The organism is Microbulbifer pacificus (genome assembly GCF_033723955.1).
Lineage (GTDB): Bacteria > Pseudomonadota > Gammaproteobacteria > Pseudomonadales > Cellvibrionaceae > Microbulbifer > Microbulbifer pacificus.
Map to the genome: position 1 here is coordinate 3,080,415 of NZ_CP137555.1, position 115,343 is coordinate 3,195,757.

Sequence of the window (115,343 nt, forward strand, 5' to 3'; positions counted from 1 at the left end):
CGGCGGTAATGCCGCCGCTCAGGCGGACGTGGAAAAGGGTCGCTACCTGGCCGCCGCCGGCGACTGTGTCGCTTGTCATACAGCGACCAATGGACGCCCGTTTATTGGTGGAAGGCCCTTCCATACGCCGTTTGGCACTCTTTACTCTACGAATATCACGCCGGACAAGAAAACCGGCATCGGCAACTACACCCTGGAGGATTTTACCGCGGCCATGCGCCGGGGCGAGGGTGCCCACGGCAATCTATATCCGGCCATGCCCTATACCTCGTATTACCTGATTCCCGACGAGGATATCGCATCGCTGTATACCTACTTTATGCAGTTGCCTGCGGTCGAATACTCAGCGCCGGGCAATGATCTGTTTTTTCCCGCCAACTTGAGATTTGGCCTGAAATTCTGGAACTGGATTTTCTTTGACAAAGCCTCACTCTCGCAGCCGGAGGGAAAAAGTCCGGAATGGCAGCGTGGTAATTACCTGGTCAATGGTCTCGGCCATTGCGGCGAGTGCCACACCCCGCGCAATTTTGCCTTTGCCGTGAAAAGTGATGAAAAGCTTGCGGGCAACATACTCGAGGGCTGGGATGCGGTGGATATCCGGTCCGCGTCACTGCATCGCCAGGGGTGGGATAAAGAGCAGCTGCGGTTGCTGTTTACTACCGGCGCCAGTGAGCGCGGTACCGCCTTTGGAGAGATGTTCAGCGTGGTGAAGCACAGCCTGAGCCACCTTTCCGAGAGTGACATCGACGCGATCATTACCTATCTGCTCGATGACAGCGCAGAGAGCAGCGAAAACGTCGCCGGAAATGTCGGCAACCCGCAAGTCGCGGCAGAGCAACACACTCAGGGGCGCGCGGACTTTGTCGCCTACTGCGCGGGCTGTCACGGTCGCGAGGGCAGGGGGGTGACACTGTCGTTCGCGCCGCCAATGGATCGCAGTGCAGCGGTTCGGGGTGATAGCCCCTACAACACGATTGCGGTCATCTTGCGCGGCTTGCCCGCCCAGCGCATGGACCGCACCAATGCCCGGGCCGGTATGCCCAGCTTCCACCTTGAACTGGATGACACACGTGTGGCCGGGCTGGTGAATTTCATGCGCACAGCGTGGGGGGGTGCCGAGGAGCCTGTGACACCGCAAGAGGTGGAAAAAATTCGCCGTCAACTGCGGGAAGAAGACTACCTGGGTGCCGCGGAGTGAACAGATACGGCCGCGTGCTTAGGTTCTCAACCTTACTCCTGGGGTGGTATCTGTTGCCGGCTCAGGCTGCCGACTGGTCGGCAACAGAGGCCCAGTTGCAGTATGGCCAGCTGGATAATCCATTCACCGGAGGAACCGCGGATACCACGATTCTTACCCTTCAGCATGCGAGCGGCTGGAAGTATGGGGAAAATTTTTTCTTCGTGGATTTTATCAACGATGGTATGCGCGATGGCTTCAACGACACGGATGTGTACGCCGAGTGGTATGCAAGCTTCAGCCTGGGGAAGATTACGCGGTGCGATCTGAGTTTTGGGCCGGTGAAAGATCTCGGCCTGGTGGCGGGATTCAACTACTCCGCGGACGCCAACGTGGAAAAGTTCCTGCCGGGGATTCGTATAGCCTGGGCACTACCCGGAGAGGCATTTCTGAATACCGATATCACGGGTTACCAGGACATCGGCTATGGCGATGGCGCACCGAAAGAAGGTGACAGTTATATGGTCGACTTCAATGGCGCCTTTCCATTCAGTATCGGCCTGCAGGATTTCAGTATCGAGGGGCACATTGAATACATCCATAACCGAACCAGTGAATTCGGCGACGTAAAAAGCTGGGTACTGGCACAACCCCAGTTTCGTTGGGACCTGGGTAAGGCACTGTTCCAGAGCCCCAAACAACTATTCATAGGTATCGAGTACCAGTATTGGCGCAATAAACTGGGCAATGAGATCGATGAAAGTGCCGTTCAGGCGTTGGTGGTATGGCGCTTCTGAGTCATACCCGTGATCTTCGATATCGACACCACGGAGGATATTGATCAGACTTCGCCTTGGAAAGTATTGCTGGCGACAGAGCATTGAAGATGAACTCTCGTTGCCGCAAGACGTACAAGGCCTGCCTGCGGAGCGATGACCGACATCAGGCAATGGCGTAAATCCGGTCAGAAGAGTGGTGCGACCGCAGAATGAACATTTCACCAGCGTCCACCGGCCAGGGGGGCGCCACTTCTCAGCAAACTGCCAGAATTGTCTGCCCCGTGGTTTTGGCGGGTGGTCTCTCCAGTCGCATGGGGCGCGACAAGGCGCTGCTAGAATTACCCAATGGGCGCACACTTCTGGCGCAGGCCAAATCCCTGTTCGACGCGCTTGACCCGCCTGCGGGAGTGGAAATGCTGCCCACCCTGGTGAGTGGCGCGCGCCCAGGTGGCGTGCCGGACCGGGTCGTGGCTGCGGGTCCATTGGGTGGGCTGCAGGCCATCGCAGATCATTTGCAGCAGTCTCAGCGCGGCTGTGAGGCCCTGCTGGTGGTTCCGGTAGACATGCCGCTGCTGAGCCCGGCGCTGCTGCGACAATTGTGCGTGGCGGGACAGGCGCTGGAGCAGGCGGTGTGCTTCGGCGATTTTTACCTGCCCTGCTGGCTGCCACTGGATCAGCGCAGCGGCAGATACCTGGAGGCTGCGGCGATGGGTAACGCCGTTGCCTCATTGCGTGCACTGTTTGGCTATCTCGGTTGTCTGCAGCTGCCGGTGCCGGAAGGCGACTGGCACCTGAACGTCAACGGGCCGCAGGATTTCGAGCGTCTGAATCTGTAGTGCGGCCTGTGTCGGCAGGCGCAGGCAAGTGGACTAGGGAGGTAGCGGTCCATGCTGAAGCGGTTGCTGGTCTGTGTCCTGCTTCTATCGATTGGAAGCTGTGGGCAGCGTCATGAACCGGTGCTCCGGCTGGCAGTGGATGCGGGTTTTCAGCCGGCCATGGAAGCCCTGCGCGCACAATTTGAAGCGGGCTGCGGCTGCCGCCTGCAGATAACGGCCGGTGCTAGCGGCCTGCTGTACGGCCAGATTCGCGCTGGCGAGCACTTCGATGTTTTCCTGTCGGCGGACAGTGCGCGTCCGGTGCTGCTGGAAAAAGCCGGCTTTATCGTTCCCTCAAGTCGCCAGGATTATGCCCGCGGTCAACTCGCACTGTGGATCAGCCGGCGCCTCTCCTCCTACAACGCTTCCGACAGCTCGCCGGGCACGGTCTCTGACGAAGCCGACGACGAAGAATCTGAACTGAGCGCACTGCTGGCAAAGCTCGCCGGCTCAGATCAGGTGCTAACACCGCGCCAGCTGATCCTGCTGTTGGGGTTGGGCAAGCACAAGCTGGTACTGGCGGACCCGCAACTGGCCCCCGACGGGGATGCCGCCGTGCGGATGCTGAAAAAACTGCGCCTGTGGCCACGCCTGCGCGGACGGGTGGTGTTTGCCGGGCACGCCGGCCATGCACAGATCCTGCTGCAGCAGGGAGCGGGCGAGATGGGACTGATTCCCTACGGGCAGGCACTGGCATCCGGTAGCAGCGGGCAGTTCATGCGTATCCCTCTTCACTTTCACCCACCGATTCACCAGCAGATGGTGATCCTGCGCAGTACTCGCGAGCGCAGCCTGGCCATACGGTTGTTGCAGTACATGCGATCGCAAGCGGTGCAGGAACGGCTGAGTGCACTCGGATTTCTCGCGGTTGAATTGCCAGAAACAGGCACTTGATGCCGGGTCATCAAAAGGCCGAAATTTAACTGACGGTTAATTCGGCTTTGCTCGAAAAGGTTTCAGATAAATCCGATTTATTTGAAACCATTAATTAGTTTTATATGTTACCTATTCCATTGTTGACTGATATCTATTTAAAAACGTCATTCTTTAATTAAACCGTTTGGAATAGTTAATTAAATATTCTTTTATATAACGGAGTGTTTGTATTTGGCGGAGAATTGGTTTTCCCGCTCGGCCAAATTGTATCGCCAGTGGGAATTGACGCAATGTCATAAAAGTCAGGTTGCGGTATTCGTTTATCGCCGTATTTACAGTCGAAAGAGCTGTTTTTCAGGCGTTTTTAATAGAATTCTATAGGGCGCCTAATAAGAATCCTCTATTTCCGTCGCCCTGTTTTATTTTCTTTAATGCATCGTCCTACCGAAAAGGTTTTAATTCCCTGGAAAATTTTTTCCCCGGGGGCGCCCGCCTTCGCTCTGTCGTCGGATGCTTCTTAACGGGAAATGAATAATCGGGAATAAATTTCAGCGGTACTCAAATTGCCCATAGAAGGGCAAGCCCGTATTCGCGGGCGATATAACAACGACGAGTAATGAACGGGAGCACAAACGGTGATTATTGCCATACCAAAGGAGACCGCGCCGGGCGAGGCGCGGGTCGCGGCAACGCCAGCGAGCGTACTGCGACTGCAATCGCTGGGTTTTGACGTTGTGATCGAACAGGGCGCCGGTGAAGCCGCCAAGTTTTCCGACGCAGATTATGAAAAAGCGGGTGCCAAAATTTGCGCCAATGCCGCCGACTGCCTGGGCCAGGCCGGCCTGGTGTTGAAGGTGCAGGCGCCCACCGATGCCGAGCTGGACCTGATCCCCAGCGGCGCCACCCTGATTTCCTTCCTGAAGCCCGCGCAGAGCGGTGAGCTGCTGCAGAAGCTGGCGGACAAGAACGTCAATGCACTGGCGGTGGAATCCATTCCGCGTATTTCCCGCGCGCAGAAAATGGATGCGCTGAGCTCCATGGCGAACATCGCCGGCTACCGCGCGGTGATCGAGGCGGCGCACGAGTTTGGCCGTTTCTTCACCGGCCAGATCACGGCCGCGGGCAAGATCCCGCCGGCCAAGGTTCTGGTGATCGGCGCCGGCGTTGCCGGTCTCTCTGCCATCGGTACCGCCAAGAGCATGGGCGCCATCGTGCGCGCCTTCGACACCCGCCCGGAAGTGCGCGAGCAGGTGGAATCCATGGGCGCGGAATTCCTCACCGTGGAGATCGAGGAAGATGGTTCCGGTACCGGCGGCTACGCCAAGCAGATGTCCAAGGAGTTCATCGACGCCGAGATGGCGCTGTTCCGCGAGCAGGCCAAGGAAGTGGACATCGTCATCACCACCGCGCTGATTCCCGGCAAGCCGGCACCGAAGCTGTGGCTGGCGGATATGGTGGACACCATGGCCGACGGTTCTGTGGTGGTGGACCTGGCCGCGGAAATGGGCGGCAACTGCGACTACACCGAAGCAGACCAGAAGGTGGTGAAGAGCGGCGTGACCATTCTCGGTTACACAAACCTGGCGAGCCGTGCGGCTACCCAGGCTTCCACCCTGTATGCCACCAACCTGTGCCACCTGCTCACGGACATGACGCCGGAAAAGAATGGCCAGATCGATATCAACTTTGACGACGAGGCGATCCGCGGTGCCACCGTGGTGAAGGAGGGCTCCATCACCTGGCCGCCACCCGCGCCGAAACTGTCCGCTGCGCCGCAGAAGCCGAAAGAGGCTGCACCGCAGATCAAGGTAGAGCCGAAGCCGGCAAAGAAAACCTCCCCGCTGTCGCTGGTGGCCTTCTGGGCGGTGGCCGGAGCGCTGCTGTTGTTGCTGGGCAAATCCGCTCCGGCGGACTTCGTCGCCCACTTCACCGTGTTTGTGCTGTCGATCTTTATCGGCTGGCAGGTGATCTGGAATGTTTCCCATGCGCTGCACACACCGCTGATGAGTGTGACCAATGCCATCTCCGGCATCGTCATCATCGGTGCGCTGCTGCAGGTGGGCGCGACCGGTTCGCTGCTGGTGACCGTAATGGCGTTTGTGGCGGTACTGTTCGCCAGTATCAACATATTCGGTGGATTCTTTGTAACCCACCGTATGCTGAAAATGTTCCGTCGATAAGGAGAAGCAGACATGAACAGCGTTATATCCATGGCTTATCTGTTCTCCGCGGTGATGTTCATCCTGAGCCTCGGCGGACTGTCCACCCACGAAACCGCGCGCCGCGGTAACTACTACGGCATGGTGGGGATGGCGGTTGCCATCATCGCCACCGTGGCCGGTATCACCGCCGGTGCCTATCTGCCCGTGGCCGTCGCCATGGGCGTGGGCGCGGTGATCGGTATTCACCTGGCGCGCAAGGTCGAGATGACCGCAATGCCGCAGCTGGTTGCCCTGCTGCACAGCTTTGTGGGCCTGGCGGCGGTACTGATCGGCTGGAGTGGTTACCTCGATCCCCGTGTGAACCTCGAAGGTGCCGCGCATATCGTGCACAACTCCGAGATCTTTATCGGTGTGTTCATCGGTGCCATCACCCTGACCGGTTCCATCGTCGCCTTCGGCAAACTGCAGGGGCTGATCTCCGGCAAACCGCTGATGCTGCCGGCGCGCCACTGGCTGAACCTGATCGCGATCCTGGTGTGCGTGCTGCTGGGTGCCTGGTTCATCCCTGCCGACGTGAGCCCCACCACCATCGTCTACCTGCTGGTGATGACCTCCATCGCGCTGCTGCTGGGTATCCACCTGATCGCGGCGATTGGCGGCGCGGACATGCCGGTGGTGATCTCCATGCTGAACAGCTACTCCGGTTGGGCTGCGGCGGCAACCGGTTTCATGCTGAGCAACGACCTGCTGATCGTGATCGGTGCGCTGGTGGGCTCGTCCGGTGCCATCCTCAGTTACATCATGTGCCGCGGCATGAACCGCTCCTTTGTCAGTGTGATCCTCGGTGGCTTCGGTTCCGACGGTGAAGTGGCTGGCGGTGAAGGGGAGTTGGAAGGCGAAGTAGTGGCCACTTCCCACGAAGAGCTGGCGGACGACCTCAATGCGGCCAACAGCATCGTGATCGTGCCCGGTTTCGGCATGGCGGTGGCCCACGCCCAGCAGGCGGTGAGTGACCTCACCGACAAGCTGCGCAAGGCCGGCAAGACCGTACGCTTCGGTATCCACCCGGTAGCGGGCCGTCTGCCCGGACACATGAACGTATTGCTGGCGGAAGCCAACGTGCCTTACGACATCGTGCTGGAGATGGAAGAGATCAACGACGATCTGCCGAAAACCGACCTGGTGCTGGTGATCGGTGCGAATGACACCGTCAACCCGGACGCGGTGGAGAAGCCCGGCTCCCCCATCGCCGGCATGCCGGTACTGGAAGTGTGGAAAGCAGGCAAGGTGGTAGTGCTGAAGCGCTCCATGGCCTCCGGTTACGCCGGCGTCGCCAACCCGCTGTTCTACAAGGAGAACTCGCGCATGCTGTTCGGCGATGCGAAGGAGAGCCTGCAGAGCGTGCTTGGCAAGCTGACGCCGGCCTGATGACGTAACTGGCGGTGGTCTTTTGATCGCCGCCGCTACCGGGTGACAACAGGGTCGCCCGGTAGCTCCCTCGGTGGTAACCTCTAGCGCTTGCGTACCAATTATAAAAAGCGCCAAACATGCAAGCCTTGTCCAAACCTTCTCTTCGTTCGTTGCAACTTTCCCTGATAGCCTCCGCGCTGTTTACCCTTAGTGCCTGTGGTGGTGGATCGTCCGGTGGTTCATCGTCGTCTGATCGCGGCCGGGGTGACAACGATGTTGTCTGGCAGCAGGGCGTATTTCAGCCGGCGGAAACCTTTGCCAATCGCTGCGAGATGCCTCGCACGGGTACCGATCCTTTTTCTGGCCGTCCTTATGCCGATGTAAAAGGCAGCACCCTGGATGAAAACAACTGGCTGCGCAGCTGGAGCAATGATCTCTATCTTTGGTACGACGAAATCGTGGATCGGAACCCGGCTGGTTTCGACACCGAAGCGTATTTCGATACCCTGAAAACCACCGAATCGACCGTGTCAGGAGCACCCAAGGACCAGTTTCATTTTCTGGTGCCGACCGATGAATGGATTGCGCAATCTCAATCGGGGATATGGGTCGGTTACGGAGTGCAGTGGGCACTGCTAAGTCCTGTGCCGCCGCGCGAAGCCGTGGTTGCCTACACCGAGCAGCAAAATGCGCTCGGATTGCCACCGCGCGGCGCGCGGATTCTGTCTATCGACGGTTACAGTATTGATGTGAATACCCAGGCCGGAGTAGATGCTCTGAACGCTGGCCTGTTTCCTTCTGCAGAAGGTGAAACACACCATTTCCGGTTCCGCTATCTCGACGGTTCCGAGCACGAGATTGCGCTCACGGCGGGTGAGGTGGTTTCCGACCCGGTGCAGTATGTCAAAGTGGTCGACGGCGCAATGGGGCGCAAAGTGGGCTACATGCTGTTCAATGATCATATCGCCACCGCTGAGAAGGAATTGGTCGACGGCGTAAACTATCTGCGCGGCCAGGGGATCGATGAGCTGGTGCTGGATTTGCGCTACAACGGCGGTGGCTATCTGGCGATTGCCAGCCAGCTTGCCTACATGATCGCCGGAGACATGGCGACGGCGGGGCGGGTGTTTGAAACACTGAAATTCAATGACAAGCACCCGGAGACCAACCCGGTTACCGGAGAGCCGTTGTTGGGCACGCCTTTTTACAATGAGACCCTGGGATTTTCCGCGGAAGGGGGGTTATTGCTGCCCACACTCGACCTCTCGCGGGTTTTCGTCCTGACCGGCCCCAATACCTGTTCCGCCAGCGAGGCGATCATCAACGGCCTGCGCGGTATTGATGTGGAAGTGGTGCAGATCGGCGAAACCACCTGTGGCAAACCCTACGGTTTTTATCCCGCGGACAATTGCGGCACCACCTACTTCAGCATCCAGTTCCAGGGGATAAACAGTAAAGGCTTTGGTGATTACGCTGACGGTTTTACGCCCGCCCCAAGCGGGGATTGGGGCGCGGAGGTGAATGGTTGCCCGGTCGGTGACGACTGGAATCATGCGCTGGGAGATGTTAATGAAGCGCGCTTCGCCACTGCGCTGAATTACATCAATAGCGGTTCCTGCAACCTGTATGGGGTGATGAGTGCGCGGGCAGCGGAGCCGGCCAGCGAACAGTCAACGGATTTTACCTTGCCCAAGGCGGTCTGGCGTGAAAACCGTATTTACGTGAGATGACGATGTGAAATGGAAACTTGCCAGGACAGTTTGCGGTGTTAGCGCATGCACGGTATTGATATCGTGCGCTTCAATTGCCGCCGCCGGGCCTGACCAGCCGGCGCTGATCGTGAATCCCGAGCCGGCGGCGATTGCCCAGTTGCAGCAGGTACTTGTCGAGGCCAACTACGGCGCTTCGGTGACGGTGGCGAAAGATGTGTTCAGCGACAGCAGTCGCCTGGCGCTGGAGCAGGGACGGCAGGTGGATGGGCCGACGCGCCCGCTGACCGGCCGTGACCTCGGCAAACCCAGAATTTTCCGGCTGGTCAAAAACAGTGGCGGCTGTTGGCTGGTCCGGGCAGAGGACGGGCAGCGCTGGCATCTGGATAAGCTGGCCTGTGTCCCCGAATAAATTGATAAGTGCTATTTGATTGAGGCCGAGCATACGGTCATCCACGTGAGGAAAGTGGATATTCCAATAAGTAAAATGTTCAGTGAGTGAAAAATGACGAGAAGTTTCAATAAATCCTGGCTTGCGGTTGTGGCGTTGCTGTGCGGCACATCGGCCATGGCAGAACCCCAGACCACGATCTTCATGGCCGGTGATTCCACTATGGCCATCAAGGAGATCAAGGACTACCCGGAAACCGGCTGGGGTGTGCCGTTTGCGGTATTTTTTGCGGACGACATCAAGGTCGACAACCGCGCGATGAACGGCCGCAGCACCCGCACCTTTATCGAGGAGGGGCGCTGGAAGGGCATCATGGATGAGGTCAAGGCCGGTGATTACGTGATCATCCAGTTCGGCCACAACGACGAGTCGGAAAGCAAAAAGGACCGCTACACGCCGCCGGCGCAGTACAAGGCGAACCTTTCCGGATTTATAAGGGATGTGCGCAAGGCCGGTGCCGAGCCCATTCTTATGTCACCCATCACCCGCCGCTACTTCGAGGGTGAGCACCAGATTCAGCACACCCATCCCTATGCACCGCTGGTGCGGGAAGTGGCGGCTAAGGAAAAGGTGGCGTTCATCGATATGGAAGTGGTCACCCGCGAGTACTTCCAGGCCATGGGCGACAGGGATAGTGCACTGCGCTTTATGCACATTGCGCCGGACCTGCACCCGAATTACCCGCTGGGGGTGCGCGATGACACCCACCTGAACCAACTGGGCGCGCGGGAAGTAGCACAGCTGGTGCTGGCGGAGCTGCGCAAGCGTGAGCACCCGCTGGCCAAGCGCCTGCGCACTCCGGACCCCAAGCACTTGGCGCTGAAATACTGAGACCGAGGACGGCCGGCAAGTCACTAGCCTGAACCAAGGTGCGGGCTGGTGGCGGATCGAGTGGAGAAGGAAGAAGAGGGCTGAGAAGGAGGAGAGGGCCGGTGCTTACGACCGGCCCGCGGGTGCCAGGGCGAAAGGATCAACGCAACAGGTTGGAGAGCTTGGCGTTGGGCTTTTCCGCCTTGCGGAAGATCAGCGCGATTTTGCCGATTTCCTGTACCAGCTCCGCGCCGCTTTGCTGACACAGCTCCGCGATCAGCTCGCGACGGACTTCACGGTCATTTACGGCCAGTTTGACCTTGATCAGCTCGTGGTCATCGAGGGCGCGATTCAGTTCTGCCGCCACCCCTTCGGTCAGGCCATTCTCGGCGACAGTGACCACGGGCTTCAGATTGTGACCGATGGTGCGCAAGGCTTTTTTACGGTCGGCGGTTAAAGGCATACAATACTCCATCCTTAAATCGCGGCAGAGGCTGCCGCTGTGGGCAGGCAGTGCAATTCCCTACATTGTTGTACATAGGTAATGTGTACAAGCGTAGAGGAACAGAGCCTGCTGTCATACGAAAGTGTGGTCAGCAGCAGCGTTGCATGTGCCCGCCTCTATCAACCCCAATCCCGGTCAGCCGCGCAGGTATTTGCGGCGGGGCCCGGATTTCAGCGATGTATTGTAACTGATGGCCCGATCAAAGAGCAGCCACCGTTGGCTGCGCGAACATTTCAACGACCCCTACGTCAAACAGTCCCAGAAGGACGGCTACCGCTCGCGGGCGTCCTACAAGCTGCAGGAGCTGAATGACAAAGACCGCCTGTTCAAGCCGGGTATGACCGTGGTGGACCTGGGCGCCGCCCCCGGCGGCTGGTCCCAGGTGGCTGCACAACTGGTGGGTCACAAAGGCCGGGTACTGGCTTCCGACATCCTGCCGATGGACGCCCTGGCCGGGGTGGACTTTGTGCAGGGAGACTTCACCGAAGAAGCGGTGTTCACCGAACTGCTGGAAAAACTGGGCGAAGAGCGTGCCGACCTTGTGATTTCCGATATGGCCCCCAATATGAGTGGGGTGCGCGCCGCAGATCAGCCCGCCGCCATGTACCTGGTGGAACTGGCGGTGGATATGGCGCGTCAGACCCTGAAGCCCGGCGGTGCCTTTGTGGCCAAGGTGTTTCAGGGGGAAGGATTTGACGAACTAATTCGCGACCTGCGCAGTCAGTACCAGTCGGTTGTCACCCGCAAGCCCGGTGCATCCCGTCCGCGCTCCCGCGAGGTCTATGTGGTGGCGCGCGGCTTCAAGGGCTGACGACTGGGACTAACGACTGGAACGTTTCCGTTTTTTTGGAGCGGGCGTCCCGATATGGTAAAAGGACTGGACGGCCGAATCCCGAGTTCGACCGCCAAACCACTCCGGTCGCGGCCCCTAGTCCGGGCCTCGTGACCAGAACGACAGATTTACGATTTTCGCCGCCTATACTGGGTGGAATGGAATTACCGGCTAAGGCAATGGCAAGAGGGCATACCCTTTGAACGATATGGCAAAGAATCTGGTGTTGTGGCTGATCATCGCGGCGGTGCTGCTGATGGTCTTCCAGAACTTCAAGCCGCAATCCAGGGACGAATCCCTCAGCTATTCCCAGTTTGTGCAGGATGTTCAGTCCGGCCAGGTGAAAAGCGTGATGGTGGATGGCCTGGTGATCACCGGAGAAAAAGCCGATGGCAGCCGCTTCAAGACCATTCAGCCACAGATCATCGACGACGAACTCACCAATGAAATGGTGCGCGGCGGTGTGCAGTTCAATGGCCGTGAGCCGGAATCCCCCAGTATCTGGCAGCAGCTGCTGGTGGCCAGCTTCCCGATCCTGATCATTATTGCCGTATTCATGTTCTTCATGCGCCAGATGCAGGGCGGTGCCGGCGGTCGCTCCGGCCCCATGGCCTTCGGCAAGAGCAAGGCGCGCCTTCTTGGTGAAGACCAGATCAAGACCACTTTCGCCGATGTGGCGGGTGTGGATGAAGCCAAGGAAGACGTGCAGGAGCTGGTGGAGTTCCTGCGCGACCCGTCCAAATTCCAGCGCCTCGGCGGTGCCATTCCCCGCGGTGTGCTGATGGCGGGCCCTCCCGGTACCGGCAAGACCCTGCTGGCCAAAGCCATTGCCGGCGAGGCCAAGGTGCCGTTCTTCTCCATTTCCGGTTCCGACTTCGTGGAAATGTTCGTGGGCGTGGGCGCATCCCGCGTGCGCGACATGTTCGAGCAGGCCAAGAAGCAGGCGCCGTGCATCATCTTTATCGATGAGATCGACGCCGTTGGCCGTCACCGCGGTGCCGGTGTCGGCGGCGGTCACGACGAGCGCGAACAGACCCTGAACCAGCTGCTGGTGGAAATGGACGGCTTTGAAGGTAACGAGGGCGTGATCGTCATCGCCGCCACCAACCGTCCGGACGTGCTCGACTCCGCGCTGCTGCGCCCGGGCCGTTTCGACCGCCAGGTCTTTGTCGGCCTGCCGGATATCCGCGGCCGCGAACAGATCCTGAAGGTACACATGCGCAAGGTGCCGCTGGACGAGCGCGTCGACCCGCAGACCATTGCCCGCGGAACCCCCGGCTTCTCCGGTGCCGACCTAGCCAACCTGGTGAACGAAGCCGCGCTGTTCGCCGCCCGCGCCAACAAACGCATGGTCACCATGGACGAGTTCGAGCGCGCCCGCGACAAAATCATGATGGGCGCCGAGCGCAAATCCATGGTGATGAACGAGAAGGAAAAGACCAATACCGCATACCACGAGGCCGGTCATGCGATTATCGGTCGCCTGGTGCCGGAGCACGATCCGGTGCACAAGGTCACCATCATTCCCCGCGGCCGTGCGCTGGGTGTTACCCAGTTCCTGCCGGAAGAGGACAAGTACAGCCTGTCCAAGCGCGCACTGGAATCCCAGCTGTGCTCTCTGTTTGGCGGCCGTATCGCGGAAGAGATGACCCTGGGGCTCGATGGAGTCACCACCGGTGCCTCCAACGATATCGAGCGCGCTACCGATATCGCGCGCAACATGGTGACCAAGTGGGGGCTGTCGGAGAAGCTCGGCCCGCTGCACTACGGTGAGGACGACAGCGGCCAGCCGGGACATGGCAACCCCATTTCCGGCAAGACCTCGAACGAGATCGACGAGGAGGTCCGCCGCATCATCGACACCTGCTATTCCCGCGCGAAAAAGCTGCTGGAAGACAACCGGGATATTCTCGAGGCGATGAAAGACGCGCTGATAGAATACGAGACCCTAGATGCCGAGCAGGTGGATGACCTGATGGTCCGCCGCAAGGTACGCCCACCGCGGGACTGGCACGACAGTGATTACACCGGTGGCGGCTCCGCCGACGACCTGAAGGAAAGCGAGACCAAGCCCAAAGACGGCGACAACCCCGTCGGTGGCCCGGTCAACGGCCACTAAGCGGTACCGTCAAGAGTGCTTTCCGGTGTGAATTCACACCGGTCAAAAACGGGCCTCCGGGCCCGTTTTGCATTGTTCCGGTCTAGCTACTACACAGCGAATAATTGGCGCAATTGCGCCCCGGCCACGTTTATCGACCTGACCTTATGAAGTTGAACTGCGGCAAGCACACCCTCGATCTCGATCGCCCCCAGGTGATGGGGATTCTGAATACCACCCCGGACTCCTTTTCCGATGGCGGCAGTTACTACGCCGACGGCGGGCTCAACCTGGATCTGGTTTTGCGCCGCGCGCAGCAGGTCCTGGAAGAGGGCGGCACCATCGTGGATATCGGTGGGGAGTCCACCCGTCCCGGCGCGGCCGTGGTTAGCGAGCAGCAGGAGCTGGATCGCGTAGTGCCGGCGGTGGAGGCCATCAGCCAGCGCTTCGATCTGGTGATTTCCGTAGACACCAGCACCCCGGCGGTTATACGGGAATCTGCTGCCGCCGGTGCGGGCCTGATTAACGATGTGCGAGCACTCACTCGCACGGGGGCGCTGGAGGCGGCGGCCGCTACCGGCTTGCCGGTATGTGTCATGCATATGCAGGGGGAACCCGGCACCATGCAGGCGAGCCCGGAATACGCAGATGTGGTGGGCGAAGTGCGGGCCTACCTCGATGCGCGTCTCGCCGCCTGCGAGGCTGCGGGCATTCCCCGCGAAAAGGTGATCTACGATCCGGGTTTTGGGTTTGGCAAAAACGACGAACATAACCTTGAATTACTGCGGCGCCTGCCAGAGTTGGCGCCACGCGACCTGCCGCTGCTGGTGGGACTATCGCGCAAATCCATGATCGGCCGTCTGCTGGACCGCGGTGTGGACGAGCGCCTGCCGGGCAGCCTGGCACTGGCCATGCTGTCGGCGCAGCGCGGCGCGCACATCATCCGTGTGCACGATGTGGCGGCGACGGTGGATGTGCTGAAATTACAACAACTGGTGGACCGCGCCTGATTGCGACAGTCCGCGGCAATTAGATTGGGCAAACTGTTGGGCGCCCAACAAATAACAATGAGAGTTAAACGATGACAAGAAGATACTTCGGCACAGACGGTATTCGCGGCCAGGTGGGTGAGGGAGCGATCACTCCGGATTTCATGCTGCGCCTGGGCTTTGCCGCCGGCAAGGTGCTCGGCGCCAACCGCCAGGGCAAGGGCCGCAGCCGCATCCTGATCGGCAAGGACACCCGGGTATCCGGCTATATGTTTGAGGCCGCCCTCGAGGCGGGGCTGATCAACGCCGGTGTCGACGTCGGCCTGCTGGGGCCCATGCCGACCCCGGCCATCGCCTATCTCACCCGCACCTTCCACGCCCAGGCGGGGATCGTTATCAGCGCGTCACACAACCCCTATCAGGACAACGGCATCAAATTCTTCAGCTCTGATGGCAGCAAACTGCCGGACGCGGTGGAGCAGGATATCGAGGCAGCACTCGACCAGCCCATGGAAACAGCGAGTGATCTCGGCAAGGCGTGGCGTATCGACGATGCCGTAGGTCGCTATATCGAGTTCTGCAAGGCCAGCACCCCCTGGCGCTATTCCCTGCAGGGGCTCCATATCGTGCTCGACTGCGCCAACGGTGCCACCTACCACATTGCGCCAAAGGTCTTCCGCGAGCTGGGTGCTGAGGTGCACGCCATCGGCATCCAGCCGGACGGTCTAAACATCAACCTGGAATGCGGCTCCACCAAGCCCCAGCAGCTGCAAAAGGCAGTAGTGGAGCGCGGTGCCGATCTGGGCATCGCGTTTGACGGTGACGGCGACCGCGTCATGTTCGTCGATCGCCACGGCAACCTGATCGACGGCGACCAGTTGCTGTTTATCATCGCCATCCACCGCCAGCAGTTCCTCGGCGGTTGCAGTGGCGTGGTCGGTACCCTGATGAGCAACTACGGGTTCGAGCTGGCACTGAAAGAGCGCAAGATTCCCTTCGCCCGCGCCAAGGTGGGCGATCGCTACGTACTGGAAATGATGTACAAAAACGGCTGGACCCTCGGTGGCGAGTCCTCCGGGCATATCGTCTGCACCGATGTCACCACCACCGGGGACGGCATCATCTCCGCGCTGCAGGTACTGCGCGCGGTGAGCGACTTCGGGGAATCCCTGGACCAGCTCAGCCAGAAGATGCAGATGCTGCCGCAACACATGATCAACGTGCGTCTCGCCAGCCGCGATGGTGTGCTGGAACACGATGATGTGCAGGCCGCGGTAGCCCAGGCAGAGTCCACCCTCGCCAACAATGGCCGCGTGCTGTTGCGCCCTTCTGGCACCGAGCCGTTGATCCGGGTCATGGTCGAGGGCAAAGACGGCGCATTGGTGGCGCAGCTGGCTGGGGAAATTGCCAGTGTCGTCGAGCGGGTGGGTAACGCCTGAGCGCAGGCCCACCGTCGGAAGCCATTGAAAAATCAATAAATATCCGAAAACGCTGGTTGTATGTTTCCGGCAATATCGATAAGATTTGCGCCCCTTGGAGGAGCACCGATGCGAAAAACACTGGTAGCTGCCAACTGGAAAATGCACGGCACCAAAGCGTTTGCCGAGCAGTTGTTGGCCGAGCTGAACAGCGGACTGGAGTCCGACGATTGCTCCGCCGAAGTAGTAATCTGCCCCCCCTTCCCCTACCTCGGTGTAGTGGGCGCGGCGGCGGAAAATGCGGAACAGGTAGCCCTGGGGGCGCAGAACCTCAGCGAGCAGCCCTCCGGTGCCTTCACCGGTGAGGTTTCCGCGGAAATGCTGCTGGATTGTGGCGCACGCTATGTGATCGTTGGTCACTCCGAGCGCCGCAGCCTGTACGGCGAAAGCAGCGAGTTGGTCGCGGCCAAGTTTGCCGCCGCCAAGGGCGCAGGCCTGACACCGATCCTCTGTGTAGGGGAGTCGCTGCAGGAGCGTGAAGCCGGCAATACGCTGAAAGTGATTGCCGAACAGATCCAGGCCGTTGTCGATCTGGACCTGGGAAATACCTGGCAGAACGCCGTTATCGCCTACGAGCCCGTATGGGCTATTGGCACCGGCAAGACCGCCACCCCGGAACAGGCGCAGGAAGTGCACCAGTTCATTCGCCAGCAACTCGGTGAAGCGGGGCCGGCGACGCAGATTCTTTACGGTGGCAGCGTCAAGGCAGCCAATGCCGCAGAGCTGTTTGCCAGAGAAGATATCGATGGCGCCCTGGTGGGCGGAGCCTCTTTGCAGGCTGACGAATTTATCAAGATCTGCCGCGCCGCTGATTGAGCGCAACAGGTCGAAATTTTTTGAGCAAGGGCAGTTGCCCGTAGCAGGTTTTCTGGACAATGGAAAAACTGGTTTTAGTCGTTCACATCCTCACTGCGCTGGGTATTATCGGCCTGATTTTGCTGCAGCAGGGCAAGGGTGCGGAAGCGGGTGCCTCCTTTGGCGCGGGCGCTTCTCAGACCGTTTTTGGTAGCCAAGGCAGCGGAAATTTCTTTTCCCGCTTGACTGGAATTCTGGCGACTGTATTCTTCGCCACCAGCTTCGGTCTGGCAGTACTGGCCAGCCGCAGCGAAGCTCCGGAACTTGAAGGTATCCCGCAAGTTCCGGCCGCGGTAGAATCCCGCGACCAGGAAGTACCGGCAGCCATCGAGAGCGAAATCCCTGAAGTTCAGGAATCTGCTCCGGCGGAAGGCGAACTTCCCGCAGCAGAAGAAGCCCCCAAGGCTGAACTGCCGGAAGCAGGCTCTGAAGAGCAGAGCGAAGAAAAAACTGAGGAGCAGCCTCAGTAAGCCGAAAGGCTGAAATCAAAAACTGAAAAGTTTTTGCCCAGGTGGTGGAATTGGTAGACACGCTATCTTGAGGGGGTAGTGAGCATAGCTCGTGCGGGTTCAAGTCCCGCCCTGGGCACCACATTAAAGACCAGAGAGATCTGGCAACATCCGAAAAGCCCCGCACTGCGGGGCTTTCGCGTTTCTGGGTGGTCCAATAGTGTCCAGCTCGGTACCCCCACATCCGGGGGTATTTGGGGGTACTATTGGGGGTACCGGTACCCCTATACTGAACCGGTACCCCCAAATCGCCCGGAGAGCCCCGTATGACGCTGACTTACGCCCAAGCTAAGAACGCCGCCCCGAAGGAAAAAGACTACCGCCTAAGCGATGGGAATAACCTGTACCTGCTGGTCAAAAAGACCGGCCCCAAGTACTGGCGCATGAAGTACAGGTTGGTGGGTAAAGAGAAGATGCTGGCTATCGGGCGCTTCCCTGAGGTAAGCATCAAGGAAGCGCGTGAGCGCAGGGATGGGGCGAGGGGGCTGTTGCGCCAGGGTATCGATCCGGTTCAGCACTTCAAGAAGCTCAAATATGCGGGTGAAGTGCCGCCGGGCAGCAGCTTTGAAGATGTTGGTACCGAGTGGTTCAAAACGGTCATGGCTGATAAATCCAAGAGCCACCAGACCCGCACCTGGCGGGCCCTCGAGCGCGACCTTTTCCCCTACCTTGGACACAAAGACATCGGCGAGATCGAACCCTTCGAGCTGCTGCAGACTCTGCGCCGGATCGAAGCTCGTGGCCACTACGAACTGGCAAATCGCACCAAGCGGGTTGCCAGTCAGATATTCCGCTTCGCCGTCGCCAGTGGGCGAGCCCTGCGGGATCCTGCGGCCGATCTGGCCGGTACGCTCAAGACCCAGAAGAGCAAGCACATGGCAGCGATCACTGAGCCGAGAGCTGTCGGCAAGTTGCTGCAAGCTATTGACGGGTACCGTGGCACGGCAGTCGTGGAGGCTGCACTCAAGCTTTCTCCCCTTCTGTTCTGTCGTCCCGGTGAACTCCGTCATTTGGAGTGGGCAGACTTCAACTGGGAAGAGAGCCGCATCGAAATCCCGGGGGAGCGGATGAAGGTTGGCGAGCCCCACATTATCCCGCTGAGTAGTCAGGCCACGTCTATTTTTCGCGAGCTAGAGCTTTTGACTGGTAGGGGCCGCTATGTGTTTCCCTCCCTGCGCAGCAGCGACCGGCCGATGTCCGATAACGCCGTGCGCACGGCACTTCGCAGCTTGGGCTATGACAACGACACCATGACACCCCATGGCTTCCGGGCTATGGCGCGCACACTGCTGGACGAGCAGCTCAACTACCGAATCGAGTGGATCGAGCAGCAGCTCGCCCATACGGTGAAAGATGCCTTGGGGCGTGCATACAACCGTACCAAACACCTGAAGCAACGCTCTGAGATGATGCAGCGCTGGGCGGATTACCTCGATGCGCTCAAGCGATCAGCGAGTGAGGCTTCTGTCGTTCCCCTAATACGCCAGACCACTTCGATATGAAAGAAGACGCTTTGAATTACGAAAAAACACGCCTGCCTTACTATCTGGTAATGGATTTCTGGGGCGCAGACGATGCATGTAAGTTGTTTGCTGACCTGGATCCTTACTATGCGAAAGAGGTACTTGAGGGTGGTGAGCGCGTTTTTCAGATCGCTCCATTGCTTCCCGGTCAGTCGGGAACAGAAGAGCAGGGTCGCAGGTATCTGACTTACAGGAAAACCTGGGATAGTTGCGACCACACCGAGTGGCTAAACAATGAGCGGAACCCGGTAAAGTTCGGAGACGACGGCGAGCGAATGCTGCCTGTGGATTATTTTCTGCAGTGGGCATACGCCAAGCGAATACCGATTCCCTGGCTGGAGTGGGCAGACGACAACGGTTACCTGGATCGCTCTCGTCAAAAGTTGGCATTTGCTGATGCGAATACAATCATGCTCCCCATTAACGACCCCCGGATCAGTAAACAACTAATTGATATGGTGCAGTCGGCCGTGGCCCGCTGGGGGAAATGGAATCCCGCGGACAAAACAACTGCGCCAACCAATGCGACAGTGGAAGGTGATCTTTTGAAAAAGGGCTGGAAGTCACCGACTATGAGAAAGCTGGCTGCATCCATTATTCGCCCCGAGAATGCTCCAAGGGGGATGAGTAAAAAGGTGACTAAAAAAGTCCAATAAAAACAAAGGGTTGTATTCCGAGTGTAATTTGAGAGGTTACCTTCTGTGTAATGGGTAACCTATCTACCCCGCAAAATCTGCGAATACTAGGACGTCGAACTTCCAACGAGGTACGACAATGTCCAGTAACGTTCAAAACAATTCATTGCCGGAAACCGGCTTCATTCGAATCTGGGATGTTCTGAAGTACATCCCCGTCGGCAAAAGCACCTGGTGGGCAGGTGTGGCGGCCGGCCGCTTCCCCAGGCCCGTGAAATTGGGCGAGCGAACATCTGCCTGGAAAGTTGAGGATATCCGGGCGCTGATCGAAAAAGCAGCAAGCGGGGAGGGGATATGAGCTTCCTCCCTGTTCTGAAATTGTACCCCTGTTTCTGCAGCGGGAGATGGCAGCAATGCCTTTTCTCATGGGGGCTGCGGGCGGGCGCCGGCGCTTTCTGGCGCTCGGTAATTCAGAATATCCCCATAGAATCCCTACCTACCTGCGCCTGGCCAACACTCAAATGCCAGCAGCTAGCGGTAGGTTCTCGTGAAGGGGGTGGTTAAGCGGGGACCAGTGGAGATAAATGGCCGCTGCCTGCGGCTGCCGCAGGGCAAGGGCGGGGAAGGTCATTACCGTGAGATCCTCCAGGCAACAGTGACGCAGCTGGATGCGCTGCAGGCCCGGCACAGCCGGCTGCTGGTGGTGGTTCTGGGGCTGAGTGTATGGGAATACACTCCGGACAACGCGTTGCTGTCACGCTTCATCCGCAAACTGCGTAAACGTCTGAAGATCCGATTTAGTCAGGAGCAGCTTGGGTACCTCTGGTGCCGGGAGCAGGACACCAGTGATAAGCAGCACTACCACCTGGCCCTGATTCTAAACGGTAACAAGAATCGTCACCCCAAGCGGATCATTGAGTTGGTGGAGGAGATTTGGGACGGCTGGAATCAGCCCAGGCCTCATACACCGAAGAACTGTTATTACCTGCTGGAGCGTGGGGATGAGCGGCAGTTCCAGAAAGTGTTCGACCGGCTTTCCTATTTGGCTAAGGTGGCGACTAAAGGGCAGAGACCCAAAGCTACCAATGATTACTGCAGTAGTAGGTTTAAGCTGCCGTAGTTCGGTCTATTGAAGGCGCTGTGCCTAACCGTTAGGTGCAGCGCCCTGCCCTGAACTTCCGTCTAGTGCTTGGCGGTGTGGCTTGTGGAGGCTGAGTATTGCCTGAAATATTTAGTCGGGCTCAAGAGAGGCCGGTGAAATTGTTGGTTTTTGTTGGTTTGAGTTCTTAATTTGGCCCTGGAAGTCGGATTTCGGTATGTGCTGTGCGGGTCCGCAGGTGATGGGAAGAAGAGGGGCGGGGTCTTTTACTGGCATATTAACACTTCATGTCTGATCAAAAAGTGTCCGCCTGTGACGGTCTTGTAGATTTGAGCGACAAAGTTAGCGAGAAACTAAAAAAATAAGCTCCTGACTATTTACAGTAGGTCGTATAACTAATAATCTTTCTCTCAACGGTGAAATCTACGGAGGGAAGTGGCTCATGGCAAAGTCAAGGCACATTCAGCAGCGGATGTCCCAACGAGGCATCCGGGGAGAAATGCTAGATTTGGTCGCTCAGTTTGGTAGCTGGCAGGGAGATAAATGCATACTGAATCGACGTGGGTGCCGCAAGGCGCTAGGAGAGCTCGATACATTGCGAAAGCGTTTGGTGCAGATGGAAGAAAAGGGTGGAATCGTGCTCGTTCATGATGGAGGAGTGGATATCACTGCATATCGTGTTGACAGTTATATCCGGGGAAAGAGCGTTTGATGACAGATCAAATCAATAGAGAAGCTGTTCATAATCAATTCTTAACCCTGCTGGGTAAGATGCTAGATGCTCACCCAGTAAGTGAGAGCCTGGCTAGGTTGATACACATGGCTGCTACCGCAGCGGTTCTAGGTTCTGAAGGAGTAAGTTCTTTTAGGGCAGAGCACGACGTCTCAGCTCGTCAAGAACTGATGAGAACTAGGCTCCAAAAGAAGGGCTTCAATCGCTTTGAGTGTCAACAAGCAGTTGACAGTGCGTGCTCCCTGCATCCGGAAATTTTTCAGTCGCTTTGCGATGCTGTGGAGCAGGGGGCTCTACCTAGCTCTATATATGCTGCAGAAGTCTACTCAATACTCCACTCGACTCTCGGAAAACTATCTTCGATAGGGCCAGACCTTTCTGTTGCTGAGCTTGCTGTACGGTTAGTTTCGAATGGCGATTCATTAGAAGGTGGTCGAGCACTTATTCTGGGGCGCTCTGCGATACCTTTCGTGTTGCGATCTTCAGAAGTTGAAAAGACACGGTATGAAGGCATTGGTCCCGGTGATGGGGAAAATTTAAAAAGACAGCTTTGTTGGATATCTGGTGCAGATATCGATTTCTCGATGATTTCTTCTGAAAGCTTCGTCCACGATCCAAAAGCTGTGTTTTCCAGTGGTTATCTATCAGACGCCTGGGGGCTAAAGTTAAAAGGAAATACCACATTTGGGGTGGATATTGAGGGATCTAAAGCTTCCTTTGGGTCTGTATCTTCCGAGGTTTCGAATCTAGAGCGCATGCTCCAGCGAGTTGAAGGAAAGCTGGCCTGTATCGTACCTCCTTCATGGTTGTCGAAGACATCGGGCGCGGACCTCGCCCTTAAACAGCGAGTTCTTAAGGAGGGGCACTTGCAGGTGGTAATACAACTACCAGATAAACTTTTTGGTGCCACTTCAATCGCCCCTGCAATGTTGATATTTGATACGAGAGAAAAGACCAAAAGTATCCAGTTTATTCAGGCAAATGGCCAAGAGTTTGCACGCTCTGAGTCGCGCTCGATAAAAAAGCTTGTTGGAATTGATAAGCTTGCAAGGATTGTTAGAGATAAGTCGGAATGCCAATTGACTGCATACGTGGATACCGAGAGTCTTATCTCTGACAATTGTAATTTGGATGTGAAGCGTCACGTCGCAGGGAAAGAGATCTTAGATTCCGAGGGTTTCCGATACCCAAAATTCCCGCTTGAAAGCCTTGTCGAGGTAATAAGTTGCCAGTCGCTCAAGAACTTGAGTGGAGCGGAGCGTGACCCTGGATTTGCTCCGCTAATACTTCGAGAACTGTCTCCGGCCAACATTGATGAGTATGGTTTTTTCTCGGAGAGCTTCTCAGCGAGGGAAATCCATGTGGCTCCAAAAGAGTTTGGTCGGGCTAAAAAGCAGACAGTAAGAGATGGAGATGTCCTTCTCGCGGTAAAAGGCAGCGTTGGTAAGTGCGCTTTAGTATCAACTGCGCACGAGGGTTTTGTTGCGAGCCAAGCATTCGTCATTTTACGGCCTCTTCCAGAATCTGTTGTAGATTCAGTCACTCTGTTTAGATTCATCCGATCAGATCTTGGGCAGGCAATTTTTGACAGGGTGGCCACTGGGGCATCGGTCCAGGTACTTAAGATGGCAGACCTGAAGGCCCTGAATATTCCGGTACCTTCCGCGGAAGAAAAACGCAATATTGCAGCCAATCACCGAAAACTAATCGAGCTCATCAAAGAAAAACAGAGTGTAGAGCAAGAGATTTCCAAAACTCTTTCAGAGTATTGGTCGTTGGGTGACTGATGCTAGGCATCGGCTAAGTGCCACAAGAAACTAATTAAGAACAAAGGGGAATCCCGTTGGTAGATAGTGACGTAAGCAAACGTTTGTGGGCAGCGGCGGATCAGTTGTGGGCCAATACCGGCCTGAAACCGGCTGAATTTTCGGCTCCAGTGCTCGGCCTGATCTTCCTGCGCTACGCCGAGCGCATCTACGCCACCGCCGAGAAGAAGCTGGGTCCGGTGGGCTCCGGTGGCCGGCGTAAGGTTAAAAAGGAAGATTACCTGGCCGAGGGAGTGATCTTTCTGCCGGAGCTGGCACGCTTCTCCTACCTGTTGTCGCTAACCGAGAGTGACAATATCGGCAAGGCCATCAATGAGGCCATGAAGGCGATCGAGGAGGAAAACGCGGACCTCAAGGGCGCACTGCCGCGCAACTACACCCGACTGGAGAACTGGGTACTGCAGGAGCTGCTGAAACAGCTGGCGCCGGTTGATCTGAGTGGGGATGCCTTCGGCAAGGTGTACGAGTACTTCCTCGGCAACTTCGCCCTGAAAGAGGGTCAGAAGGGCGGGGTGTTCTATACCCCGGAATCCATCGTAAAGCTGATCGTCGAGATCCTGGAACCCTTCCACGGGCGCATCTTCGACCCGGCCTGCGGCTCCGGCGGTATGTTCGTGCACTCGGCGGATTTCGTGCAGCGCCATCACAAGACGGCGATGGACGAGATTTCTATCTTCGGCACCGAGAAGGACCAGACCACGGTCAACCTCAACAAGATGAACCTGGCGGTACACGGCCTCTCCGGTGATGTGCGCGTTTCCAATACCTACTACGAGGATCCACACAAGACGGTCACCGACGGCCAGGGACGCTTCGACTTCGTCATGGCCAATCCGCCCTTCAACGTCTCCGGCGTGGATAAGGAGCGCCTAGAGGGCGATCCCCGTTTCCCACTGGGGCTGCCGAAGAGTGATAACGCCAACTACCTGTGGATTCAGCTGTTTTACGCTTCACTGAGGCCGTCTGGTCGGGCCGGTTTTGTCATGGCCAACTCCGCCGGTGACGCCCGTGCTAGCGAACAGCTAATTCGCCAGAAACTGATCGAGAGCGGCGCCGTGGACGTGATCGTGTCTGTGGGCCCGAACTTCTTCTACACCGTAACCCTGCCGTGCACCCTGTGGTTCTTCGACCGCGCCAAGGAGCAGTCCGAGCGCGCCGACCAGGTGCTGTTTATCGACGCCCGCCACATCTACCGCCAGGTCGACCGCGCCCACCGTGACTTCCTGCCTGAGCACATCGAGTTGCTGGCTAATATCGTGCGCCTGTACCGCAGCGAGGCAGTGGAGCTGGATGCCGGCAGCGCTGATCTGCTGGCCGAGAAGGGGCTGAGCGATGGCTACGTGGACGTGCCCGGGCTGTGCAAGATTGCGACTCGCGCAGAAATCGAGGCGCAGGGCTGGTCGCTGAACCCGGGGCGCTACGTGGGCGCCGCGGCGCGTGAGGCCGAAGATGTGGACTTCACCGAGCGGCTGGAGGAACTGAGCGAGGAGCTGGAAGTGCTCAATGCCGAGGCGCGAGAGTTGGAAGTTCGTATTTCTGAAAACATTGCATCTGTCATGGAGGCTCAGTTTGGATTTAGTAACTAGCAATGACTGGGTAGAGATGCCTCTGGGAGATGTCGCTGAGTTCCAGAATGGTGGCGCTTGGAATGAATCTGCTTATTCAGATTCTGGGGTCAAGGTTGTGCGTGTTACAAACTGTAAAAACGGCACTATTGATCTTGATGCTTGTAAGTTCTTGCCAGAGGAGCTTTTTGATAAATACGCTCGGCACGAACTGAAAGTTGGAGATGTAGTAGTTGCAACAGTTGGGTCACATCCGACCCAGCCAAAATCTGTTGTAGGTAGAGCTTCTGTGGTGCCGAATTCTGCGAATGGCGCACTGCTTAATCAAAATGCTGTGAGGTTAAGAGCGAATGGTGACTATCTTGATCAAGCGTTTTTGAGGCAAATTGTACAGGCAGATACATTCAAGCAGTATATCGCTGCACATGCTCGTGGCGCAGCGAGCCAGGTACGGATGAGTATTGAACTCCTAAAAAAGTTTCCAGTGTATATGCCGTCACTTCCCATTCAAGGACGCATTGCTGGAGTCCTCTCCGCCTACGACGACCTGATCGAAAATAACAGTCGCCGTATCGAGATCCTAGAGGAGATGGTCCGACGCCTGTACGAGGAGTGGTTCGTGCACTTCCGCTTCCCCGGCCATGAGAGTATGGACTGGCAGGATAGTGAGCTGGGGCGGATACCTAGTGATTTCCACGTTCTGCCTCTTGATTCTGTCGGAAAAATAGTTACGGGAAAGACTCCTAGTAAAAAGAGGCCGGAATTTTTCGGTGATGAAGTCCCTTTTATAAAATTGCCGGATATGCATGGCCAAATATTTGTTATTCGAACGTCAGAAGCCTTGTCTACTGACGGTGCCGCCTCACAAAAGACAAAGATGATCCCAGCGAACTCGTTATGTGTAAGCTGTATTGGTACAGCTGGAATCGTGGTAATTAATTCGGAGATTTCCCAGACAAATCAGCAGATCAATACGGTAATTCCCGATGACGCGGCCAAGCGGGAGTTCCTGTATTTTGCTCTGAAAGGGCTAGAGGGTACGATTAATCAATATGGCGCGACTGGTGCGACTATGACAAATTTAAGCCGGGGGAAGTTTGCGGCATTAAAAATAGTATACCCGCCGACAGGGCTTCTTCATCGTTTCAGTTCCGTTTCGGCCCCTTTGTTTGATCAGATTTTAGTTTTACAGCGAAAAAACCAAAACCTTTTGTCACAACGTGATCTGTTGTTACCGAAGCTGGTATCCGGTGAGATTGACGTGTCAGAGCTGGAGCCACCTGTTGACGAGGAGATAGCTGCTGCATGACCCCTCCGCCTCCCTCGCACGAATACTCCGAAGATGCGCTGGTCGAGCAGCCAGCCATCGCCCTGTTCGATTCTCTCGGTTGGGAAACCGGCAATCTCTACTCGGAATGGAGCGGTAGTCATTCCAGCGAGGGGCGCCTTACCCAGGAGGAGGTTGTGTTGCCGCAGCGACTGCGCACGGCCCTGACCAGGCTCAACCCTGAGCTGCCGTCAGCGGCCATCGAGCAGGCTATGGAGGAGCTGACCCGCGACCGTTCCCGCCTGCTGCCGGTGAATGCCAATCAGGAGATCTACCGGCTGCTAAAGGACGGCATCAAGGTCGAGGTCAGCGATGATGAAGGTGATCTCCTGATCGAGACGGTACGCCTGGTCGACTGGCATGCGCCGCACAACAACGAGTTCTTCCTCGCCTCCCAGTTCTGGATCAAGGGCGAATACTACACTCGCCGCACCGACCTGGTCGGCTTTGTCAACGGAATCCCGCTGCTGTTTGTGGAGCTCAAGGCCAGCCACAAGACCCTGCGCGCCGCCTATGACGACAATCTCACTGATTACCGCACTACCATCCCGCAGCTGTTTACGTTCAATGGGCTGCTGATGCTCTCCAATGGCTCCGATACCGTGGTCGGCAGCACCTTCGCGCCCTGGGAGCACCTGTTCGAGTGGAAGCGTATCAACGACGAGGGGGAAGCCGGCGTTGTCTCGCTGGAGACGGCAATTCGCGGGCTGGGTGAGCCGGCGCGGTTTCTGGATATGGTGGAGAATTTCACCGTGTTCGAGGAGGCCCCGGGCGGGCTGATCAAGAAGGTGGCCAAGAACCACCAGTTCCTGGGCGTGAACCGGGCTATCGAAGAGCTGCTGCGGGTCAAGGATCGAGCCAGGGGTGAGGCCGGTAGACTCGGGGTCTTCTGGCACACCCAGGGCTCCGGCAAGTCACTGTCCATGGTGTTCTTCACCCAGAAGATCCACCGCAAGATCCCCGGCAACTGGACCTTCCTGATCGTCACCGACCGCACCGAGCTGGACGAGCAGATCTACAAGACCTTTGCGGCCACTGGTGCCGTCAACGAGGTGGAAGCCCATGCAGACAGTAGGGCGCATTTGCAGCAGTTGCTGACAGAAGACCACCGATACGTCTTTACCCTGATTCACAAGTTCGGTACCAAGCGGGGGGAAGTGTACCCGCAGCTGTCCGAACGTCAGGACATCATCGTCATCACCGACGAGGCGCACCGCTCCCAGTACGACACCCTGGCGATGAACATGCGCACCGCGCTACCGCATGCCGCCTTCCTCGGCTTTACCGGTACCCCGCTAATGGCGGGCGAGGAGAAGACCCGGGAAGTGTTCGGGGACTACATCTCCGTGTACAACTTCGGCCAGTCCATCGCCGACGGCGCCACGGTACCGCTGTTCTACGAGAACCGCATTCCCGAACTGCAGCTGATCAACGAGAACCTCAGCGACGACCTGGAAAAGCTGCTGGAGGATGCGGAGCTGGACGAGGAGCAGGAGCGCAAGGTCGAACGGGTATTTGCCCGCGAATACCACCTGATCACCCGTGACGATCGCCTTGAGGCCATTGCCGAGGACCTGGTGCGGCACTTCGTCGGCCGCGGCCACCAGGGCAAAGGGATGATGGTGTGTATCGACAAGGCCACCGCAGTGCGCATGTACGACAAGGTTCAGGTTCACTGGAAGCGGTATCTGGAGCAGTTAAAGGCGGAGTTGTCGACTGCTGAGAAGGACCGGCGCCAGGCGCTGGAGCATCAAATCGAGGTGATGTCTACCATCGACATGGCGGTGGTGGTGTCGCAGGGGCAGAATGAGGTGGCGGAGCTGGCGGCCAAGGGGCTGGATATCGTCCCGCACCGCAAGCGCATGCTCGAGGATGACCTGGACGAGAAGTTCAAGAATCCGAAGGATCCGCTGCGGCTGGTGTTCGTCTGCGCCATGTGGATCACCGGTTTCGACGTGCCCTCGTGCTCGACGATCTACCTCGACAAACCGATGAAGAACCACACCCTGATGCAGACCATCGCCCGCGCCAACCGCAAGTATGCAGGCAAGGAGGCGGGGTTGATCGTGGACTATGTCGGGGTGTTCCGCAAACTGCAGCAGGCCCTCGCGATCTATGGCGGCGCCGAAGGTGGTGCCGGCAACGATCCCATCAAGAGCAAGGAGGAACTGGTCGAGTTTCTCAAGCAGCTGATCGCCCAGGCGGTTACCTTCCTTGCGGAGCGCGGTGTGGATGCCGGGGCCATCAAGGCGGCGGAGGGGTTCGCGAAGATTGCTGCCCTCGATGATGCCGTCGAGAAGATAATCGATACCGAGGAACACAAGCAGGCCTTCCTCAACCTAGCCCGAGCGATTGCCCGGGTTTATCGCGCGATCTTGCCGGACCCCGCGGCCAATGCGTTGGCACCCGATGCGGTGCTGGTATCGGTGCTGGCACAGAAGATCAAGTCGCTGCAGCCGCCGGTGGATATTTCCGCGGTCATGCAGCAGGTCGATGAACTGCTGGATGCATCGGTGGCACCGGTACCCTACGAGTTCAAGGAGCCCGGCGAGGAGGACCTGTATGACCTCAGCAAAATCGACTTCGATAAGCTCAAGGAGCGGTTCAGCCAAGGGCGCAAGCGCACCGAGGCCGAGCGGCTGCGGGCACTACTGAATCTGAAGATCGAGTCCATGATGGCGCAGAACTCGGCGCGCAAGGACTTTGGGGAGAAGCTGCAGCAGCTGATCGATGCTTATAACTCGGGCAGTGCGAACATCGAGGAGTTCTTCAAGGAGCTGATGGAGCTTGCCGAGGCCCTGACCGAAGAGGAACGGCGGGCTATCCGGGAGGGCCTGTCCGAAGAGGAGCTGGCGATGTTCGATATCCTGACCAAGCCGGTTCCGGAGTTGACAGAGAAAGAGCAGACGGCTGTGAAGAAAGTCTGCCGGGAACTGCTGGAGACACTAAAAGCGGAGAAGCTTGTGCTGGACTGGCGCAAGAAGGAACGAGCTAGGGCCGAGGTTCGGCGCACCTTGGAGATTGTCTTTGATCGGGGCCTGCCGGACAGCTATGACGAGGATATTTACGCCGATAAGTGTGATGCTGCGTTTCATCATATTCTGACTCATTACTATGGTTCCGGACAAAGTGCTTACTTAGTGTAGGGCTTTGACTTGGCGGACCATTCGATTCACACGCAGTCGGTCGATTTAGGTTAATTTTTGCGCTCATACTGGAGGAAAATCTGACCAAATGGCGGTTTATGGTCAAAACTGTTGGGGGCCGCATAGAGTGTTTTGGCCCGACAAGACTTTCCGGTCACAAATTTAATCATAAAAATCAAGGGGTTATCGTTCCGCGCTGGAGCAATGTTGTTGACCCAACGTCCAGTTGTTGACATGCTGCCAAAGAACATTATCATGCTTTGACTTTGCGGAACTTACCATAATGGTAAATAATAGAAACATCAGTCTTTACGACAGGGGGGCGCCACCTACATGCCCTGATGGCCCTCGTAAGATTGAGGGAGGGCCGCTTTATCCGCCAGCTCAAGTTTTGGAAATCCTTGAAGCTGGAGAAGACAGGGTAAACCTGTGGACAAAAAAGTGCATTAAAGATGTTAAGCATAAGCTCGAGATTGAGCTTGACGAGGTAGCGGAACTGGTAGCTGATGCTGTAAAAAACGGACGCTATAAAGGTTCCGAGTGGTGTCAACAGAAGCCAAACGGCTGCTGGGCAGCGTCAGATGCTTACGTTCTCACTAGAAAAGAGTGGAACGAGAGAGCTTTTAAATATTTAGCAGTTGAATACTTTGTTAAGTTTGCAATTGCTAAAACAGGAAGGTTGGTTTTAGTAGTTTCCTGCCATCCGCCGGAGAATAGGGGTTAGAGTTATGAGCAACGAAATGTGCCCAATTTGTGGAGAGGGACATCTAACCGAACAAGTAGAGCTTGAGGCGACTGAATATAAGGGAGAGCACGGCTCCACGGCATTACATTATTTGTTGTGTGATGTGTGTGGCAGCGAGCAAGCTGGAGCTAAAGAAGTTCGTAAAAATAAAAGAGCTGTTATTGCATTTAAGAAGAAAGTTGATGGTTTGCTTTCCAGTTCTGAAATTCGAGAGCTAAGGAAAAATTTTAATATTTCACAATCTGACGCGGCTAAGATATTTGGTGGAGGGCCTGTAGCCTTCTCTAAATATGAGTCGGATGATGTTATGCAGTCCGAGTCAATGGATAAGCTTTTACGCTTAGCTCTTTCTGTGCCTGGAGTATTTGAAGCTCTGAGAGATCAGGGGCAAGAGTCATTAAGTAGCGTTAAGCGGAACAATGAAGCCTTTACTCGGGTAATGGAGAAGCACCATAAGCGACACTCTGTAAGTATGCGTGTCGTTAATTTTAATGATGTGCGGAAAGGCCCTGCTGATTATAGTGGTAGTAACGTGTTTGCTGCGAATGACTCTGAGTTGAGTCAGGGAATAGGCGGTTAATATGTTTGCGAAAGTAGAAGCTTCCCCACTGCAGCTTCAGCAATTGGTTTTCACTCGAGTACACGTAGACGCTTTGGTACCGTCAGATGTTACGGATGATATTTGGGCGCCGGATTTTGATTTTACGGATGTTGAGTTTGCCCATGAAGTGATGGTAATGCCAAAGGAGGGGCAGGAGGAGGACCCGAGGGAGTTTATATTGGCGCTCAAGTTTGCAATACCGAACAACAATGAAAACTCTAAGTTGGCTCCGTACACGGTGGATGTTCAAGCACAAGCGATATTCACTTTTGCTCCAATTTTTGAGCCCAAGAAGCGTGAGTCTTTAGTCACTGTAAATGGTTGCTCAATGGTAATTGGTGCGATAAGAGAAATGTTGTGCCAGCTGACTGCGAGATCGGTATATGGGCCAATGACTTTACCCACGCTTCGCTTTATTCCAGAGCCCGAGAAAAAGGAAGAGGCGGACCAGGCGTAACCTTCCAGAGCCTGGAATTTTGGTCTGCAAAATATTTGAATTAGGGCTCGAATGAGGCTCTCAACTTTAGTTGAGGGCCTCATTGCTATTGGTGCTTTAAAAGTAAACTACAAGGCTCCAGCTACATCCAAGCTTTCCAAGTGATTCAAGTTTTATGCCGAGTCTGACAGGTTGCTTGGAGGGGGCAGCCCATCTCTAAAAATCTAATGAAGTAATTTTGTCACCTTTAGGTGGCAGGTCAAAACGGCAGATTGCCTGGTGTCAACTTCGGCAAAGCATTTCTCTGGCTTCGTGAGGCTGAACTTCATACGTCTTAGGCAAGAGATAGGCATGCAAACGAAGTTGCTCTTCTGAAGGCGCTATGGGAGCGGGTGGCAAATGAGCCGAGTTCATAGTTGTGTCCTTCAGGTGTAGTTAACTCGCCCCCCTCTTTAATTGCGAAGTCATCCGGAAAGGCGCTTTACGGGATCTCAGGTGGTCAAATACGCTCAACAGGCTTCGGGTGTGGGTGTCTGGACCGCCGCGAATCAGTTAAAGATCGTTTCGTTCTGATTTCTTACTGTCAAGTCTAAGCCTAAATCATCTCAGGCCTCTGAAGTGCTCTCATTCCACCTTTGATTAATGCGTGATCAGTTTTGCTCGGGGCTGGAGGGAGATCGGCTAGCGATGCTGGTGGTGTGGGGCTTGCTGTTTGTGCGTTTTCAGCTGAGATGTTTGTTTTATCACACAGCTGTATGGTGTATCGATGGTGAGTGTATAGTTTTTGCTCAGGAGGAGCGGGTCGTCACTTGAACCTGCGGTGCGCAAGATGTTTGGGGGTACCTGTGGGGGTACTAATTTTTTCGATAATTCAAACTCTTTTGAAATCAAATGGTTAGGGTCTGTTTCGAGTCCCGCCCTGGGCACCACATTGAAAGCCGGCTCGATCCGGTATCCTTCCGAAAGCCCCGCAATGCGGGGCTTTCGTGTTTCTGGACCTTCCATTCATATTTCTCTCCGACCGCTTGTTTTTACGCCAATGGGGGAGCTTTTTGGCGTATACCATCAAAATTCGCCGTCCGATGCAGAACGCGTACCCCTAAATCGGCATGGAACTACCCTATGGCGCAGCCCTTCGCACAAGTTAAGGCTGTGCGTCTCCTCGAGATAAAGACTATCTGCTCAGCGAAATTGAATACCTATACTTTCTCGTTAAAACCGACGTCCAAAAGCAATGCGGTGTTAGATCCCGTCTCGGCAGTAACGAACGCATGCTGGCTATTGCGCCTTCTCCCGAGGTAAGGCTGAATCGCGAAGATGAGCACATATTGGAAGATTGATCGAAATCGCGAAGGAAGGGACTTTGTTGTTGGCGACGTCCATGGGCATTTGCGGCAATTGCAAATCCAATTGGCAGCGCTAGGCTTTACTCCCTGTGTTGACCGACTTTTCTTCCTCGGCGACATTGTTGATCGTGGACTGGACAGCGAGGCGCTGATCGATTTGATAGATCAACGGACCTATTTCAGCATTCTCGGAAATCATGAAGCCATGACCATTGCCGGTTTTGAGAATTCCTCTTCTATTCAGTTGCACAAATCTAATGGTGGCGCGTGGTTTTACAAGCTTCCCTCTGAAAGACAACAGGCTATTGTAGAAAAAATTAGAACCTGGCCTTGGGCTGTAGAAATTGATTGCGGTGCTAAGCATGTCGGACTTGTCCATGCCGATGTACCGAAAAGTAACTGGAATTTGGTTAAGACTCTGTTAGGCGATATCAGTGATGCTTGGTCAAAAAAGGCGTCACTCGACGATCCAGAGATCGAGCAAGTAGCCCAGCCGCTGCTGTGGCGCAGAACTCTGGTAACGCATCTGTACCAGGATGTACTGGAATTCGGTGATAAGAAAAGAACTTTCGCCGGATACAAACTTACCTTTCTTGACCGAATCAGCAAGCTGCGGAGCGTAGGGCGCTTGCAGGTTTGTCCATTCGAAATAGAAGGTATTGATAGCGTGTGCATGGGACATTCCTATGTCCCTATGGCGACGAATGTTGGAAATTGTTACTTTCTAGACAGCTACCGCGGAGAACCTGGCGAGGAGTTAAGTGTTTTGTGTGTTAATCAGTCGTAGTTTATCGTTTTAGCTACAGTTCCTTTGATGGTGGAGCTAGTTATGATAGGTAAATAGGAATTAACAAAAATAAGGCTGAAAAGGCAGAATAATGATTTCCATCATCTCAAGATTGTGTCGTCGAGCATGCTTCTCGTGTTGTGGCGTTTCACTACTTCTGTTTTCCATAAGTACTCGGGCTCAGATTCCTGCGGAAAGTCATCAATTACTCATTTCCATTAATGGTAGTTGGGAGGCAACGAGTGGCCAGCTCTACGGATATCAGCGCGGCAATGGAGGTTGGGAGAAAAAATTTACCGCAATTCCGGTGAGTCTCGGGCGCACAGGTCTCGCTTGGGGTATTGGCTTGCACCCCGCTCAGGCCGGCTTACAGAAACGCGAGGGCGACGGCAAAGCCCCGGCGGGTATCTTTCGACTCGGTGATGCGTTCGGTTATGCGAGTTCCATCGACACGGGGCTCGGTTACCAACCGATGACGGCCCAGCACTATTGCATCGATATCCCCGCTTCTCCGTTGTATAACCAGACGGTTGATGCCGGAAAAGTAGGTACCGATGCGGTGAAAGGTTCTTCCGAGGGGATGCGCCGGGATATTCACTATGGGGATCAGCAGTACCGCAAAGGCATTTTCGTCGCACATAACCCCGAGAATCGCCCTGGCGCGGGCAGCTGTATCTTTATGCACCTTTGGGAGGCTCCGAGCATCCCAACCGCGGGCTGTACAGCCATGAGCGAAGGACACATGGACGCCGTATTGCAATGGCTTGATGCGACACAGCAGCCTATTTATATCGCGCTGCCGCGTGCGGAGTATGAGCGACTGCGGGAAGACTGGGCTCTGCCATCGCTGTAGTCGGCGGTACTGCACAACGGCCTTGCAGATCGGTCGTTGTGCATAAGTCCAGATATGCGGTCAGGCTGGCTCGGTCGCTTGCTGGGACAGGATCCGTGAGACCTCGTCGATCATATTCTGTCCAGCAGGTCCCAATGTTTTGCGCCGTGACCAGATTAGGTCGGTGCAGTAGGGGTAAGGCGTTAGCTGGAAATCTGTGTTCAATACTTTGATCGCTCCCCGCTCAACGTGAGGGCGGGCGATATGCAGCGGTGTAAACGCCCAGCCAAGCCCAGCGGTGAGCATCGACATAAATAATGAGTAGCTTTCCAGATACCAGATACGATCACTAAGATCATTTTCTGGCAAAGAGGTCGGGTCACTGCTGGCACTGATACGCAAGTGCAGGTGATTATGCAGATCCTGAATGCTGACCTGTGCCAGAGTCGTTAGTGGATGGGTAGCTCCCGCCACCAGCACAAATGAACAATTGCCCACCCCGCGAAAATCGAAGTCTTCCGGATAGTCACTCTGGCTTAACACAATACCGATATCCGCCTTGCCTTCCCGGACCAGTCTGGACGCGCTGTCACCGGATGCATGTAGTAGTGACACCGCCACTGTGGGGTAGTTTTGATAAAAACGCTCCAGAGCCTCGACCAACTGTGTCAGCTCAATGGCCGATTCATCAACGGCAAGAGTTAGCGATTCCTCCAGCCCTGCATTCAGACTGCGACTCTTGGCCTCAAAGCGAGAATAAGAGTTGAGCAGGGAGCGCACATCATTCAACAGTGCGCGCCCTTGGGCGGTAAGCTTCGGCTCGCGCCCCGCTCGATCGAACAAGGTCAGGCCGGTATCGATTTCCAAATTGCCAATCAGGCCAGAGATCGTCGACTGAGCCTTGCCGAGTGCTCGCGCCGCTGCGGAAAAGGAACCCGTACGAGCTGCTGCCTCAAAGGCTTCAAGTTGCTCTGGCGCAATAAAGAATCGCGATTCCATGGTGGAATACCCTGATTTATTGGATATTTATGGGTCTAGGCAGGTGTGTGATTCGGCCAGATATCAGGGGGCCGATGTTTCCACGCCGCCTATATTTACTATCGGTTACGCCGATAGGAATTGGTATCGATAGAGTTTGCTGTCAATCAAAGGGCGTGGCAAGTGGGCGTGTAGTGTGTTGGCCGCAAATGACCAGTGCAAGACAGGGCATGTTGAACGCATTAACCGAAGTAGCGACGCCTGGGGAGGCGCGCAGCCCTGCAAGCATTATGTGAACCGCACGATTTGAGGCTATCGCTGCGATTTTATCTACTTGTTGCTGCGGGACTCTTGCCACGTGCGATGCCGTAATGGCGCAATATTCCCATTTGCCTTTTCTTCTCGACCAGAAATAGAACGGTCACAATTTTGGCGTTGAATTCGTTGTATTTTATACGCTTGTCTATTGATCTATCGACCCTACCGATAGTTCATATTTTTTAAAACCACGATTTTGGCGAGATCCTGAGCCCAGGGTGGATAAGTTTGCGCGCCCACGCAACGATCAATTCAATAATAAGGACTTAGGGTATGTTGCCGTTCAAGAAATCTCGTATCAGTCTCATTATCGCTGCTGCGTTGGTGCCGGCTTCAGTCGCGCTCGCAGACGATTCAGCTTCCTCAAAAAATTCCGATTGCACTGCTGAAAGTGGTCGCGCCGCTCAGGCGGAATGTCGTACCCGAGCCGATTTGTATGAGGAAATTGTGGTTACCGCCTCTAGGCGCGAGTCAGCCGCTTCTGATTTACCGATCAATATCACCGCTGTTTCCGGTGAGTCCCTACGGCAGCAGAACATAACTGACATCAAGTCTTTGCTGCAGGAGAGCGTGGAAATCAGCGTTGCGGACAGTGGTGCTCGTTTTGAGGACAGTGTTACCGTGCGTGGCCTGAACGTTTCCTCGGTGAGTGCCAATAACCTCGAGCAGTTCATCAAGACAACCCTGTCTTACTACATGGATGAAACCCCACTGCCGAAGCTTGGTTTCCGTATCAAGGACATAAATCGGGTTGAAACACTGCTGGGGCCGCAGGGTACTCTTTACGGTGCTGGTAGCCTCGGCGGCGCGGTTCGCTATATTACCAACGACCCGAAACTCGATGAATTTGAAGCTAAGGTAAATACCGCGGCTTATCAGGTCGATGGTGGCGGTATAAGCAGCGATACCGATTTTGTGGTTAACCTTCCAGTTAGCGAGACCTTCGCGCTGCGCGCATCCGCTGCCTACTTGGATGAAGCTGGCTATCTAGACCGCGCTGCAAACGCTCCCTGGCGCGCGGGAGAGGATGCGTATATCAGCGACCCGAATCCAAATAAGGCGATTTACAAGGACGATAATTGGCAGGAAGTGACGACCGCGAAAATCGCTGCGCTGTGGGCGCCGACGGACAATCTTGAGATCAAGTTCACCCATATGCAGCAGGATCAGCTGGCACATGGTACCAACGGTGCCAACCTACTGCCGGTTGGGGTTGCGGATTTTGGTAAAGACTGTGATGTGGATTTCTGCTATTCAGATACAGATTTTAGCTCCTTCAATACGCCCTATGCGATCAACGATCGTACGATCATCTCCCCGCACCAAGAGTATGCTGACAAGGATTTTTCCCTGGACGTGCTAGATTTCAATCTGGACCTTGGTTTTGCGACGCTTACTTCCAGCACCTCAAAGTTTGAAGATAGCAGTGTCGGTGAGGCGGATTATACTGGTCCCGGATACGCATTTTATGGCTGGGCTGGATTCGGCCCTGCGGACACCAACATTACCGCATATATGACCTTCGACAATACATATGAAGGTTTTAGCCATGAAACCCGTCTGGTTTCTGCGCCCAGCGATAGCTTTGAGTGGATTGTCGGTTTCTATACCACAGAGCAGGACAGTAAAAACGCGTTCGGGGAAATAGTCCCGACAATTGACCAGGAGCTTTCCTGGAAGCGTGTCGCTGACGTAGCAGATCTTGGCTACGAGGAACTGTATGAGGGGACCTACTCCGAAGATGCAATTTTCGGTGAACTTTCCTACCACGTGACTGAAAAACTGACACTGACCGCCGGGGCTCGGGTGTTTAATTACGACGATGAGCGCCACACGATCCTGCTCGACCATACTTACGCGTTACCTGACCAAGATTTGGAATCGAAAGGTGGCGAGAACGGCAAAAGCTTTTTCAAGCTGAATGCTTCCTATGATGTCACTGACGATATCCTTGCATATGCAACCTTCTCCCAGGGCTTTCGTCGCGGTGGCCAAAATAACTTCCGCGATTTTGATTATCCGGAGTGGATGGCAGAAATCGATGGCAAGCAGCCTGGTTCATACAAGGTTGCTGAAAACTCGAGGACGTACGAGCCTGACTCGATTGACAACCTTGAGCTTGGGCTGAAGGGCTACTTCTTTGAACAGCGACTTTATTTGCAGACCAACGTATATCAGATTACTTGGAATGACCCGCAGACCTACCGCTCACAGGCGGTTGAATTCTGGTTCCCGATTAACGGCACTGAAAACGGTCCAGATGCGGAAACCAAGGGGTGGGAGCTGTCGTCCCGTTACCGGCTGAGCGATAACTGGTCGCTCACTTATGCAACTGCGACCACTGAAGGCAGTTTCAGCGAGACCAAGACGCATTGTATGTATGAGGATACCAGCGTTTCCGGTAATGATTACGGCTGTCGGACTTGGTACGACGGTGATCTTCTCGGCGGAGCGCCGAAGTGGAAACACAACCTAGGTATCCGCTACAACGGTGAATTGTCCGGTTACCCACTTTGGGTCTCCTTGCGTGCTAACTACATGGGCGAGACCAATACGGACCGAGACGAAAATGGGGAGTCTCCATGGGTTCGCCCTTCCTATACACTGGCGCACCTGAGTGCGGGCATGGATTTCGGTCAGATTGGCGCAGGCATGTGGGTAGACAATTTGTTGAATGACGATTCGACTCTCTCTCATCAGGGGGCGGGTCCGCTCGGACGGCGGATGTTCAATTCCACACCGCGTACTATTGGCCTGAACCTCTCTTACGATTTCTAAAAAACTAAAACAGGATGGTTTTTCAAGGGGCGATTTCGCCCCTTTTTTCTTTTAATTAACAATTACGATGCTAATGATCGATTTTTTGATCCATCGTTGGCACAGTGCCGACAGCGCTACTAGGATTACTTCTGGTTGTCCGGGAGTGTGATATTAAAACCGTGCTTTTTAATAACTGGCTCTTAATCCATCGGTCGTACCTTTGGTTAGTCATTTAATCCAGACCGTCAATGCCCGCACACTATCAGGGAAAGAATGCATAAAAAGAACAGGTGCGAGATGGGAACAGATTTGTGTTACTTGGATGCCTGCGAGGCCTTACAGCTTTTCCGGCGACGCGAACTTTCGCCGGTAGAAGTACTGGCCGCACAAATCGATCGCTATGAAGAATTCGGTGGTGATATCAATGCATTCACCCAGACGGCATTTGAGCGCGCGCAGCTGCAAGCTCAGCTCGCCGAGCGGGCTTATGCCAACGGCAGTGCGCGGCCACTGGAGGGGGTGAGCACCGCGATCAAGGATGAGACCTATATTCTTGGTGAGATCACCACCAATGGCTCGCGTCTGCTGCAAGAAAATGTAGCGGATACCACCGACCCGGTGCCGGAGCGCCTGATGGCGGCTGGGGCAATATTTCATGCACGCACCGCCACGCCGGAGTTTTCCGTTGCCGCCTACACCTGGTCGGACCTGTGGGGGGTTACCCGCAATCCTTGGAACCGGGCGATCACTCCGGGCGGCTCTTCTGGCGGCTCGGCAGCAGCCATCGCCGCGGGCTTCTGCACCATCGCGAATGGCACAGATATGGGTGGATCGGTGCGTATTCCCGCTTCCCAGTGTGGCCTTGTGGGACTGAAAGCATCCCATGGTCGCATTCCGGAAATTCCGCCGTACAACGTAGACCCCTATGTTCACCACAGCATGTTGACGCGCAGCGTGCGGGATATGGTACTGCTGTATAACCTGATTGCCGGCCCGCACCCGGTGGATCTGATGTCGCAGTTGCCGAAGGAACGTGTCCCCGCAGAGCCGTTGCCGATGAAAGGGATGACCGTCGGTGTGTCGCTGAATTTGGGCTTTTATTCGCTGGATGCCGACGTCCGCAGGAATACGCTGAACTTTGTGCAGACACTGCGTGATCTTGGTGCGGAGATTTGCGAAGTCGAACTCGAATGGGATGAGCGCTGCATCCGCACCGCACAGATTCATCAGGGTGCGCATATCGGGCATATGCTGCGGGAGAAATACGATAACCCGCAGTGCCGCGAGCAGCTTACCAGTTACGCGCGTCATTATTTCTCGCTGTCGGCAGCGGCCACGCCCGAGTGTATTCGCGAGGCCAATGACTACGCGCAGCAGATGTGGCTTTCACTGGAGCAGGCATTTCGTCAGTGTGATTTCCTTATTTGCCCCACCGTATGTTCCACTCGGGTGGCGGCAGACTTCGATTACAGCTGCGACCAATTGGAAATCGACGGTAGGGTGGTGGATCCGGTCAAGGGCTGGTTTATGACCTATCCCTTCAATACGCTGAGTCGCTGTCCGGTGTTGTCGCTGCCGAGTGGTATCGCCGATAACGGCGTGCCCACTGGTGTGCAGCTGGTGGCGCGGCCCTATCGCGACGGCCAGCTGTTGCAACTGGGGCTGGCATTGGAGGCGACGCTCGGTACCTTCATCACGCCGGCGCATCACCCGCTACCTGCAGAGGAGGTCATTGCTTGATCAGCAAGTGCGCCCGCATGATTCGCGCGGAGATCCGCGCGGGCAGGTTCTCTGGTCCCACCTCCGGTTTGGCGGCGGGGTATGTACAGGCAAATATCGCCATTTTGCCGGCCGCACACGCTGCGGCCTTTGCAGATTTCTGCGCGGCCAACCAACGCGCCTGTGCACTGCTACACCGGTCTGAGCCGGGGCAATACCTGTTGTCGGCACTGGGTGCCGATATCGATATCCGCTCGGACGTGCCCAGATACCAGATTCACCGTGCTGGGCACAAAATGCAGGAAGCTGAGGATATTCGCGATTACTGGCGCGATGACCTGGTCACTTTTGCCTTGGGGTGTTCTTTTTCCTTTGAGGAGGCGCTCATCAGTGCAGGGCTCGAAGTGCGCAATATCAGCGAAGGACGCAACGTGCCAATGTACCGTACGGCACAGCCATGTACGCCTGCCGGCCCCTTCGGCGGCAATCTGGTGGTGAGCATGCGCCCGTTTACGCCGCAGGCGGTGGAACGGGTGTGTGCAATTACCGGGCGCTACCCGTTGGTTCACGGTGCGCCGATTTACATAGGGGATGCCGATGGGCTCGGTATTGGCGACATCCATCAGCCGGACTTTGGCCAGTCGGTGACCATCGCCGAGAATGAAATTCCGGTGTTCTGGGCCTGTGGTGTGACCGCCAATGAGGCACTGCGCTGTGCTGGACTGGAATACTTTATTACCCACGCGCCGGGCCACATGTTAATTGCCGACTTGCAGAACTCAGCACTGGAAAGCATTACCGATATTCGCGATCTCCACGGCAATTGATATCCGGAATTGGATTTTTCACGGACGCACACCGATGTTCAAACTCGTCGATTCAGGCGATGACGCACTTACCGTTTATCTCGCCGAAACCCCGGGTGACGAGGCGCTCGCAAAGGTAATAGATTTTGTGCACAGAGTGCGGTCCCAGAACTGGGACTGGCTGGTGGATCTGGTTCCGTCTTACTGCTGCGTGGCAATTTATTACGACCTGCTGCGTTGTGACTATTTCAGCGTGCGCAGCGCGGTAAGTGCTCTCGCGGGAAATGTCGGCACTACGTGCGAGCTCGCGGCACCCTTGAACCCAACACTAGCGGCAGCGGCCAAGAATTTGCCAGTTCACTACGGGGCGGATCAGGCGCCGGATCTGGAGCGGGTGGCGCGCAGCGCGAAGCTGAGCACAGAAGAGGTTATTGCGCTGCACTCGGGGCAGGAATACCGGGTCTATGCGCTCGGTTTTCGCCCGGGCTTCGCATTTATGGGCAGTGTGCCGGCAGCATTGCAGATACCGCGGCTGGATGTCCCGCGCAAGCGCGTGCCTGCTGGCGCGGTGGCGATTGCCGGAGCGCAGGCCGCGGTCTATCCCAGTGCCAGCCCAGGAGGCTGGAACCTGATTGGCCGCTGTCCTACGTCATTGTTCCGTCTACACCGAGGGGAGCCAAAGGTGGCGCTGGCGTTGGGGGATCGCGTGCGCTTCCAGCCGGTCTCTCGCGAGGAGTACCTGGCGCTGGGTGGGAGGCTGGATGGGTAAACTGGCTGTGGCTGACGTGGCCGAAGTGGTGGGTGCAGAAGTGGCCGACACGCTATCGGTGATCAAGGCGGGGCCGCAGATGCTGATTCAGGACCTCGGCCGCCGCGGTTGCCAGCACCTGGGGATCAGTGTCGGCGGTGTGGCCGACAGCCACGCCGCTGGTTGGGCCAACCGCCTGTTGGACAACCCGGCTAATGCGGCGCTGTTGGAAATCTGCCTGGGTGGCGTAGCCCTGCGCTTTTTGCGCGCGGCGCGATTCGCCCTCACCGGTGCCGACCTCAACTGGCAACTAGACGGCCGTGCGCTCGGCAACTGGCAGAGCTATAGCGCGGCAGCGGGAGCGGTACTGAGCGGCGGCCTTGCCGTGCAGGGTGTACGCGCCTATATGGCGTTGGCTGGTGGCATTGCGGTTGCGCCGATTTGCGGCAGCCTCGCCACAACGGTGGCGGAGGGCATCGGCGGTATCCATGGGCAAGCGCTGCAAAGCGGCGACCAGCTGCCCGCGCCAGTTGCGCCGGCAACGGCATTTATGACCCGCAGAACCCCGGCTATGTTTTGCCGTGACTATCCTGCAGAACTTTTATTGCGGGTGGTTCCATCCAATCAGCATCACCTGTTTGGCGAACATCAATTGTGTGCGTTTTTCTCGCAGGAATATCGGGTATCTCCGGCATCCGACCGTATGGGGGTGCGCCTGCAGGGAACAGCGCTGGCGTCGCCGCCGCAGGGGTTGATATCTGAGCCTGTGGCCGCCGGAGCGATACAGGTGCCCGCAAATGGTCTGCCCATCGTGCTGATGCCGGACTGCCAGACTATTGGCGGCTACCCGAAAATCGGTCATGTGTACCGCGTGGATCTCGATCGCCTGGCACAGGCGCGACCGGGGCAGCGTGTGCGATTTTTGCGTGGTAGCCGGGCTGAAGCCCAGGCCGAGTGGCTGTTACAGCGAAGGTTTTTTCATGGCGGAGCGTGACACTGCAATGGTGAATTTAGATCTCGATAAATACCATCGTCCCGAAATCAACGCGCTGGCGATGCAGATTGAAGCGCTGCTTGTGGCAACGAACGTGCGCGGCATGGAAACGGTGCGCAATCGCGGTTACCGGGGTTATTTGCAGCGCGCGGTCTCAACGCTGCTGTGCAAGCGCGAGCGGGTGGCGATCGTGAGTGGCTTTCCGGTGGCGCAGGGTTTTGAAACTGACGGCCCCGCCGGTGCCCTGGCGCTGGTAAATGGCTTGTGCCAGCTGGGTGCGGAGGTTGTTCTGCTTGGTGTTGATCACTACATTGCCACGCTGCAGCGCTGCGCTCCCGAGCTGCAAGCATCGCACTTTTTGCCGGTGACGCCGGCGAGAGCTCGGGATCAGTTGCGACAATTTGTTGCCCAATTTCACCCCACCCTGTTGGTGTTCGTGGAAGTTCCGGGGGCGGGCGCCGACGGTCGTTACAGGAACATGCGCTTTCGGGATATCACGGAGCAGACCCTGCCGTGGGAGCAGATGTTGTCTCTGGTCGATTGCCCCACGCTGGCGTTTGCCGATGGCGGCAATGAGTTGGGGATGGGGCGACTGCATCAAGAGCTGTACGGCTTGCCGGTAGCCTGTGCTACGGCCAGCACCGACGAGCTGGTGATTGCCGATGTCTCCAACTGGGGTGTTTACGGCGCGCTTGCACTCGCATCCGCCTGTGTTGGCCGTCCGTTGTTACAGAACTTTTGTCTCGCCAGCTGTCTGCGGGCGCTGAACGCCGGGGGCATTGTTGACGGGGTGACCGGTGCTCTTTCCGCCAGCGAAGACGGTCTGCTGCTTAGCCAGAGCGTAGCCATGTTCAGGGCGCTGGAAGTGCTCGCAGAGGCCGCGCTGGGAATACCGGTAGGCGATGAGATAGCACCGCTTGAGGAATGCGTGGCGTGAGGCTGAACTGTGATCTCGGGGAAAGTTTTGGCAACTGGCAGTTGCTGGACGAGCGAGATGTCATGCCATTTATTCACATGGCGAATATCGCCTGTGGTTACCACGCCGGTGATCCGATAACTATCGTGCAGACCCTGCGGCTGGCGCGGCAATTTGGGGTGGCGGTGGGCGCTCACCCATCGTACCCGGATCTCATGGGATTCGGCCGCAGGTCGATGGCATGTACCCCCACTGAGATCCAAGCCATGCTGCTGTATCAGGTCGGTGCTCTGCGGGAGCTGGCCATGGCAGAGGACTTGGCGCTGAACTACGTCAAACCGCATGGCGCCCTGTATAACGACATGATGGGAGATGAAACAGTGCTGCACGCGGTGCTCGCCGCCCTGCAGCGCTGCCGTCTGCCGCTGATGATGATGGCCACGCCGCGCAACGACCACTACCGCCGCCTTGCCGAAGATTACGGAGTGGGTCTTATTTTTGAAGCTTTTGCCGATCGCCGCTACACCGCGGACGGACGACTGCAGCCACGCGCGCAAACCGGAGCGGTACTGCATTCAGCGGAGGAAATCCTAGCGCAGGTGCACGCGCTGTGCGCGGGCAGCGTTACCGCCAGTGATGGGAGGCGTATCAATATCGAAGCGGATTCCCTTTGTGTGCACGGTGACAACGCTGATGCGGTGGCAATGATTCGGCAAGTCCACGCTCAGCTTGAGTGAGCCGCCAAGTTACCGCTGTTCGCCCGCGGCCATGGTCGGGATATTCAAACCGGGGTAACCACTGAGCTTTTGCGGGAAATATTTTTCCAGCAGGGCCAGCAGGATCGCGCGGGATTGGTTGTCCACTTCGCCGTCGACATTCCAGGGGCGGAAGTGATATTGAAACGCGCGGGTGTACAGGCCGATGTCCGCGTCGCTCGCGGTTTCCGCATTGATGCCGTAGCCATAATCCTGCAGCCACTGGGCGAAGCGACGGCGCACACTATCGCGGTCACTGCTGGTGTTGCCATTCAGGAAATCCAAGTGGCGCTTGACGGTGGCGTCGTCATACCAAGCGCCGATGCCGGCCTCGGCCAGCTTTTGCCAGGGAAAGCGCGGGCCGGGGTCGATTTTCCACTGTGGGAGAATATCGCCGTGCCCGACCACGCGGGTGGGGCTGATGTCTGGGTAGCGCGCTAGGATATCTTTGGACAGCGCGATTACCAAGTCGATCTGCGCCGGGTCAAATTCCGGGAAAAAGCACGCAGTTTCGCTTTCGCCTTCCTCAGCGGATTCCGCTGGCGGGGCGCAGTAGCTTTTGTTGACGATCTCGATGCCGATGGAGTGATCGTTCAGCTGGCTGCGGTCTTCCCAGTGGCCGGGGCCGGCGTGCCAAGCACGGCGGTGCTCGTCCACCAACTGATACACCCGCAGTTCATCGTGTGGATAGCTCGGGTCGTTGTGTTCCGGGATCAGGTAGTGCGAACTCACTGGTGCTGAGCTCGGCTCGGTCAATACCCGCAGCGACGTGGCAAAATCAATGGCGGTAAAGTGCATCACCAGAAATCGCACGCGCTCGCTGGCATTCTGTGACGTTACCACCTCCATGCGGTATGCATCGCTGCGATGGTTCATGCCCGCGCTGCTCACGCAAGCGGTAATCGCGAGGGATGCCGTCAATGCGGTGGCGATGAGTGCCGTCCTGGTGAGAATGGCTCTGGTCACTGTGCGGCTTATTGGGCGTGACATAGCGAATCCTTCAGTCGAATTCCCGAGTCGAAATCCTCGGTGGGGATCGGGTTAATTTTCACCAGACCGTGGTTCGAGGTCATGCGGTGGATATAGCGGCCGTCACCCAGAGCAATACCCACATGAGTGAGTACGCCCTCGGCCCAATCTCCATAGGTATTTTTGAGAAATACCAGGTCGCCAGGCTGCAGCGCACGGATACTTTTGATTTTTTCCCCGAACTCATCGGCAGCGAGAGAGTCGACATGCTCCGGTAGCAGTTCATCATCGGCACCAAGCAAGTGCGCATCCCAGGGTCTTTGCGTTTCCAGCGTGGCGAAGTGCTCGCCGCAGGCGGCGACGAGAATTTCCCGAGTCCAGTTCATGCATTGCTCGGCCCTGCCGATACGATAAGCGCGGTTCTCCCACGGCAACGCGGCGGCCAGCAGTTTTTTCCCAAGGCGAGACGCGGGCATGTCATCTTTCGGCTGATCGGCAGCGCTGACCGTGGGGGAAGCTTGGCCGGCGAGCAACGCTGCGGGTCCTTCTGCTTCCGCGCATCCGGCAAAAGGAACCAATGTCGTCAGGGCGAATGCAATGAGTGTTCTGTTCATAGTGTTGGGAGCTCCGCACAGTTGTTATTGCGTTGTGTGTCGGGGATCAACCATAGGGGGTCGATACACAGGCGAGACAACTGCTGACCGCGTGGCAGTGGTAACTCTAGGGTCAGCCGGTTGTTGCGTGATTGCCCCCAGGTCTCCGCGGGTATCAGGCTGTGGTAGCGGTTGCCTTCGCGGGTGACCAGTTCAAGGGGAATCGGCAGGATTGCACTGCCGTGGTTGTCGATGGTGAGCGTGTACCACACGCTGCTGTCTTCTGCAGCCGGGAGGGGTACCGGTATCTGGGGAGCAAAATTTTGCGCTGTGCGGGTGTAGCTGTCGGCGAGTTGAGGTGCTCGGTCCACGACAAACTGCTGAATATCACCTGAGGTCAATGCCAGTGCCGGGGGCGCAGTCTGTTCCCACGGCTGCAGTGAAAGTGCCTTGCCGTCGCGCGCGATACCGTGCAAGGACAGATCAATACTGCCCTGACCATAAAACCAGCTGCGCCAGAACCAGCTCAAGTCGGTACCGGCGGAAGTTTCCAGTGCGCGGAATAAATCCCCGGGCATGGGGCGCTTGCCGATCCATGCCTGGGCAAAGCTGCGTAGTGCCGGGTCGAATACCTCGGGCCCAAGTACCAGATGGCGCAGCACATTCATCACGCTTGCCGATTTGTTGTAGGCGTTGTCGATCTTGAGCAGCAGGCTGTCGGCACTGGTCATAATCGGCTGGTGGTCGGCGCTGGCCGTGTAAGCCGCTATCGAGCGGGGCTCACCATAGATCACATCGAAATTGGCCTCCCAGCTATGCTCTGCCCGGTATTCGATAAAACTCACCAGACCTTCGTCGAGCCAGGCCCACTCGCGCTCGTCGGTATTGATACGCATCGGCAGGTAGTTGTGGCCAACTTCGTGAATGACGGTGCCGATAAAGTCGTATTTGGTGAGCGCCTCCCATGCGGGTTGCCTCCGGGTGGACACGCTGCGTTCTGGACGGATGGGAATGGTGGCAAGACCGGGGTATTCCATGCCGATACCTGACGCGTTGACCACGCTGATAGTGTTGGTGTCCAGTGGCATCAGTGCGCTGTCGAACACGTCCAGGCTATGGGCAATTGCGGGCAGGCCGAACTTTTCCCACAGGGGTGCGGCCTCTGCGGGGAAGAACTGCTGCAGGCGGCGACCGCGCTGGTCATACTGAATCTGCCACTGGAAGCTCGCCGAGGCACTAAAGGCAAAGTCGCGCAGCTGTTGGCCGGTAAATTGCCAACTTCTGGTATCGGTGGCGTGTGCATTGCGGTTGGCGGCGCGGCGCTGCCTTGCCTGGGGACCGTCTATCATCCAGCCGGGTTCGGTGGATTTTCGCCGCCACAGCTCGAGCTGGTGGCCGTTTAGTACCTGCGTCGGGTTTTGGAGTTCACCACTGGCGGCTACGACAAAATCTTCCGGGACCTCAATACGCGCCGAGTAGTCGCCGAATTCGGTGGAAAATTCACCCTGTTGTAAAAACGGCTTCAATTGCCAGCCGGCGTAATCGGTATAGGCGGCGGCGCGCGGAAACCACTGAGCAATGACATAAATACGGCTGCCGTCCGCAAGTGTTTCGTAGCCGCTTCGCGCACCAGCGGCGTTTTTTTCAATCAGGGGAAGTTGCCATTGAATGTGCAGATACTGGGTCTTCCCGGGCGAAAGTGGCTCGGGCAGAGGTACTTTCAGCAGGGTATCGTGCACCTGCCAGTTGAGTGCCTGGCGGCGACCATCAGTGACCGTATCTATCGCAAAGCCTTGGGCAGTTTTCCGGGCGACCGCACGCTTGCGCGATTTTTCGTCCGCTGCGGTGAACAAGCGAAAGACGGCCTTGGCGTCGACTTTGAGTGCATTGTGGTCGAGGAAAAAATACAGCGCAGGGAGCGCATCGGGTGAGTTGTTGTGGTAGCGAATGTCTGCGCTGGCGAGGAGCCGCTGCTGGTGGGTGTCGAGACGTGCATTGAGGTCGTAATCGACCTGCTGCTGCCAGTAATTCTCCGTTGGCATTCCCGTGCCACTGCGATAACTACCGAGATTCAGGTCGGTCTGGCTCAGCCGGACGAATGAGTCGGTACCGGTTGCCGCATGACTGGACGCGCCGGCGCTCAGGGTACACAGTAAAGTGGTACCCAGCAGGATGCCACAGGTGCGCCTATGGCTGTGGCGCCGCAGTACCGGCGGTTCGCTCATGCCGCTCCCGCCTCTGCATGCACAGGCGCACCCGCACCCGGCAGCTGCCAGCGCTCCACTGCGAGCCCCATTGCCAGAGCGAGAAGCAGGCAGCCCATGCCGAGGCTGAGTACCGCAGCAAAACCGCCCGCAGCGATCAGCGCCGCCGCCAGCGGAGGACCGAGAATTTCACCAATTTTGAATGCACTGGCACAAAGCACGATAAAGCGACCGCTCTGATCGATACGGTTGAACTGATCCATCAACAGCGGCAGGGAAAAACTCCAGAAAAACTGGAATACGATGGATGTGGTCGCGTAGAGCAGGTAGGCGTCGAGCGTTGTCCCGCCGATTAGCACGGCCATGGTGGCAACCTGAACAAGCATCGCCAGCAGTAGGGTGGGAATGCGGCCGAGATAGGAGGATAGCAGCGGGGTTGCCAGCGAGCCGAGCCCACTGATGGCAAATCCGATTCCCAGCAGGTCACCCACCGCAGCATTTTCAAGACCCAGGTTTACGCCGATACGCTCAAGGTAGGCCCACACGGCGGAGACGCCACAGTAATAGATCACGGTGGTAAAAAACACCGTGAGCGCTCTGGCATTCACGAGTGTACCCAGTTGCCTGGCGTCGCGCGTATCGGCTTCCCGGTTGGAGGCTGGGAAGGCAAGTATGCACAGCAGTATGGAAATCAGAAGCCAGCCGTTGAGATAGTGGAAAAAGGCATCGATTTGCAGTTGTTGTATGAGGCGCGGAACGGCGAAAAACCCGATGGTGCCGAAAATGACCTGGGCGGTAACCATGAGACCGAACGCAAGTTGCGGCTTTGGCTGATCGCTGAGCCCCGCCAGAGCGATGGCGTAGGCTGATCCGCAGCCGATACCGGCGAGTACCCGGTTGAGCATCAACGCGGGAAAATTGGTATTGCCGATACTGGCTAGATTGGCGAGCAGAAAGAGAGTCAAGCCAATCAGCACCATGGGGCGCCACTGAACTCGTCGTACCCAGAAAATCGCCGACGCCGAGCTGAGAAAAATTCCGATTACGTCCGCCGCCGCCAGCCAGCCAATCTGCTGCGCAGAAAAGACTCCCAGATCGGTAAACGCGCCCACCCAAAGAGGCAGTAGCGTGAGAATGGAGGCGCCCATCATGGCGACGAAGAGCAGGCTCAGTAAACTGGGTAAATATGTACTCGGAGTTTTCATTTTTGTTATTAGGTCAAACCAGTGGGGCGAATAAATCCACACAACTTTTCAGCCAATAAGGCGCAAAGTACACGCCCATTTTCAGCCCAAATATAGAGAAGTGGATTCCTTAAGCCAATGACTATCAATCGGTCTGGGCGATAGAAGGGGGTGCATTATATCTGTAGATTTCCAGTATTCATTTTTGAGCAAGAAATGGTCATATGGCGAACAGAAATTGCTCGTTATTTGGTCTTCTTGGAAATCATACCTGATTAAATTTTGTACGCACTTGTGGCTGGGAATTGCAGTTTGTCATATTTGTCTCGGTTTGCACTATCGGCGAAAACGATGGCTACCGACATTCGCTAGTCTGTGAGAATTGGTAAAATTTTGTGTAATCATGCGCAGTTGGCGGGCAGTGAAACGTCATACTTGGTATTTTCCTATGTGAATAAAGCCCGGAATCGTGAAAAGCCAGTTTTATCTACGTTACACGTTTAAGCACTGAGATCAGGAAATGGCGATATACACAATCAAAGTGGTACCAGTATCGGCTGCGATTATCGCCATGCTGACGATGGTCGTTGGCTGCTATAAAAAGGTGAACACGCCCGTAGCCGCGGACATAGCCAATGTGCCTGCATTTGTGGCTGTCGAGGGGCCAAATATCAAGGTGTCCATGCGTTATTTCACCAAGAGCAATCTGGTGGGGGAGCCGCTCGATGGTTATCAGGCGAACCGCTGTCTGCTAGCACCGGAAGCTGCGAACGCACTGCTTGCGACTGCACGGGTACTTGAGGAGCATGGGCTCGGCTTAGAGTTATTCGATTGCTACCGGCCCCAGCGGGCGGTCAACCATTTTGTGCGCTGGGCGTCGGCACCGGAGGATTACAGCACCAAACCGGATTTCTACCCGAGTGAGGAAAAATCGGAACTGTTTGCTCGAGGCTATATTGCCGAGCGCTCCGGGCACAGCCGTGGCGCCACCGTGGATCTAACCCTATATCAATTGGATACCGGGGAAGAGTTAAACATGGGCACTTCCTTTGATTTCATGGATGAGCAATCGGCCACTGAATTTCCACTGGTGGACGCCGCGGCGCGGGAGAACCGCCTGAAACTGCGCACAGCGCTAGAAGCACAAGGCTTTGTGAATTACACGCAGGAGTGGTGGCATTACACCTATAAGCCCGAACCCTGGCCGGAAACATACTTCGATGCGCCTGTGCAATGACGAGCCCGCAATATTGTGGCCATGAGCACGGTGGATATGAGAAATGTCTTGCGAGATTAGACGTGCCTGGCTAACAAACCTAGGAAGTAAGTAAACATTGCGGTTTCGGTAAGCGGCGCCGTCTTCTTCCAATAATGCCTCTGCTGAAGCGGGTATTGGTGGCCTGTTGCTGGAGAGAGAAGTGCTCGGCGCCAATGCTGTCCATAAAATCACGGGCAGGGGCGGAGGCTACTTTGATATGAATATCAAGGCGTTTTGTAGTTGTCACGCCCTGGCACCACATTGAAAGCCGGCTTGATCCGGTATCCTTCTGAAAGCCCCGCAAAGCGGGGCTTTTGTGTTTCTGCGCCATTCATTTTTATCTAGTGTTGATCGACCTTCCAACTATTAACAAAGCACTAGGGCGCTGAGATAGTTCGGCTGCGCCTAACACGATATTTCTCTGCCAGCAGTAAAAGCTTGAGGCGACAAGATTGAGCGTTGCGTCCCAGACTAAATAATCGAGTGTGCAATCCAGCGTCTACACCGGCATGCACTAGCGTGACCGTCTAACCTTTCTCCGTTCACCGCGTTAACAAAAATAAAGCCATAAATTCGATGATCGGAGATAACCTCATGTACAAAAGCAGTCTTTTTGTTTCGCTAGCCATTACTTCTGCGCTGTGGTCCGTAAATACCATGGCGGCTCCAGCCAAAGGCGCGGCCGCCGGTGACAGTATCACCATGGGATTCGCGGCGGACTGCACCGGCAATACGTTCTTTACTGGCGGTTTTTTCTGCCTGTTGGGCGGAGACCAGCCTGAGCACAGCTGGTTTGACGGTTCGGCGAGTAACGTCAACAGTGTCCACGACAAATACAAGGCTCTGGACCCGAGTGTTGCGGCCAACAAAAACGCCGCTCGTTCCGGTGCCGAAATGCGCGGCGGTGGTGACAGTTTCAGCGTGCAGGCGGATCGTATCCTTGCCGATACCCTGGTCGCGGATCATGTGGAAGTAGTGCTCGGCGGCAACGATATCTGCAATCGCGATTGTGTCGATCCGGCCAACTGTTCGGATCCACTATTGACCGAAGGTCAGTGGCGCGGTGCGGTGCAGGCGGGACTCGACAAGCTGGTAAATGGTCTGCCCACTGGTTCAACCGTGGTGCTGGGGTCGGTACCGCGGGTGCAGGACCTGCGCGCTGCGGGTATCGCCAAACAGACCGGCAACTGGCGCGTCAACTGTGAAAGCGTCTGGTCCACGTTCGGCATCTGCCGGATTGCAACCAATGGCGGAACCATGAATGGTGAATCGTTTGCAACACGCTACGCGGGTATCGAGGTTGCGCAGCAGCGTTACAACCAGGTACTGCAGGAGGAGGCCGCTGCCTATAACGGTATGAATGGTGTGGAAGTCATTGCGGAATATACCGGTGCGAACCAGACCAATGTGGGCACCTTCACTTTCGGCAAAGACGATATCGACGGTGGGGATTGTTTCCACCCGAGCGTCCGCGGGCAGAACACCGTGGCGAACCTTATGTGGAGCGGCAACCCGGACAAATAAATCTCAGGCGGTGAACAGGGCTCCGTGCGGAGCCCTTAATTTGTTGCAGCGTAAAAGCTGTTCCGGTCGTTCAGGTATGATGTGCCAGTTGGGCTACTCATCATCTCCTGCATTACTCTTGTCGCTCTGCTGTTCGAAATAGCCTTTTTCATGAACCTCGTATTGCACCCGCTGCGGTAGCCCGTTGCGCATATAGGTCACATCCACCACCTCGCCGCTGGTTAGTGCATCCCACAGCTGGTTCTGTCCACTGTGCACCCAGCTATCGTTTACACGCACTACTACGTCACCTTCCTCGAAGCCGAGTGCAGTGAAGAACTCGCTTTCTTCTATACCTTCTAGCCGCAGTAAGTTATGTCCATCGACCACGTGTTCCGCCGGGACGAATTTTTGTTCCAGCTCGGCGCGGTTGCGCAGTTGCTGTTCCAGCCATTCCTGCCCTAGAGGTAGCACTCCGGAAGGTGCGATCAGTTTGCGGGACTCGCCCACCGGCTGCTCGATGCGCCGCATGGTAGCTTCGTCGCGGTCGGTAGTCGCGGTCTTGGGCACGCGCACGTAATCGCCATCGTCACTGCTCAGGGGCAGCCGCTCGAGGTGGTCGCTGACCTGCAGGATGGCGTAGCGCTCGTACACCCGCTTGAGGATAACACCGGGCAGCAACTTGTCCCCCGGTGAAAAACGGCCGGCGGAAGCGCCGCGGATACGAACGAGCGCGGTCGACTGTTCGGGCTGTGAAGACACGCTGGTACCGCTCAGTTGCAGCGGTAACTCGGTGTCGGAAATCCTGTCGGTCGATTGTCGCCAGCGGACGGCATCGGCGTGCGGGCTTGCGGGATCGTGACCGAGGCGCAGCAGCTCTTGGTCAATCCACATGGCATAGTGTTCCAGGGGCTGGGGGCCTTTGACATACAGTCCGTTCACAAAAACCACCGGTACGCTGTGTAGACCGAGGGCCCGTGCCTGGGCGGTATCGGCAGTAATCCTGTCGATGCGGTCGGGCTCGTCAAGGCATCGGCTAAAGGCGTCTTGTGCAATTCCCAGTTGTGACGCCAGCTGCGTGAAGACCTTTTCGTCCAGTGTCTTGGCGCGGGTGTAGAGGCCATCAGCGTAGGCCCAGGGCATACCCTGCAGGCTGGCGCAGTGCACCGCAACAGCCGCTGGCGCGCCCTGGCGGTGGTAGCGCATGGGAAAATCAAATGGCGCTATGGAAATCCAGCCGGCATAGCGATCCAGTAGTTCACGCAGTACCAGATTGGTGGCGGCACAGTGGACCGACTGGTAGGAGCAGAACACTGCGAGGGTGATCGGGGCTGCGGGGTTGCCGCGCAGCGGGCGGTCTGCGGTATCAATTTCGAGTCTCGGGGGGCTGGGGTAGGGGAGCAGCCAGTCGACCGCGGGACGAGCCTCCGTAGAGTCAGCCGACGGGAATTTTGCTTCCACCATCGATTTCAAGGTATCGAAGCGCAGTTGATACTCGGCAAGGGCCAGGTCGTGCCGCTCGAGAATGATTTTTTGATCTACCTCTCCCAGCGTGATTGCGCTATTCCCGATGCGCGCCACCATCTGCTCGTCGCGCTTCCCCGTGTCACTTGCGGCTGGCGCATCCTCGCCACAGGCTGTGAGCAGCGCAGCGATGAAAACAGGTAGAAGCCGCAAGGCCCGGCAGCAATGCTGGTAGTCCAGTTCGTCCATGGATTTTGATCCGCTGGCTATTATTCTGCGAGGAGTTCTACCACAAGGTCACAAGGCGCTCTACCGAGCCCATAGCGCGCTGCGCATGTTGGCGCGACGTTAAACGCTGCAGGATGCGTTGGCAAACTTTCTCGCTACCTTGGTACTCGGGAAGAGTGGAGCGCTACAAGAAGCTGAGGAAGGGCCGGCACTGGGTAACATTGCCGGCCTAAGACTATTTAACTTGAAAATCAGAAGCCGCTGGACCAGCCGAATCGAATAATACTCTGGCTCATGGTGAGATCTGCCTCACCGCCACCAAATGCTGCCGGAATCGAGCCGCTCCCTGCCACTTTTTCCTCGAATGCATGGGTATAGGAAATCAGCCATTCTCCCAGGCCGGTACGCCATTCTGCGCCAACACTGCCGTGATTCTTGATGACCGCGGGTGCCAGGATGTTGATAAAGGTCTGGTCGCCTGAAATCGCTTGCCCGGCGTGGCTGATCCCGCCGCGCAGGGTAACCGTATCGTTCAAGGCGTATACCGCCCCGAATTTAATCACCTCCACATCGCTCCAACCAAAACCGGGGCCGCCATCGGCACCCAGGGGATTGCCCTGGAAAAGCAGGTTCAGGCTGTTTCCGACCGAACCTATGTCGCTGTACTCAATGCGCTGCCAGTCGGCTGCAAGAGTAAGAGCGGAGCTGGCATTCCAGCTGATACCTGCCCCATAGCTCGCGGGGATATCAAATCCGCCCTGGTCCGCAAATAGACCGGCATATTCACCAAAAGTACCGGTCTCGATTTTCGAAGACCAGGAAGCACCGAGCGTGACGTTTTCATCCAGTTGGCCGATCCAACCGAGCTTCAGTCCCCAGCCATGTGCACTGTCATGGCCATTGTTTGTGACCTTGCCGGGCTGGGCCGATACAAATGCGTTATCGAACGGCTGCAGGCCGTTCGCCTCAAAACGCTGATAGGCAAAGGTCGCCGCAATACCCAGCGAATGCGCTGGGGTTGGGCGGAATGCCAGTGATGGCGTAACAATAAGCTGGCTCAGATCCACTCCAGCATCGCCAGACGCCCCAAAAGCCGCAAATGGATTGGTGCTGTAATCCGTGTTCATCCCTCCATTACCGTACACCGCGATTCCGTAACTCCAGCGGGTAGAGATTTCGCGTGAATAGCCAATTTCTGGAATCACAAAGGCGGATACGCCATTACCGTTATAGTTCCCGTCGGCGCCTGCAAGGTTGCCTTTGATGCGCGCACTGCGGTCTGGGTTGAACCAGGTGAACCCCACGTCCAAGCGGTTGCCTACCAGCGCGGTTCCCGCGGGATTGGTCGCCGCAGCAAGGGAATCTTGTGGCAGGGCTATACCGACACCCGTCATCGACTGGGCCTTGGGGCCGACGCCATCCATAAAGTAACCATTGGTGGCATTTGCGGAGGTAGAAAATAACAGGGAACAAACAATGGCAGCCAGAGTAGCTGAATAACTGTCATCCAGTGGTTTGGCGTTGGTGAAGAATTTTATGCCGGCGATAACTGTTGTTACTGCTAATACTGTAATTACAGGAAAGATTTCTAAGTGCAGATTCATTACGCATCACCCTATTTTTGTGATTATTTTGCTTATTTTTGTGAGGTTACCTATTTACTGCTGTGGTCATTTTTTCAGTGATTTTGAAAATTTTGTCGATCTTTGAGATGTGTTCTTATTCTGGTAAAAGTGCCTCGTTTGTATTGTGGGTTTTTCGTATCGGTTTAAGTGGTAATTTTGGGGTTCATGGGAATGCAGCGTTTACTGTGGCCGAGGAAGTCTATTCAGCAGCCGTTGAAGTGACATCCAGAACAGCTCGTCCCGGGAGTAACCGCTAAAACGATCTACCTCATGCCCATCGCTAATCAGAATAAAAGTGGGGGTGCCGACGATGGCGGCTTTGAGCTGCACCTGCTGATCTTCCAATACGATAATATTGCCGTGGATTTCGCTGAAGTTAAGTGGCCGAAGTGGAGCAATGCTGGCCTCTTCGGTTTTGGGGTAAATACTCCCGATGTCGCGATCAAAGGCTCGGCAAGCTCCGCACTGGGGTTCAAAAACATAGAGCAGCTCGGCAGCATTTAGTACTGGGCAGAATAGCAACAGCAGTATCGTGGCGGTATTCCTGGCCTTTTCCAAAAGTGCGAATGGTGGGCTATGGCTTAATGTAGGCATAGCCGTTCTCCAATTGCAGCCGGGTGATTTCATCAATGCCCGCGTCGACAAACTCCACTCCAGGAGTCATATCGCCTTCCCGAAGATTCTTGGCCTTCAGCGTATTGCGACACACCTTGAATTCAACTCCGTTTAACATCTGCGAGTCGATCATCGATGCATAGGTGTTTCCTTGCGCGTCCTTGGCATTGTCGATTAAAAAATCTATACCGCCGCCAACCGCGACGACGGTAATCGCGATCTCACTGTCTACCGCTCGCTGATTGTCGATGTGACGTATGGCCCGCAGCGCCTGGCTGCTATCTGAGATGTGGTAGACCACACCTCGGAGAACAAGCGTGGGCGCGCTCGCTGTGTAATTAAGGGCGGCGAAGCTCACAGTAGCCAGCATCATCAAGCTGAAAAGCCAGGTAAGCGGATGCCGGAGTCTTAAATGTAGTGCTGGCATTGTCGTTCCTATTCAAACAGAGCCTGCTGCATTTCGAGGAAAACGTGGTACGCATTACGTCGGTTCGCCGCGTCGAACAGGGCGACATCGCGAAATTCTGACCAGTCTGTAGCGTCATATGCATCGTTGAAACTTCGCAGTTCTTCCGCGGCCGCACCCATTTGTTGGCGAAGAAAGCGAATGTAGTGTGTGTTCAGCTGGATATCATCTGCGGGATTTTTCGAGGCGTGACCGTGCCCAGGGACAATGACTGTGGCGCCCAGCTTTGCGATGGCTTCCATACTGTGCAGCCATGTCTCGGTGTTGCCATCAACCAGGAAGGGAAGTCTTCCACTAGAGAAAATATCCCCGGCAAACAACACGGATTCCGAGGGGATGGAGAGCAGGATGTCGTCCGGGCTATGACTGAAACCACCGTCGATAATGTCTATGGCAATGTCGCCCAGCTGTAGGCGATACCGCGGCCCTGTTTGAAAATCCAGCCAAATATCTGCGCCGATCAATCTGGTTTTGTCGTTGACCCAGGGGGAAAGGGATTCCCTTCTCTGTTGCAGGCGGCGCTGCGCGTGCTCTGAGCCAATGTAGGTCTGGCCACTGCGCTTGGCAATTACAGTAGCGCCGGCATCTTTTAAGACCTGCAGGCCATAGATGTGGTCAGCATGGTAGTGGCTGACAATGACATGGGTCACGGGCAAAGCGGTAAGCTTTGCAATGGCATCTAGCATCGCCTGCGCCAGTGCTGGCGTGGCCAGGGCATCGTATACGACCACACCGTTTTCGGTGATTACAAACCCGCTGTTACTCATAAAACCCTGGTTGTCAGCGGAAGCTAAGCCAGCTACGCCTTCGAAATACCAGGAATTTTCAGAAATTTGGACAGGGGTCAGGTGTATTGCTGATGCACTGGCTGCAGGCGTGGCTGAATTGCAGGTGTTGCCGATAAGCAGCGCGATCGAAGCTGCAAGCGCGAGCTTCCTGGAGTAACCAGACCTGCGTCTTATTATGTTTATTCTCATCTTCGATGGGCTTGAAATATACCATAGGGGGTATAGTATAGGTGCGTTATCCTAATAATGAAAATAGCGCATCCAACATAATAAAAATTCTGGAGGCATGATGTCAGAAAAGTCAGGAAGGGAGATTGTGCCGCAGGCATACACCCCATCGCCGACGGTAACGGAGCGCCCGGGCGCGCTTGGTCAACTCCGGAAAGCGCCGGAATCGTTTTTAGATAAATCCACTATTGCCGCAGTGAGCAAGTCAGGTATCGATGAAAATCGTCGCCAACTACTGCGCACCAGTTTTACTACCGCTCTGGCGGGGATGCTTGGGGCCAGTTTATCGGCACGTGCTCTGGCTTCGCAGGGCGACCCGGACATTCTCACACTGCCGCCGTGGTCAAAGTCCCTCGGCAATGCAGTCGCCACCAATCCCTACGGTCAACCCTCGAAGTACGAGGCGAATATTATTCGACGGCAGAGCCCGGGTTTGACGCAAACAGATCAGGCCAGCGTGTCCTTCAGTCCCCTGCAAGGCATGTTTGGCATGATTACCGCGAGTGGTTTGCACTTTGAGCGGCACCACCAGGGGTGGGTGGATATCGATCCCAGACGCCATCGCCTGATGATCAACGGCCTGGTGTCGAAGCCAATGGTATTCACCATGGAAGAGCTGATGCGCTTGCCTTCCGTATCGCGTATTCATTTCATCGAATGCGGTGCCAATACCGGTATGGAGTGGGGTAATACTGCAGTGCCGACCGTGCAATATACGCACGGTATGTTGTCCTGTTCTGAATTTACTGGTGTGCCGCTGTCGCTGTTGCTCGAACACGCTGGCTACGATAAAGCCAAGGCCAAGTATGTGTTGGCCGAGGGGGCTGACGGTTCTTCGATGACGAGAACCATTGATATTGAGCGCGCGCTTGATGACGTGATCGTCGCCTACGGTATGAATGGCGAAATGCTTCGTCCTGAAAACGGCTATCCGTTACGTCTTGTTGTTCCCGGCGTCCAGGGCGTCTCATCGGTGAAGTGGCTGCGTCGTCTTGAAGTGGGTGATATGCCCTATGCGACCAAAGACGAAGCGATACATTACGTCGATCTGATGCCAGATGGTCAGCACCGCCAATACACCTCGATCCAGGAGGCAAAGTCCGTGATTACCAGTCCGTCCGGTGGGCAGCGCCTGTTGACGAAGGGCTACTACAACGTTTCCGGTCTGGCGTGGAGTGGTCGTGGCACAGTGGAGCGTGTGGACGTGTCGTTTGATGGTGGCCGCAACTGGTATACCGCGAAGCTCGAAGGGCCAGTGCTTCCCAAGGCCCTGACGCGATTTAACATCGGCTGGACTTGGGATGGTAAGCCGGCCATTTTGCAGAGTCGCGTGGTAGATAGCACTGGTTATGTTCAGCCATTGAAGCGCCAACTCAAAGAAGTGCGGGGCACGCGTTCTGTCTATCACAACAACGCAATCCAATCGTGGCAGGTTACTGAATCAGGGGAGGTGGAAAATGTTCAACTCACCTGATGCCTTTACACGCTCTCTCTGTGTTTTGTTTGTGACTGCAGCACTTACGGCCTGCGGCGAGGGGCGCGATGAAAACGCGGAGGCAGCGACAATTACGCCGCCCGTTGCCAGTCCCTGGCAAAGCAATTACCTCGAGATCGGCCGCACGGCGAGCCCCGCGGAACTTGCCGCTTGGGATATCGACGTGCGCCCCGATTTTACTGGCCTGCCGCCCGGCTCCGGTAATGCAGAGCAGGGTGAGGAAATCTGGCTCGCCCGCTGCGCCGCATGCCACGGTGACTTCGGTGATTCCAACCAGTTTTTCTCGCCGCTGGTGCTGGGCAATGTGACACCGCAGGATATTGAAAGTGGTCATGTGGCTGCGCTGAAGGACCCAACCCGGGTTCGTACCACTCTGATGAAGGTGGCCACGGTATCCACGCTGTGGGACTACATCAATCGCGCGATGCCATGGAACGATCCCAAGTCATTGAGCACGGATGAGGTGTATAGCCTGGTTGCCTATTTGCTGAGCCTTGGCTACATCGTGGACAGCGATTTCGAACTGTCCAACGAAAATATCGCGAACGTGCAGGCACGTATGCCAAATCGTAATGGTATGACGCAAGAGCACGGCCTGTGGAAGGTTGATGATGTATCCGATGTCCACAATACCGCGTGTATGACCAACTGCGAAGCCAGCGTAGAGGTGGCCTCGTCTATTCCGCAATTCGCCCGCAATGCCCACGGCAATTTGCGCGATCAGATGCGAATTTTCGGTCCCTTCCCCGGTGAGGACACCGGTGCTGAGCGCGGCGCTGAAACTGCGATTGCCTCGGTTGCTAAAGAGCCACCTGCGCCTGAAGCAGGACTCGCTTCATCAGCACCGATGGAGTTGCTCACCGGCAATAGCTGCCTGGGTTGTCACCAGATCGATAGCAAATTGGTCGGCCCCGCGTTTACCGCCGTGGCAGAAAAATATGCTGGCCAGGACGATGCGGTTGTTTATCTCAGCCGCAAGATTCGCCAGGGTGGCTCAGGTGTCTGGGGCGGCTTTATGCCACCAATGGCACAGCTGAGTGAGGCAAATGCAGAAGAAATTGCACGCTGGCTGGCGCAGTAGCTCTACCAGATGATCGCAAAAGACTACGTAACCATAATAGTAACGACATAAGAAAAGAGTGGGGAAGCGAATGAAAACAAGTAGACGTGGATTTATGAAGCTAGCCGGGGCCGCGGTGGCACTGGGTATCTTGCCATTGAAAGTACTGGCGGATTTTGTACGCCCAAAAGAGGCGATGGCGGCAACAGATCTGGCTGGTGTCTTTGCCAGCTTGGGCAATGCACAAGATAGTGACCAGATCATGCTGGAAACTCCGGATATTGCTGAAAATGGTGCAGTTGTACCGATCACGGTCACTAGCGTGATCCCAGGAACAAGCAAGATTTATGTTGTGGTGGAAAAGAACCCCAACCCATTGGCTGCCGCGTTCATGATCCCCGAAGGCACCGATGCGTTTGTGCAAACCCGGGTGAAGGTTGCGCAAACATGCCCGATTTACGCCGTGGTGGAGGCGGGCGGCAAGCTGTACAAGGCCAGCCGTGAAACAAAGGTAACCCTGGGTGGTTGTGGCGGCTAAGCAGGCTGAAAATATAAATTGAAGGAGTATGAATATGGCAGGTTCAATTCGAATTCGGGCGACGCTGAGTGGGGATGTTGCCGAGGTAAAAGCCCTGATGCGCCATCCGATGGAAACCGGGCAGCGTAAAGACAGTACCGGCAATAAAATTCCAGCGCATTTCATTACCGAAGTGACAGCTACATCGGCAGGCAAGACCGTGCTCCAGGCCCAATGGGGTGCCGCTGTATCACAAAACCCGTTCCTGAGTTTTCGTATCAAGGGCGCCAAGGCGGGGGATACCGTTACAGTGCAGTGGCTGGATAACAAAGGTGAATCCGGTGTTGGTGAGGCGACGGTCGGATAAGCTCGCCGCAAACACCACGTAATAAAAATAACGCTGGCCGGGCGCTCGCTCGAGCCAGCACCCTGGAGGCTCTATGTTGGCTAAATCAGGTTTTGCCACGCTAATGCGCAGGCTTTCTGTTTGCATGCTGCTGGTTACCGTTTCCGCAACAGCACAGGATGATCCCTTCGCAGAATACCGGGCGATGATGGGGGACGATAACCCCGCAATTTTTGTCATTGAGGAAGGCGCCGAGCTTTGGACAAGGCCCCTGGGGCCAAAGCAAGCCTCTCTGGAGCAATGCGATCTGGGGTTGGGTGCAGGCGTTGTAAAGGGTGCTTATGCCCAGCTTCCCCGCTACTTTGCGGATACGCAGCAAGTCATGGATCTGGAAGGGCGACTGATTCACTGCATGGTCACCCTGCAAGGCAGGGAGCGCGACGACATATTGCGCAAGCCCTATTCAGCTACCGGGGATATGGGCACCGAACTTGAAGCGCTGGCCAGCTATATTGCAGAGCAATCTAGCGGTATGCCGATTGTGATACCGCAAAATCACCCCGCGGAACAGGAAGCTTATGCATTGGGCGAGCAACTGTTCTTCTATCGCGCCGGTCCTTATGACTTTTCATGTGCGACCTGCCACCGCCAAAGCGACAAGCGTATTCGCCTGCAAAAATTGCCCAACCTCACCGTCAGTGATGGTGCCGGTATGGCCTCGTCAACGTGGCCGGCATACCGCATTTCTCAGGGCGTGGTGCGAACAATGGGATGGCGAATGCAGGACTGCGCCAAACAGCAGCGACTGCCCCAGTTGTTGCCCGGCTCTGAAGCCGTGGTCGCGCTGATCGAGTATATGGGGGTTAATGCCGCCGGAACTGAAATGGCCGCGCCTGGCTTAAAGCGATAGGAGTTCAAAGCGATGTGGCAAATCAAATACCTGCTCGCTGTCGTTGCGGTTTCTGCGACGGTGAGTGCCTGTGCCGAATCCGGATCGCAGTCCAAAGCAAAGACTGTGGAATCCGTATGGCTTGAGTCGATGGTGGCAAAAAATCATGTGGGCCTCGATCGTTTAAATCAGACCGCATTGCAAAGCGCATGCAGCAATGCCGAAAGCCAGGTGGTTTCGGATACGGAGCGCGAGCAGCTGCAGCAGGAGGCCACCAAGTCGGTGGCTTATCCCGCGGACGGTGTATTTCTCGGTAATTGGCAGCAGGGCGAAGCCATTGCTGGAAATGGGAAAGGGATGCAGTGGAGCGACAATCCCAACGAGCCCAATGGAGGAAATTGCTACGCGTGTCACCAGATGAGCCCGGATGAAGTTGCCTATGGCACGGTCGGGCCGTCACTGCGCAATTACGGTATGCGTGGTGTTTCGGAGGCGATGCTGAAATATACCTGGGCCAAGATCTGGAACCCTCAGGTCTACCTGGTTTGCTCTCACATGCCGCGTTTCGGTGATGCTGGCATTCTCGATGAGCAGCAAATCCGCGATGTGATGGCGTATCTGTTTGATCCGGCTTCCCCTGTTAACCGCAAGTGAGTATTTATGAATCGACGGGAATTTGCCCAGATGCTGGGGTTGGGGGTAGTAGCGGGCATATCACTGCCACTGCTGAATGGTTGTGGCCGTAAATCGGCGGCTGCTGCGGGTGATTTCTACAATTTACCGCGGTTTGGCAATGTGCACTTTATGCATATGACTGATGCTCATGCGCAGTTGATGCCGATTTATTACCGCGAGCCGTCAGTCAATATTGGTGTGCACGGGGCAAGAAACCAGTCGCCGCACATTGTCGGCGAAGCTTTCCTGCAAGCTTATGGTCTGCCCGCAGACTCGCGTATTGCCCATGCCCTCACGTATCTGGATTTTAACGAGGCGGCAGCACAGTATGGGCGCGTGGGCGGCTTTGCCCATCTGGCAACCCTGGTAAAGCAAGTCCGCGCTTCGCGGCCGGGCTCACTGCTGCTTGACGGCGGCGACCTCTGGCAGGGTTCGGCGACGTCCCTGTGGACCAAGGGCCAGGATATGGTCGATGCCAGTAAAGCACTGGGAATCGATATTATGACCGGCCATTGGGAGTTTACCCTCGGCGCGGACAGGGTCATGGAGATTATTGAAAATGATCTCGATGGCCACATTGAATTTCTGGCGCATAACGTAAAAGACTTCGACTTTGGCGACGCGATATTTGCAAGCCACACCATGCGCGAAATGAACGGCGTACCCGTCGCCATTATCGGTCAGGCATTTCCGTATACGCCAATCGCCAATCCCGGGCACTTTACCCCGGGCTGGACGTTCGGAATCCAGGAGCGCGAGCTGCAGGAGACGATCAACAAGGTGCGCAGTCAGGGCGCCCAGGTTGTGGTGTTGCTTTCTCACAACGGGGCTGATGTCGATATCAAATTGGCGTCCAGGCTCAGTGGCCTGGACGCGATCATGGGCGGCCATACTCACGACGCGATTCCGCAAGCGATACAGGTCAAAAACAGCGCTGGTGGACAAACCCTGGTCACCAACGCCGGCAGTAATGGCAAGTTTCTCGGCGTTCTGGATTTTGACGTGCAGGCCGGCAAGATCAAGCAGTGGCATTATCGCTTGCTGCCCGTGTTTGCGAACCTGTTACCGGCAGACCCGGAGATGACTGCACTGATTGATCGGGTACGCGCGCCCTATCTGGACAAGCTCAATACCACTCTGGCCACAACCGAGGGGCTCCTGTATCGACGGGGTAACTTCAACGGCAGCTTTGATCAGCTTATCGTTGATGCGCTGATGGAAACCAAGGACGCGGAGATCGCATTCTCGCCCGGATTCCGCTGGGGCACATCATTATTGCCGGGTGACACGATCACGGTGGAAGACTTGATGAGCCAGGTCGCGATCACTTATCCACAGACCACGGTTAACGAGTTTACCGGCGAGCGCATCAAGTTCATCCTGGAGGACGTGGCGGATAATCTGTTTAATCCTGATCCCTACTATCAGCAGGGTGGCGATATGGTGCGTGTCGGTGGTCTGGACTACACCATCAATCCAAACGCCGACAGCGGCAACCGGATTTCAGGCATGAGTCTCAATGGCAATCCCGTTGAAGCCGGAAAAACCTACAAGGTTGCGGGTTGGGCGCCGGTAGCCGAAGGGGTGGAAGGTGAGCCGATATGGGATGTGGTTGGCAATTGGCTGGCCAGCAAGAAGACTGTGCCGCTGCTTGAGCCGAAACAACCACGTATTGTGGGCTTGAAGGATAATCTTGGGCTAGTGTAGTGCTAGCCCAGCATGTCTCAGGCGTATTTACTGATCAGGTCGGTGAAGTGCTTTATCTGGCTTTCAAGGTCTGCGGAGCTTTTGTTGCCGCTGCTCTGTGCCTGACTTAGCTCCTGGCGCATTGCACACGCCATGGTTTCGTAGAACGTTTTGTCCAGCGCCCGGCGCGCTGCCGAGAGCTGCTGAGCAACTCGCTCACAGTCTTGCTCTTCTTCCATCATGCGCTGGATACCGCGCAATTGGCCTTCGACGCGACGCAAGCGTGTGATCAGCGACTTGCGTTTTTCGTCCCAGTTACTGTCCATAATCTCTGTTCCTGAACGTAAGCGGGCATTATACATGCAAGTTATGCGACCGAATCGCCTCCGCTTTCCCTCAACACGCTCCAGTCCACACCGGAAGAATATGTACAGATTCCCCCGGGGTGGCTTTCGCAAGTAACTATTACTGCGGATTCTCCACGTTGTGGTAAACCGCCTGCACATCCTCCAGATCGTTCAGCATGTTCATGAACTTCTCGAACAGCGCCACGTCATCACCGCTGATCTCGGTATAGGTCTGCGGCACGAACTGGATTTCGTCCACTTCAAAGTCGATATCGCCAAAGGCTTCTATCAGTGCCTGCTTGGCTTTGAAGTAATCGGTGTGCGGGGCGAAGACGGAGAGTTTGCCGTTTTCGTTTTCGATGTCCGTTACATCCACATCCGCTTCCATCAACGCTTCCAGCACGGCTTCTTCGTCGTCGTGTTTGAACACGAGGATCGCCAGGTGATCGAAGCTATGGCTCACCGATCCTTCGGTGCCGATCTTGGTTTTGGTTTTGGTGAAGGCCTGGCGCACGTCGCCAAAGGTGCGGTTGGGGTTGTCGGTCAGACACTCGATGATGGCCATACAGCCGCCGGGGCCGAAGCCTTCGTAGCGGGCGCGGGCAAAATCCTCACCGGCGCCACCCTTGGCCTTGTCGATGGCCTTCTCGATCACGTGAGCGGGGACCTGGTCTTTCTTGGCGCGGTCGATCAGGCTGCGCAGGGCCAGGTTGCCGTTGGGATCGAGGCCTCCAGACTTCGCGGTCATGTAAATCTCGCGGCCGTAACGGCTGTAGACCCTGGCTTTCATGTTCGAGGTCTTGGCCATTGACTCTTTGCGGTTCTGGTAGGCTCTGCCCATGGGGTGCTCCGGTATCGCTGGGTATTCAGTAGGAATTATTTAAAGGCAGCGATTTTACTGGCGGGCCGGGGGTATGAGAAGCCATTCGGCGTTTTGGGGGCTGCCGGCGGTGCCAGCGACTGGGCGCGATAGTGAATATTGACCACAATAACTAGCAGGCTTCGCCCTTTTTTACCCCGAAACCCATTTGCCGGAGTTCGTCAGTGCATCAGCAGTCGAGAAACGTATTTGAGCGCCTGTTTGCCCTGCGAGCGCACAGAACCACCGTGCGGGGTGAACTACTGGCGGGGCTGACCACCTTTGTCACCATGGCCTATGTGGTGTTCGTTACCCCCAATATGCTGGCGGGTACCGGAATGGACCACGGTGCCATCTTCGTCGCTACCTGCCTCGGCAGTGCTGTGGCCTGCTTCCTGATGGGGTTCTACGCCAACTGGCCGGTGGGGCTGGCGCCGGGTATCGGGCTGACCGCCTTCTTTGCGTATACGGTGGTAGGGGAGATGGGCTACCGCTGGCAGGTGGCACTGGGCGCGGTGTTCATCGCCGGCGTGCTGTTTGTGGCCATGAGCCTGTCGCGGGTGCGGGAGTGGATTATGAACAGCATCCCCATGTGCTTGCGCTATTCCATGGGCGCCGGGGTGGGGCTGTTTCTCGGGCTGATCGGGCTGAAATCCGCGGGAATCGTGGTCCCCAGTGAGGCGACGCTGGTAACCATGGGGTCATTCCACGAGCCTCCGGCACTGTTGGGAGCCCTGTGTTTCCTGTTGATTGCGGTGCTCAGTTACTGGCGTGTTTTTGGCGCCATCCTCATCAGTATCCTGGTGGTCACGGGCATCGGCTTTGTCCTCGGGCTGGTCCAGTACAAAGGCCTGGTGTCTGCACCGCCGAGCCTGGCGCCCACGTGGATGGCTATGGATATCCGCGGCGCTTTCGACGTGAGCATGATCAGCGTGATCCTCGCGTTTCTCTTCATCAATATTTTTGACACCGCCGGCACATTAATGGGTGTCGCCCACCGCGCCGGGCTGATCGAACCGGATGGGCGCATCGAGAAGCTGCCGCGGGCGCTGAAGGCGGACAGTACCTCCAGCGTGTTGGGGGCGTTTCTCGGCTGCCCGCCGGTGACGAGCTTCGTGGAGAGTGCCGCCGGGGTGGCGGCCGGCGGGCGCACCGGGCTGACTGCCGTTACCGTGGGCGTCCTGTTCGTATTGTGCATATTCTTTGCGCCGCTGGCGGGGATGATTCCGGCCTATGCGACCGCGGGTGCCCTGATCTATGTGGCGATGCTGATGATGGGAGGCATCGCCAAGATCGACTGGGAGGAGCTGACCGACGCCATCCCCGCGCTGGTGACGATGCTCATGATGCCGCTGACCTTTTCCATCGCCAACGGCATCGCCCTCGGCTTCCTGACCTACACCGCGCTCAAACTGTTCACCGGGCAGTACCGCCAGATATCCCCGAGCCTGTATATCCTGAGTGCAATTTTCCTCGCCAGGTTTGCGTTCTGGTAGGCCGTGGCCGGGCGCCAGCCTGTTACTGACAACAGGCACAGGCTCTGCGGCGGAACCTTTCTTGCAGGGAGGTTGGCATGCAGAATCGCACGACGAGCAGGGAGAAATAAAAATGATGCAATTGCCGCCAATCAATATCGACACGGATGCGCAGAGCCTCTGCCAGTGGTTGCAGCGCCTGGCCGAACTGACGGTGGCCTCGGTGCACCCGGACAACCTGATCCCCGCCAATCTGCCCGCGCCCGGGCGCAGAACCCTGGTGGTCGGCGCGGGCAAGGCGAGCGCGGCGATGGCGGCGGCATTGGAGCGGGTCTGGGGTCAGCGCTATCCGGAGGCCGAAATCTCCGGTCTGGTGGTGACCCGCTACGGCCACGTGGCGCGCTGCGAGAAGATCGAGGTGCTGGAAGCGGCACACCCCATGCCGGATACGCTGGGCGAGCAGGCCGCCAGGCGGATGCTGGAAGCGGTGGCGGGGCTGACGGCGGAAGATCTGGTGATCGCACTGATTTCCGGTGGCGGCTCCGCGCTGATGAGCCTGCCGGCGCCGGGCCTTACCCTGGAGCAGAAGCAGTCGATCAACCGGGCATTGCTGCGCAGTGGCGCGCCGATCCGGGGCATCAACACCGTGCGCCGCCATTTATCCGCCATCAAGGGAGGGCGCCTCGCCGCCGCCGCCCATCCGGCGCGAGTGGTGACTTTCCTGATCTCTGACGTGCCGGGAGACGATCCCACCCTGATCGCCTCCGGCCCGACGTTGCCGGATGAGTCCACACCGGCGGATGCGCTGGCGATACTGCAGCGTTACCACATCGACACGCCTGCAGAGGTGCACGCGTATCTGGAGGCCGGTAACCCGGCACCAGGCCCGACCGATATCGCTTTTGCCGCCGACAGTGCAGTGGTGCTGGCTAAAGCGGCCGACGCCCTGGAGGCCGCGCGTGCAGCCGCGCTGGGCGCAGGTGTGCATGTGCGGGTGCTGGGCGACAATCTTGAAGGCGAGGCGCGCGAGCTGGGTAAAGCCCACGCGGCTCTGGCGCTGCAGAGCCAGGGACAAAGCCGGCGTCCGCTGCTGATCCTCTCCGGCGGTGAAACCAGCGTGACGGTGACGGGACACGGTCGCGGCGGGCGCAACGTCGAATACCTGCTGGGCTTGTTTACAGCGCTCGCAGGCGCGCCGGGCATTTACGGCCTGGCCATCGATACCGACGGCATCGATGGCTCCGAGGACAATGCCGGCGCCTATTTCTCTCCGGGCGACTGGGCAAAAATGCACGCACAGGGTCTTAACCCCACAGAATTCCTGTGCAACAACGATGCATACAGTTTTTTTGCCGAACTCGGCAATCTCATCGTCACCGGGCCCACCCGAACCAACGTCAACGACTTCCGCGCTATTCTGGTGATGCCAGTGCCCGATTAATGTTCGAGAGGTGAAAGGTATCCATGTCCCAACTGCCCGCCAGCCAGCGCACCGCCAGCCCCCTGCGTCGCACCAAAATTGTCGCCACCCTCGGTCCCGCCAGCGACAAGCCCGGCGTGCTGGAACGGCTGCTGAAGGCCGGTGTGGATGTGGTGCGCCTGAATTTCTCCCACGGCACCGCGGACGATCACCGCCGCCGGCTGCAGAAAGTGCGGGAAGTTGCCGACCGTCTCGGTAAAACCGTGGCCGCACTGGGAGACCTGCAGGGCCCGAAAATCCGTATCGCTCGCTTCAAGGACAATGCCGTGGTCCTGCAGGAAGGCCAACCATTCGTGCTCGATATGGCGCTCGACACCAACGAGGGTGATGACCAGCGTGTGGGCTGCGACTACAAGGATCTGGTGGCGGATGTCGCCGCCGGCGATGTACTGCTGCTGGACGACGGCCGCCTGGTGCTGACGGTGGATGACGTCAACGACCGCGAGGTGATTACCACCGTCACCGTGGGCGGCCGCCTTTCCAACAACAAGGGCATCAACAAGCAGGGCGGAGGCCTCTCCGCGGCGGCGCTCACCGACAAGGACCGGGCCGACCTGAAAACCGCCATCGACATCGGCGTGGATTACCTTGCCGTGTCCTTCCCCCGCAGTGCCGCAGATATGCAGGAAGCGCGCGCCCTGTTGGGAGAGGCGGGCAAGCATATCGGCCTCGTCGCGAAGGTGGAGCGCGCCGAGGCGGTGAGGGATGACGAGACCCTTGACGACATCATTCGCGCCTCCGAGGCGGTAATGGTAGCCCGCGGCGACCTGGGGGTGGAAATCGGCGACGCCGCGCTAATCGGCGTGCAGAAACGCATGATCAAGCGCGCCCGCCAGCTCAACCGCGCCGTGATCACCGCCACCCAGATGCTGGAGACCATGATCACCGCGCCGTTACCCACCCGTGCCGAAGTGTTCGACGTGGCCAATGCGGTGCTGGATGGCACTGATGCGGTAATGCTGTCGGCCGAGACCGCCGCAGGCAACTTCCCGGTGGAAGCGGTAGAGGCCATGCACCGCCTGTGTCTGGGCGCGGAGCGAGAGCGCTCGGCACAGGAATCTGGCCACCGCATGCACCAGGGTTTCACCCGTATCGACGAGACCATCTCATTGTCGGCCATGTACGCGGCGAACCACCTCGCAGGCGTGACCGCCATTGCCTGTATGACCCAGACCGGCTACACCCCGCTGATCGCCTCGCGTATCCGCTCCGGCCTGCCTATCGTCGGTCTCGCCCACGACCCGCTGGCACAGCGACGCATGGCACTGTACCGGGGCGTGATCTCGGTGCTGTTTGTACCCGGGGAAGGTGAGTGCGACCGCGAGCTGAACCAGCGCGCGTTGGATGTGTTGAAAGACCGGGGAATCGTAAAAAGTGGTGATCAGGTAATACTGATCCGCGGAGACCTGATGCAATCCCACGGCGGTACCAACACCCTCAAAATTCTCGATGTCGGTTAGGCCTCCCGGGTGTTCCTGGGCGGCCGAAATTTGCATGGCCAATACAAAGCCGGTATAGATAGTCGGCGTAACCAAAACAAAGCGCAAATAAGCGCGCGTTAAGCTTGATTTGAGGGCAGCGCACTGACCGCATAAACCAGACATTCAACGCACAAATTACACCGAGCCAGCAGCTCTAAGTCTTGGGAATAAGTACCAGATATGAGCTGACGGCCGCGGGCGGCAACGCCAGCCCGCCAGGGTCGCGAGGGAAACCGACCGGCCTCCCGCATTTGGAAAGGTGATGAAACAAGACGAAATACTGCAGGACGGCCACGGCCGTCGCTTCTATTATCTGCGCCTGTCGGTCACGGACGTGTGCAACTTCCGTTGCGACTACTGCCTGCCCAACGGCTATCAGGCCAGACACCAGCAACCGGACCTCAGCGTCGCGGAAGCCCGCACCGTCATGCGCGCCTTCGCCCTGCTTGGCACCCGCAAGGTCCGCCTGAGCGGCGGCGAACCCTCCCTGCGCAAGGACCTGCCGGAACTTATCCACAGCGCCAAAACCACCCCAGGTATCCAGCGCGTCGCTGTCACCACCAATGGCTACAAACTCCCGAGCCTTATCGATAGCTGGCAACAGAGCGGCCTCGACCAGCTCAACGTCAGCATCGACAGCCTGGATAGCGACGAATTCGCCCGCATCACCGGCCACGACTGCCTGCCCAGAATCCTCTCCGGCATCGACCGCGCGCTGGAGCTGGATATCCACACCAAGGTAAACGCCGTCCTCCTCAGCGACGGCACCCAGGCCCGGCTGTACCAGTTCCTGAACTGGCTGAAAACCACCCCGGTCACCCTGCGCTTTATCGAACTCATGCAGACCGGCGACAACCGCGATTACTTTGCCAGCAACCATGTGCGCGGTGCAGACCTTGAAAGACAGCTGATCAATGCCGGCTGGCAACTGATTCCAAGAGCCCTCGACGCCGGCCCCGCCCGCGAATATGTCCACCCGGACTACGCCGGCCGCATCGGCCTGATCACCCCTTACAGCAAAGACTTCTGCACCAGCTGCAACCGCCTGCGCGTCTCCGCTCAGGGCAAACTGCACCTTTGTTTATTTGCTGACGCGGGCCTGGATTTACGCGAAGCAATTCAAACTGGCGACGCCGATGTACTGGCAGAAAAAGTTAGAGCACTGATCGGCAACAAAGAAGTCAGCCATTATCTGCAGCAGGGAAATACCGGCGGAACTCAGAACCTGTCGATTATTGGCGGGTGACGGCCAAAAATTATTGAGCTTACGAAGTACCAAAACCTGAATTGAAGGTGGGGTGCCGGGGGCGGGTTTTCAGGATCGTCGGCAACAGGGATGTTGCCGACGAAGCGTACAGGGACGTATTCACAGCGGTCCTGAAAACCCGCCCCCGGTGCCCAACCGCCACGAACACAAAGCAGAGCACCCATAGGCACGGAGCTAAAAAGAATGTCCCACGCACCAGTAGATAAAAACCAGAAACTCAATATTGCGATTCTCACAGTGTCCGACACCAGAACCGAAGAAAACGATACCTCGGGAAAATACCTGGTAGAAGCTCTGCAGGAAGACGGCCACACCCTCGCCGACAAAGCCATCGTCATCGACGACAAATATTTGTTGCGCGCCAAAGTCTCCGCCTGGATCGCCGACCCCAACATCCACGTCATCATCTCCACCGGCGGCACCGGCTTCGCAGGCCGCGACTCCACGCCTGAAGCCATCGCCCCCCTGCTCGACAAACACATCGACGGCTTCGGCGAAATGTTCCGCTCCATCAGCTACGAGGAAATCGGCTCCTCCACCATCCAGTCGCGCGCGCTCGCCGGCATCGCCAACCGCACACTGGTCGCGTGTCTGCCCGGTTCCACCGGCGCCTGCAAAACCGGCTGGACCAAACTGCTGAAAGAACAACTCACCGCCAGCCACACACCCTGCAACTTCGTCGGCTACCTCACGAAATAACGAAATCCAGAATTTATATGACCCTCACACACCTGAACCAACAGGGCGAAGCCAGCATGGTAGATGTCACCGACAAAGACATCACCGACCGCTCCGCGCGCGCCCAATCCGCCGTCGCCATGTCCGCGGAAGCCTTTGCACAACTGAAAGCCGGCAACAACAAAAAGGGCGATGTGCTCGCCACCGCCCGTATCGCCGGCATCCAGGCCGCCAAGAAAACCGCCGACCTGATACCCCTGTGCCATCCTCTGGCACTGACCAAAGTGCAGGTGGATTTCGAGCTGGTGGACGCGACCAACACCGTAAACATTTCCAGCTTCTGCCGCCTTGCCGGCCGCACCGGTGTGGAAATGGAAGCGCTCACCGCTGCGAGCGTGGCCGCACTTACCATTTACGACATGTGCAAAGCCGTCGACCCGGCCATGGTCATCGGCCCCACTAGACTGCAGGAGAAAACAGGTGGCAAGCGCGGACACTGGACTCCTGAAAGTAATGGGGGCAATGCATGATCAAGGTACTGTTCTTTGCCAGCCTGCGGGAACAGCTGGGCTGCGACGGACTGGAAGCGGAAGCGGCAGGTATCGCCAGCATTGAAGAGTTGCGCGGTAAACTCGCGCAAAAAGGCAGCAACTGGCAGTCGGCACTGGCCAATGAACTATTGCAGGTGGCGCTGAACCAGCAACTTTCCAACATGGATGCTGCGATCAAAGACGGCGACGAAGTCGCCTTCTTCCCACCGGTAACCGGAGGCTGACGTGGCTGCGGAAATATCCATCTCGGTTCAGGCCGCAGGCTTCGACCCGGGGGCAGAATACCAGCACCTGCGCAGCGGAAATTATGTGGATGGTGCTACCGCTATGTTCGTGGGCAATGTACGGGATTTTTCCCCGGCAGAGTCGGGGGAAAAGAACCCGGTAGCTGTGCTGGAACTGGAGCACTACCCGGGTATGGCGGAGTCGGCGCTCACCGATATCGCCCGTCAGGCCGCCGCACGCTGGCCGCTGGGGCGGGTGCGGGTGATCCATCGTTTCGGGCCGTTAACCGCGGGTGAAGAGATCGTGTTTGTCGGGGCCACCTCCACCCATCGCCAGTCCGCAATGGACGCCTGTGCGTTTATCATGGATTTCCTAAAAAGTCGCGCACCTTTCTGGAAGAAGGAAATTGGTGAGGGGGCAGAGGCAGGCAGTTGGGTGCAGGCTCGCCACAGCGACGAAGATGCACTGAAAAAATGGTAGCGAAATATTTGCCCCGTAAAAGTAAGCACTTGCTCAGTCGCTTGCCCGCGAATTTATTGACGTAATCACCTTATAACGACGCGGAACTTGATATGGTTCCGCGAGTTCGGCAAAAACTGTGACCCTGCGCACAGGAGCGCTTTGCTAAGTGGTCGTGAATCCTGTCACATTATCGAGCTTTTTCCTCTTTGCCTTTGAATTTTAAGAAAAAATTCTTATCCAACTCTGTGCGCGAGTTTTGAAGCGCCTCACATATCCCCCCGTATTGCTTGCAATACAATCTGCTCCGCTGAGTACTCATATCCGACGTAGGTCGGATTTTTATGGTCGGTCTTAATCGGCCAATTAAGGGTTGGGGTTCGAGGTAAAAAGGGATATGTACAGAATTCTGATGGCAACCGCTTTGTTGATGCTGGCGGTGGTGTCCGAGGCACAAGAGGCCAGCCAGGTAAGTCGCGAAGAAATCCGTGGTCTCGATGAGCAGATTCAGGATGTGAAGAAAGATGTAATCAGTCTCACGTCCGAACTCAATCGTCTTGAAGAAAAACTGCTGTTCCCTTCCAACACCCAGGTGGCCCTGTTTGTCTCCCTGCCGGATAGCAGCGAGTTCAGCCTGGAATCCATTGAGGTGAAGCTCGACAGCCAGATCGTCGCCCATCATCTCTACACCTACCGTGAAATCGAAGCCCTGCAGCAAGGCGGTGTACAGCGTATCCATACCGCCAATGTGCAGACCGGCGCGCACCCGCTGGAAGTGACCTATTTCGGAAAGTCCAAGTCCGGCAAAGAGTACCGCGCGACGGCCAGCTACAGCGTTGACAAGGCCGTGGGGCCCAAATTCGTTGAGATCCAGATTGCCGGCAACCAGTCCGCTATCAACTTCAAGGACTGGTAAGCATGAATTCCCGTCTGGCCAGTGCGATTGCCGGGGCAGCGCTGTCTGCGCTGTGCGCCGTTTCTGCGCAGGCCAAAGCCCCTGTAGATCCCGATCCCAAAGCGCTCCACACCGAAAAACTGCGCGATCTGTTTTTCGGTGAGGCACTGTTCAATGCGCATCAGGATAAATATTTCGACGCGATTACCGAGCTGGATACCGAGCTCAAACAGTTCCGTCTGTTGGACGATCCGGAGCTGGACCCGTTCAGTTTGCATTTCGGCCAGGCGGAATTCGCAGTAGGGGACCTCGAGCTTTCCTATCGTATGCATCGGGATGCCGGCCGCGCGATGGAACAGGTGCTGAAAGGCAATGTGCCGCAGCCCATCAAAAACGAAGCCGCCTTCCGCCTGGCAAAAATTCACTATCACAAGCAACAGTTTGCCGATGCCCTGCATGCACTCGAATTGATCGAGGGGCGGGTGCCCGAGCGTGTGCGTGCGGACGAACAGTTCCTGCGTGCACGGGTTTACATGCAGCTGGGTCGCTTCGAGGAAGCGGTGGCACTGCTGAAAGACCTCAAGGGCGAGAAGTCCCTGGCAGGCTTTGTGGAGTACAACCTGGGTATCGCACTGCTGAAGGCGGGTGATACCGAGAAAGGTGTGTTGGAGTTGGACGGCCTCGGGCGCAACGCCGGCGGCACTGATGCCATGGGCGCGCTGCAGGATAAAACCAATCTGTTGCTCGGTTTCCAGCTGATGGAATCCAAGGACTACGAGCGCGCGCGCACTTATTTTGATCGTGTGCAGCTCTCCGGCCCCTTCTCCAATCAGGCCCTGTTGGGTGCCGGCTGGGTGGAAGCCAATGCGGGCCGTTATGACCGCGCACTGGTGCCTTGGCAGCTACTCACCGAGCGCCAGCCCACCAACGCATCGGTGCAGGAAGCGATGCTCGCGGTGCCCTTGGCCTACGGCAAACTGGATGTGCACAGTACTGCGGCGGTGAATTACGGCCATGCGCTGGACCTGTTCGGTGCGCAGGTCGACGTGCTCACCCAGTCCATCCACAGTATCCGTGAGGGCAAGCTGCTGGAAGCGCTGCGCCGCAAGGAAGCCAGCCAGGTAAAAAACTGGGTGGTGGAACTGCGCAAGTTGCCGGATGCCCCGGAAACCCATTACCTGCTGGACCTGATGGCCTCCAATGACTATCAGGAATTCCTGCGCAATTATCAGGATCTGAACGACCTGCTGGAACGCAATAATGACTGGTTGCAGAGTCTGGATTCCTTTGAGGAAATCATCGCCCTGCGGCGCGGTTACTACGAGCCGATTCTGCCGGGGCTGGATGTGCAGTTCCGCCAGGTCGACGCCCGCATCAAGATGCGTATGGAGCAGCGCCAGCACCTGGCCGCGCGCATCGAGAACCTGCTGATCAATCGACGCCCGGAACTGCTGGCGAAAAGTGACGAGACCGAATCCCGTCTGATGCTGCAGCGGATCCGTGAAATCCTCGCCTACAACCCCAGTCTCAACAGCGAGGAGACCGAGGCGCGCATCGCCCGTCTTGAAGGGGTGCTCAAGTTTCGCCTGTCACGCGAGTTTGATGAGCGCCTGACGGAAGCCTACAAACACCTGCAGGAGCTGGATACCGTAGTCGCCACCCTGCAGGAAACCTACCAGCGCTACGTGCGCAGCCGCCAGGCGGCTACCCACAGTTACGAAGGATATACCGACCAGATTGCCAGCCTGCGCGGCGGCCTCCATCGCGCCCAGGATCGTATTGACCAACTGATGGCGCGTCAGGGCCGCATGCTGGAGCAACTGGCGATCAACGAGCTGGATCAGCGCCGTGCGCAGCTGGAGAGTTACCAGATCAAGGCCCGCTTCGCCCTGGCCGACAGTTACGACCGCGCCAACGAGCTGCAGGAGCAGCGCGCGGATGCTCGCAAGGTCGAGCAATATCAGCAGCAAGTAGAGCAGTTGAAGCAGTCTGCGCCGGCAGAATCTGAACGCAAGCCGTCCGAACCTGTGGCGAATCCGGATGGCGAACCCCTGCCCACGGACAATCCGCCAGAACTGGAAGCACCAGAGCACGACATGGAGCCCGCAGGCGATGAATAAGCGGCCAATGTACAAAAAGCGACTGGGTCTGCCCGTGAATACCCTCAGCCTGGTGACCGTCGCCTCTGCGGCGCTGTTGCTGAGTGCCTGTGCCAGCAACAGCGGTAACACCATCGGCAGTCTGCAGAAGGTGGACATCAAGATCCAGGAAACCCACATCGATGGCAGCCTGGAAAAGGCACTGGCGAGTTACCAGAAATACCTGCAGGAAACCCCGGAAACCGCACTTACACCGGAGGCGATCCGCCGTATTGCCGACCTGAAAATCAAGCAGGCGCATCGTGCGGAAGAGGGGATACTGCCGCGCAGCAGCGAAACCCGCATCCTGTCGGAGGCGGATGTTGCGGCGGCCAACCAGCTCGCCAGTAAAAAGGCCGCTGCCGCGCGCAATGATCTGGATGCGCCGCAAGTGGCCGGTGTCATCACCAGTGCAAATACTTCTGAAGCCGCACTGGACGGTGTTGCCAACATCAAGGGCGAGAGCCAGTCCGACTTCGAGTCCCGCGCCAGTGGTGCAGTGGACCTGAGCGGGTTAGAGAGTGGGGCCGATGCCAGCGTTGCGGGCGACAATCCGGACGCACTGCTCGCCGCCAATGCCCGCGAAGCCATCGCCCTGTATAAAAAACTGCTGGTGCAGTATCCGCAGTACGAGCGCAATGACCAGGTCATGTACCAGCTCTCCCGCGCCTATGAAGAGACCGGTGAGATCGAAGAGGCCGTCGCAATCCTGCGCCAGCTTGTTGCCAAGTACCCCGCGTCCCGCCACCTGGATGAGTCCTATTTCCGCCTTGGTGAGTACTACTTCACCCGCAAGAAGTATCTCGATGCGGAGGAGTCCTACGGTCGTGTAGTCGACATGGGCGAAGGCTCAAGTTTTTACGAGCTGGCGGTCTATAAGCGTGGCTGGGCACTGTTCAAGCAGGATATGTACGAGATGGCGCTCGACGATTTCGTGCGCATGCTCGATTACAAGGTGGCCCAGGGATACGACTTCGAGCAGCAGACCAACGAGACCGAGCGCAAGCATATCGAGGATACTTTCCGCGTTATCAGCTTGAGCTTCTCCTATCTCGGTGGTGCGGAATCCATTGTGGATTACTTTACCCAGAAGGGTGCGCGGGACTATGAGTCCTACGTTTACAGCCACTTGGGCGAGTACTATCTCGACAAGCGCCGCTACCAGGATGCGGCGGAATCCTACAACGTCTTTGTGGAGCGCAACCCGCTGCACAAGGTGGCCCCGGACTTCTCTATCCGTGTAATCGAAATCTATCAGAAGGGCGGATTCCCACGTCTGGTACTGGATGCGAAAAAGGCTTTCGCCAACACCTACGCCCTGGATGCGCAGTACTGGACCGTGTTCGATATTCAGGAATATGCCGCCGCGGTGGAATTCCTGCAGACCAACCTGATCGACCTGGCGAGCCACTATCACGCTGCCTACCAGAACGTGAAACCCAAGGATCAGGATTACGCCGCGAAGCGCAGCGAAAACTATCTCGAGGCCATTCACTGGTACCGCCGTTACCTCGGGTCCTTTGCGGATAAACCCAAGGCGCCGGAAATCAATTACCAGCTCGCCGGCCTGATGCTGGAAAACAAGGATTTCCTCAATGCGGCGGTAGAGTATGAACGCACCGCATACCATTACAGTGGCCACGCCACCAACGAAAATGCCAGCGAGGCGGGTTACGCTGCGGTGTTCGCCTACCGCGAACACCTGAAGAACGATCTCGCCAATGGCAGTACCGCGGAGAAGACCGCGGTACAGAAAGAAATCATCCGCTCGTCGCTCACCTTTGCGGAAACCTTCGCGCAGCACAGCAAGGCGCCACAGATTTTGCTGGGTGCAGTTGACGACCTGTACAAGCTGAAGAGCTTCCCGGAGGCCATCCAGAATGGCCGCCTGTTGCTGGAAAAATTCCCGGCGGCGGACCAGCAGATCATTCGCTCTGCCTGGATTCTTGTGGCCCATGCCTCGTTTGACACCGAACTCTATGCCGATGCCGAAACCGGTTATCGCCAGGCACTGAATCTGACCGCTGCCGATGCCAAGGATCGCCCGGATCTGGTGGACAACCTGGCCGGTTCCATTTACCAGCAGGGCGACCAGGCGCGCAAAGCCGAAGACCATCTGGCAGCAGCGGAACATTTCCTGCGCATTCGCAACGCCGCCCCCGGTGCCAGTATTCTCGCCACCGCCGAGTACGACGCCGCGGCTTCCCTGATCCAGTTGGAAAACTGGGCCCGTGCCGCCGATGTACTGAAGGCGTTCCGCAGCAATCACCCGCAGCACGAGCTGCAAAAGGAAGTCACCAAAAAACTTGCGGTGGTGTACCAGGAAAGCGGCCAGCTGTTGCTGGCTGCGGCCGAGTTCGAGCGTATCGAGCGCGAATCGGAAGACGACGATGTGCGCCGCGAAGCGCTGACCCAGGCCGCGGATCTGTACAGTGCAGCCAAGAGTTACGACAAGGCGCTGGCGGCCCTCAATCGCTATGTCCAGCTGTTCCCGCGCCCAATGGAGCCCGCACTGGAGACGCAGCGGAAAATTGCCGATATCTATCACAACAGCGGCAACCAGACAGCCTACTTCAATACCCTGGACGAGATGGTGCGTACTGAACTGCGCGGCGGTAACGAGCGTAATGACCGCACTCGCTACCTCGCCGGTAATGCCGCACTCAAGCTGGCCGAGCCCAAGTTCGAGTCTTTTGCGGAAATCGCCCTGATCGCGCCGTTGGAGCAAAATCTCAACACCAAGCGCACCCGTATGAAGGCCGCTACAACCGCATTTACCGATCTGATCGATTATCAGGTGGCCGATGTCACCGCTGCGGCGACTTACTACCTTGGCGAAATCTATCTGCACTTCAGTCGCGCCCTGAAAGAATCCGAGCGCCCGACCAACCTCGACGCGATGGAACTGGAGGACTACGAGCTGGCACTGGAAGAGCAGATCTATCCGTTCGAAGAGCGTGCCATCTCCGTACATGAGAAAAACATCAGTCTGATGGTCGCGGGCATCTACAACAACTGGGTGGTTAAAAGTATCGAACAGCTCGCCGACCTTGTGCCCGCAAGATATGAGCGCACGGAGGATGCCGACAATATCGTCATGACCATCGTGCCGGTACCGCAAACACCGGATGCGTTGATCCCAGCACAACAGGTGGCGGAACAGCAGGTGCTGGAAAGCACCGCACCAGCGACCGGCGACGAAGCCGGTGGCGAGGCAACCGGGAAACCACTGCCACAAGTGCCCGAATCCATCATTGCTGAAAATGAATCCGAGGAGGACCAGGGCTGATGAACCATATCCTCACTCAAGGCAACCTGCTGCGCGTATCCCTGTGTGTACTTGCGCTGTTGCTCAGCGCCTGTGCCAGCGGCCCGCAAACCTCAATCCGCCCGGTCGACCCCTTGAGCGTCAAAGTTTCTGGCAGTGTCAACCGCGACTTCCTGCGGGCCGTGGAATACCTGCAGGGCGAACGCTACCCCGAGGCCATTGAGTTACTGGAGAGCGTCGTTGAACGTGAGCAGCGCCTGTCCGCTCCCTATGTCAACCTCGGCATCGCCTATTACAAGGCAGGTGATGAAAAGCACGCGGAAGAATCCTTCTTGCAGGCGCTGCGCGCAGCTCCTCTGGACCCGGTAGCCAGCAACGAGCTCGCCGTTCTCTACCGCCGCCAGGGACGTTTTGATGAAGCCAAAAAGACCTATAGGGATTCGTTACAGCTGCATCCGGAAAATCTGCCGCTGATCAAAAATTTCGGCATCCTGTGCGACCTGTATCTTCAGGATGTGAATTGTGCACTCGCACAATTCGAGCAGTACCTGAAATATCAACCTGAAGATCCCAAGGTCGCCATCTGGGTAACGGACCTCAAGCGGAGAGCCAACTGATGGGCAGTAAAATGCAAAAACTGGCAATGCTTGCCCTGCTGATCACCGCGGTTACGGCTAATGCACAGGAAGAACAGAGCGACGGTGAAAACAAGGTCGACAAGGAAGTGAAGGAGTTGTCCGGTATTTCGATTATCGGCAACAAAGAAGCGCCAAAATCTCTTTACATCGTTCCGTGGAAAAGCTCGGAAGTGGGTGTGGAAAGTGGTCTCAACTCCAGCCTGCTGGACCCGAGGCTGCAGCCGTTGGACAAAGAAGTCTTTTCAAGGGAGCTTGAGTTCTACCAGCTCAGTCTCACCGAAGATTAATTTATTTTTTTAACCAAAAAACGACCGCAAAGGTCAAAGCCAGGCAAAGCGGAAAAAACCGCGGACCCGGGAAAGAAAACCAAGAGGGCATGTGATGGATTTCTTGAACAGCGTAATCGCGTTTTTTCAGACTGGTGGTGCGTTCATGTACCCCATTCTGGTGGTGTTCGCGCTCGGTGCCGCGGTAGCGATCGAGCGTTATATTCGTCTCGTCTACGAGCGTCACACCAACCGCGCCGCCTGGGAGAAACTGCAGCCGGTACTCAACACCGGCGACTTTGACCGCGCGCGCAACCTGGTCAAGGACGACAACACCGGCGTGGGTCGCCTGCTCGCCATGGGTCTCGAGCGTCAGGGCGCTGTGCGTCGCCGCGAAGACATCGAAATCGCCATGGAAGAAAGCATCATGGAGACCATTCCACAACTGGAAAAGCGCACCCCGTATGTTGCGCTCGGCTCCAACATTGCCACGCTCCTCGGCCTCCTCGGTACCATCATGGGGCTTATCGAGGCCTTCACCGCGGTAGCCAACGCCAACCCCGCGGAAAAGGCCGACCTGCTCTCGGCCAGCATTTCCGTGGCCATGAATACCACCGCCTTCGGTCTGATGGTGGGTATTGCGCTGCTGATCGTGCATGCGCTGCTCAACTCCCTCACCGGCCAGATCGTTGACAGCCTGGAAATGGTGTCCGTCAAGGCATTGAACATCATGTCTTCAGGAACCCGTCGCCGCAGTGATGCCGCCCAGGATGAGCAGGCCCCGGCCGTGTCAAAACCGGTGAACCGCGATGTGCAGCAGACTCAGCAGGTACAACAGAAAGCGGCTTCTACAGCGGCCAGCACCGATAAAAATTCCAAGCTGGAAACTGTGTGATGAGAAACAGGCGTCACAGCAGATCCAAAGAAGCGCCGGAACTGGACATCACCGCCTTCCTCAATCTGATGGTGGTGCTGGTGCCCTTCCTGCTGGTATCCGCAGTGTTTTCCCGGGTCACTATTCTCGAGCTCAATATGCCCACCGGTGCCGGTGGTGGAGCGGATGACCCTGGTGTGACGCTGGAAGTGGTGGTGCGCAAAGACGTACTGGAAATCAGTGACGGCAGCAAAGTCGTGGCGCGGTTCCCAAATCTGAATCGCGATGAAGCGGGTGAAAGTGACACTGCGCAAGCTGAAGTCCAGCTCGACGAGTACGGGATGCCGATTGTGCCGCCGACCGCAGATGTGTACGACCTGGCGCAGCTGCGAGAGTACCTGATTCGGATCAAGCAGACTTATCCGGACAAAACCGACTCCACATTGCTGATGGAGCCGGAGGTGGCTTACGAACATCTTGTGGGTGTCATGGATACCGTGCGCAGCGCCAATGTCATGCCAACACCGGAAGATGGGACTGCGCCCAGTCCTGACGCGAAGCCTGAAGCAATGGAACTCTTCCCCGATATTTCCCTGGGAGACGCGCCGTGAAACGTGAAAGCAGACGCATGAAGCGCATGGCGCGCAGCCGCAAGCGCAAGACACCGGGGATGAACCTCACATCGCTGATGGATGTATTCACCATTCTGGTGTTTTTCCTGCTGACCAACAGTTCCAGCAACGAAGCCATTGAAGCGCCGAAGGTCATCACCCTGCCGGACTCCATCGTCGAATCCAAGCCGCGGGAAACCGTCACCCTGATGGTCACCCACGACGAGGTACTGATCGAAGCCAAGCCGGTGATGACCACCGGGGAGCTGTTCCAGAGTGAGGAGCTCGTGATCGAGGCCATTCAGCAGGCGATGATCCAGGAAGTGGGCAAGGCCATGACCATGGCTGGCGAAGAGCTGGAGGAGGCCAAGGCCGCACTGGCAGAGCGCGCCGCGGCAGGTGAAGACGTCACCGCCGAAGCCGCAGAACTGCTGGCGGAGCCGCCGGAAGTGAATATCCTCGCGGACCGCGGTGTACCGTTCAGTGTGCTGAAAAAGGTCATGTCCAGCTGTACCAATGCCGGATATACACGCATTTCCCTGGCGGTCATTCAAAAAGCATCTCAGAGTTAGTGAGCGTTTGTGAATAATTTTCATCAACAAAAACAGGCACTGACAGCGAAACAGGAAGCGGTTCGCCAGCAGTTGGCCGTGCTCGAGAGCGAGTACGGTCAGGTTGATGGCAAGCTGGATGCGCTGCGGCGGGATGAGGCCAAGCACCAGTTGCTGGACGAAATTTCCGATCGTCTCGGCAAGCTCGAAGAAGCCGGTGCCGGCGATCTGTTCTGGGCGGAGCATTACAAACAGGATGCTTCGAAAGCGCTGATTCACCGGCTGCAGAAAACCGTCAGTATCTACAATGCCAATCTCGACCTGTTGCACGAGCGCAAGCGCAAGCTCCAGGATCAGATGGAAGACTTCCGCGATGATCTGTTCGATCTGGATGCAGAGTTCCGGGAGATTCGCCAGGCGGAAGAAGATGTTCACTACGAGTATGAAGTAACGCGCGAGCTGGGTAATTCCGCTTTCCGTGATGCAATCATGCCGTGGAATCGTGGCGAAGACGATCGCCGCTTCCGAATCAGTGTGCTGGCTTGTTTGTTACTGGCCTTCTTCCTCGGCTTCGGTATCCATATGTGGCAACTGCCTGAGCCAGATGAGACCGAAGTGGTAGAAGTACCCGAGCGACTCGCCAAACTCGTGCTGGAGAAAAAAACCAAACCCAAACCACCTCCCGAGCAGGTGGTGAAAAAGCCGGACGAGAAAAAGAAAGAGCCTGAAAAACCGAAGCAGGAAGTGGCGAAGGAAGAGCCCAAACCATCCAATGTTGAGAAAAAACAGGTCAGCAAGAAAGTCGAGCGCGCCGGCGTACTGGCGTTCAAGGACAACTTCCAGGAGTTGATCCAGGACGATCTCGACCAGCGTCTCGGTCAGCAGACCCAGCTCAGTACCGCAGGCAAGCAGGAAAGCCGCAGTCAGCGTTCACTGATTACTGCCGCAGCCAAGTCGGGCTCCGACGGTATCAATACCGCCGCGCTCAGCCGCAATGCTGGCGGAGTGGGTACGGCACTGGATGGGGTGAGTTTTTCTCGAGTGTCCAGTGGTATTGGCTCTGAAGGTGATTTTGCCGGCGAAGAGCGGCCACTCAGCGATGGCATGGGCCCGTCCCGTACTGATGAAGAGATTCAGATCGTTTTCGACCGCTACAAGTCGGCGCTCTACCGGATCTACAACCGCGAGTTGCGCAATAACCCGGCACTGCAGGGCAAAATGGTACTGAGAATTACGATCTTGCCAGACGGCTCGGTATCCGTGGCAAAAGTCGAGAGCAGCGATATGGATTCCCCCGCGCTCAACTCGCAGATCGTGGAGCGGGTGAAGCGGTTCAGCTTCGGCGAAAAAGCCGGCGTGCCGACCATTACCATTCTCTATCCGATCGACTTCCTGCCTGCAGCGTAGTGGGCAATGAAAAACACCCGCTCCGGCTTCTGCTGGAGCGGGTGTTTGCTACTTCACAAATTACCTGAAGTTTGCCTGAGAACTGTTTGGCAAACGTAGAAAAAGTTCCCAGCACGGCGCCACAAGTTTGACTTGCTTCACGGTGCCGGCTACCCCCTTCCAATAAAGTTCCGCGACCGGTCCCTTCCCCGGTGCTGTCGCCTGTGCGGCAGCTGGCAAACACAAATTTGACTGGCAGCGGAAAGCGATGAAGTCTGAAGTAACAGGGCAAGAATCTTTCAGAAATGCACTGGCGACACTGAGTTATTCAGTGCGGTGGTTGCTGTCAGTCATGTTGCTTTTGGCCTCTGGTCAGGTGTGGGCTGCGTACAGCAATATGTGTGTGGTCGGGGAGCAGAACCCTCCCACCAATCTCGTGGATGTGATGGGCAGTAGCTATTGCGAGCTGTGCGGCTTTGGCTATGTGGATGTGCAGATTACCAACCCCTATCGGGCGGGGGAAAACGCCGATGGTGATCAGCCCTATGACACACGGGTAGTCACCATATCCGGTGATACGAGAACCCAAACTCGCCGTAATTCCAGCTACGGCTCACAAAACCCGGCACTTAACTTCAATAATTCCAACGGTCTGACGATCACCCTGAATAATGGCCTGGAGCTTTATACCGGGCAGGCGCCGGTACTTCCGTTGGGAGGAAGCCTGAGTGGCACCAGCGCAGTTACCCTCAGCAACATGTCGGACCTGTCTCCCGGGCAGACGGTGACACTGCGCATCCCGGTACACCGTCCACCCAACAACAGCCCTGAATCTCTTTACAACACCACCCCCCAAGCCACAGCGACAATCAGCTACACCATGGCGGACAGTTGTAACGATGCTCCGGGGCAGCGCGAAAACTTCCGCAGCGACAACACCTGGTACGACGGCTGTGGTGGGAACCGCTGCTCGGGCTCAGAGGATCCCGACAATTATCCCACCGACTTCTGGCAGAGCTACACCCGCCCTGATGGTACCGACAGTGGCGCAGTGGATATTCGCCAGCCGGCCATTTCGCTCAACAAACAGGGCTGGAACTACGATAGCGGACAGCGTGAAGGCACCCGCAGCGACCAGGTATTCGGTCACAACGACGACGACATCGTCTGGCGTATCAACATCCAGAACACCGGCGATGCGCCTCTGCAGGACCTGCGGATCGACGATGTGCTAAGTCGTGCCGATGTTATGGATGCGAATTATGTGTGCGCCAATGTCACAGATGCCAATAACGCCGCGGCTAACAATGGCACACCTACCGGCGGTTCCTCCTGTATTGCCACCGATGCTGCCACTGGAACCGTGTTGAACGACTGGGACCTGGATGCCCCCTTCGGCCATAACGACAACATTCCTGCCCCCTATGCGGCGACCGTAAATGCGGTGACCGCTGGCACCTCGACCGATGCCATTGATATTCGTCAGGGTGGCAATATCAATCTCTATGTAGTCGGCAAGATCCACAGCAATGGCTCCTGCGCTTCAGGGCGTTTGACCAACACGTTTAATGATGTGGAATTTGGTTGTGCGGTGCAGACGCCGCCCGGTGGAATTGATTCCGGCGAGGATGATACGGCATTGCTCGACACCTTTTACGGTCTCAACGGCGGTACCAACGCCCTGCGCGTGGAGCGCCAATTGACCGGTATCACCGGCACCGGTCCGGTGGGCATGCGCGGCCTGATGACCATCACTCTGCGCAACGAAGGCCACGGCACCGTCTGGTTTGATCCTGCCATGGCCTGGCACTTGCGCGACGAACTGCCGGATGAGTACGTGGTGGACCCCAGTTACGCGCCCAGAATCGAAACCCAAAACTCCCTCTACGGCCCATACCTTGGGCGAGTGGATACCCTGCAGTGGGTCAACGCCCAGGGCGCGATTCCTGGAAATACCGGTGACAGCACCAGTTACCTGAACAACTCCGAGCCGCAGTTCAAGCTCACCAGCAGCACCACAGATACCGATGCCGATCAGGCCGAGGAAAGTACCGGCCTGATGCGTCATGGGGACGTGGTAGTGATCCGCTTTGCGGTGGTGATGAAAGCGGCGGAGTATTTCGACCGTGCCGCGGATCTGGACGTATTGCAGGAAGACCCGGCTGTTGCCCTGTTCAAGCGTCCCGGAGAAAGAACCGATCCGGATCTGAGCGGCTTCAGCAGTTTTGACAACATCGTGGAGATGCAGATCAAAACACTCTGTAATACCCAGGGTTTGCTGCAATCCCGCATGACTGGCAATGGCCAGAACGATACCTTTGCGGCCAACAGTGCCGGCACCCCGGTGCAGTTCGATCCGGAAGAGCTGGATGTCAGTATCGACCAGCCGACGTTCATTATTACCGACGATCGCAGCCAGACCACACCGCTGTCGGTCACCCTGAGCAATCACGGTGGCGACGAGGCGCGTGACTTCCGTGTGTTCATCAGCTTTGGTGCCACCATCAATGTGGTCAGCAACACGTCGCCGATGGGTTTCAGCTGCGCGGTGGTACCGATTACCCAGAGCAGTGTGGACGGCAACGACCGCCCTATGGGCCACCCGGATCCCTACAGGGTGTGGGCGGTAAACCCAGCGCCGGACCAGGTTGACAAGATGCACATGCTGCTGCCGACCAACGGCACCGTGTATCAATGCCAGCCAGACGGTTCGCCGTTCACTGCTTCATTTGCCGCCGGTGCCAGCGCCACTTTCGAATTTGAGGTGAATAAAACGACCAGCTCTGCTGGGGTTGCCGCGGACGACCTGACGTTCCGTGCAGACGTGGTGGGTGAAATTTTTACCCTGAGCGATTTCGCCATTACGCCGGCGCAGATCAACTACAACACCGTCAATGCCAACCAAGTCAACAACGGCGGTAACCGCAGTATTTCCAATATCACGGTGAACAACCCGACTGGGATCACCAACGGCCATCCGCTGTGGTTCCCGGCTCCCGGTCTCGACAGTGCAGGGAATAAACGCACCGATGGCGAGGTGGATCGCGGCAACCTCTACTCACTGGATGCACACTGGTCACGCGGTATCGGCTTCAACCTGAAAAAAGACCAGGTAACCGCTGGAGATACCGGTTCCGGCAATTTTGGTGGTGTGCCGGATCTCGGGGTGTGTAACGAAAACACCGCGGCGGTCACTCGTGCCCCCGCGAATACCTTCCCCGGCCAGACCAAGCCCGCCGAGCATGTGCAGGTCGGTGAGGAATGTACCGTCCGCATCCAGACCGGGGGCTGGTTCGGTTTCGATTCCCGCGGTTTCAACTTTATCGGTGTGCGCGATATTCAGGTGCTGGACCTGATCCCGAACGGGCAGGGCTATATTTCCAGCACCGTGCCGCTGTTTACGCCCCAGATTGCCGGCGCTACCCAGGCACCGAACGATCCAAGTACAACTGCACTGGGCGAACTCAGTCCGTTTGGCTGGCGCTTTACCGGTACCGAGGCCTCTGGTTTTGCCGGCGCGCCGAATAGCGACTACGTTATCGACATCGATCAGTGGTTCACGATCAACAATACCAGCCGTTTATTGAACAAAATTCAGAACGACCGCGCCGCGCCCAACGTGCACGGCAGTGACAGCGCCAACGTGCTGGACTCCTCTTTTAAAGGGGTTTTCTTCAATAACAACACAGGCATCTGGGAAGAGTACGAGTTTGGCAGCTATGGCGGTGGTGAAACCGTGGGTTACCCCAAGGAGCCCATCCGCCGCGTGGATGTTGTGATTGCCGAACCACTCATTAATGTGGTGAAGGAAATCTGTGCGGCTGCTGATTTCAACGCTGCAAGCGGAGCTTGTGGGGCCGGTTGGAACGCGGATTATCAGGGTGCGTCGACCACCAACGACTATATCTATCGACTTACCGTCAACAGCGAGGCTGCAGCGGATGGCCATCCGCGTCCGCCGGTGTATGACCTGACCGTGGAAGATACCCTGCCGGATTTGCTGTTCATCGAAGACCTGAACGCTGACGGCATCGACAACGATGGCGATGGCCTGGTGGACGCAGCGGATACCGATGGTGAAGGCTCTATCGTCGGCAACGTCATGAACGATGGCAACCCGACCACCATTACCTTCTCCCATACCCAGGGTGTGGACGGTACCGGTCTGCGCCGGCTGGAGCCGGGTGCGAGCGCATATATGTATTACCGGGTCGATCCGGACGATCGTATTGCGCCGTCGGAAGTCCTTACCAATACCGTCGTAGTAACCTATTACGATTCGCTGGAAGGCAGCGCCAATGAGCACGGCAACCAGACTGTGGTTATGCCGGGCAGCGGTGAACTGGGTGGCGCACGCACCTATCCTGCGGCGGCAGATACCAATACCGAAGCGGAAGCGTCACTGACCTTCAGTGAACCTGCCACCGAACCGAAAACCATCACCGGTCTGTCGGAAACACCGTTGGTGGGCAGTGGCATTCAGCCGGTAAAAATCGGCGAGGAAATCGAATACACCCTCACGGCCGAGCTGCCGGTGGCGCAGCTGCGCAACCTTACCGTAACCGATCAACTGCCGGCTGGTCTGGTGTGTACGGAAGCCCCCGCCATCGACCTGAGTACCGATGCTCCGTGGAGCGCCGCCGGATTCAAACGCCCGGATCTTTCCAATGTGGGTGATGTCACGCCCGTATGTAGCGACAGCCAGGTACAGTGGTCGTTCGGCGACGTGGTGCTTACCAATCCTTCTTCGGACCGCGATCCTAACCGCTTCACCTTCGAGTTGAAGTTTGTTGCCCGGGTCCAGAACAGTGCCGCAAATAATGACAGCACTTCCCTGATCAACGGTCAGCCGGCCACCAACGCCACCCTCGAATGGCGGGATGAAAGCGGCAGCGATCACAGCCTGGATTACGGCCAGGTGGAGGCGCAAATCACCGAGCCGCTTATCGCCCTGACCAAGAGCTGGGATGCGACCGCGGATCTGGACGCTGGTGATGTCATTACCATTACCCTGACCGCGACCAACAACGGTACCGCCAACGCCTACAACCTGCGACTCTGGGATGACCTGCTCGACAGTGAAATGACGTTTGTCGATACCAGCGTTACCGGAACCACGGTCCCGGATAGTGTGGATACCACCACCTTCGGTGCCAACCGCCCGGTATTTGTGTGGAACCCGGAAAACCCACTGGTGCCGGGTGCGAGCCGCGAATTCAGTTTCCAGGTGCGGATCGACGATACCGCGCAGCCACTGCAGCAGCTGAGCAATATTGCCCACGCGGCCTGGACCTCTCTGCCGGGGCAGAGCACCGCGCTCAATACGGTCGGCGAGATTGGAATAGACGGTGCGCTGGATGGACAGCGTGTAGGCGAACTGCCCCATGCCAGTGATGCAATCAATGATTACGAGGCGAGTAGTAACACGGTAGACACTGTGCTTGCTGCACTTGCCTTCACCAAAGAAGACATCACCGCAAACGGTACTGCGGCCGAGACCCGCACTATTGGTGCGCACCGTGAATTCCAGCTGGAAGTCGCCGTGCCCGATGGTGTCAGCAACAATGTGCGTATTACCGATAGCCTGGCAGCAGGGGGTACCACTTATGTATTGGCGCGCGATGCCAATTACGAAATCAGCTGTAGCTATGTCGGCATTGAGCTGATCAACGGCGTCGCACCTGTCGATGGGGCGTGTAATTTCAATGGCGTGCCCACCTCAGATGCGACCGGCGATGTGGTCTGGGATATCGGTACCGTGGATACGGTGAGCGAGGACGATGCCGGTACAGCTCCGGTTTCGCCCACCATCACCATTCATTATTTCGCCCGGATCGATAACGAAATTGTCGAGACCCAGGCTGGCGACAGCCTGCGCAACGACGCCACGCTGAATTACAGCAATGGCCAAACTGGTGCGGAAGAAACGCTCGCTGACTCGACTGCTGCAATTACTGCGGTGGAACCCGATCTCGAAATCGTTAAAGCCGTAACCAATACCACTGGCTCTGCTGGCCTCGCTCAGGGTGGGGATGTACTGGAATATGTGCTGACCATTCGCCACACCGGTGCCTCAACCGTCGACGCTTTCGACCTGAATGTACTGGATATTCTGCCGCCGGAAGTACGCTTCGAAGCGTCATTTGCGCCGACCGCCTCAATCAATGGCAGCCCAGTGGCCGGTTTCGTTGCGGCTCCGGCAACCCCCGCGTCTGATCAGTTGGTGTGGGGCCGTGAGAACGGTGACAACGGTTTGGATCTTCCGCTTGGGCAAACCCTGGAAATTACCTATCGCGCAAACGTTGTGTCGGTGTTCGGCCAACCGGTAATGAACGAAGCCTATGTGGACTGGTCTTCCCTGGATGACAACGTCATCGGCCAGGATATATACCAGCGTCACGGTTTCGGCTGTCCCACCGTTACCGATCCGAATAATTACTGTTATGGGCCGGCGCAGGCGTCCATCAATACCGAAGACAACAGCGGCCTGCAGAAACTGGTGGTCAGCGACAGCTACGACGATCCGGCAGACAGCACCGTGCGCGTGGGTGACACGGTTACCTACCGCCTGGAAGTCAATGTTCAGCCCGGCACCACCAATGCGGTTGTGGTAACCGATACCATGGATACTGGTCTGGTGCTGGAGTCGTTCACCGTGGACGACGCTTCCGGTGGCTATGTGTTCACTCCGGTGAGCCAGCCCAGCGCCGGCGATACCTCGCTGACCTGGAATTTTGGCAATGTGACCCGTGAACTGGGCACGGCAGCGCCGTTGATCATCGAGTATGTAGCGCGGGTGACGGAAGACGCTGGTATTCCCCATGTTGCGAGTACCACGTTGAGCAATACCGCGATCCTTAGCTACACCGATGGCAGCGGCAATCCGCCGACGGATCCCGATGTGCTGGCCAGTCTGGAAAGCACTGTCACCGTGACCGTTTTGCAACCGGTAATCGACAACCTGACCAAGATTGATCGCGATGGCCGCAGCAGCCCCTATCTGGTCGGCGATATCGCCAATGATGTCATGCGCTTCAGCCTGCAGGCATGTAACAGCGGTGCCGCACCGGCTTACGATATGCAGCTCACCGATGATCTGCCGTGGGAAATGGATGAGGCTTCTATCCAGAATATTGAGGTCGCTATCGATGGGACGGCTGTCGCTGAATCTGATTACACCTACACGCCGCCCGCTGGACGCGATGGCAATATGGTGTTCGCACTGGGGGTTCCGGTAGATCCTGGCCTGTGCGTCACCGTCAATTACGATATCGGTTTCCACACCGACGTCGGTGGCGACCAGAGCTGGCAGAACACCTTTGTCATTGATGAATACTGGTCTCTGCCGGATACCAGCGGCCAGAAATACGCGCCGGTACAACTGCCTGCGCCATTTGTCATGAGCACGGCGGCCGCGGTAGTTGAGCCTCTGGTGAAAGCCCTGTTGCTGCCTGCGGACGGTACCGCAACTGTTGGCGAACAGGTTCAGTACCGCATTACCGTCCCGGGCGTAGCCAACACAGCGGTGGCACTGCGCAATGTACAGGTGATCGATACTCTCGACAGCCTCGGTGACATCGTGCTGTTCGAAAGCGCTACCCTGAACGGTGAAGCCTTCACGCCGGTTGTGGACCAGGCCGCGGGTACTATTACCTTTGACATCCCCTCGATCGACGTAGGCACCGTAGCGGAAATCGAGATTTTTGCGCAGGTGGCAGACGTGGCTACCGCCATCGCGGGAACCGTAATAACCAATACTGCGGACTTCACCTACGAAGAAGGTGGCAATAACCTGCCCGGCGGTGGCAACGATGTCAGCTTCACGATCGTGGAGCCGGATCTCATTATGGATAAATCCGGTCCCACCAACGTGCAGGCGGGACTACCGGGCCGCTTTGTGCTGGATGTGCACAATGCCGGGGAAGGTACTGCCTACGGCATCACCCTTACCGATATTCTGCCCAGCGCCGGCGACGGCGGTGAGCAGGGCGGTATGTGCACCACGCCGCCAGAAAATATCACCGCGGAAATTCTCGATGGTGCGGGCAATTCTGTCAGTACGTTGAGCGCTGGTACCGACTTCACCACCAGTTACGATGTAAACACTTGTACCCTGATCGTAACCACAACCGGTGATGGCGGCGCCGTCGCTGCAGACCACCATCTGCAGCTGGCCTACGACGCCTATCTCGATATGGACACCGAACACGGTGCGGTGCTGACGAATATTGCGGGAGCGACGCAATGGTTCGGCCTGCCCGCGGATGCGGATCTGCGCCGTGGCTATGATCGCACTATCACCGATGGTTCGCCGAGTGTGGTGGATTTTGAAGATGCGTTCACCATTACTGCCCAGGTACCCCGAGTAGCCTTCGCGAAGACCGTGGAAAATATCACTCGCAGTGAAAATCCAGCGGTCAATGCGAGCCCGGCAGATCTGTTGCGCTACACACTTACCCTCACCAATGAGGAAGATGTCGCAGTCGACGATTTCAAGGTGCAGGACGATCTCGGCAGCCTGAATGCATTTGTGGCATTTGCATCTGGCACTCTCAATATTGTCAGCCTGCCGACAGGCGCGGACAGCAGTGCCAGCGATGCCACTGGCGGTACCAACGGCGCGGGACTGCTGGACGTGAGCAATCTGAGCCTGGCACCTGCGGGGCAGGCGGGAGACCGCATCGAGATCGTATTCGAGGTGCAGCTGGCGGCGGTAATCGATAATGCGAGTGTGGTGCTGAACCAGGCCCAGTTGCAGTTGCCCGGGCAGTCTGTGTTTGTCAGTGACGATCCGAACATCAACGGCGTGGAAGATCCGGAAGTGGCAGGGGACGAAGACCCCACCCGCGTGATCATCGAATCCGCGCCGCTGCTGAAAGTGGAGAAAATTTCCGAAGATCTTACCGGTGAGCCGGACAGCCTGATGCCGGGCGATACCCTGCGCTACACCATTCGTGTGGAAAACATCGGCAACGAAAATATGTTGGAGGCGAGCCTGCGCGATCAGGTGCCCGCCAACACCACCTATGTTGCCGGCTCTACCACCCTGAATGGTGCTTCACTGGATGATGTGAATGGCACCACGCCGCTGACGCAGACTCTGGTCATTCAGTCTCCGGGTTCCGAGACTGGTGAACTACTGGCAGACCCGGCAGCATCCGGCGCCCAGGCCGCGATCATCACCTTCGATGTGACCATCAACAACGTCAAAGACGGCACGCTGATTTCCAACCAGGGTTTCGCCAATGGTGTCGGCGCTGGCAGCGGCAATGTACCGGTGGAAGAGAAGCCGTCCGACGATCCCACCACCGAAGTGGCGGACGACCCGACCATCGACATCGTTGGTAACGTGCCTCTGCTGCGCGCGCAGAAAACCGTGCAGTTGGCTGTGGATAACCTGACCACCGGCATTGTCGATCCGGAAGATGTGCTGCGCTACACAATCACCGTCACCAACCTGGGCGGCAAAGATGCAACTGAAGCGCGCTTCGTGGATCTGGTGCCGGAGCACACCACCTACGTCGCCGGCAGTACGACCCTGAACGGCATTGCGATTACGGACAACGGCGTTGATTCCCCGCTGGTTGCCGGCATTGCCATTAGCAGTGAAGACCTGACACCGCCGCTGCCGGCAGAAGGTGAGGGTGTACTCACTACCGCGCAGACCGCCACCATCGTGTTCGATGTGATGGTGAATGCGGATACCGAGCGCGGCACCATCATCAGCAACCAGGGCAATGTGTACAGCCTGGAGTTGCCGCTCACGCTCACCGATGCGGACGGCAACAGCAGTAACGGTGCGCAGCCCACGGAAGTGGTGGTCGGCGATGCGCAGCAGCTCTCCATTACCAAGGAAGTGGCGGTTGTTGGCGGCGGCGCCGCGGAATCCGGCAAGGTGCTGGAGTACATCGTGCGTGTAACCAACATCAGCGCGGTGCCCGCGAGCCTGGTCTCTATTTACGACGACCTGCTGGTGGCCGGTGAGGGTGTGCTCACTTACGTCGCGGACTCTGCGCGCCTGAATGGCCTGGCGGACGGCGTGATGGTGGACGGCTCGCTGATCACCGCGGACTACAGCAACGTCTACGGTGACCTGCAGCCGAGTGAAACCATCACCCTGCGTTTCGAAGCCAAGCTGGGCGAGAACCTGGCCATGGGGTACACCGTGGTGAACACCGCCCAGGTGAAATGGAATGATCCGCCGGCCTACAACGAGGCTACGGTGACCATCGATATCGGCGGTACCCCGGGCATCGCCAATCTATCCGGTTACCTCTGGCACGATGTGAATTTCAGCGAGACCACCGACAGCGAAGAGCAACTGCTCACCAACTGGAGCGTCGAGCTGTATTACAACAATGCCTTGCTGGAAACCGTGCAGAGCGATGACAAAGGCTACTTCCAGTTTGCAGGTCTGGTACCGAATTTGGATGGTGCCAATGTCGCAGTTGCCAGCTACGAGTTGCGTTACCTGGCGCCGAACGCTGTGGGCACCACTGCCTCCCTCGGCACCGCCAGCTCTGACTACACCAATGGTCCGCAGCAGATCCGCGATATCTATATCGACTCCGGCAGCAACCCGCAGAACCTGAATTTGCCGATTACACCGAATGGCGTGATCTACGATTCTGTGCTGCGAGCGCCGGTCAATGGTGCGCGCGTGCGGTTGCTGGGTGCGTCCAGTGGCCAGCCGCTGCCGGACAGCTGTTTTGACGATCCCAAACAGCAGAACCAGGTCACCCTCACCGGTGGTTTCTACAAGTTCGATGTGAACTTCAGCAGCGCGGCCTGTGCGGTCAATGCGGATTACCTCATCGAGTTGGATGTGCCGAGCGCAGATTACGTCGCCGGACCGTCACAGATCATTCCGCCGCAGACTGGCGTGGATACCGGTAGCTTCGATGTGGCCGCGTGCCTCGGCAGCGCCGCGGACATGATCCCGGGTACCCCGTATCACTGCGAGGTGCAGCTGTCTGTATTGCCGCCTTCCATCGACCTGGATGCGCGCAGCAGCGAGACCGATTACTACCTGCGTGTAAATCTGGATGACAGCAACCAGCCCGGCAGCAGCCAACTGTTCAACAACCACATTGCGCTGGACCCGCAATTGGAAGGCGCGCTCGCGCTGACCAAAACTGCGGCCATGTTGAATGTGACCCGCAGCCAGCTGGTGCCCTATACCATCACCTTCAGCAACTCGCTGCCGGTACCGCTCACGGATCTGCAGCTGGTGGATTATTTCCCCGCGGGCTTCAAGTACGTGGCCGGTTCCGCGAACCTGGATGGGGTGAAGGTGGAGCCGGAGGTGAACGGCCTGCAACTGCAGTGGCCGAGCCTCCGCGCAGAACCGGAGCAGACTCACAGCATGAAACTGCTGCTGGTGGTGGGCTCCGGTGTGGGCGAGGGCGAGTACATCAACCGCGCGCGCATGTTCAACGAACTCTCCGGCCAGCAGACGTCCGGCGAAGCGTCGGCCACCGTGCGCGTGGTACCGGACCCGACCTTCGACTGTACCGATGTGATCGGCAAGGTGTTCGACGATAAGAACCTGAACGGTTATCAGGACGCAGGTGAGGGCGGCGTGCCCGGTGCGCGTGTGGTTACCGCCAACGGTCTCAAAGCCACCGCGGACGCGCACGGTCGTTTCCATATCACCTGTGCGGCGGTGCCGAACCCGGATCGCGGTTCCAACTTCGTGCTGAAACTGGACGACCGCAGCCTGCCGAGCGGCTACCGCCTGACCACGGAAAACCCGCGGGTACAGCGCGCCACCCGAGGCAAGATGCTGGAGTTCAACTTCGGTACCAGCCTGCACCGTGTCGTGCGCCTGGATCTGGCGGAAGCAGTATTCGAACCCGGCACCAGTGAGCTGCGTCCTCAGTGGCGTTCGCGCACGGAACTGTTGCTGGAGCGACTGCAGGAGGCACCGTCGGTACTGCGCCTGTCCTATCTGGCGGAAAACGAAGATCCGTCGCTGGTGGACGCGCGCCTTGCCACCATCAAGGCCCGTATCGCCGAGGACTGGGCGGCGCTGAACTGCTGCTACCCGCTCAATATCGAAACCGAAATTTTCTGGCGCCGTGGCGCGCCGCCCGCGCGTGGCAATGTGCTGGACGGGCTCAAACACAGTGTTAACCGCATGATCGGAAGTGATGATCAGGGAGGCGCCCGGTGATGTTCCGCTCGTCTAAAAATAAATTAGCAATCGCAATGGTCGCGCTGGTGAGTGTTTCGGCACTCGCCCAGGAAGAAAACCAGAGCGATATTTCCTGGTGGCAGAAAATCCCCGGCCTCTCGCCGCAGATAGAAACCACCGGCGATTACACCGACAAACCGCTGGGCAGCAATACCGAAACCACCCTGATCCCAACGGCCGGCCAGCGGTGGGTGCAGGATGCGGAATCGTTTATCTCTCCCGAGGAAGTGGTGCTGGAAAACAATGCGCTGCCGCCGCTGGTGTACCGCGAGGTGGGCGATGAAATTGATCCGGCGCTGATCGACCAGCTGCGGGAAAGGCTCGCGGCCCTGAGCGACGCTCACGAGCTGCAGCTGATTTTTACCGGCCACACCGACAGCGATCCACTGAGCGAAGACCTGCAAGCGGAGTTCGCGGATAAAACGGCGTTTACCGAGGCGCGCGCAAAGTTGGTGGCGGAATACTTCCAGACGGCGCTGGAACTGCCGGAGGACGCCATTGTGGTGGCGGGCCGCGGTGACAGCGAACCGCTGACGGAAAACATCACTGCACAAGGCCGCGAACTGAACCGCCGGGTAGAACTGACCCTGCGCTATTTCGAGCAGGATCAGCAAGCCCGCGACGCCCAGCGCCGCGCCGAGGCGCTGCAGCTCAACCGAGTCCAGGTCTGCCGCCAGGAAACCGTGTGTAAGCTGCGCTACAGCGCGGGCACCGACCAGCGCGCGCGTCTGAAAAACCTGGTGTCGCCGCTGCGCCTGCAGCCGGGGCAGGTGGACCTTCCGGCGGCCTTTGTGCGCCGTATCCAGGAAGTGCGCAACACCCTGCTGGACAAACCCAATCTCACCATTCACTTCGTCGGCCACACCGATGGCGCGCCGCTGCCGGAAGGCCCGGCGGAACTGTATGACGACCAGATGGCGCTGTCGCGCGCGGAAGCGCGACGGGTGGCGCTGGCGGTTGCGGATCAGCTGCACCTGCCGGGCTACATGGTCACCAGTAGCGGCAAAGGTGCGAGCCAGCCCATCGCCGCCAACGACACCGCCAAGGGCCGTTCCCTGAACCGCCGTGTGGAGGTGGAGTTCTGGTACGACGATTTACTGGAAACCGCCGCCGACGGCGTGCAGGCGTGCCCGGAATCCGCCGCGGCGGAAACCATCACCATCGCCCACGAATCGCCCACCGGCGACGTGCCGCCGATTTTCCTCGACAGTGGCGAGCCGCAGATATCCAGCGCGCAGCTGGCGCAGATGCAGCGTCTGATGGAAGAGGTGGCGGGCAAGCAGAACGTGCGCCTGAGTTTTGTCGGCTATAGCGATAACGAGCGCATGGAGCGCCGCGAAGCCATGGTCTACGGCGACGACGTGGGCCTGTCGTCCGCGCGCGCGCAAAAGACCATGGAAGTGGTGCAGCAGCAGCTCGGACTCGACGCTACCCAGGTAGAGTTTGAGGGGCGCGGCTATGTAGAGTCCAAGGATGTGGTGCAGACCGGATTTATCCACATGGACGGCGCCCGTGTGGAAGTGCAGGTGCTTTACGACGAGCTGGCGGTGCTGGCCGAGCAGGATCGCCTGGAGATCGAGCGCCTGCAGCAGGAGGCGGAGGCCCACAATCCCTACGCTCTGAACCTGATGCGCATCACCGTGGACGGCGCGCCGGAATACGATCCGCACAAGAACTCCGCGGACCTGCAGCGCTGTACCGACGTGGCGCTGGAAAATGCCAACATCCAGTTTCGCTTCGACAACCAGTCGATGCAGCCGCGTCTCAACGTCAGCGCCTTCCCCAGTACCATCCGCTATGCGGACGATCCGGAAACGGAACTGGTGGAGAGCCGCGTGCAGTTCAAGCGCTACACCAATTACCCGTCGTTTATCACCCGCGCGGAAGTGCGTATTTTTGAGGAAGAGCAATCCCTGCGCGACGCACCACTGGCGGTGGTCACCCTGGACCAGAACGGTGAGGGCAGCTGGGAGGCGGACTTCGACAGCTTCCAGGCGCCGCTGAAAAAGCTGAAATACGTGTTGCGTGTATACGACTGGAAACAGCGTTTCGATGAAACCCGTCCGCAGACCCTGTGGCTTGTGGATAACTTCGAACCGCAGTTGCAGCAAGCCACCACCGAAAAAGAATTGCTGGTGGGCTATGGCGAAAACCGCCTGTCCGAGCAGCATATTCCGGTGAGCGGCAATGCAGTGCTGGTGAACGGCGCGGATATTCCGGCCAACCACAGTGTGTGGCTGGCGGGCCGCGAAATTCCCGTGAGCAGCAGCGGTGATTTCGTCGCCGAGGAAATTTTTGCCAAGGGCCTGCACACCGTGGAAGTGGCGGTGCTCGACGAGCAGGGTAACGGTGAACTGTTCCTGCGGGACCTGGAGTTCAATCGCGACGACTGGTTCAGTGTGGGTATCGCCGATGTCACCATCGCCCGCGATGACACCAATGGCCCGGCGGCACTGGTCACCGGTGACCAGACCCACTACGACAATTCCGCGAGCTACGACGGCCGCCTGGCGTTTTACACCAGCGGCAGCTTTGGCGATGGCTGGCGCCTGTCTGCCAGCGCAGACACCGAAGAGGGACCCATCGACGACCTGTTCTCCAATTTTATGGAAAAAACGCCGGATGCCCTGTTCCGCCGTCTCGACAGCGATCTCTACTATCCGACCTTTGGTGACGATTCGACGGTGGTGGAAGATGCCCCCACCTCCGGCAAGTTCTTCATCAAACTGGAAAACTACGACGATTACGGCCTGTGGGGTAACTTCAAGGCGTCCTACACCGACAACGAACTGGCACATATCGACCGCGCGCTTTACGGGGCCAATTTCCATTTCGAGACCGACGATGTCACCGACTTTGGCGACAAGCGTTTCGAAGTGGACGCGTTCAGTGCGGAGCCCGGCACCATCGCCGGTCGCGACGAGTACCTGGGCACCGGCGGTTCCCTGTACTACCTGCGCCACCAGGATATTCTCACCGGCTCCGAGCGCCTGCGGGTGGAAGTGCGGGACAAGAACTCCGGTCTGGTGCTGGGGGTGAAAAACCTCACCCCGGTGATCGATTACGATGTGGATTACATCCAGGGCCGCGTGCTGCTGAACCGTCCGCTGTCGGCCATCGCCAACGACAACCTGATCGTTCAGGATGGCTCCTACAACGGCAATCCGCAGTATCTGGTGGCCCGCTACGAATACACCCCGGGCTTTGATGACCTCGACACCCTCGCCCTCGGTGGTCGCGCCCAGTACTGGGCCGGTGACCATGTCCGCATCGGCGTGAGCTCGAGCCAGCAGGATGAAGAGGACAATGAGTCGTCACTGAACGGCGTCGACCTGACGCTGCGCAAAACTGCCGGCACCTGGATGAAAGTGGAAGTGGCGGAGAGCCAGGGCAACACCCTGGAAACCCTGTCTTCCCTCGATGGTGGTTACAGCTTCAATCAGGGTAGTTTTGAACAGGGAGGGCCTATCGATCCCAATGCCAAGGCCGGCGCGAACAAGGTGGAAGCCGCCATCCAGATGGGGGACTTCTTCGAGGGTGCGCGCGGTTCCATGTCGGTGTATGCGCAGCAGCGGGACGCGGGCTTTTCCGCGCCGGGCCAGCTGGCGACCTACGATACCGAGCAGTACGGTGCGGTAGTTAACGTGCCCATTGGTGAGCGTTTCGATGTCGGCCTGAAAATGGACAACAAGGAACAGCAGCAGGGCCTGCAGACCTCCGCCACCGATGTGGAGCTGGGCTATCGCCTGAGCGAGCGCTGGCGCCTCGCCGCCGCGGCCCGTTCCGACTCCCGGGAGGATCTGTCACCGGTGGTGCCGGTCACCCAGAAACAGGGCGATCGCACCGATGTAGCGATCCAGGCCGGTTACGATTCCGGTGCCAATTGGAACGCGTTCGGTTTCGTGCAACGTACCGCCGAGTTGTCCGGCAACCGCGATGAAAACAATCGCGTCGGTTTTGGCGGTGCCTACCGCGTCAGTGATCGCCTGACCCTGGACAGCGAACTTTCCGGTGGCGACACCGGCAACGCGGCGCGCGTCGGTACCGACTTCCTGGTGACCGACCGCACCAACCTGTACCTGAACTACACCCTCGACAACGAACGCACCGACACCGGGGTGCGCGCGCGCAAGGGCAACCTGAACAGCGGTTTCCGCAGTCGCTTCTCCGACACTACGAGCATTTACGGCGAAGAGCGCTACACCCACGGGGATGTGTCCACCGGTCTCACCCACGCCCTCGGCGTGGACTTGGCACCCAGCGACACCTGGAATTACGGAACATCGCTTGAGGCGGGCACCCTCGAGGACCCGCGCACCGGTGCCGAAACCGAGCGCCGCGCCATGGGCGCCAGCATGGGCTTTAACGACGGCGACCTGCGTGTGTCGAGCGCGGTGGAATACCGCATCGACAATATGCAGACGCTGACCGACCCGGCAACCGTGCTGGAAAACGAGCGCAAAACCTGGCTGCTGAAAAATGCCCTGAGCTTCCAGATCAGCCCGGACTGGCGTTTGGTGGGCAAGCTCAATTATTCCGACAGCCAGAGTTCCGCCGGGCAGTTCTATGACGGCAAGTACACCGAGGGTGTGATGGGTTATGCCTACCGCCCGGTGGCGAACGACCGCTGGAATACACTGCTGAAGTACACCTACTTCTACAATGTGCCCACCACCGATCAGGTGCTGGTGACCTCAAGCAGCGCCAGCAGTGCGGTGGAGTTCGTGCAGAAGAGTCACATCTTCTCCGTGGATACCAACTACGACCTGACCCAGCGCTGGACGCTCGGCGCCAAGTACGCCTACCGTCTGGGGCAGTTGAGCATGGAGCGCGAAAATCCCGAGTTCTTTGACAGTAACGCGCACCTGTACGTGATGCGCGCCGACTGGCACTTCGTGAATAAATGGGATTTGTTGCTGGAAGGTCGCGTGCTCGACCTGCCGGAAGCGGGCGACCGCAGAAGCGGCGCGCTGCTGGCGCTGTATCGCCAGATGGGAAATCACTTCAAGGCGGGTATCGGTTATAACTTTACCGATTTCTCCGACGACCTGACGGACCTGGATTACGACAGTCAGGGCGTCTTCATCAATATGGTCGGTAAATTTTAACCCTGCCGTCACTCTACAATTCGCGTGACGCGGCCACTGCAGAATCCTCCCGGAGGGTTTCTGTAGTGGCCTTCGCCGTTACCGGCTGATCATTCCCATCCCTTCTGACGGAAAATCGCCCCTACCCACTACATCTCTCCTGCTACCTTTTCGCCTGATGGTTGTACCGATATAAGGCACGTGCCTTGTTTAGAAATAGGCAAGAAGTGCAGAGGAACGTGCGTTGAAAGCTTCCTCTGCTTGCTCTACTTTGTTATGCGAATAGGTATAAGTAAAAAAACAGGCGAGCGGAGAAGCCCATGATAAAACTCACCATCAACGGCGAGCCGCGCTCGCTGGATGTACCCGCCGATACCCCCATCCTTTGGGTACTGCGCGATACGCTAAAGCTCACCGGTACACGCTTCGGTTGCGGCATGGCGTTATGCGGTGCCTGTACCGTACATCTGGATGGCAATCCTATCCGCTCCTGCACTACGCCAATTTCCATGGCCGAGGGCAAACAAATCTCCACCATTGAGGCCATGCAGGACGACCCGGTAGGTCGGCGTGTGCAGCAGGCCTGGATGGATGAGGCGGTGGCCCAGTGTGGCTATTGCCAGGGGGGACAGGTGATGAGCGCAGTCGCCTTGTTGAAGGACAATCCGAATCCCGACGATGCCCAGATCGACCGCCAGATGAGTGGCAATATCTGCCGCTGTGGTACCTATCCCCGTATTCGCAAGGCCATTCATCGCGCTGCTGCGGCGGCTGAAAAGAAGGCTGCCAGCATCGGCGAACCCCTGTTTACGGAGGTGAAGGTATGAGCAATACGATTGTTGATCCCAACGCCACGCAGACAGACGAGGTGGAACTGGAAATTGCCAACGTCAGCCGTCGCCGTTTCCTGCGCGGCCTCACCGCCACCGGTGTGCTGGTCATCGCCGCGCGCTGGACACCGGCGACATCGGCTGCCGAGGGTGAGGACCCGGACAATCCAAAAAAATATGGCGCAGAAGCCATGGCCCACGGGTGGGTGGACAACCCGGATGTGTTTATCAGTATCGCTCCGGACAATACCGTCACCCTGATCAATCACCGCGGCGAAATGGGGCAGGGCATCCGCACCAGTGTGGCGATGGTCATGGCCGACGAAATGGGGGCCGACTGGCAGAAGGTGCGCGTTGAACAGGCCATTGCCAACGAAGAAAAATATGGCAACCAGAATACCGATGGCTCCCGTTCCATGCGCCACTGGTTTGACCCGCTGCGTCGAGCCGGTGCCGCGGCACGCAGCATGCTGGAACACGCGGCGGCCAAACTGTGGGGCGTGCCGGTGGCGGAATGTCGCACCGGGGTACATCAGGTAATCCATATTCCCACAAACCGTACGCTGTCTTTCGGTGAACTGGCGGCGACGGCTGCCGAGCAGCCGGTTCCGGAGCGCAAGTCCCTGAAGCTGAAAAGCCCGGACGAATGGCGCTTTATCATGCGCGAGCCGCAGGCGTTTCCCAAAACCAATGACGCCCAGCCGCTGGCCGTCGACGGAATGGATATCCTAACCGGCAAGGCACAGTTCGCCGCTGACGTCAGCTGGGACAACATGCTGTACGCAGTCATCGCACGCCCGCCATCTTACGGTGCGGCGGTAAAATCATTCGATGACAAAAAGGCGCTGGCGGTGCCGGGCGTGGTCAAGGTGATCCAGATGCCCACCGCAACGCAGCCCTCTGGCTATGAGCCCATGGGCGGGATTGCCGTGCTGGCGGAATCCACCTGGGCGGCGATCCAGGGACGCAAGGCGCTCGGCATCGACTGGGATAACGGGCCGGCCGGTGCCAATGCCAGTTACGACTCGGTCGCCTACCGCAAGCTACTGGGGGAGCGGGCGAAAACAACGGGCAAGGTGGTGAGCCAGAAGGGTGATATGGCGGCCGCCCGCGAGGCTGCTGCGCAGTCGTTGAGCGTCAATTACTACGCACCGCATATGGCCCAGGCGCCGATGGAACCCATGGCGGCCATGGTGCGGATTAACGGGGACAGGGCCGATGTGTGGACTTCGGTGCAGAATCCCCAAGCTGCCCGCGATGGCGTGGCCAAACGCCTGCAGTTGAAGCCGGAAAATGTCACTGTGCAGTGTGGTCTGATGGGCGGCGGCTTCGGGCGCAAAGCCAAACCGGACTATGTATTTGAGGCCGCGGACCTGAGCAAGGCGATGAATGGTCGCCCGGTACGGGTACAGTGGACCCGTGAAGATGACCTGCACAACGGCTTTTTCCACACGGTGGCACTGGAGCATATGCAAGGCTACCTGGACGACAACAAGCGGGTCAGCGGCTGGCTGCACCGTTCCCTTGCTCCCAGTATCTCGTCCCTGTTTGCCCCCAATGCCGAGTATCAGTCCCCGTCTGAAATGGGCATGGGCATCCGCAATATGCCGTTCGATATCCCGGCGGTACAGTTGGAGAACGGCGAGGCGGAGGGGCATATCCGTATCGGCTGGTTCCGCTCGGTATACAACGTGCCTCACGCCTTTGCGATCCAGAGTTTTGTTGCCGAGCTCGCCCATCTGGCGGGCAAAGATCACCGGGACTTTCTGCTGGAGTTACTGGGACCGGACAGAAAAATCGATCCGGGCAAGGAACATATATTTAATTACGGCGAAGACCCTGCGCGCTATCCCATCGACACGGCTCGTTACCGGGCAGTGATCGAGCGGGCTACGAAAGAGGCCGGCTGGGGTAGGGAAATGCCAGCCAACCGCGGGCTGGGTCTCGCGGTGCACAACAGCTTTGTGTCCTACTGCGCGATCGTGATGGATGTGGAGGTTACCGAGGGTGGCGATGTTATCGTGCACCGTGCGGATGTCGCGTTTGACTGCGGCCCCCAGATCAACCCGGATCGTGTCGCCGCCCAGATGGAAGGTGCCTGCGTGATGGGCACCGGCATCGCGTTGATGACGCAGATTACGGCCAAGGACGGACGGATTCAGCAGGATAACTTTCACCAGTACCTGGTACCGCGAATCAACCACGCCCCGCGGGAAATTCATGTACACGCGGTAAATAACGATCTGGATATGCCCCTCGGCGGCGTGGGGGAACCGGGGCTGCCGCCGGTGGCCCCGGCCCTGTGCAATGCGATTTTTGCCGCGACCGGCAAACGTATCCGCACCCTGCCGATCGCAGACCAGTTGAAAAGCTGAGCGGAGCGAGAGATGCAGCACCTCGATGTGCAGGTGGTAGAGCGGGGACTGGCGTGGCTGAGCGCCGGTGAAACCATCTGGTTCTGCACCGTGCTCTCCACGTTCGGATCATCGCCGCGGGCGCCGGGCTCGATCATGGTGGCGCGCGGGGATGGCAGGCATCTGGGCTCGTTATCCGGTGGCTGCGTGGAGGAGGATTTTCTCGCGCGGGTGCAGCGTGGCGAATTCAGCCAGCGGGTGTCTGTCGAACGCTACGGCGACCAGCGCGATCGACCTGCGGTTGAGCATCGCCTGCCGGTGCAGTTGCCCTGCGGCGGTATTCTGGAGGTATTGATTGAGCGCCTCACCCCGGAGCATGGGAATCGCCAGCACCTTGCGGAATTGCTCGCGGTATTGCGTGGACAGCGGCAGAAAATACGCACGGTCTCCCTGGTCGACGGGTGCAGTAGTCTGTTCCCGGTTGCGCACACCGACGGTGATACCGTATCGGTCACCGCGGATATCGCCAGCATTCGTGTGGGGCCTGCCTCACGCCTGGTGATCGCCGGGCTCTCCAGTGTTGCCAGAACCTGTGCAGAGTTTGCGGTGGCGCTGGGTTACGAAGTGATCCTGTGCGAACCGCGGGAAGAGGAATATCGCGATTTCCATCTCGCCGGTGTGCGTCTGGAAAAAATCTTCCCCTCACGGTTTATCGCCGAGGCGGGCAATTGCCACCAGCAGACTGCGGTGGTGGCGATGACTCACGACCCGCGTATCGATGACCTGGCGATGATGGAAGCGGTCAAAACTGACGCTTTCTATATCGGCGTTATGGGATCACGGCGAACCTCGGATAAACGGGCCACCCGGCTGTTATCCACAGGCGGCCTGACCGCGGAAGAGCTGGATCGCATCCATATGCCCATTGGCCTCGCTTTGGGGAGTAAAACACCTGCGGAAATCGCGCTGGCGGTGATGGCCGATATCCTGCGTGTACAGCGAGGTATCCGGCGCGATGCACTCTGACTTCGATAACCTGCCTTATGAACTCGGCGGCCGAACCCTGGGACTGGTAATGGCTGCCGGGTTTTCCCGGCGTTTCGGCGGTGTTGACAAACGCACCTTACGCTTGGCGGACGGTGTTGGTCTGCTCGAACACACGCTGGCGCAGCTTCGGCCCGTCTTTACGGACACGAGTGGGGCGAGCCTGCTGGCGGTGGTGATTCGTCCCGACGACTGCCCGACTGCGCTGGGGATCCCAGACGACTGCCACATTGTCAGAGCGCCCAATGCGCGCTGTGGCCTGGGGGCCAGTATCTCTGATGGGATGACCGCCGTACGGGAAATGTCGTTTATCCGTGATATCGACAGTGTTGCGATCCTGTTGGGGGATATGCCCGCACTGCAACCGGCAATACTCACGAAACTATTAAAACTCAGTGCTAACGATGCCATTGTCCGCCCGCGGTTTAACATGCAGTGCGGCCACCCCGTGGTGTTCGGACGAAAATTCTGGCCTGCGTTATATGGCCTTACCGGGGACGAGGGTGCACGCCAGGTCATCGCCGCGAATGTATCCGCGCTGACCGTCGTTGACGTGGATGACCCGGGTACACTTCTCGATATTGATACCCGGGGAGCGTTTGATCGCCACTGGCAGGGTAATGCCGGAATGACTTCGAATTTATTCCCAGCCGCTCAGGACTAACTTGCCGATCGTCCTGCCGGTTTCCAGTTGCCGGTGCGCCAGGCGCAAGTTGGTGGCACTTATCGGCTCCACCGTGTCACTGACGGTGGTCACTAGTGTCTCGTTATCCACCAGCTCCGCGATCTGCTCCAGTATCCATCCCTGGCGATCCATGTCATCGGTTGCAAATTGGCTGCGGGTAAACATGAACTCCCATACAAAGGTCGCACTTTTGGGTTTCAGCAGGTTCAGCGGCAGGGGCTCTTTATTGTCGACCACGCAGCAGATTTTCCCCTGGGGCTTGATGGCATTGGCCATGGCCGGGAAGTGCTGGTCGGTGTCTGCGAGGCAGAGAATATAATCAACCTCCGGAATACCGATATCCGTGAGCTCCTCATCCACCGGGTTGCGATGGTTCACCACATGGCTCGCCCCCATCTGTTTTACCCAGAAGCTGGATTTGGTGCGCGATGCGGTGGCGATCACATTGAGCTTGGCCAGCGCGCGCGCCAGCTGGATGGCCATGGAACCTACCCCCCCGGCGGCGCCAATGATCAGGATGGACTTGCCGGCATCTTTTCCGGTACTGCTGATTTCGAGTCGGTCAAACAGGGCTTCCCAGGCGGTGAGGCTGGTCAGTGGCAGCGCAGCCGCCGCGGAGTAGTCCTGGGTGCGGGGAATGCGGGCTGCGAGGCGCGCATCCACCAGCTGGAATTCGCTGTAGCAACCGGGTCGGGTGATATCGCCGGCATAGTACACCTGGTCGCCGGGCCCGAAGTTTTCCACCGCACTGCCAACGGCCACGACTTCACCCGCCGCATCCCAGCCGAGGATTTTTGGTGTTGTTTCCACAATGGCGTCGGGTTTGGGGGCGCGGACTTTGGTGTCCACCGGGTTTACCGCGATGGCTTTGACCGCCACCAGCAGGTCCCGCGGGCCGGGTTCCGGTTGGTCTATTTGCAGGTCAAGCAGGGACTCTTCAGCGTCGATGGGCAGGTATTGGAAAAGACCGACAGCTTTCACGTGGGAGCTCCATATCCGTTGGGTGCTTATAGGGGGCGGACAATCAATGTCCTTTGCTTCAACAATCTCGCCAGTGAGTGCGCACAGTGTGGCACCGCTTTTGTAGGCGCGGTCGCAGTTTAGTTGAGCGGTACCGCAGAGACTGTGATTTGCCTCAGACTTCCGCGGGGATATCGGACGGTCGGACAGGATTACGCGGTTCCCGGCTACTGGCATTCTGTCGGAGGCTGCGTTTTTGCCACCACAGGTAAAGTCCTGTTCCGAACAGGAGCGCGGGTGCCAGTCCTGCAATCAGTACCAGCCAGCGTCCGACGATACCCAGGGCATCGCCGTTATGCAGGGGGAACTGCCAGCGCAGGATCTTGTTGCCCAGTGGAATCTCGGTGACGTTCTGGGACATCAGGACCTCGCCGGAGTACTGGTCGATACGCACAACACTGGCGCCGTAGTTGGACCAGGCTTCGCCGGCGGCGCGGTAAGTGAGGCCGTAGCTGTCTTTGTTATCCACAGGCAGATAAATCCGTTTCAGAACACCACCGGGGAATACGGTCTCACCGATGGCAACGGCCTGGTCTGGAGATATCGGGGTGCCGGATTCCGCGTTCGAGCCGGGCAGGACGGGGCGTGGTTCCAGTTTGAACAAACTGCCCACCACCGCTTCAACCTGCGAGGGGAATACCAGGGTCACGCCGGAAAAGCTGATCAACAGCAAAAGCGGCAGAAAATAAATACCGAACACCTGGTGGACATCAAAATAAAAGCGGAAGCGGTTGCCGGTGCGGGAGATGGTCAAGGCGCGCTTCCATTTCCCTTTGCCGGGCTTGCGTTTTTTCGGCCACCACAGCACGGCGCCGCTGATACAGAACAGCATCAGCAGCAGCCCCATAAAGCCCACCACGGTTTTACCGGTTTTACCCGCGAGCAATGTGTAGTGCAGGCGGTAAATCCAGGTCATGGCACTTTGCGATGTGCCCCAGGTGCGCACCGCGAGTACTTCTGCATCGGTGGGCGATACGCTGACTTCCACCGGGCCTGGTGCACCTTCTGGCGTGGGAAAGCGTACAACGTGGGGGCTGCCCGGCTGGCGCTGGGTCATCAACCTTGTGGGCGCGGGATTGCCCGGCACTGCCGCCTGAGCAGCGGTGAGGATATCCGCGTAGCTGGCCGCTTGGGCACTGGGATTGAAGCGGACGGTGTGCGGTGCGAGCTTCTCATCCAGCGCGTGATCGAACACCAGCAGGCTGCCGGTCAATCCGATAAGCGCAAGCAGCAGGCCGAGGGTAAGGCCCGCGTACTTGTGAAGGATGAAAAAGGTTTTGCGCATGCACACCTCAGCCCGTCATTCCGGCAGTCGCCGGAATCCGGATACCCGCTTGCGCGGGTATCACAGGACTTGATTAAAACACTTTCGAGTAAGACAGATTCACGCTGCGCCCCAGGCCCTTGAAGTTGCGGGCATCGTTACCTGCGGTCTGGGAGTAGTAGGTGAAGTAGTCTTCGTTGGTCAGGTTCTGGACCCCCAGCGCAAACTCACCACCCAGCGCTTTCAGCTGTGCACTGGCATCGATAATGGTGTAGCCGTCGAATTCGGTGGTCACCACTCCCGCGCTGTTTTCAAAGTCGCGGTCCAGCAGCCAGTTGGCCTGCAGGCGAGTGCTGAACACGTCGTTCCAGTTGCGCACCCAGCTCAGGTTGAAGCGGTTGGGGGCGATATTGCGGCCGTCCAGGTCGGTATCCACCTTGCCGTCGTCGTTGGAGTCGTAGCGACCCTTGGTGTAGGCGTAACGGGCTTCCAGGGTATCGGTTTCAGTAACAAACCACTGACCGCGCAATTCTACACCGTCGATCTCGGTCTGCTCGCGGCTGACACTGTAAATGCCGTCGCTGCCGAGGTTCAGGCGCTGGCCGAAGTCGGAGTCGGAGGTGTAGTAGGCCAGCTGTGCGGTAAATTTATCGCCGCTGAAGTCCACCCCGATTTCCTGGTTTTCGGTCAGGATCGGTTTCAGGTTCAGGAAGCTTTCCACATCCAGGTCCGGCTGGTTGATGCCGCGCAGAACCCGGCCCACATCCGGCATAGAGAAACCTTCGGAGTAGTTGGCGTAGACCCGCAGACCTTCGTTAATTGCATAGGTCGCGCCGATGTTGCCGAGGGTTTCGCTGAACTCCGGGTTGCCGCCCTTCACGAACTGGCCGCCGTTATAGGAGTACAGGGTGGTGAAGTCATCCACCTGCAGTTCGGAGATTTCACGGCGCACACCGGCGGTGATGGTCATGTGCTCGATGCCGCTGAACTCCGCCTGAGCATAGGGCGCGATGTTCTTGTATTTGGTCGGCGGTACCCAGGCGCGGTTGGTCAGGATCAGCTGCTGCCAGGTTTCGTCCTGTAGCAGGTCCACACCGTAGGCGAGGCTCACCGGCGCGCCGGCAATTTCATCCTTGATCAGGGTCAGCTTCAGGCCGCGCTTTTCCGAGTTGTTCTGGGACTGGTCGAATACCACGTCGCCGTAGGCGGGATCCTGGAAGGTCCCGCTGGGGGTGCCGCCATAAGTGCCGGCGAAGTCCTGGGAGAAAACCTGTGCGCGCAGTTTCTGGCCGAGGAAATCTTCCTTGGTGTACTGCAGGTTAATGGTGGTCACATCGTTGGAGGGTGATTTGCCCGGTACGTCCGCCTCGATTGCGGTGGTGGGGATGCCCTCGGAAATGTCGCCGTCGACGCTCAACCAGTTGTTGTTGCCTTCCAGCAGATAGTGGTTGACGGTCAGCTGTACGCGCTGGTCGCCCCAGCTGTAGCCGGTCTTTACGAACGCATTAATGGTCTCGCTGTCCATGGTGTCGCCCTGGGTATTGTCGAAACCGACAATCTCTCCGTTGGCGTCGTAGCTGATCCCGGTGTTGCGGTAGGCCAGGCTCGCGAGTACATCGACATCGTTCATCTTGCCCGAGAGGCTGTAGCTGCCGTTGTAACCCAGGGTGTCACCCAGCTCTTCCGGCTGCAGGTTGGATTCCACGCGCAGGCTCTGCTGGAACTCATCGCTGGGGGTGCGCGTCACCAGGTTAATGATGCCGCCGGAGGCGCCCATGCCGTGAATGGCGTTGGCGCCGTGAATTACCTCTACCCGCTCCAGCATCAGCGGATCGATGGTGTGGCCGTCGCGGCCGCCATCGCGCAGTGGGTTTGACTGCGGCACGCCGTCGATCAGGTACAGCGGCTTGCGGCCGCGCAGGCTCTCACCGGCACTGGTCATTTTCTGACGGCTGGGGGAGAAGCTGGGGATCAGGTTGCCGAGGATGGTGGACAGGTCGCTGGTGGCAGCCATCTGGTTGGTCAGTTCCTGCTGGTCGATCAGGGTGACGGTATTGGGAATGGCGTTCAGGGGCTTTTCCGTACGGCTCGCGGTGACCACAACTTCTTCGGCAATACGCGCATCGGTTTCTGCGGCAGAGGCCATTGAGGTGGTGATTGAACTGGCGGCGGCGATGGCCAGGGCAAGGGAAGTACGTGTCCCGCGCATGCTGAACTCCTCGGGGAATTATTTGGTGAGATATGTTGTGAAACTTTGTTGTAGATACTGGGCTTATGTTTTGGGCGCGACTGCTTGTTCAAGTCACGTGGCGGGCGATAGGTGATGACCCCGCCCGGATGTCTTAAGCCCCAGTTAAACTGGAGCGCGATCATAAAGTAAATGAGAATGCTTAGCAATTAGCATCTGGTGGCAGCGGGTGCTGTTTCATTAATATCCTTGTCAGGCCCGTAAATACTGGTGTTCGAGCAAGGCGTGAAATTAAATGCCAGAAGTGACTTGACTCCCCCGGGGGCGATCAATAGAATGCGCAGCCTCTGAGCGGTTGGGGTCACCCACCGCGGGAAATCGAAGTCCTACCAGGTCGATTTCCAGGGTTGTTGGTGCGGGGTGGAGCAGCCTGGTAGCTCGTCGGGCTCATAACCCGAAGGTCGTAGGTTCAAATCCTGCCCCCGCTACCAAATTTCCATTTATACTTCTCAAGTGGTAAGTGGTTGTAAGATCCCAGAGTTGTTGTTGCGGGGTGGAGCAGCCTGGTAGCTCGTCGGGCTCATAACCCGAAGGTCGTAGGTTCAAATCCTGCCCCCGCTACCAAATTTTACAAAAGTGCTTCAGGGCGCTTTTGTGTAGTAAAAGCCCCTGTTAGGGGCTTTTTCGTATCTGCGGCAAATGGGGTTATCCTAGTTTGTCATCCGAATGGGCCGGAAGTCGGCGCCGCGGTTTCTCATTCGGACCGTGGGGTCAGCTTCGCTGCCCATTTTTTGTTTTTGCAACCTGCTGCGGCAGTTGCACATCTGCCCCGCTAGTCGGCAGCACTGCTGACATGATCGCGGGCGAAAGTGGTGATATGGCAAGTAAGCGCGAACTTTTGGAAGAGCTTCTGGCTCCAGTGGTTGAATCGCTGGGGTGTGAACTGTGGGGGATCGAATACCAGACCCACGGTCGCAACGCCCTGCTGCGCATTTATATCGACGCCGAAGAGGGCGTTACCGTGGAGGACTGCGAAAAGGTCAGTCGCCAGGCAAGCGCAGTGCTGGATGTGGAAGATCCGATCACCGGCAATTACACCCTGGAGGTTTCCTCCCCGGGTATGGACCGGCCGCTGTACAAGCTCGAACAGTTCGAGCGTTATACCGGCGCCCAGGTGGAAGTCCGCCTGCGTATGCCGCTGGAAGGACAGCGCAAGTGGCGCGGCCTGCTGGCGGGTGTCGAGGGCGATGAAGTGGTCCTGCGCATCGACAGCGAAAATGAGTACCTGCTGCCGATCGACAGTATTGAGCGGGCGAATGTTATTCCGCAGTTTGAGAGCGGAAAGAAGAAGTAACGCGTTCGCCGCACTACCCGCGCTTGTATCTGCAGGCGCGGGTATCACAGTTTTGGGACCCGGGATTTCCGGGGATATTTTGTAGGGCAATGCAGAAGTAGCAGGTGGGAATGGCACGCGTGCCGCTCACCATGGCATTGAATTAAAAGCACGTAGCGTTTTTGAAGAGGCAGCTGCATGAACAAAGAAATCTTGCTGGTAGCCGAAGCGGTTTCCAACGAGAAAGGCGTTGACCGGGATATTATTTTCCAGGCAATCGAGGCGGCCCTGGCAACGGCCACCAAGAAACGCTACGACGAAGATTCCACCGTCCAGGTGATCATCAATCGTCGCACCGGTGACTACGAAACTTTCCGCAGCTGGGAAGTGGTGGGCGATGAGATCCTGGCTGAGCTGGGTACCCAGTTCACCCTGGAAGAAGCTCACGAGAAAGATCCCGAGCTGAAAGCCGGTGATGTCTACCGCGAGCAGGTGGAAAACGTCGAGTTCGGCCGCATCGCCGCGCAGACTGCCAAGCAGGTTATCGTGCAGAAAGTACGCGAAGCCGAGCGCGCCAAGATCGTCGACGAGTATCGCGATCGCGTCGGCGACCTGATCAGCGGCACCGTGAAAAAGGTGACCCGCGACTTTATCGCCGTGGACCTGGGCAACAACGCCGAAGCGCGCCTGCCGCGCGACCAGCTGGTGGGCCGTGAGATCTTTCGTCTCGGCGACCGCGTGCGCGCCATCCTGAAAGAAATCCTGCCGGAAGCCCGCGGCCCGCAGCTGATGCTGAGCCGTTCCTGCCCGGAAATGCTGATCGAACTGTTCCGCATCGAAGTGCCGGAAATCTCCGAACAGGTCATCGAGATCAAGGGCGCTGCGCGCGATCCGGGCCTGCGCGCCAAGATCGCGGTGAAAACCAACGATGGTCGTATCGACCCGGTGGGCGCCTGTGTGGGTATGCGCGGTGCACGTGTGCAGGCGGTGTCCAATGAGCTGTCTGGCGAGCGTGTGGATATCGTGCTGTGGGACGACAACCCCGCCCAGTTCGTCATCAACGCCATGGCCCCGGCGGAAATTGAATCCATTGTTGTGGATGAAGATGCGGGCTCCATGGACGTGGCCGTGGCCGAAGAAAACCTGGCGATGGCCATCGGCCGCAGTGGCCAGAACGTACGCCTGGCGTCCGAGCTGACCGAGTGGCAGATCAACGTGATGAGCGTTGATGTGTGGCAAGCCAAGCAGGAAGCCGAATCCGGCAGCATCATGGAAGTCTTCATGGAGCGTCTGGATATCGATGAGGACGTGGCTAGCGTGTTGGTGGAAGAAGGTTTTACCAGCCTCGAGGAAGTGGCCTACGTACCGATGGAGGAAATGCTCACCATCGAAGGTTTCGACGCGGAAATCGCCGAAGAGCTGCGCGCCCGCGCCAAAGACGCCCTGCTGACCCAGGCGTTGGCTTCCGAAGAGCAACTGGATGCCGGTGAGCCCCAGGAAGACCTTCTCAACATGGAAGGCATGGATCGTCAGCTGGCATTCCAGCTCGCGAGCCGCGGTGTGGCCACCATGGAAGACCTCGCGGAGCAGGCGGTAGACGACCTGCTGGATATTGAAGGTATGGACGAAGAGCGCGCCGCCGCGCTGATCATGAAAGCCCGCGAACCCTGGTTCGCCGACGACAGTGGTCAATAAGCCAAGTACCCAAGTGCCGGGCGAACGCCCGGCCACGCGCACCAACGTTGCGTGCGCGCCACGAATTGCCTGCCATGCAGGTCAAGGGTGGAGCAGCAAAATGCATTGAAGCTGCTCTGCCACCAAGTGACTTTTTAGGAGAGAGAATGGCCGAAGTAACAGTTAGCGAACTCGCCAAATCGGTTGGTGCCACCGAAGAGCGTCTGCTCAAGCAGATGCAGGAGGCGGGTTTGCCCCACACTTCAGCGGATGCAAAGGTATCTGCGGAAGAAAAACAGGTCCTGCTCAACTTCCTGAAAAGCAGTCACGGGGAGCAGAGCGCTTCACCTCGCAAAATCACCCTCCAACGCAAGACCACCACTACACTGAAAACCGGATCTGGCGCCGGCCGTAAGACAGTGAACGTGGAAGTGCGCAAGAAGCGCACCTACGTCAAACGTGCAGACGCGGATGAAGCCGAGCAGCCAGAAGTAGATACCTCCGCCCTGTTGAAGGCCGAAGAGGAGCTGGCCGCAGCTGAGAAAGCCGCCGCGGAACGCGCGCGCGCCGAACAGGAAGCCGCGGAAGCCGAAGCCAAGGCGCGTGCCGAGGCGGAAGCCAAGGCTCGTCAGGTGGCGGAAGAAGCGGAGAAGGCCCAGGCCGAGGCGGAAGCTAAAGCCGCAGAAGTTGCTGCCGTTGAATCCAAAGACGCAGACAAGGCCGCGGAAACCAAGCCCGAACCGAAGCCAGAAGCCCCCCCTGTTCGCTCCAGCTACGTCGACGATATCGAAGCCATGCGTCTTGCCGCCATCGAGCGTCGCAAGAAAGAAGACGAACGCGAAGCCGCCGAGCTGGAAGAGAAAAAGGCTCGTGTGGAAGCAGAGCGCGCACGTGTAGAGCTCGAGCAGAAAGAGCGCGCGGAAAATGTTAAGCGCAAAGATGCGGAGGAAACCGAGGCTAAAGGTGCCGCCGCTCCCCGTCGCAAGCACGAAGCTGTTGAGACAGTTACTACTCGCGACGAGGATGACGACGAGCCGCGCAAGCGTCGCGGTGGTCGTCGCAGCAAGACCGGCCCGAAAAAATCCAGCAGAACTTCTCTCTTCGAGGCGGCACTGGAAACTTTCGACAGCGACGAAGAGGAAAAGCGCAGTACGCGTTCCCTGTCTCGTCCGACGCTGAATATAAAGAATACTCACGGCTTCAAAAGGCCGACAGGAAAGCAAGTGTACGAAGTACAACTGGGCGAGACGATCACCGTCGGCGATCTTGCAAAGCAGTTGAATATCAAGGCCGGCGAGTTGATCAAACGTCTGATGAAAATGGGCGAAATGGTCACCATCAACCAGAGTCTGGATCGCGAAACCGCAACCCTGCTTGTCGAAGAGCTGGGCCACAAAGTGGTGTTCCGCTCCGAGAACGAGCTGGAAGAGCAACTGGTTGCCCAGTCCCAGCAGGCGGAAGGTGAAGAAGTGTCCCGTGCGCCGGTAGTGACCGTGATGGGCCACGTCGACCACGGTAAAACCTCGCTGCTGGATTACATCCGCAACACCAAAGTTGTTTCTGGTGAGGCCGGTGGTATTACCCAGCACATTGGTGCCTACCGGGTGCCGACCAGCCACGGCGAGATCGCCTTCCTGGATACCCCCGGCCACGCCGCGTTCACCGCCATGCGTGCCCGCGGTGCCCAGGCGACCGATGTGGTAATTCTGGTGGTTGCGGCGGACGACGGCGTGATGCCGCAGACCGAAGAGGCCATCGCCCACGCCAAGGCGGCGGGTGTACCGCTGGTGGTCGCGATCAACAAATGTGACAAGGAATCTGCCGATCCGGATCGTGTGAAGAACGAACTGGCGGCCAAAGACGTGATCCCGGAAGACTGGGGTGGCGACACCCAGTTCGTGCAGGTGTCTGCGCACACCGGTCAGGGTATCGAAGAACTGCTGGAAGCGGTTTCCCTGCAGGCGGAAATGCTGGAGCTGAAAGCCAAGGTGGGTGTGCCCGCCACTGGTGTGGTGATCGAAGCGCGCCTGGAAAAAGGCCGCGGTGTGGTTGCCACCCTGCTGGTACAGAACGGTGACCTCAAGCGCGGCGATATCGTACTCGCAGGCCAGAGCTTCGGCCGCGTGCGCGCCATGACCAACGAACTGGGCAAGTCCGTTAAGGATGCGGGCCCGTCTACCCCGGTAGAACTGCTGGGTCTGGACTCCACACCCAATGCCGGTGACGAGTTCCTGGTAGTAGCGGACGAGCGCAAGGCCCGCGAAGTGGCTGAGCAGCGCGCCGAGAAGGAGCGTTCCGAGCGTATGCAGCGTCAGC

At 57.5% G+C, this 115,343-nt stretch carries 86 protein-coding genes, 3 tRNA genes and 1 riboswitch (2 of these 90 cut by a window edge); of the genes, 73 read left to right on the plus strand and 16 right to left on the minus strand.

Annotated features, from left to right (window positions below; translation table 11 throughout):
• The 9 genes from R5R33_RS13210 to R5R33_RS13250 all read left to right on the plus strand — a co-directional run.
• Positions 1–1,198: the 3' portion of a cytochrome c gene (locus R5R33_RS13210; RefSeq protein WP_318953169.1), read on the plus strand. It extends 38 nt beyond the left edge of the window; the window shows 1,198 of its 1,236 coding nt (coding positions 39–1,236); its start codon lies beyond the left edge, outside the window; its stop codon occupies positions 1,196–1,198.
• A 53-nt stretch (positions 1,199–1,251) separates the two neighbouring features.
• The gene (locus R5R33_RS13215; protein WP_318953170.1) at positions 1,252–1,974 is read left to right on the plus strand and encodes an outer membrane protein OmpK; all 723 of its coding nucleotides are present in this window, start codon (positions 1,252–1,254) and stop codon (positions 1,972–1,974) included.
• A gap of 191 nt (positions 1,975–2,165) precedes the next feature.
• Positions 2,166–2,792, plus strand: coding sequence for a molybdenum cofactor guanylyltransferase (gene mobA, locus R5R33_RS13220; RefSeq protein ID WP_318953171.1), 627 nt, complete (start codon positions 2,166–2,168; stop codon positions 2,790–2,792).
• 51 nt (positions 2,793–2,843) lie between these two features.
• Complete coding sequence (locus R5R33_RS13225; RefSeq protein ID WP_318953172.1) at positions 2,844–3,725, plus strand: substrate-binding domain-containing protein; 882 nt, start codon at positions 2,844–2,846, stop codon at positions 3,723–3,725.
• A 617-nt stretch (positions 3,726–4,342) separates the two neighbouring features.
• Complete coding sequence (locus tag R5R33_RS13230; protein ID WP_318953173.1) at positions 4,343–5,887, plus strand: Re/Si-specific NAD(P)(+) transhydrogenase subunit alpha; 1,545 nt, start codon at positions 4,343–4,345, stop codon at positions 5,885–5,887.
• A 12-nt stretch (positions 5,888–5,899) separates the two neighbouring features.
• Positions 5,900–7,297: a Re/Si-specific NAD(P)(+) transhydrogenase subunit beta gene (gene pntB / locus R5R33_RS13235; protein ID WP_318953174.1), complete on the plus strand. Its 1,398-nt coding sequence runs from the start codon at positions 5,900–5,902 to the stop codon at positions 7,295–7,297.
• A 119-nt stretch (positions 7,298–7,416) separates the two neighbouring features.
• A complete protein-coding gene (locus R5R33_RS13240) occupies positions 7,417–9,009 on the plus strand; it encodes a S41 family peptidase (protein ID WP_318953175.1) in 1,593 nt (530 codons plus the stop codon).
• 109 nt (positions 9,010–9,118) lie between these two features.
• Positions 9,119–9,400: a hypothetical protein gene (locus R5R33_RS13245; protein WP_318953176.1), complete on the plus strand. Its 282-nt coding sequence runs from the start codon at positions 9,119–9,121 to the stop codon at positions 9,398–9,400.
• Positions 9,401–9,493: 93 nt separating this feature from the next.
• Entirely contained in the window at positions 9,494–10,270 is a 777-nt protein-coding gene (locus tag R5R33_RS13250) for a rhamnogalacturonan acetylesterase (protein WP_318953177.1), read from the plus strand.
• Between the two features lie 139 nt (positions 10,271–10,409).
• Here R5R33_RS13250 and yhbY read toward each other — a convergent pair whose 3' ends face one another.
• Entirely contained in the window at positions 10,410–10,712 is a 303-nt protein-coding gene (yhbY, locus tag R5R33_RS13255) for a ribosome assembly RNA-binding protein YhbY (protein ID WP_318953178.1), read from the minus strand.
• A gap of 232 nt (positions 10,713–10,944) precedes the next feature.
• Between yhbY and rlmE the strand changes: the two genes are divergently transcribed.
• The 20 genes from rlmE to R5R33_RS13355 all read left to right on the plus strand — a co-directional run bounded on the left by rlmE (position 10,945) and on the right by R5R33_RS13355 (position 34,137).
• Positions 10,945–11,565, plus strand: coding sequence for a 23S rRNA (uridine(2552)-2'-O)-methyltransferase RlmE (gene rlmE / locus R5R33_RS13260; protein WP_318953179.1), 621 nt, complete (start codon positions 10,945–10,947; stop codon positions 11,563–11,565).
• A gap of 229 nt (positions 11,566–11,794) precedes the next feature.
• Positions 11,795–13,705, plus strand: coding sequence for an ATP-dependent zinc metalloprotease FtsH (gene ftsH, locus R5R33_RS13265; protein ID WP_318955739.1), 1,911 nt, complete (start codon positions 11,795–11,797; stop codon positions 13,703–13,705).
• A 146-nt stretch (positions 13,706–13,851) separates the two neighbouring features.
• Positions 13,852–14,694: a dihydropteroate synthase gene (gene folP / locus R5R33_RS13270; protein WP_318953180.1), complete on the plus strand. Its 843-nt coding sequence runs from the start codon at positions 13,852–13,854 to the stop codon at positions 14,692–14,694.
• A gap of 71 nt (positions 14,695–14,765) precedes the next feature.
• Entirely contained in the window at positions 14,766–16,112 is a 1,347-nt protein-coding gene (gene glmM, locus R5R33_RS13275; RefSeq protein WP_318953181.1) for a phosphoglucosamine mutase, read from the plus strand.
• A gap of 108 nt (positions 16,113–16,220) precedes the next feature.
• On the plus strand, positions 16,221–16,967 hold the full coding sequence (tpiA, locus tag R5R33_RS13280; protein WP_318953182.1) for a triose-phosphate isomerase: 747 nt from the start codon (positions 16,221–16,223) through the stop codon (positions 16,965–16,967).
• A 59-nt stretch (positions 16,968–17,026) separates the two neighbouring features.
• On the plus strand, positions 17,027–17,476 hold the full coding sequence (secG, locus tag R5R33_RS13285; RefSeq protein ID WP_318953183.1) for a preprotein translocase subunit SecG: 450 nt from the start codon (positions 17,027–17,029) through the stop codon (positions 17,474–17,476).
• Positions 17,477–17,511: 35 nt separating this feature from the next.
• Positions 17,512–17,597, plus strand: a tRNA-Leu gene (locus R5R33_RS13290).
• 184 nt (positions 17,598–17,781) lie between these two features.
• The gene (locus tag R5R33_RS13295; protein ID WP_318953184.1) at positions 17,782–19,017 is read left to right on the plus strand and encodes a tyrosine-type recombinase/integrase; all 1,236 of its coding nucleotides are present in this window, start codon (positions 17,782–17,784) and stop codon (positions 19,015–19,017) included.
• Positions 19,014–19,694, plus strand: coding sequence for a hypothetical protein (locus R5R33_RS13300; RefSeq protein WP_318953185.1), 681 nt, complete (start codon positions 19,014–19,016; stop codon positions 19,692–19,694). Before R5R33_RS13295 ends, R5R33_RS13300 begins: the two co-directional genes overlap by 4 nt.
• A gap of 118 nt (positions 19,695–19,812) precedes the next feature.
• Positions 19,813–20,031 (plus strand): helix-turn-helix transcriptional regulator, encoded by a 219-nt coding sequence (locus R5R33_RS13305; protein ID WP_318953186.1) that lies wholly within the window; start codon positions 19,813–19,815, stop codon positions 20,029–20,031.
• Positions 20,032–20,220: 189 nt separating this feature from the next.
• Positions 20,221–20,793, plus strand: a complete 573-nt coding sequence (locus tag R5R33_RS13310; RefSeq protein WP_318953187.1) for a YagK/YfjJ domain-containing protein — start codon at positions 20,221–20,223, stop codon at positions 20,791–20,793.
• Positions 20,794–21,483: 690 nt separating this feature from the next.
• Entirely contained in the window at positions 21,484–23,292 is a 1,809-nt protein-coding gene (locus R5R33_RS13315; protein ID WP_318953188.1) for a type I restriction-modification system subunit M/S, read from the plus strand.
• A 56-nt stretch (positions 23,293–23,348) separates the two neighbouring features.
• The gene (locus R5R33_RS13320) at positions 23,349–24,917 is read left to right on the plus strand and encodes a type I restriction-modification system subunit M (RefSeq protein WP_318953189.1); all 1,569 of its coding nucleotides are present in this window, start codon (positions 23,349–23,351) and stop codon (positions 24,915–24,917) included.
• On the plus strand, positions 24,901–26,205 hold the full coding sequence (locus tag R5R33_RS13325) for a restriction endonuclease subunit S (RefSeq protein ID WP_318953190.1): 1,305 nt from the start codon (positions 24,901–24,903) through the stop codon (positions 26,203–26,205). The genes R5R33_RS13320 and R5R33_RS13325 overlap by 17 nt, the downstream gene beginning before the upstream one ends.
• Positions 26,202–29,369, plus strand: a complete 3,168-nt coding sequence (locus R5R33_RS13330; RefSeq protein ID WP_318953191.1) for a type I restriction endonuclease subunit R — start codon at positions 26,202–26,204, stop codon at positions 29,367–29,369. The genes R5R33_RS13325 and R5R33_RS13330 overlap by 4 nt, the downstream gene beginning before the upstream one ends.
• Before the next feature lie 283 nt (positions 29,370–29,652).
• A complete protein-coding gene (locus tag R5R33_RS13335; protein ID WP_318953192.1) occupies positions 29,653–30,093 on the plus strand; it encodes a hypothetical protein in 441 nt (146 codons plus the stop codon).
• Positions 30,094–30,097: 4 nt separating this feature from the next.
• On the plus strand, positions 30,098–30,694 hold the full coding sequence (locus tag R5R33_RS13340) for a type II toxin-antitoxin system MqsA family antitoxin (protein WP_318953193.1): 597 nt from the start codon (positions 30,098–30,100) through the stop codon (positions 30,692–30,694).
• 1 nt (position 30,695) lies between these two features.
• On the plus strand, positions 30,696–31,172 hold the full coding sequence (locus R5R33_RS13345) for a hypothetical protein (RefSeq protein ID WP_318953194.1): 477 nt from the start codon (positions 30,696–30,698) through the stop codon (positions 31,170–31,172).
• Positions 31,173–32,468: 1,296 nt separating this feature from the next.
• Complete coding sequence (locus tag R5R33_RS13350; protein ID WP_318953195.1) at positions 32,469–33,284, plus strand: metallophosphoesterase; 816 nt, start codon at positions 32,469–32,471, stop codon at positions 33,282–33,284.
• Between the two features lie 91 nt (positions 33,285–33,375).
• Complete coding sequence (locus tag R5R33_RS13355; RefSeq protein ID WP_404810367.1) at positions 33,376–34,137, plus strand: L,D-transpeptidase family protein; 762 nt, start codon at positions 33,376–33,378, stop codon at positions 34,135–34,137.
• Between the two features lie 60 nt (positions 34,138–34,197).
• On the opposite strand, the gene R5R33_RS13360 is transcribed toward R5R33_RS13355, so the two are convergent.
• On the minus strand, positions 34,198–35,115 hold the full coding sequence (locus R5R33_RS13360) for a LysR family transcriptional regulator (RefSeq protein WP_318953197.1): 918 nt from the start codon (positions 35,113–35,115) through the stop codon (positions 34,198–34,200).
• A gap of 570 nt (positions 35,116–35,685) precedes the next feature.
• On the opposite strand from R5R33_RS13360, the gene R5R33_RS13365 reads away from it, so the two are divergent.
• The 7 genes from R5R33_RS13365 to R5R33_RS13395 all read left to right on the plus strand — a co-directional run bounded on the left by R5R33_RS13365 (position 35,686) and on the right by R5R33_RS13395 (position 44,092).
• Positions 35,686–38,190, plus strand: a complete 2,505-nt coding sequence (locus R5R33_RS13365; protein ID WP_318953198.1) for a TonB-dependent receptor — start codon at positions 35,686–35,688, stop codon at positions 38,188–38,190.
• A gap of 279 nt (positions 38,191–38,469) precedes the next feature.
• Positions 38,470–39,912 carry an amidase gene (locus tag R5R33_RS13370; protein WP_318953199.1) on the plus strand — a complete coding sequence of 481 codons (1,443 nt, stop codon included), beginning with the start codon at positions 38,470–38,472 and terminating at the stop codon, positions 39,910–39,912.
• Entirely contained in the window at positions 39,909–40,718 is an 810-nt protein-coding gene (locus tag R5R33_RS13375; RefSeq protein ID WP_318953200.1) for a putative hydro-lyase, read from the plus strand. Before R5R33_RS13370 ends, R5R33_RS13375 begins: the two co-directional genes overlap by 4 nt.
• Positions 40,719–40,752: 34 nt before the next feature.
• Positions 40,753–41,466: a 5-oxoprolinase subunit B family protein gene (locus R5R33_RS13380; protein ID WP_318953201.1), complete on the plus strand. Its 714-nt coding sequence runs from the start codon at positions 40,753–40,755 to the stop codon at positions 41,464–41,466.
• Positions 41,459–42,439, plus strand: coding sequence for a 5-oxoprolinase subunit C family protein (locus R5R33_RS13385; protein WP_318953202.1), 981 nt, complete (start codon positions 41,459–41,461; stop codon positions 42,437–42,439). The genes R5R33_RS13380 and R5R33_RS13385 overlap by 8 nt, the downstream gene beginning before the upstream one ends.
• A 7-nt stretch (positions 42,440–42,446) precedes the next feature.
• Positions 42,447–43,376, plus strand: a complete 930-nt coding sequence (locus R5R33_RS13390; protein ID WP_318953203.1) for a glutamate cyclase domain-containing protein — start codon at positions 42,447–42,449, stop codon at positions 43,374–43,376.
• On the plus strand, positions 43,373–44,092 hold the full coding sequence (locus R5R33_RS13395) for a 5-oxoprolinase subunit PxpA (protein WP_318953204.1): 720 nt from the start codon (positions 43,373–43,375) through the stop codon (positions 44,090–44,092). Before R5R33_RS13390 ends, R5R33_RS13395 begins: the two co-directional genes overlap by 4 nt.
• A gap of 9 nt (positions 44,093–44,101) precedes the next feature.
• Here R5R33_RS13395 and R5R33_RS13400 read toward each other — a convergent pair whose 3' ends face one another.
• From R5R33_RS13400 to R5R33_RS13415, 4 genes are read right to left on the minus strand one after another with little or no spacing between them, the layout of a single operon-like run.
• Positions 44,102–45,100, minus strand: coding sequence for an N-acetylmuramoyl-L-alanine amidase (locus tag R5R33_RS13400; RefSeq protein ID WP_318953205.1), 999 nt, complete (start codon positions 45,098–45,100; stop codon positions 44,102–44,104).
• Positions 45,085–45,693 carry an NlpC/P60 family protein gene (locus R5R33_RS13405; RefSeq protein WP_318953206.1) on the minus strand — a complete coding sequence of 203 codons (609 nt, stop codon included), beginning with the start codon at positions 45,691–45,693 and terminating at the stop codon, positions 45,085–45,087. The genes R5R33_RS13400 and R5R33_RS13405 overlap by 16 nt, the downstream gene beginning before the upstream one ends.
• Positions 45,690–47,897 (minus strand): M1 family metallopeptidase, encoded by a 2,208-nt coding sequence (locus R5R33_RS13410; RefSeq protein WP_318953207.1) that lies wholly within the window; start codon positions 47,895–47,897, stop codon positions 45,690–45,692. The genes R5R33_RS13405 and R5R33_RS13410 overlap by 4 nt, the downstream gene beginning before the upstream one ends.
• On the minus strand, positions 47,894–49,081 hold the full coding sequence (locus R5R33_RS13415; protein ID WP_318953208.1) for an MFS transporter: 1,188 nt from the start codon (positions 49,079–49,081) through the stop codon (positions 47,894–47,896). Before R5R33_RS13415 ends, R5R33_RS13410 begins: the two co-directional genes overlap by 4 nt.
• Before the next feature lie 550 nt (positions 49,082–49,631).
• Here R5R33_RS13415 and R5R33_RS13420 point away from each other — a divergent pair.
• Together R5R33_RS13420 and R5R33_RS13425 are read left to right on the plus strand one after the other, a co-directional pair.
• A complete protein-coding gene (locus R5R33_RS13420) occupies positions 49,632–50,297 on the plus strand; it encodes a M15 family metallopeptidase (protein WP_318953209.1) in 666 nt (221 codons plus the stop codon).
• Between the two features lie 615 nt (positions 50,298–50,912).
• Positions 50,913–51,842, plus strand: a complete 930-nt coding sequence (locus tag R5R33_RS13425; protein ID WP_318953210.1) for an SGNH/GDSL hydrolase family protein — start codon at positions 50,913–50,915, stop codon at positions 51,840–51,842.
• A 93-nt stretch (positions 51,843–51,935) separates the two neighbouring features.
• Here R5R33_RS13425 and R5R33_RS13430 read toward each other — a convergent pair whose 3' ends face one another.
• The 5 genes from R5R33_RS13430 to R5R33_RS13450 all read right to left on the minus strand — a co-directional run bounded on the left by R5R33_RS13430 (position 51,936) and on the right by R5R33_RS13450 (position 57,196).
• Complete coding sequence (locus R5R33_RS13430) at positions 51,936–53,534, minus strand: thioredoxin domain-containing protein (protein ID WP_318953211.1); 1,599 nt, start codon at positions 53,532–53,534, stop codon at positions 51,936–51,938.
• A 230-nt stretch (positions 53,535–53,764) separates the two neighbouring features.
• A complete protein-coding gene (locus tag R5R33_RS13435) occupies positions 53,765–55,117 on the minus strand; it encodes an OmpP1/FadL family transporter (protein ID WP_318953212.1) in 1,353 nt (450 codons plus the stop codon).
• Between the two features lie 201 nt (positions 55,118–55,318).
• The gene (locus tag R5R33_RS13440) at positions 55,319–55,732 is read right to left on the minus strand and encodes a thioredoxin family protein (protein ID WP_318953213.1); all 414 of its coding nucleotides are present in this window, start codon (positions 55,730–55,732) and stop codon (positions 55,319–55,321) included.
• Positions 55,713–56,180, minus strand: a complete 468-nt coding sequence (locus R5R33_RS13445; protein WP_318953214.1) for a DsrE family protein — start codon at positions 56,178–56,180, stop codon at positions 55,713–55,715. Before R5R33_RS13445 ends, R5R33_RS13440 begins: the two co-directional genes overlap by 20 nt.
• Positions 56,181–56,188: 8 nt before the next feature.
• Positions 56,189–57,196, minus strand: a complete 1,008-nt coding sequence (locus R5R33_RS13450; protein ID WP_318953215.1) for an MBL fold metallo-hydrolase — start codon at positions 57,194–57,196, stop codon at positions 56,189–56,191.
• 100 nt (positions 57,197–57,296) lie between these two features.
• On the opposite strand from R5R33_RS13450, the gene soxC reads away from it, so the two are divergent.
• From soxC to soxB, 7 genes are all read left to right on the plus strand, one after another.
• Positions 57,297–58,709, plus strand: a complete 1,413-nt coding sequence (gene soxC, locus R5R33_RS13455; RefSeq protein WP_318953216.1) for a sulfite dehydrogenase — start codon at positions 57,297–57,299, stop codon at positions 58,707–58,709.
• The gene (locus R5R33_RS13460; protein WP_318953217.1) at positions 58,693–59,811 is read left to right on the plus strand and encodes a c-type cytochrome; all 1,119 of its coding nucleotides are present in this window, start codon (positions 58,693–58,695) and stop codon (positions 59,809–59,811) included. Before soxC ends, R5R33_RS13460 begins: the two co-directional genes overlap by 17 nt.
• Before the next feature lie 70 nt (positions 59,812–59,881).
• Positions 59,882–60,328 carry a thiosulfate oxidation carrier protein SoxY gene (gene soxY, locus R5R33_RS13465; RefSeq protein ID WP_318953218.1) on the plus strand — a complete coding sequence of 149 codons (447 nt, stop codon included), beginning with the start codon at positions 59,882–59,884 and terminating at the stop codon, positions 60,326–60,328.
• Positions 60,329–60,362: 34 nt separating this feature from the next.
• Positions 60,363–60,674, plus strand: a complete 312-nt coding sequence (gene soxZ, locus R5R33_RS13470; RefSeq protein WP_318953219.1) for a thiosulfate oxidation carrier complex protein SoxZ — start codon at positions 60,363–60,365, stop codon at positions 60,672–60,674.
• A gap of 73 nt (positions 60,675–60,747) precedes the next feature.
• Positions 60,748–61,563 carry a sulfur oxidation c-type cytochrome SoxA gene (gene soxA / locus R5R33_RS13475; protein WP_318953220.1) on the plus strand — a complete coding sequence of 272 codons (816 nt, stop codon included), beginning with the start codon at positions 60,748–60,750 and terminating at the stop codon, positions 61,561–61,563.
• 12 nt (positions 61,564–61,575) lie between these two features.
• Positions 61,576–62,196, plus strand: coding sequence for a sulfur oxidation c-type cytochrome SoxX (gene soxX, locus R5R33_RS13480; protein WP_318953221.1), 621 nt, complete (start codon positions 61,576–61,578; stop codon positions 62,194–62,196).
• Between the two features lie 6 nt (positions 62,197–62,202).
• Positions 62,203–63,924 carry a thiosulfohydrolase SoxB gene (gene soxB, locus R5R33_RS13485; RefSeq protein ID WP_318953222.1) on the plus strand — a complete coding sequence of 574 codons (1,722 nt, stop codon included), beginning with the start codon at positions 62,203–62,205 and terminating at the stop codon, positions 63,922–63,924.
• A 17-nt stretch (positions 63,925–63,941) separates the two neighbouring features.
• Here the strand turns inward: soxB and R5R33_RS13490 are convergent, their stop codons facing one another.
• Both R5R33_RS13490 and R5R33_RS13495 read right to left on the minus strand, forming a co-directional pair.
• Positions 63,942–64,229: a metal-sensitive transcriptional regulator gene (locus R5R33_RS13490; RefSeq protein WP_318953223.1), complete on the minus strand. Its 288-nt coding sequence runs from the start codon at positions 64,227–64,229 to the stop codon at positions 63,942–63,944.
• Positions 64,230–64,368: 139 nt separating this feature from the next.
• Positions 64,369–65,091 carry a YebC/PmpR family DNA-binding transcriptional regulator gene (locus R5R33_RS13495; RefSeq protein WP_318953224.1) on the minus strand — a complete coding sequence of 241 codons (723 nt, stop codon included), beginning with the start codon at positions 65,089–65,091 and terminating at the stop codon, positions 64,369–64,371.
• Positions 65,092–65,294: 203 nt separating this feature from the next.
• Between R5R33_RS13495 and R5R33_RS13500 the strand changes: the two genes are divergently transcribed.
• The 23 genes from R5R33_RS13500 to R5R33_RS13610 all read left to right on the plus strand — a co-directional run bounded on the left by R5R33_RS13500 (position 65,295) and on the right by R5R33_RS13610 (position 105,527).
• The gene (locus tag R5R33_RS13500; protein WP_318953225.1) at positions 65,295–66,605 is read left to right on the plus strand and encodes an NCS2 family permease; all 1,311 of its coding nucleotides are present in this window, start codon (positions 65,295–65,297) and stop codon (positions 66,603–66,605) included.
• Between the two features lie 112 nt (positions 66,606–66,717).
• Positions 66,718–68,025 (plus strand): glycerate kinase type-2 family protein, encoded by a 1,308-nt coding sequence (locus tag R5R33_RS13505; RefSeq protein ID WP_318953226.1) that lies wholly within the window; start codon positions 66,718–66,720, stop codon positions 68,023–68,025.
• A 23-nt stretch (positions 68,026–68,048) separates the two neighbouring features.
• Positions 68,049–69,524, plus strand: a complete 1,476-nt coding sequence (pyk, locus tag R5R33_RS13510; protein ID WP_318953227.1) for a pyruvate kinase — start codon at positions 68,049–68,051, stop codon at positions 69,522–69,524.
• A gap of 147 nt (positions 69,525–69,671) precedes the next feature.
• Positions 69,672–69,824: riboswitch (molybdenum cofactor riboswitch) on the plus strand.
• Positions 69,808–70,791, plus strand: a complete 984-nt coding sequence (gene moaA / locus R5R33_RS13515; RefSeq protein ID WP_318953228.1) for a GTP 3',8-cyclase MoaA — start codon at positions 69,808–69,810, stop codon at positions 70,789–70,791. Its footprint overlaps the riboswitch before it by 17 nt.
• Positions 70,792–70,995: 204 nt before the next feature.
• Positions 70,996–71,511, plus strand: a complete 516-nt coding sequence (moaB, locus tag R5R33_RS13520; protein ID WP_318953229.1) for a molybdenum cofactor biosynthesis protein B — start codon at positions 70,996–70,998, stop codon at positions 71,509–71,511.
• A gap of 17 nt (positions 71,512–71,528) precedes the next feature.
• Positions 71,529–72,020, plus strand: coding sequence for a cyclic pyranopterin monophosphate synthase MoaC (moaC, locus tag R5R33_RS13525; RefSeq protein WP_318953230.1), 492 nt, complete (start codon positions 71,529–71,531; stop codon positions 72,018–72,020).
• Positions 72,017–72,265, plus strand: coding sequence for a molybdopterin synthase sulfur carrier subunit (moaD, locus tag R5R33_RS13530; RefSeq protein WP_318953231.1), 249 nt, complete (start codon positions 72,017–72,019; stop codon positions 72,263–72,265). The genes moaC and moaD overlap by 4 nt, the downstream gene beginning before the upstream one ends.
• A gap of 1 nt (position 72,266) precedes the next feature.
• A complete protein-coding gene (locus R5R33_RS13535; RefSeq protein ID WP_318953232.1) occupies positions 72,267–72,746 on the plus strand; it encodes a molybdenum cofactor biosynthesis protein MoaE in 480 nt (159 codons plus the stop codon).
• Between the two features lie 376 nt (positions 72,747–73,122).
• A complete protein-coding gene (locus R5R33_RS13540; protein ID WP_318953233.1) occupies positions 73,123–73,641 on the plus strand; it encodes a hypothetical protein in 519 nt (172 codons plus the stop codon).
• A 2-nt stretch (positions 73,642–73,643) separates the two neighbouring features.
• Positions 73,644–75,740, plus strand: a complete 2,097-nt coding sequence (locus R5R33_RS13545) for a tetratricopeptide repeat protein (protein WP_318953234.1) — start codon at positions 73,644–73,646, stop codon at positions 75,738–75,740.
• Entirely contained in the window at positions 75,733–79,047 is a 3,315-nt protein-coding gene (locus tag R5R33_RS13550) for a tetratricopeptide repeat protein (protein WP_318953235.1), read from the plus strand. The genes R5R33_RS13545 and R5R33_RS13550 overlap by 8 nt, the downstream gene beginning before the upstream one ends.
• The gene (locus tag R5R33_RS13555) at positions 79,047–79,643 is read left to right on the plus strand and encodes a tetratricopeptide repeat protein (protein ID WP_318953236.1); all 597 of its coding nucleotides are present in this window, start codon (positions 79,047–79,049) and stop codon (positions 79,641–79,643) included. The genes R5R33_RS13550 and R5R33_RS13555 overlap by 1 nt, the downstream gene beginning before the upstream one ends.
• Positions 79,643–79,951: a hypothetical protein gene (locus tag R5R33_RS13560; RefSeq protein WP_318953237.1), complete on the plus strand. Its 309-nt coding sequence runs from the start codon at positions 79,643–79,645 to the stop codon at positions 79,949–79,951. Before R5R33_RS13555 ends, R5R33_RS13560 begins: the two co-directional genes overlap by 1 nt.
• Before the next feature lie 94 nt (positions 79,952–80,045).
• Positions 80,046–80,825 carry a MotA/TolQ/ExbB proton channel family protein gene (locus R5R33_RS13565; RefSeq protein WP_318955740.1) on the plus strand — a complete coding sequence of 260 codons (780 nt, stop codon included), beginning with the start codon at positions 80,046–80,048 and terminating at the stop codon, positions 80,823–80,825.
• On the plus strand, positions 80,825–81,415 hold the full coding sequence (locus tag R5R33_RS13570; RefSeq protein ID WP_318953238.1) for an ExbD/TolR family protein: 591 nt from the start codon (positions 80,825–80,827) through the stop codon (positions 81,413–81,415). Before R5R33_RS13565 ends, R5R33_RS13570 begins: the two co-directional genes overlap by 1 nt.
• Positions 81,412–81,987 carry an ExbD/TolR family protein gene (locus R5R33_RS13575; protein WP_318953239.1) on the plus strand — a complete coding sequence of 192 codons (576 nt, stop codon included), beginning with the start codon at positions 81,412–81,414 and terminating at the stop codon, positions 81,985–81,987. Before R5R33_RS13570 ends, R5R33_RS13575 begins: the two co-directional genes overlap by 4 nt.
• A 9-nt stretch (positions 81,988–81,996) precedes the next feature.
• Positions 81,997–83,373, plus strand: a complete 1,377-nt coding sequence (locus R5R33_RS13580; protein ID WP_318953240.1) for an AgmX/PglI C-terminal domain-containing protein — start codon at positions 81,997–81,999, stop codon at positions 83,371–83,373.
• A 331-nt stretch (positions 83,374–83,704) separates the two neighbouring features.
• Positions 83,705–95,527 (plus strand): isopeptide-forming domain-containing fimbrial protein, encoded by an 11,823-nt coding sequence (locus tag R5R33_RS13585; RefSeq protein WP_318953241.1) that lies wholly within the window; start codon positions 83,705–83,707, stop codon positions 95,525–95,527.
• Positions 95,528–95,562: 35 nt separating this feature from the next.
• Positions 95,563–100,656 (plus strand): OmpA family protein, encoded by a 5,094-nt coding sequence (locus R5R33_RS13590; protein WP_318953242.1) that lies wholly within the window; start codon positions 95,563–95,565, stop codon positions 100,654–100,656.
• Between the two features lie 299 nt (positions 100,657–100,955).
• Entirely contained in the window at positions 100,956–101,462 is a 507-nt protein-coding gene (locus R5R33_RS13595) for a (2Fe-2S)-binding protein (RefSeq protein WP_318953243.1), read from the plus strand.
• Entirely contained in the window at positions 101,459–103,840 is a 2,382-nt protein-coding gene (locus tag R5R33_RS13600; RefSeq protein ID WP_318953244.1) for a xanthine dehydrogenase family protein molybdopterin-binding subunit, read from the plus strand. Before R5R33_RS13595 ends, R5R33_RS13600 begins: the two co-directional genes overlap by 4 nt.
• A gap of 12 nt (positions 103,841–103,852) precedes the next feature.
• Positions 103,853–104,845, plus strand: a complete 993-nt coding sequence (locus R5R33_RS13605) for an XdhC family protein (protein ID WP_318953245.1) — start codon at positions 103,853–103,855, stop codon at positions 104,843–104,845.
• A complete protein-coding gene (locus tag R5R33_RS13610; protein WP_318953246.1) occupies positions 104,811–105,527 on the plus strand; it encodes a nucleotidyltransferase family protein in 717 nt (238 codons plus the stop codon). Before R5R33_RS13605 ends, R5R33_RS13610 begins: the two co-directional genes overlap by 35 nt.
• On the opposite strand, the gene R5R33_RS13615 is transcribed toward R5R33_RS13610, so the two are convergent.
• The 3 genes from R5R33_RS13615 to R5R33_RS13625 all read right to left on the minus strand — a co-directional run bounded on the left by R5R33_RS13615 (position 105,504) and on the right by R5R33_RS13625 (position 110,041).
• The gene (locus tag R5R33_RS13615) at positions 105,504–106,529 is read right to left on the minus strand and encodes a zinc-binding alcohol dehydrogenase family protein (protein WP_318953247.1); all 1,026 of its coding nucleotides are present in this window, start codon (positions 106,527–106,529) and stop codon (positions 105,504–105,506) included. The two genes, R5R33_RS13610 and R5R33_RS13615, sit on opposite strands and share 24 nt — an antisense overlap.
• A 154-nt stretch (positions 106,530–106,683) precedes the next feature.
• Positions 106,684–107,853, minus strand: a complete 1,170-nt coding sequence (locus R5R33_RS13620; RefSeq protein WP_318953248.1) for a PepSY-associated TM helix domain-containing protein — start codon at positions 107,851–107,853, stop codon at positions 106,684–106,686.
• A gap of 73 nt (positions 107,854–107,926) precedes the next feature.
• Positions 107,927–110,041, minus strand: a complete 2,115-nt coding sequence (locus R5R33_RS13625) for a TonB-dependent receptor (protein WP_318953249.1) — start codon at positions 110,039–110,041, stop codon at positions 107,927–107,929.
• A 393-nt stretch (positions 110,042–110,434) separates the two neighbouring features.
• Here R5R33_RS13625 and R5R33_RS13630 point away from each other — a divergent pair.
• From R5R33_RS13630 to infB, 5 genes are all read left to right on the plus strand, one after another.
• Positions 110,435–110,511: transfer RNA gene (locus R5R33_RS13630), tRNA-Met, on the plus strand.
• 56 nt (positions 110,512–110,567) lie between these two features.
• Positions 110,568–110,644 (plus strand) — tRNA-Met (locus tag R5R33_RS13635).
• 253 nt (positions 110,645–110,897) lie between these two features.
• Entirely contained in the window at positions 110,898–111,374 is a 477-nt protein-coding gene (gene rimP / locus R5R33_RS13640; RefSeq protein WP_318953250.1) for a ribosome maturation factor RimP, read from the plus strand.
• Between the two features lie 177 nt (positions 111,375–111,551).
• Positions 111,552–113,048, plus strand: coding sequence for a transcription termination factor NusA (nusA, locus tag R5R33_RS13645; RefSeq protein WP_318953251.1), 1,497 nt, complete (start codon positions 111,552–111,554; stop codon positions 113,046–113,048).
• 146 nt (positions 113,049–113,194) lie between these two features.
• Positions 113,195–115,343 carry the 5' portion of a translation initiation factor IF-2 gene (infB, locus tag R5R33_RS13650; RefSeq protein WP_318953252.1) on the plus strand. The gene runs 662 nt beyond the window's last position, so the window shows 2,149 of its 2,811 coding nt (coding positions 1–2,149); it begins with the start codon at positions 113,195–113,197; its stop codon lies beyond the right edge, outside the window.

Bases quoted from the DNA above. Each gene is read 5' to 3' on its own strand.
- mobA (WP_318953171.1), top strand. From the start codon at position 2,166: ATGAACATTTCACCAGCGTCCACCGGCCAGGGGGGCGCCACTTCTCAG.
- R5R33_RS13225 (WP_318953172.1), top strand. From the start codon at position 2,844: ATGCTGAAGCGGTTGCTGGTCTGTGTCCTGCTTCTATCGATTGGAAGC.
- pntB (WP_318953174.1), top strand. From the start codon at position 5,900: ATGAACAGCGTTATATCCATGGCTTATCTGTTCTCCGCGGTGATGTTC.
- R5R33_RS13240 (WP_318953175.1), top strand. From the start codon at position 7,417: ATGCAAGCCTTGTCCAAACCTTCTCTTCGTTCGTTGCAACTTTCCCTG.
- R5R33_RS13250 (WP_318953177.1), top strand. From the start codon at position 9,494: ATGACGAGAAGTTTCAATAAATCCTGGCTTGCGGTTGTGGCGTTGCTG.
- yhbY (WP_318953178.1), bottom strand. From the start codon at position 10,712: ATGCCTTTAACCGCCGACCGTAAAAAAGCCTTGCGCACCATCGGTCAC.
- rlmE (WP_318953179.1), top strand. From the start codon at position 10,945: ATGGCCCGATCAAAGAGCAGCCACCGTTGGCTGCGCGAACATTTCAAC.
- ftsH (WP_318955739.1), top strand. From the start codon at position 11,795: ATGGCAAAGAATCTGGTGTTGTGGCTGATCATCGCGGCGGTGCTGCTG.
- folP (WP_318953180.1), top strand. From the start codon at position 13,852: ATGAAGTTGAACTGCGGCAAGCACACCCTCGATCTCGATCGCCCCCAG.
- glmM (WP_318953181.1), top strand. From the start codon at position 14,766: ATGACAAGAAGATACTTCGGCACAGACGGTATTCGCGGCCAGGTGGGT.
- tpiA (WP_318953182.1), top strand. From the start codon at position 16,221: ATGCGAAAAACACTGGTAGCTGCCAACTGGAAAATGCACGGCACCAAA.
- secG (WP_318953183.1), top strand. From the start codon at position 17,027: ATGGAAAAACTGGTTTTAGTCGTTCACATCCTCACTGCGCTGGGTATT.
- R5R33_RS13295 (WP_318953184.1), top strand. From the start codon at position 17,782: ATGACGCTGACTTACGCCCAAGCTAAGAACGCCGCCCCGAAGGAAAAA.
- R5R33_RS13300 (WP_318953185.1), top strand. From the start codon at position 19,014: ATGAAAGAAGACGCTTTGAATTACGAAAAAACACGCCTGCCTTACTAT.
- R5R33_RS13305 (WP_318953186.1), top strand. From the start codon at position 19,813: ATGTCCAGTAACGTTCAAAACAATTCATTGCCGGAAACCGGCTTCATT.
- R5R33_RS13315 (WP_318953188.1), top strand. From the start codon at position 21,484: ATGACAGATCAAATCAATAGAGAAGCTGTTCATAATCAATTCTTAACC.
- R5R33_RS13330 (WP_318953191.1), top strand. From the start codon at position 26,202: ATGACCCCTCCGCCTCCCTCGCACGAATACTCCGAAGATGCGCTGGTC.
- R5R33_RS13335 (WP_318953192.1), top strand. From the start codon at position 29,653: ATGGTAAATAATAGAAACATCAGTCTTTACGACAGGGGGGCGCCACCT.
- R5R33_RS13340 (WP_318953193.1), top strand. From the start codon at position 30,098: ATGAGCAACGAAATGTGCCCAATTTGTGGAGAGGGACATCTAACCGAA.
- R5R33_RS13345 (WP_318953194.1), top strand. From the start codon at position 30,696: ATGTTTGCGAAAGTAGAAGCTTCCCCACTGCAGCTTCAGCAATTGGTT.
- R5R33_RS13350 (WP_318953195.1), top strand. From the start codon at position 32,469: ATGAGCACATATTGGAAGATTGATCGAAATCGCGAAGGAAGGGACTTT.
- R5R33_RS13355 (WP_404810367.1), top strand. From the start codon at position 33,376: ATGATTTCCATCATCTCAAGATTGTGTCGTCGAGCATGCTTCTCGTGT.
- R5R33_RS13360 (WP_318953197.1), bottom strand. From the start codon at position 35,115: ATGGAATCGCGATTCTTTATTGCGCCAGAGCAACTTGAAGCCTTTGAG.
- R5R33_RS13365 (WP_318953198.1), top strand. From the start codon at position 35,686: ATGTTGCCGTTCAAGAAATCTCGTATCAGTCTCATTATCGCTGCTGCG.
- R5R33_RS13370 (WP_318953199.1), top strand. From the start codon at position 38,470: ATGGGAACAGATTTGTGTTACTTGGATGCCTGCGAGGCCTTACAGCTT.
- R5R33_RS13380 (WP_318953201.1), top strand. From the start codon at position 40,753: ATGTTCAAACTCGTCGATTCAGGCGATGACGCACTTACCGTTTATCTC.
- R5R33_RS13385 (WP_318953202.1), top strand. From the start codon at position 41,459: ATGGGTAAACTGGCTGTGGCTGACGTGGCCGAAGTGGTGGGTGCAGAA.
- R5R33_RS13390 (WP_318953203.1), top strand. From the start codon at position 42,447: ATGGTGAATTTAGATCTCGATAAATACCATCGTCCCGAAATCAACGCG.
- R5R33_RS13400 (WP_318953205.1), bottom strand. From the start codon at position 45,100: ATGTCACGCCCAATAAGCCGCACAGTGACCAGAGCCATTCTCACCAGG.
- R5R33_RS13405 (WP_318953206.1), bottom strand. From the start codon at position 45,693: ATGAACAGAACACTCATTGCATTCGCCCTGACGACATTGGTTCCTTTT.
- R5R33_RS13410 (WP_318953207.1), bottom strand. From the start codon at position 47,897: ATGAGCGAACCGCCGGTACTGCGGCGCCACAGCCATAGGCGCACCTGT.
- R5R33_RS13415 (WP_318953208.1), bottom strand. From the start codon at position 49,081: ATGAAAACTCCGAGTACATATTTACCCAGTTTACTGAGCCTGCTCTTC.
- R5R33_RS13420 (WP_318953209.1), top strand. From the start codon at position 49,632: ATGCTGACGATGGTCGTTGGCTGCTATAAAAAGGTGAACACGCCCGTA.
- R5R33_RS13425 (WP_318953210.1), top strand. From the start codon at position 50,913: ATGTACAAAAGCAGTCTTTTTGTTTCGCTAGCCATTACTTCTGCGCTG.
- R5R33_RS13430 (WP_318953211.1), bottom strand. From the start codon at position 53,534: ATGGACGAACTGGACTACCAGCATTGCTGCCGGGCCTTGCGGCTTCTA.
- R5R33_RS13435 (WP_318953212.1), bottom strand. From the start codon at position 55,117: ATGAATCTGCACTTAGAAATCTTTCCTGTAATTACAGTATTAGCAGTA.
- R5R33_RS13440 (WP_318953213.1), bottom strand. From the start codon at position 55,732: ATGCCTACATTAAGCCATAGCCCACCATTCGCACTTTTGGAAAAGGCC.
- R5R33_RS13445 (WP_318953214.1), bottom strand. From the start codon at position 56,180: ATGCCAGCACTACATTTAAGACTCCGGCATCCGCTTACCTGGCTTTTC.
- R5R33_RS13450 (WP_318953215.1), bottom strand. From the start codon at position 57,196: ATGAGAATAAACATAATAAGACGCAGGTCTGGTTACTCCAGGAAGCTC.
- soxC (WP_318953216.1), top strand. From the start codon at position 57,297: ATGTCAGAAAAGTCAGGAAGGGAGATTGTGCCGCAGGCATACACCCCA.
- R5R33_RS13460 (WP_318953217.1), top strand. From the start codon at position 58,693: ATGTTCAACTCACCTGATGCCTTTACACGCTCTCTCTGTGTTTTGTTT.
- soxY (WP_318953218.1), top strand. From the start codon at position 59,882: ATGAAAACAAGTAGACGTGGATTTATGAAGCTAGCCGGGGCCGCGGTG.
- soxZ (WP_318953219.1), top strand. From the start codon at position 60,363: ATGGCAGGTTCAATTCGAATTCGGGCGACGCTGAGTGGGGATGTTGCC.
- soxA (WP_318953220.1), top strand. From the start codon at position 60,748: ATGTTGGCTAAATCAGGTTTTGCCACGCTAATGCGCAGGCTTTCTGTT.
- soxX (WP_318953221.1), top strand. From the start codon at position 61,576: ATGTGGCAAATCAAATACCTGCTCGCTGTCGTTGCGGTTTCTGCGACG.
- soxB (WP_318953222.1), top strand. From the start codon at position 62,203: ATGAATCGACGGGAATTTGCCCAGATGCTGGGGTTGGGGGTAGTAGCG.
- R5R33_RS13490 (WP_318953223.1), bottom strand. From the start codon at position 64,229: ATGGACAGTAACTGGGACGAAAAACGCAAGTCGCTGATCACACGCTTG.
- R5R33_RS13495 (WP_318953224.1), bottom strand. From the start codon at position 65,091: ATGGGCAGAGCCTACCAGAACCGCAAAGAGTCAATGGCCAAGACCTCG.
- R5R33_RS13505 (WP_318953226.1), top strand. From the start codon at position 66,718: ATGATGCAATTGCCGCCAATCAATATCGACACGGATGCGCAGAGCCTC.
- pyk (WP_318953227.1), top strand. From the start codon at position 68,049: ATGTCCCAACTGCCCGCCAGCCAGCGCACCGCCAGCCCCCTGCGTCGC.
- moaA (WP_318953228.1), top strand. From the start codon at position 69,808: ATGAAACAAGACGAAATACTGCAGGACGGCCACGGCCGTCGCTTCTAT.
- moaB (WP_318953229.1), top strand. From the start codon at position 70,996: ATGTCCCACGCACCAGTAGATAAAAACCAGAAACTCAATATTGCGATT.
- moaC (WP_318953230.1), top strand. From the start codon at position 71,529: ATGACCCTCACACACCTGAACCAACAGGGCGAAGCCAGCATGGTAGAT.
- moaD (WP_318953231.1), top strand. From the start codon at position 72,017: ATGATCAAGGTACTGTTCTTTGCCAGCCTGCGGGAACAGCTGGGCTGC.
- R5R33_RS13540 (WP_318953233.1), top strand. From the start codon at position 73,123: ATGTACAGAATTCTGATGGCAACCGCTTTGTTGATGCTGGCGGTGGTG.
- R5R33_RS13545 (WP_318953234.1), top strand. From the start codon at position 73,644: ATGAATTCCCGTCTGGCCAGTGCGATTGCCGGGGCAGCGCTGTCTGCG.
- R5R33_RS13550 (WP_318953235.1), top strand. From the start codon at position 75,733: ATGAATAAGCGGCCAATGTACAAAAAGCGACTGGGTCTGCCCGTGAAT.
- R5R33_RS13555 (WP_318953236.1), top strand. From the start codon at position 79,047: ATGAACCATATCCTCACTCAAGGCAACCTGCTGCGCGTATCCCTGTGT.
- R5R33_RS13560 (WP_318953237.1), top strand. From the start codon at position 79,643: ATGGGCAGTAAAATGCAAAAACTGGCAATGCTTGCCCTGCTGATCACC.
- R5R33_RS13565 (WP_318955740.1), top strand. From the start codon at position 80,046: ATGGATTTCTTGAACAGCGTAATCGCGTTTTTTCAGACTGGTGGTGCG.
- R5R33_RS13570 (WP_318953238.1), top strand. From the start codon at position 80,825: ATGAGAAACAGGCGTCACAGCAGATCCAAAGAAGCGCCGGAACTGGAC.
- R5R33_RS13585 (WP_318953241.1), top strand. From the start codon at position 83,705: ATGTTGCTTTTGGCCTCTGGTCAGGTGTGGGCTGCGTACAGCAATATG.
- R5R33_RS13590 (WP_318953242.1), top strand. From the start codon at position 95,563: ATGGTCGCGCTGGTGAGTGTTTCGGCACTCGCCCAGGAAGAAAACCAG.
- R5R33_RS13595 (WP_318953243.1), top strand. From the start codon at position 100,956: ATGATAAAACTCACCATCAACGGCGAGCCGCGCTCGCTGGATGTACCC.
- R5R33_RS13600 (WP_318953244.1), top strand. From the start codon at position 101,459: ATGAGCAATACGATTGTTGATCCCAACGCCACGCAGACAGACGAGGTG.
- R5R33_RS13605 (WP_318953245.1), top strand. From the start codon at position 103,853: ATGCAGCACCTCGATGTGCAGGTGGTAGAGCGGGGACTGGCGTGGCTG.
- R5R33_RS13620 (WP_318953248.1), bottom strand. From the start codon at position 107,853: ATGCGCAAAACCTTTTTCATCCTTCACAAGTACGCGGGCCTTACCCTC.
- R5R33_RS13625 (WP_318953249.1), bottom strand. From the start codon at position 110,041: ATGCGCGGGACACGTACTTCCCTTGCCCTGGCCATCGCCGCCGCCAGT.
- rimP (WP_318953250.1), top strand. From the start codon at position 110,898: ATGGCAAGTAAGCGCGAACTTTTGGAAGAGCTTCTGGCTCCAGTGGTT.
- nusA (WP_318953251.1), top strand. From the start codon at position 111,552: ATGAACAAAGAAATCTTGCTGGTAGCCGAAGCGGTTTCCAACGAGAAA.